Raw genomic sequence first — 105,009 nt, 5'->3', positions numbered from 1 at the left:
GTCGGAATGGCCACCCAATGTTGGGTGGCCATTTCGCATTTACGGGCACATTTCCCGGGAAGGCCAGTCATGTCGACGAATGACGCGAACGATCGCAAGAGCAACGAAGGACGCTCGGGCGACCGCGCGTCCGGTCGCGGGCAGTCTTCCGGAAGGGACGGGGCGTCGCCACGCGGCGACCGTCCGTTCCGTCGTGAGGGCGATGCCCGTCCTCCGCGCGACAACGACCGCCCGTTCCGTCGGGACAATGATTCGCGTCCTGCGCGTTCGGGGGATTCGCGTCCGCCGCGTGAGGGTGACCGCCCGTTCCGTCGTGACAACGATTCGCGTCCGCCGCGTTCGGGTGACTCCCGTCCATCGCGTGACGGCGACCGCCCGTTCCGTCGCGACAACGACTCGCGTCCGCCGCGTGATGGTGACCGTCCTTACCGTCGCGACAATGACTCGCGTCCGCCGCGTGATGGTGACCGCCCGGTCCGTCGCGACAACGATTCGCGTCCGCCCCGTTCGGGTGACTCCCGTCCATCGCGTGACGGTGATCGTCCTTACCGTCGCGACAATGATTCGCGTCCGCCGCGTGATGGTGACCGTCCTTACCGTCGCGACAATGACTCGCGTCCGCCGCGTGACGGTGACCGTCCTTACCGTCGCGACAATGATTCGCGTCCGCCGCGTGATGGTGACCGCTCGTTCCGTCGCGACAACGATTCACGTCCGCCCCGTTCGGGTGACTCCCGTCCATCGCGTGACGGCGACCGCCCCTACCGTCGTGACAATGACTCGCGTCCGCCGCGTGATGGCGATCGTCCTTACCATCGTGACAATGACTCGCGTCCGCCGCGTGACGGTGATCGTCCGTACCGTCGCGAGGGCGACAGTCGCGGTTTCGCCGGCGGGAATGACCGTCGTCCTTCGGGCGACCGTCGTCCCGGTGCGGGCGCACCCCGCCGCTTCGATCGTGACGACGCACGTGCCACGCGTCCGCCGCAGGACCGGCGCGAGCGGGGTCCGGAGATCCCCGAAGAGATCACGGCCTGGGATCTGCCGGGCGCGGCACGCAACGAGTTGAAGACGCTGAGCAAGGACAACGCCGAGAACGTCGCCCGCCATCTCGCGATGGCCGCGCGTCTCATCGACGAAGACCCCGCGCTCGCGCACGAGCACGCGTTGGCGGCCTCTCGGAGCGCCGGCCGTGTCGGCGTCGTCCGCGAGACGGTCGCCATCACCGCTTATGCGGTGGGGGACTTCGCCCTCGCCCTGCGAGAGCTGCGCACCCACCGTCGCATCACGGGCTCCGACGATCAGGTTCCGCTCATCGTGGACAGCGAGCGAGGAGTCGGCAAACCCGATCGCGCGCTGGAAGAGGGCCGCGCGGTGGACCGCTCGAAGCTCTCGGTCCCGGTCCGCGTGCAGCTCGCGATCGCGATGTCCGGTGCTCGTCTGGACCTCGGAGAAACGGAACGGGCGCTCCAGGAACTCGACATCCCCGAGGCCGACCCCGACCGTGCGTTCGAGTGGAGCCCCGCGCTGTTCAGCGCTCGCGCCGCGGTGCTCGAGGAGCTCGGGCGTGACGCCGAAGCGGCGGAGTGGGAACGCCGTGCACAGATCGCCTCCGACGCCCTCGACGCCGCAGCGGGCGTCGCCGACCGCGAAGTGATCGTCGTCGAGGAGATCGAACTCATCGACGACGAGGGCGGTGTGGACGTGGCATCCGGGGTCATCCCGACAGAAGACCTCGGCCTCGACGACATCGAAGACCTTGGCGACACCTCCACCTCCGCTGACGACGCCGATGTCACTGATGCTGACGCCGATGCGGTTTCTGCTGGCGCAGTGGACGTCGACGAGGCTGACGCCGACTCTGACGCTTCGACGGAGTCCTCCGCCCCCGACGAGGACGCGCGATGATCTTCGGCCGCGGCCGGACGGCGTCGACACCGCTCGACGGCATCGACGTCGTGCTCGCCGACCTCGACGGCGTCGTGTACGCGGGCCCCGGTGCCCTCCCGCACGCCGTCGACAGTCTCAACCGGGCCCAGGACGAGGGGCGCCGGCTCGGTTACATCACCAACAACGCCTCGCGCACCGACGCATCGGTCGCGGAGCACCTCTCGTCGCTCGGACTCCGCGTCGCCGCCGACGACGTCACGACGAGTCCGCAGGCGGCCATGCGGCTCATGCGTGACCTCGTGCCCGCGGGCTCGACCCTTCTCGTCATCGGCGGTGAGGGTCTCGTGGTCGAGGTCGAGAAGGCCGGCTTCGTCGTCACCCGCAGCGCCGACGACGCACCCGCGGCCGTCGTGCAGGGCTTCGCCCCCGACGTGGGATGGGCGCACCTGGCGGAGGCCGCCTACGCGCTTGCCACCCCAGTCGAAGACGGCGGCATCCCGTGGGTCGCGACGAACACCGACTGGACCATTCCGCAGGCGCGCGGCATCGCCCCGGGAAACGGGACCCTCGTGTCGGCCGTGCACACGGCGGTGGGACGCCTGGCGACGATCGCCGGCAAGCCCGAGCGTCCGATCTTCGACGAGGCGATCACCCGGACAGGGGCGCAGGCGCCGCTGTTCATCGGAGACCGACTCGACACCGACATCCAGGGAGCGCGGACCGCGGGCATGCCCTCGCTGCTCGTACTGACCGGGATCGACCGGCCGAAGCAGGTGCTCGCGGCCATTGCGTCGCAGCGTCCCGACTACATCGTCGAGGATCTGCGCCAGCTCTTCGAGCCGTATCCCGAGACGATCGTCAAGGGCGCACGCACCCGCGTGGGCGACGCGATCGTCGAGGTCGACGGTGTCGACCTGCGCATCGTCGCAGAGGGCGATCGGCAGATCGACCTTCTGCGCGCCGGAGCCGCGGTGATCTGGAACTCCGGACGCGCCATCTTCGGCTTCCGCGTGCCCGAACAGCTGTACGCCGACCCGTTCCGCCTGCGCTGACGTCGGTAGCATGGCATCCATGTCGGACAGCTCCGCCCCCGATGCCGTTCCCGAACTCGTCGACCGCCTGCGGGTGATCGAGGAGCAGCCGCTGGGAGCGCGCGCGGAGGCCTACGCCGCCGTGCAGGACGAGTTGGCGCGCCGCCTCGAATCGGCACCGACCGACACCCCGGCAGCGCGGCGGGCGTGACTCCCCGTCTCGATGCGGAGCTCGCCGCCCGAGGGCTCGCCCGCTCCCGCTCGCACGCCGCTCAGCTCGTCGTCGACGGGCTCGTGAGCGTCGACGGGCGTCCGGTCGTCAAGACGTCGGCGCAGGTCGGCGACGACAGCGTCATCGACGTGGCCGGATCCGACCATTACGTCAGTCGGGGAGCCCACAAGCTGCTCGCGGCGCTCGACGCCTTCGACATCGTCGTGGACGGTGTCGCCGCCGTAGACCTGGGCGCGTCCACGGGCGGCTTCAGCCAGGTTCTGCGCGAACGCGGCGCTCGCCCCGTCCTGGCCGTCGACGTGGGCCACGGGCAGTTGTCCACCGTCGTCGAGTCCGACCCGGACGTGGTGTCGGTCGAGGGGTATAACGTGCGGTTCATGACCGCCGCCTCTCTCGCCGCCGCGACGGGCGTCGACGAGCGACCACGCATCGTCACCGGTGACCTCTCGTTCATCTCGCTCCACCACGTTCTTCCCGCGATCGTCGAGACGATGGATCCGACCGCCGACGTCGTGCTGCTCATCAAGCCCCAGTTCGAAGTCGGCCGCACCGCGGTGAAGGGTGGGCTCGTCACCGACCCTGCTCTGCGGTCCGATGCCGTGCACGGCGTGCTGTGGGCCGCGTGGGACGTGGGCCTGCGCACCGCGGGTCTCATCGCGTCACCGATCGTCGGAACCCACGGCAACCAGGAGTACGTCGCGTGGTTCTCGACCGTCCACGGCACAGAGCCCTCACAATGGGAGAGCACCGTGACCCGACTGACCGGAAGCCGATGACCCCCAGCGATCGCCGAATCCTCCTCGTCGTCCACGCGCGCCGTGACGACACCGTCCATGCCGCCGAACGCATCATCACGGCCATCTGCGCGGCGGGTGCGACTCCCGTCGTCTCGGCCGAGGACCGCCCCGAACTCGCCGAGCGCCTCGGCCTCGAGGGAGTGGCGACCCTGGGTGTGGACGTGGGCATCGACGACGTCGAGCTCGCCATCGTCCTCGGCGGCGACGGCACCATCCTGCGCGCGGCCGAGATGGTGCGCGGAAGCACGGCCCCCATCCTCGGCATCAACATGGGGCACGTGGGATTCCTCGCCGAGATCGAACGCGACGACATGGACGACGCGGTGCGTCGGGTGATCGACCGGGACTACACGGTCGAGGAGCGCCTCGCGCTCGCCGTCAAGATCGAAGACGCCGACGACCGTGTCATCTTCGAGACGTGGGCGCTCAACGAGGCCACCGTCGAGAAGGCCAGCCGGGAGCGCATGCTCGAGGTCGTCATGGCCGTCGATGGTCGCCCGCTGTCATCGTTCGGCTGCGACGGCGTCGTCGTCGCCACCCCGACCGGCTCGACCGCCTACAACTTCTCGGCCGGCGGCCCCATCGTCTGGCCGACCGTCGAGGCGATCGCCGTCGTGCCGCTGTCGGCGCACGCGCTCTTCGCGCGTCCCCTCGTGGTGAGCCCCGAGGCCACCGTCGCGGTCGAGGTCTTGGAGCGCACGAGCGGCAGCGGCATCCTGTGGTGCGACGGTCGCCGTTCGCACGACCTGCCTCCGGGCGCGCGTGTCGTCGTGCGCCGGTCGTCCCGCCCGGTGCGGCTGGCGCGGCTGCACCCGGCCGCCTTCACCGATCGCCTCGTGCGCAAGTTCCACCTCCCCGTGACGGGTTGGCGGGGAGTGGCGGGGGGACCGTCATGATCGAAGAGATGCGCCTGCGCGATCTCGGTGTGATCGCCGACGCCACCTTGCCCATGGGACGGGGATTCACCGCCATCACGGGCGAGACCGGCGCAGGCAAGACGATGGTCGTCACCGGTCTCGGACTGCTGCTCGGCCAGCGCGCCGACTCGAGCGCCGTGCGCAAGGGCGCGGCGCAGGCGACGGTCGAGGGCGTCTGGCTCGTTCCCGAGGACGGCCCCGTGGCCTCCCGCGTGCGCGAGGCCGGCGGTGACGTCGAACCGGTGGGCGGCGGCAGCGCTGAGCTGTATCTCGGTCGCACCGTCTCGAGCGAGGGACGAGGACGCGCGACGGTCGGCGGACGCACCGCCCCGGCCGGTGTGCTCGCTGACCTCGCCGACGATCTCGTCGTCGTGCACGGGCAGTCCGACCAGCTGCGGTTGAAGTCTTCGTCGGCGCAGCGCGACGCGCTCGACCGCTTCGGCGGCGGTCCGGTGACGGCGGCCCGCACCGCCTACCGCGGCGCGTGGGACACCTGGCGCGCACTCGACGCCGAGCTGACCACCCTCACCGCCGATCGCGACGATCGCGCCCGAGAAGCCGCGCAGCTGCGAGCCGCGATCGCCGAGATCGAAGCCGCTGCCCCCGTCGAAGGCGAAGAAGACGAACTGGCTCGGCGGGCGGAGCGTCTGGCGAACGCCGAGGAACTGCGTCTGGCGGCGGTCACCGCGCACGCGGCGCTGTCGAACGACGACGGCACACCTGACGTCGTCACCCTGCTCGCCGAGGCGCGCCGAGCACTCGAACGCATCGCGGGCAGCGACGCCGCGCTCGCCGCGATCGGAGAGCAGGTCGCCGATCTCGGCTATCGCGCCACCGACGCGTCGGTGGCGCTGTCGGGGTACCTCGCCGATCTCGACGAGTCGGGTCCGCACGAGCTGTCGGCCGTGGACGAGCGAAGGGGCGTGCTCGCGGGTCTCGTTCGCGCCCACGGATCGGTGGATGCCGCGATCGCGCTGCTCGAGACGGGTTCGGCCCGTCTGGTCGAACTCGACGACGACGGTGACCGTATCGAACGCCTCAGCGCGCAGCGCGACGCGGCCGCGACAGAACTGGATGCGGCCGCCGACGACCTCAGCGCCGCGCGACGGGACGCCGCCGCGCGCCTCGGTGCCGCGGTGACCGAGGAGCTGCACGCTCTGGCGCTCCCCGACGCCCGGCTCACGGTCCAGGTCGCCCCCGCTGTTCCCGCCGGGCACGGCCGCGACGAGGTCACGATCCTGCTCGCTCCGCACCCCGGCGCGGATCCGCGAGCCGTATCGCGCGGGGCCTCGGGCGGAGAGCTCAGCCGTGTCATGCTCGCCATCGAGGTCGTCATCGCCGGAGTCGACCCGGTTCCCACGTTCGTCTTCGACGAGGTCGACGCCGGGATCGGCGGTGCCGCGGCGATCGAGGTGGGCCGCCGGCTGGCACGGCTGGCGGAGTCGTCGCAGGTCATCGCCGTCACCCACCTGGCCCAGGTCGCCGCCTTCGCCGGGAACCACCTCACCGTCGTCAAGGGCAACGACGGTGCGGTCACGGCATCCAGTGTCCGGCGACTCGACGGCGCGGAACGCGAGGCCGAGATGGCTCGCCTGCTGTCGGGCCTGAGCGACTCCGACGCCGCCCTCACCCACGCCCGGGAGCTGCTGCAAACGGGACGCTCCGTTCGGTGACGCGCGCTCGCCGCACGATCTTCACGCTGCGGTGATGCGGATGTCGGAGGGTGGTGCGAGACTCCCGAACGAGGCGGATGAGATCCGCGAGAACCATCGACCGAGCTGACTGATAGGATCGAAGCCCGTGATGCAGACTTCGGACGCGGGACATTCAGACGACAAGATCTTCACGACGAAGCACATCTTCGTCACCGGAGGAGTGGTCTCCTCCCTCGGAAAAGGCCTGACGGCGGCAAGCCTCGGCAATCTCCTCACGGCGCGAGGCCTGCACGTGGTCATGCAGAAGCTCGACCCGTACCTCAACGTCGATCCGGGAACGATGAACCCGTTCCAGCACGGCGAAGTCTTCGTGACCGATGACGGTGCCGAGACCGACCTCGACATCGGACACTACGAACGCTTCCTCGATATCGAGCTGAGCCAGGCGGCCAACGTCACCACCGGCCAGATCTACTCGCAGGTCATCGCGCGCGAGCGCCGTGGCGAGTACCTCGGCGACACGGTGCAGGTCATTCCGCACATCACCGACGAGATCAAGCGCCGCATGCGCCTGCAGGCCAGTGAGAGCCCGCAGCCCGACGTGATCATCACCGAGATCGGTGGAACGGTCGGCGACATCGAGTCGCAGCCCTTCATCGAATCGGCTCGCCAGATCCGCCACGAGCTCGGCCGCAAGAACGTCTTCTTCGTGCACGTCTCGCTCGTGCCCTTCATGGGCGCGTCGGGCGAGCAGAAGACCAAGCCCACCCAGCACTCCGTCGCGACGCTGCGCTCCATCGGCATCCAGCCCGATGCCCTGGTGCTGCGCAGCGACCGTCCCGTCACCGAGTCGAACAAGCGCAAGATCGCGCTCATGTGCGATGTCGACGAGGACGCGGTCGTCAACGCGATCGACGTGCCCAGCATCTACGACATCCCCTCGATGCTGAACGATCAGGGCCTCGACGCCTATATCGTCGACGCGCTCGACCTCGACAAGGCGGCCGACGTCGACTGGTCGCGGTGGCAGCGTGTGCTGCAGGCGGTGCACAACCCGAAGCACGAAGTCACCATCGGACTCGTCGGCAAGTACATCGACCTCCCCGACGCCTACCTGTCGGTCACCGAGGCGATCAAGGCGGGCGGCTTCGGCCAAGAGACCCACGTGACGATCACGTGGATCCCGTCCGACCTGTGCGAGACGCCCGAGGGCGCCGAGAAGGCTCTGGCGGCTGTCGACGGCATCATCGTGCCCGGCGGGTTCGGTATCCGCGGCATCGAGGGCAAGCTCGGCGCGCTGCGTTTCGCGCGCGAGCAGGGGATCCCCACCCTCGGCATCTGCCTCGGCCTGCAGTGCATGGTCATCGAGTACGCGCGCACGATGGCCGGTCTCGAGGGTGCCTCGTCCAGCGAGTTCGACCCCGACACCGTCCACCCCGTCGTGGCGACCATGGCGGAGCAGGTCGACATCCTCGAGAGCGGCGACCTCGGAGGCACGATGCGCCTGGGCCTGTACCCGGCCGCCCTCGCCGAAGGCTCGCTCGCCGCAGACCTGTACGGGCAGTCGCAGATCTCGGAGCGCCACCGTCACCGCTACGAGGTCAACAACGCCTACCGCCAGCAGCTGAGCGACGCCGGTCTGGTGTTCTCGGGCCTCAACCCCGACCTCGACCTCGTCGAGTTCGTCGAGCTGCCGCGCGAGGTGCACCCGTACTACATCGCCACCCAGGCCCACCCCGAGCTGCGCTCGCGCCCGACCGAGCCCCACCCGCTGTTCAGCGGCCTGGTCGCGGCGGCGCTCGACCGTCACCGTTCGAGCGAGCTGTTCGACGTCGAGGAGGACTGACGTGGAAGAACTGCGCGACGAATCCGTCGAGCTCGAGGTGCTCTCGAGCGAGCTCGTCTACGAGGGCGCGGTGTGGGACGTCCGCTCCGACACCGTGCGCTACGGCGACGGCGAGATGACCCGTCAGTACGTCGCCCACCCGGGAGCGGCCGCGGTGGTGGCCATCGACGACGACGGGCGCGTGGTTCTCATCCAGCAGTACCGGCACCCGATCAAGGAACGCGACTGGGAGATCCCGGCCGGGCTCCTCGACGTGGCCGGCGAACCCCCGCTCGAGACGGCGAAGCGCGAGCTGACCGAAGAAGTCGACCTCGAGGCGTCGCGGTGGCAGCACCTCGTGTCGATGCACACCACCCCCGGTGGCAACGACGAAGTCGTGCACCTCTTCCTCGCGCGGGGACTGACGACGGTCGAGACCGACTACCAGCGCGAGCACGAAGAGTCCGACATGCGCGTCGAGCGGGTGCCGCTGGCCGATGTCATCGACGGCGTACTGTCGGGGCGCCTGCGCAACGGCATCCTCGCCACCGGCGCGCTCGCCGCGGCCGAGGTGCTGCGCCGCGAGGCCGCGTCGGCCTGACGTGGAGCTCGAGCGCGCGGTCGAGACCTACCTCCGCCACGTCGCGCTCGAGCGCGGGCTCTCGGATCACACGTCCGCCGCGTACCGCCGTGACCTGACGGTGTACGTCGCCTGGCTGCGGGAGCGAGGGGTGACGACGATCGATGCCGTGACGCCGGCTCTCATCGCCGACTTCGCCGCAGAACGCGCGTCGGCGGAACCTCCTCCCGCGTCGTCGTCGCTCGCGCGCCTGCAGTCGTCGGTGCGGGGATTGCACCGTTTCCTCGTGCGTGAGGGGCGCGCCGACGACGACCCGACGGGTCGACTGCGGCCCCCGAAGGCACCCCGCCGTCTCCCCAAGGCGCTCACCATCGCCCAGGTCGACCTGCTGCTGGATGCCGCGGGTCCCGCGCCCAAGACCGAAGACGCCTCAGCGGCGGAACCGTCGGCGATCCGAGATCGGGCGCTGCTGGAGCTGCTGTACGCGACCGGCGCGCGGGTGTCGGAGATCGTGCAGCTCGACGTCGACGACACCGCGCACGGTGACCTGCTGCGGGTGCGCGGCAAGGGCGACAAGGAGCGCATCGTGCCGGTGGGCTCCTACGCGCGTGCCGCGATCGAGGCGTACCTCACGCGGGTGCGTCCGGGCTTGGCATCCCGGGGACGCGCCACACCGCGACTGTTCCTCGGGGTGCGCGGGGCGCCGCTGTCGCGACAGAGCGCCTGGCTGATCATCCAGGCCGCCGCCGAACGCGCCGAACTCACCGCGCACGTCTCGCCGCACACGCTGCGGCACTCGTTCGCGACGCACCTGCTGCAGGGTGGGGCGGACGTGCGGGTGGTGCAGGAACTGCTCGGCCATGCGTCGGTGGCCACGACGCAGATCTACACGCACGTCACGGTCGACGCGCTGCGCGACGTGTATGCCACGTCGCATCCGCGGGCGCGGTGACGCGGGCGAAATCGGCATACTGGTTCTGCCCCAGCATCCGCGCCTCGGTGCGCCCGACCTTCGAGAGCGAGCGCATGACCACCGTCGCAACGAGGGACGACCCGGGGAAGTGGTGGTTGTCACTGCTGTACATCGCCGTCGTCCTGGCGGCTGGCGTGTGGGCGGTGCTGTCGCATCCGATTGTCGACATCGTCTCATTCGTCACGACGTCGCCGTCTGAAGCGGTGCCCGGGATGCTCACGGCGGCGACCCTCGTGGGCGGCACGCTGGTCGTGGTCTGGGTATGCCTGAGGGTCCCGGCGGTGCGTCACCGGCTGCGCCCGGGGGCGGCGAGTATCGCCGCGAGCTCGGCGACCTTTCTCGCCGTGGGCTGGGGGTGGTTCGTCCTCTTCGCGTTCGCCGAGGACGGGGATGTCTGGAGCCGCATCCCTCTTGGGGTGGCCGCGTGCGCACCGGTTCTGCTCATCGCCATCGGCGCGCTGACGATCTCTCGGCCCATCCAACGCGATCACGATCGTCGAATTGCTTCTGCCGCGACCGCGCTCGCGGTGAGACGTCCGGGCCCTGAGAGACTAGAGGGATGACCGCAACGCTCGTCGCACAGGGCCTCGCCGGAGGCCACGGACACCGCACCCTGTTCGACGGCATCGACCTCACCGTCGCCCCCGGGGACGTGATCGGGGTCGTCGGGGCCAACGGTGCGGGCAAGTCCACGCTGCTGCGTCTGCTCGCCGGCGTCGACGAGCCGCAGGGCGGGGCGATCACCCTCGCGCCGGCCGACGCCTTCGTCGGTTGGCTGCCGCAGGAGCACGAACGCGTGCCCGGTGAGACCGTCGCCCAGTACATCGGCCGCCGCACCGGGTCTACCGAGGCGACACGCGAGATGGACGCCACCGCGGCCGCGCTCGGAGACCCCGATGCGGTGGGGGCCGACGACGCCTACGCCACCGCGCTCGAACGCTGGCTCGCCAGTGGCGCCGCCGATCTCGACGAGCGGATGCCGGTGGTCCTGGCAGACCTCGGCCTGCAGGTGGGACCGGATGCCGAGATGACCGGGCTCTCGGGAGGGCAGGCCGCGCGCGTGGGGCTCGCGGCGCTGCTGCTCTCGCGGTTCGACATCGCGCTGCTCGACGAACCCACCAACGATCTCGATCTCGACGGCCTCGAGCGACTGGAGACGTTCGTGAGGGGGCTGCGGGGCGGCGTGGTGCTCGTCAGCCACGATCGCGAGTTCCTCGCGCGCTCGGTCACGCGAGTGCTCGAGCTCGACCTGGCGCAGAGTTCCCACCGCGTGTACGGGGGCGGCTACGACGCCTACCTGGAGGAGCGGGCGACGGTGCGCCGACAGGCGCGGGAGAAGTACGAGGAGTACGCCGAGACGAAGGCCGACCTGGTCGGGCGGGCTCGCACCCAGCGCGAATGGTCGAGTCAGGGTGTGCGCAACGCGATGAAGAAGTCACCCGACAACGACAAGATCCGCCGCAAGGCCGCGGCCGAATCGAGCGAGAAGCAGGCGCAGAAGGTCCGACAGATGGAGAGCCGGATCGCGCGGCTCGACGAGGTCGAGGAGCCCCGCAAGGAGTGGCAGCTCGAGTTCACGATCGGGTCGGCGCCGCGGTCGAGCTCGGTCGTCTCTACGCTGTCCGCCGCGGTATTCCGGCAGGGCGACTTCACCCTCGGTCCGGTGTCGCTGCAGGTCAACGCGGGCGAGCGCATCGGCATCACCGGCCCCAACGGTGCCGGCAAATCAACGTTGCTGCGTGGCATCCTGGGTCGTCAGGCGCCCGACGAGGGCTCGGCGAGCCTCGGCGCCAGCGTCGAGATCGGCGAGGTCGACCAGGCGCGCTCGCTGTTCGTGGGGGAGCGCCCGCTCGCCGAGACCTTCGAGGGCTTCGTGCCGGAGCTCAACGCGGGCGAGGTGCGGACGCTGCTGGCGAAGTTCGGGCTCAAGGCCGATCACGTCGCCCGCCCCGTCGACCAGCTGTCACCGGGGGAACGCACGCGCGCGGGGCTGGCCCTGCTGCAGGCCCGCGGCGTCAACGTGCTCGTGCTGGACGAGCCGACCAACCACCTCGACCTGCCCGCCATCGAGCAGCTCGAGCAGGCGATGGAGTCGTACACCGGCACGCTGCTGCTCGTCACGCACGACCGGCGCATGCTCGCCGCGGTGCAGACCGACCGGCGCTGGCGCGTCGAGGCCGGGGTCGTGACCGAGCTGTAGGAAGCCCCGCATAAACGCTGATCCTGCGCGGAAACGCTCAGACAGCGCGTTTCTGTGCAGGATCAGCGTTTATGCGTGGGGAGGGCGGGGGTCAGCGCCCCTGGCGCTTCTTGTACGGCTTGGGCTCGCCCTTCACGATGGGGGCGCGGCCCTTTCCCTTCGACGCTTTGGCTTTGCCTCCGCCGGGTGCCTTCTGGCGGGGAGCCGCGGGCGGCGCGTCGGCGATGCGGTGCCGGGCCTCGGTGAGGAGCAACTGGCCCGCGGGGGTCAGCTGCGTGGGCGGGGTGCGCGACACGAGCGGCTGCCCCACCTCTTCTTCGAGCTTGTCGATCGTCGTGTACAGCGAGGCGAGGGGGATGCGGAGCTTCTCCGCCGCGCGGGGGAAGTGCAGCTCCTCGGCGAGGGCGGTGAACCGGACGAGGTGCTCGAGCTTCATGGCATCCATTCTCGCGTGTTCGGCGGCAGCCCGTTGAGTGTCCACGACGCGCCGCCCGCGCGCCGAGCCCCGCGGCGTGTTTTGGACACTCAACAGGGGGGTGGGCGGCACGGCGGCGGGGCGGGCGCGGCGCGGCGCGGCGGGTTAGGCGGCTGAGGCGAGCATACGGTCGGCGGTGCGCAGCGACAGGGCCATGATCGTCAACGCCGGGTTCGCCGCGATCGCCGACGGGAAGACCGAGTTGTCGCAGATCCAGAGGTTGGGGATCTCGTGCGAGCGACCGTCGGCGTCGACCACCCCGTCGGAGGGATCGTCCGACATGCGGCACGTGCCGATGGTGTGCGCCGAGCGGGCCAGCACCATCGTCTCGCGAGCTCCCGCAGCCTGCATCACCCGCAGCATGAACGCGGTGGCGTGGCGGTCGATCGCTTTCTCGTTCTCGCCCGCGGTGAACGTCACCCGAGCGCGAGGGATGCCGAACTCATCGGTCTCGTCGACCAGCTCGAGCCGGTTGTCGTCGGACGGCAGGCACTCGGCGTTGATGCCGATGCCGGCCATGAAGCGCGCCTGGTCGAGCCGCTGCATGAGTTCGGGGCCCCACAGGCCGCCCCCGCGGGTGAGCGTGGTGGCGAACGTGAGCGGCATGACGCCGAGGCTCTGCACGAGGTAGCCGCCGGCGAAGTCCGCGTCGGTGGGACGCATCATGTCTTCGCTGATGAGCGACGACGGGTACCCGCGGTGCCCGCGCACCGGCTCGTCGAACCGGCCCCACACCTGCGTTGCCCCGTGGGCGAGGAAGTTCCGGCCGACCTGGCCGTTGTCGTTCGCCAGACCCGTGTGCAGCAGCAGCCGGGGCGTTTCGACCCCACCTCCGGCCAACACGAGGGTCCGACAGCGCTGGCGTCGGTCGACGCCGTCCTTGCGGTAGACGACCGCCTCGACATGACCGCGGGCGTCGAGCTCGATCCCGTGCACCATCGCCTCGCTGCGGATCTCGGCCCCGGCGGCGACCGCCGCGGGCAGATACGTGTTGGCGGTGGAGGCCTTGGCATCCGTCCGGCATCCCTGGTGGCACTCGCCGCAGTTGATGCACGCGCCGCGCTCGCCGTGGTGATCCTGCAGGCGCGCCCGGGTGAGGACGGCCGCCGGCGCGTCGGCCCAGCGGATGCCCAGGGCGTCGCAGCCCTTCGCCACGAGGTTCGCCGGCGCGTTGCGTTTCGCCGGCGCGTAGGCGTATCGACGGCTGGGGTCCCACGGGTACGGCGTGGGGCCGGAGACGCCGATGTCGCCCTCGACGCGCTCGACGTAGCTCAGCAGCTCGTCGGGGTCGACGGGCCAGTCGCGGCCCTGACCCGACTCGGTGCGGAGTTTCAGGTCACGGCGGTCCGGGCGGGGCGTGAACGCCCCCCAGTGCAGCATCGAGCCGCCGACGCCGCGCCCGCTGTTGTTGGGTCCGAACGCGGTGGGGTCGTCGCCGCCGCTGAGGCGCTCGGACATCCAGTTGATCTCGACGGCCTCGGTCTCATCGGGGGTCAGGTCGTCGAGCGAGAAGTGGCGTCCGGCCTCCAGCGCCACGACGCTGAGGCCCTTGCCCGCCAACTCCGCCGTCAGGGGCGCGCCGCCGGCGCCCGTGCCGATGACGACGACGTCGACGATCTCGTCGTCGGTGAAGGTGCGCATCTGCTCGAGGTTCATGCTGCGTCTCCCGCCGCGATCGAGCCGCCGACACCGGCGGGCTCCCAGTCTTCTCGGCGTCCCAGCCGCAGTTCCACGTAGCCGCGCATCGGACTGCCGCCGGTGGCGAACCCGTCGTACCCGACGCGCGCCATGCTCGCCGGGTGGGCCAGCCACTGGCGCACGAGGTCGTTGCGGGCGTCCTCGAGCCACGCCGTCAGCTGAGCGGCGTCGAAGGAGCCCGTCGCCTCCGTCGTTCCCTCGATCGCGGCGCGCACAACGTCCTCGCGCGCAACGGGGTCGGTCGGCCACACGGATGCCAGGGTGTCGAGCCCCGCTCGATACGCCTCGGGGTCGGGTGGCAGGTCGGCGTTCCGCCACCCGTCACCCTCACCGCGCGCGAGTTGCGCGTCGACGCGGGCGGCGAGGTCGATCGCGGGTCCCTCCTGCGGGACGACGATGTCGGCGATCTCACGGAGCAGCATGAGTTGTGCGACGTCGAGCACTTCGGGGGCGTAACCGCGGTCGTCGGGAACCGCGCGACGGTTCAGGATGCCGCGCACGCGGGCATCCACGCGGTCGCCGGCGATGAGGGTCGCCCACTCTGCGGGGACGACGGGGCCGAGCAGCGCCTCGTCGGTCGCGAACCGTGCGATCGCGTCGGCCGCTTCGGGTGCGCGCTCCAGGGGGATCATGTGCCCCGTGTCGTCGAGGAGGACGAACCGCGCGCGCGGGTACACCGCGGCGAGCAGACCCGGCTGCGCCGCGGCTCCGAGGTCGGCATCGTCGGTGCCCGCGAGCACGAGCGCCGGGAGGTCGAGGGTGCCGACTTCGGCGGTCGCGTCGATGCGGCTGCCCGTCTCGAGCCACGCGCGCCACGCGGTGGGAGAGGTGCGCCCGAGATCGGCGAGGGCGAGGCGGCGAGCCTCGGGATCGAGCGGCTCGGCGGTGTTCTGCTCGAGGAAGCTCTCGGCATCCGTCTCGGAGATCGCGCCGTCGGACACCCACGACAGCATCAGCTCGCGACGCTCTTCGTCCATCGGCTCGGGACGCGGGGGCGACGGAGCCATCAGCACCATGCCGCTCAGCCCGACCAGGGGGGCGTCTCCGCGCAGGATCCGGGAGGCCACGAGTGCGGCGATCTTGCCGCCCATGCTGTGGCCGCCCAGCATCCAGCGGCCGCGCGCGTGTGCCGCGAGGTGGCGGACGACGTGGGCGACGGTGGCGTCGAGCGAGGAGTCCGCGGCCGCGGCCGCCGAGCCGAAGCCGGGGAGGTCGATGCCCTCGACACGCACCCGGCCCGAGAGCTGGGCGGCGACGCGATCGAACGAGTCGGCGCTCGCGCCGAGCGCGTGCAGCATGTACAGGGTGACAGGCGCCTCGCGCGGGGCGACGGCGTTCTCGGAGGGCATGTCTTCACGCTCGCTTACCGCGGGGGTGCGGAAGGGTCGGTTGCGGATCGGGATGTTTTGCGCAAGGGCACCGCGAGCCTCGCGGCGGTGGCGGCGGGATGCGGGCCGAACTCCTGAGAAACCGGCGCCACCGGGCGGGTGAAGGGCGCGCGGCATCGGCGGAGGTGGAGAAGTCAGGAGTTCGGCCCGGGGCGGGGCCGGGCGCGAGGCGGGCCGGTCAGGGCGTGACCATGCCGCCGTTCACGTTCAACGTCTCGCCCGAGACGTAGCTGGACTCCGCCGATGCCAGGAACACGAACGCCGGGGCGATCTCAGCGGGCTGTCCCGCGCGCTGGTAGGTGCTCTCGTCGTCGAAGTGCTCCATCTGGTCGTCGGAGACGCCCTGGCTCACCTGCAGCGCCGACCACGTGGGACCGGGGGCGACGACGTTGACGCGGATGCCGCGGGGGGCGAGCTGCTGGGCGAGACCCTTCGACAGGTTGTTGATCGCCGCCTTGGTGGCGGCGTAGTCGAGGCGGTCGGGGGCGGGGACGTAGGCCTCGAGGGACGCGGTGTTGATGATCGTGCCGCCCTCGGGAAGGTGCGCGAGCGCGGCCTTGGTGATCCAGAACGGGGCGAAGACGTTCGTGCGGAACGTCTGCTCGAACTGCTCGTCGGACAGGTCGTCGACCTTGTCGACCATCACCTGCTTGCCCGCGTTGTTCACCAGGATGTCGAGGCCACCGAGCGCCTCGGCGGCCTGGGCGACGAGCTCACGGCACGCGCTCGGATCGGAGATGTCGATCGCGATCGAGACGCCCGTGCGCCCGGCATCCCGGATCTGCTGCAGGATGTGGTCGGCGTCGCGCTGCTCGGCGGGCAGGTGAACGATCGCGACATCAGCGCCCTCGCGGGCGAACGCGATCGCCACGGCCCCGCCGATGCCGGAATCGCCGCCCGTGATGAGTGCCTTGCGTCCGACCAGGCGGCCCAGGCCGCGGTAGGTCTTCTCGCCGAGGTCGGGCACGGGGGTCATGTCTGCCTGCACGCCGGGCTCGGGCTGATGCTGAACGGGCGGCTCGACGCGGGCGTAGCGGGTGACCGGGTTGTCGAAGGTGAACTGGTCGCGAGCGGAAGTCATGGCCCGACGGTACGCACCGGCCCCCGTGTCGGCCGGGGGCCTTGACGGAATTGCGGATGCCGCGCACGCCACGCTTCACCCGGGGCGCCGCCGCCCTCGCCCGCCGGTGACGGCGCGGGGGATCCCTAGCGTCGACGGGTGACCGCCCCCGCGCCCCGCCGTGTCCTGCACCTCGTCGACCGGGTGACGGGAGGTGTCCCCGTCGCGGTGCGGACCTACGTCGCGAACTCCCCGGCCGGTGTCGACCACGTCATCGCCGCGCCGTTCTCGGACGGCGCCCCCGCCGCCGTGTGGGAAGGAACCACGGCCAGTCATCGGGAGTGGGACACGGCATCGATGTGTCGGGCGGTTCTCGGGCTGCGGCACCTGCTGCGCACCGCGTCGTTCGACGTGGTGCACGCGCACTCGACCTTTCCGGGTGCGTACCTCCGGCTGTGGGGAGCACCGCACCGCGCCCGCGTCGTCTACACCCCCCACTGCTACGCCTTCGTGCGCACCGACGTCGCCCCACCGGTGCGCGCGGCCTTCCGCGCCGTCGAGACGCTGCTGCGCGGGCGCGCCACCATCGTGGCCGCGTGCGGCCCGGGGGAGAGCGCCGAGGCTCTCGGCCTGGGTGTCGCGCCGGAGCGCATCGTCACGGTCCCGAACGTCTCGTCGCTTCCCGACGCCGCCGCGCCGATCGCCGCTCGGCGCCCGTGGACGGGGGAAGCGGCGCTGCGCGTGGGCATGCTGGGACGCTGGGCGGCCCAGAAGGACCCCGACTACTTCCGCGCGCGGGTGCAGGAGCTGCGCGCGGCGCTCGCCGAACCGGTGGAGGCCCGGTGGATCGGCAGCGCCGACGGGGGAGCCGCCGCCGCGGTGCACGACGAGCCGCGGGTGCACGTGACCGGATGGCTCCCCGCGACCCAGGTCGGTGCGCAGCTGAGAGAGCTCGACCTCTACCTGCACACCGCCGCGTGGGAGGGATTCCCGATCGCGCTGCTCGATGCCCACGCGGTAGGGGCGCCGATCCTCGCGCGCGCCATTCCCGCCTTGCCCGGGCTTGCGCCCGCGTTGACGATCGAGCAGGGTCTCGGCGGCTTCGTGGATGCCATTCGCGCCGGCCGGCTCGGGGCGTGGAGCGACGCGAATCACGCGGCGTGGAGCGCCTACCTCGGGGACCGCACCGCGCGGGCGCAGCGGGTGGCGCTGGAGCGCGCGTGGTTCGGCGAGGTGGCCGACGGCGGGTCTCGCTGAGGGGCTGACGGCGGGCGCGCCCGAGTAACCGCGCCGGTCAGGGGCGGAGCTCGGCGCGCACCTCCGCCACGATCGCGGCCACGCGCGCCGCGGAGTCGGCCCACGAGTACAGGCTTTCGTTCAGGCGACCGCGACGGGAGAGCTCGGCCCGCAGCGCGGGGTCGCCGTCGAGGCGCTCGATCCCCCGGCGGATGTCGTCGGGGTCGCTCGGGTCGACCCACAGGGCGGAGTCGCCGAGCACGGTGGGAAGAGAGGCCGCCCGCGCGGCGAGCACCGGCGTACCCATGCGCTGCGCCTCGAGCGGCGGGATCCCGAAGCCCTCGTAGAGCGACGGGAAGGCGAAGGCCGTCGCGCCGCGGTACAGGCGCGCGAGCTCGTCGTCGTCGACGCGACCGAGGAAGCGCACCCGGTCGCCGGCGGTGGCGCTCATCGACGCGTGGAAGGCCTTCGCCTGGTTGCCGACGATAAGCAGGCGGCGTATCTGCCGCAGATCGGCCCGGTCGAAGGCCGTGAGCAGGGCGTCGAAGTTCTTGTGACGGTTCGGTGAGGACACCGCGAGCAGGTACGGGGACCCCTCGTCGTGCGCGGGCCCGTCGGTGGGGAAGTCGCTCGAGACGGCGTTGGCGACCACGCGGAGCTTGTCGGCCGGCACTCGATAATGCAGGGCGATCTCGCGCGCCGAGAACCCGCTCACGGTGATGACGCGGGCGCTCGAGCGCAGCAGGGGCGGGATCAAGGCGCGGTAGAGCAGGCGGAACGATCGCGCGAAGCTCTCGGGATGACGCACGTAGGTGATGTCGTGGTGCGCGACGATCTGCGGCCGATAGCGCACCGGTCCGGTCGTGGCCAGGCCGAGCAGCAGCGGAGTGCCCGATCGGCGGAGGTGCGCGGGCAGATCGATCTGCTCCCAGAGGTGACCGCCGCGGCGTCCGACCTGTCGGATCTCGACGCCCAGGTCGGCGTCGAGGAGACGACCCGGTGGGGCGACGACCACGAGGTCGGTGAGGGGGGCGAGCTCGCGGACGATCTCGCGGGCGAATCGTTGGACCCCCGTCGTGGGGTGGGTGAGGAAACGGCCGTTGACGACGAGCGGGGTGTCGGAAGCAGACATGCGGGAGGGCTCCGGAGTGAGACGGCGGTGAGCGGGGAGGGCGGGCACACACGGTGCGACGACGTCTCAGCTTCGGCGCCGCGCTCGCCGCGGTTCGCGCGCCCCGAAAGGTGAGCACCCGGGTGAAGCGCGGGCCGCGCCCGGTTCGTCGGCGGAGGGGGATACGCGCGGCGGCGGTGCTCACCGTTCGTTCACGCTGCTCCTCACCCCTCGACGCCGGGCGCGTCGTCACCCGCGCGCGCGGAGCCATTCGCGCAGGCCCCGCACCACGCGCCGGCGGCGCGCCCGGTCGGGGTCGTCGGTGGCCTCACCCGCGCGGCGGGCCGAGGCGAGCGCGATGTCGTCGGGCGGCCAGACGAAGCGCAGCAGCAGACGCGCCCGCGTCGTCGGGGGCTCGCCCCGAAGCGCCGCCCAGTAGGCGCGGGCCCGGCTGGACTCGGCGCGCCAGGCCCAGTCGCGCGGGACGCCGTGGTCGCCGTCGAGCGACCCCGAGGGAGCCAGGGGGGCGAGCTCGTCGCGCAGCACGCCGACCGCGCCGAGCTCGCGCGCGCGATCGAGGGAACCGGGTGCCCGGGCGAGCAGCAGGGCGGCCGTGTCGGACGTCGCCCGCGTGCGCGGTCCCGCCCCGATGACGGGGCGCACGGCGTGCACGGCGGCGAGGACGGCGTGCGTGTCGGCGCGCGGCACCCGGATCTCGACGCCGGCGAAGCGCATCGGCTCGGCGTCGCGGAGCACGATCGCGAGAGCGTCGGCGTCGGCGAGGGTGAGCCCGGGGAAGCGGCGATGCACGTCGATCTCGCAGCCCCAGCCGTGTGGCGTCATGGTGGCGGTGTGGTGCACCGAGGTGCCGCGCCACGGATCGGGCTCGCGCGACCACCCCCACGGCTCGAGGGCCGCGGCCAGGATGTCGCCCTGCGCCGGGTCGCACCACACGTCGACGTCGCCGGAGTGCTCGCGCTCGCGCAACCCCTGGAGGAAGAGCGCCGGGCCCTTCGTGAACACGCAGGGGATGCCGTGCTGCGCGGCCACGCGGGCTGTCAGGGCGTAGACGAGCTCGTGCAGCGGCGACGACAGCGTCGGCGGGTCGAGCCGGAGCACTCGCGCGGGGTGGGAGGGATCGCGGGAGACGAGGCCCGCGACGCTCATCTGGGCCAGCATCTCGCGCTCCCCCGGCTCGAGATCGCCGTCGCCGACGGGGGCCCGCTCGATCAGTCGACGCCAGAGGGCGGCGCCCGCGCCCACCAGGCACAGGGCATCACCGGGGTCGGTCGGGACCATCAGGATCTCGGCACCGGCGTCGAACAGGGCCGACCCCCGCACGTCGAGGGCGCCGTGGGCGATCGCGAACCACCCGTCGGCGGGCGGGGAAGAACTCATGCATCGCTCCCGGGTGGGTGGTGGGCGATCTCTCACTCTTCCGCGTGCCGCGGCGCGCGCGGATCGATGTGCGCCCTCCGCCGTCGGACGGCGACGAGAAGTTCGTCCGCGACATCACCCGCGACGCGCGTTCCCTAGCCACGGCACGTGCGCGAGGCGCGTCGACTCAGCGCACGCCGCCCCGGTCCACCAGACGCGTCGGAACCAGGTGCGTGTGCGGCCCGGTCGCGGGAGAGGCCCTGCGGGCGAGGAGCGTCTCGGCCGCGCGCGTGCCGAGGTCTGCCACGTCGTAGTCGACGATCCGTATGCGCCGGGGGAGCAGACGTGAGAGTTCGAAGTCGTCGAAGCCGGCGATGGCGACGTCTGCTCCGCGGGGCAGGATGGCCTCGAGCGCGCCGATGGTGACGCGGTTGTTCGCGCAGAACACGGCCGTGGGCGGATCGTCGAGGTCGAGCAGGCGCTGCATCGCCTCGCGGGCGACCGCCGGGGTGTGGAGGCCGTCGACGACCATCGCGGGATCGGGCTCGCGTCCCGCGGCGCGGAAGGCTTCGTGGACCCCCGCCCAGCGCTCGGCCATCGTATAGATCCCGCGGGCGTCCATCAGGACGGCGATGCGACGGTGTCCGGCCTCGAGCAGTTCGGCGACGGCGGCGCGCGCCCCGCCGCGGTTGTCGAGCAGGATCGCGTCGGCGGGCACACCGCTGCCGGGACGGTCGAGGAAGACGACCGGAGTGCCGAGCTCGACCTCGCGCCGCAGATAGGAGTGGTCGTCGGCCGTGGGCACGACGATGAGTCCGCCGACCTGACGCTGGCACAGGTCGAGGGCGAGGGTGCGCTCGGTGTCGGCGTCCTCTTCGCTGGAGGCCATGACCAGGTGCATGCGTTCGCGGGCCGCGACGGTCGAGACGGCGGCGGCGACGGCCATGTAGAAGGTGTTCGACAGGTCGGCCGCGATGAAGCCCACGGTGTCGCGGTTGCCGGAGCGCAGGCTCGCGGCGAGGGCGTTGCGGTGGTAGCCGAGACGCGCGACGGCCGACTGAACCCGCTCGGTCATCGCGGGGTCGACGTTCGGTTCGCCGTTGATGACGCGCGAGACGGTCTTGAGACTCACGCCCGCGTCGGCGGCCACGTCGACCATCGTGGGGCGGCCGGTCTTGCGCATGAGTCTCCTCGGATGCCGTCGGGCACGGCATCCTCCGAGCATAGGGACCCGGGCAGGCCGACTTCGGGATCCGGGCGGGCCGACTTCGGGATCCGCGCGTCGGCGGGGGCTGATGTGCCCGTCGAGTGTCCGAGACACGCCGCTGCCAGCGCGACGGATGCGGCGAGTCCTGGACACTCGACGGGTTTGGCGGGAGCAGGTCAGACAGAGCTCGGAGCGACGAGCGTGCCGGTCTCGTGCGAGGCGATGGCGGCGGCGAAGAGCCGGTGCGTCAGTGCGGCCTCGTCGGGGCGGACGCAGCCGAAGCCGTCGCCGAGCTCGCCCACGTACTCGGCGAGGAAGGCCGCCCACATCTGCAGGATGGCATCCGAGAAGCCGGACTCGAAGTTGGCTCCGGTGACCGTGGGCCACACCGACTGGCTGCCCGCGTCGATCTTCTGCCAGCTCTGCTCTCGCCCGACGCCGGGAACGTCGATGACGGCGAAGACCTCGACCTGCTTGGGGTTCTTGGTGCTGAAGCGCACGCCGCCCGACATGCCGATGGCCTCGAACTCCCACGTGTTCTTCTGACCCGGCGCGATGCGCTTGGTCTGGGTGGTGAGCGGGAAGGGGGCGCCGTCGTGGCGGGCCCAGGAGTGGATGACGGCGTTGTCCCAGGTGTCGCACGGCTGCGGGGTGCCGTCGGGACCGGGGCGCTCGGTGACGATGTCCTGCAGGATGCCGACCACCTTCTCGGGCGTCCACCCCAGGCGCAGCGGCACGTGCCAGGTGTGCATGCCGAGGTCGTTGAGCACGCCCGCGTCGCCGCAGAACTGCTTCTGCCGCTTCCAGTTCAACGGCTTGTCCACGTCGATGTCACTGGCGTGCAGGAACGAGCAGTTCGCCTCGACGATGCGGCCCAGGGCTCCCGAGCGCACGTAGTCGACGGCCCACTGGGCGCCGGGGAAGAACGGCATCTCGCTCGAGACCCGCACGAACGACACGGGGTTCTCCGCGATGGCGGCGACGACCGCGTCGGCGGCGGCCCGGTCGATGCCGAACGGCTTCTCGGCGAGCAGGGCCTTGCCCGCGCGGATGGTGTCGACGTACAACCGCTCGTGCAGGTCGTGGCGCACCGCGATGTAGACGACGTCGACGCGGGGGTCGGCGAGCAGCTCGTGGTGGTCGGTCGTGGTCAGTTGCACGGTGTCGATGCGCTCGAAGAACTCGAGCGCCGCGGGGTTGATGTCGCAGACGGCCACGAGCTCGGGCTCGACGGGGTGGTCGATGAGGGCCGGCCAGCGGCGCAGCGCCGCGGCGATCTCGCGGCCCATCAGCCCTCCGCCGATGATGCCGATGCCCACCTTCTTGCCGGTCATGCGGCACCGCCGATCAGGCTCAGGGCCTCGTCGACCGAGGCGTCGTCGTGCACGACGGCCATGAGGGCCGCGGTGATGCCGGCCGGGTCGCGATGCTGGATGACGTTGCGGCCGTAGACGATGCCGCGGGCGCCCTGCTCGAGCACGGCGCGCGTGCGCTCCAGAAGAGTGCGGTCGTCGACGCGTCCCCCGCCGCGGACCAGCAGGGGGGTGTCCCCGGCGGCCTGGATCACCCGGTGGTATTCGGTGATGTCGTCGGTGGGGTCGGCCTTGATGAGGTCGGCGCCGAGCTCGCGTGCCTGACGCACGAGGGTGACGATCTTGGCGGTGTCGCCGTCGACGCCGTACCCGCCGCTGCCGGGCTTGGTCTGCATGACGAGGGGCTCGATCATCAGCGGCATCCCGTACCGCTCGGCGTCGGTGCGAAGAGCCAGGATCGACCGGATGCACTGCTCGCGCACCTGGGGTTCCCCGGGCAGATCGAGCAGGTTCACGCACACGGCGACGGCGTCGAGGCGCACGGCGACCTCGATCGCGTCGGGCACGTGGATGCTGTGCAGGGGGGATTCGAGCGGGTCGCCGTACACGTTGGCGATGTCGGTGCGCAGCACCAGACCGGGCTTCTGCTTGCCGGGGACGCTCTGCAGCAGCGGAGCCTGGCCGAGCGTGAGCTGCACAGCGTCGGGGCCGGCTTCGACGAGCGTCGCGACGGTGGCGGCCATGTCTTCGATACCGGTGAGGAAGCCGTGTTCGTGGAACGCGCCGTGGTCGACGGCGACGTCGAGCGCGCGGCCGGAGGTCGCGTTGAAGAGGCGGTGGAGGCGGGGTTTCGACATGGGGTGTGGGTCTCCGAGACGTCGGGTCGGGGCGCGGCTCTGCGCTCGACCGTCAGTATGCGGGGCGTGAGACAACGTTGTCAACGACTGCTAACGTGGGCCGCGCAACGGCGAGGAAGGCGGGGCTCATGGGCGAGCTGTACGGATCGACGATCGACGAGGCGCGCCGCAGGGCGGGGTGCGCGGCGCAGGTCGCGAGCGTGGAGGCATCGGTGCGCACCGACGGACCGGATGCCGGAACCCGGCGCCTGCGCGTGATCGCGGGCGACCTCGAGGTCGAGCTGCTGCCCGACCGCGGCCTCGATCTCGGTCAGATGCGTCACCGTGGTGTGCCGCTCGCCTGGGTGTCGCCCACGGGCTGGCCGCGGCCGGGAGCGGGGGGCTTCGGCGCCTCGTTCGGGGGAGGTCTCGTCACGACCTGCGGCCTGCTGTCGTTCGGCCCGCCGTCGGTCGACGCCGAGGGGGAGCACCCCCAGCACGGGCGGTACAGCGGGCTCTCGGCATCCGTCACCCGGGCCGAGGTGACCCCGGACGCCGTGGTGGTCGAGGCGGTCGTCGTGGAAGCCACGGTGCTCGGCGCCCATCTGGAGCTGCGGCGGAGCGTGCGGGTTCCGCTCGGTGAGGGGCGGATCGAGCTGCGCGACGAGATCGTCAACCGCGGCTCCCGCGAGGTGGAGCCCATGGTGCTGTACCACGTCAACCTCGGCTGGCCGCTGGTGGCGACGGGCTCGGTGCTGCGCTCTCCCGCCACGGGGGTGCGGCCGCGCGACGCCGCGGCCGAGGCGGGACTGTCGTCGTGGGCGGAGTTCCCCGAACCCGTCGCGCACTACCCCGAGCAGGTGTTCGCGCACGACCTGCCGACCGACCGTCGGGTGAGCGCCGAGGTGATCGCGCCGTCGGGGCTCGGCATCCGGATCTCGTTCGACACCTCGGTGCTGCCGGGGATGTTCCAGTGGCGCGTGGCGCAGGAGGGCGGGGTGGTGCTCGGGGTGGAGCCGGCGACGGCCGCGACGATCCTCGGTCGCGGCGACGCGCGGGCGAGGGGGCTGCTGCGCGCACTCGCCCCCGGAGCCTCGTGGGAGCTCGGTCTCGACATCGCTGTCATCCGAGATGCTTCCGTGACTTGACAACGTTGTCCCATCGGGCTCATGCTGACTCCAGCGCAGCCCGCCCGAGGGTTTCGTCCCCCATGACAACGATGTCGGAGATGCGATGACGCACGACGAGCGACCGGCCGCCACGGCGGCCACCGAGGCCATGGCGCCCCGGCCGCGCGCCCGACTCATCGACGTCGCCACGGCCGCGGGGGTCAGCCCCAAGACGGTGTCCCGTGTCGTCAACGACGAAGCCGGCGTGCTGCCCGCCACCCGCGATCGCGTGCTGTGGGCCGTGCGCGAACTGGGCTTCGTCCCCGACCGCAGCGCTCGGGAACTCAAGCGGCGCGACGCCGACACGATCGGCATTCTGATCGACGCGATCAGCGACCCGTTCTTCGCCGCGTTCGTCAGCGTCGTCGAAGAGCTCGCCGTCGCCGAGGGACTCAGCGTCATCTTCGCCAGCACCGGCTACGACGCCGCCCACGAGCGCACCCAGCTCGACCGCCTCACCGGGCACCGCCTCGCGGGCCTCATCGTCGCGCCCGTCGCCGTGGACGCCGCGACCCTCGCGGGGCTGCGCACCCGCTTTCCGGTCGTCTGCATCGACCGCTCGCGCCCGGGTATCGACGCCGTCGTGATCGACGACTTCGGCGCCGCCGCCGAGGCCACCGCCGCCCTCGTCGCCCACGGGCACCGTCGGATCGCCTTCATGGGCGAGGACGTGCCCTATCCCACGGTCGACGATCGCCTGGCCGGCTACCGCTCGGCTCTGAAAGCGGCGGGTCTGCCGTTCGACCCCTCGCTCGTCGTCACCCACGAGCGCTTCGGCCGAGGCGAGGCCGCCGAGGCCTCGCGCCTGTTCGAACGCGGCGACGCCCCCACCGCGCTGCTCTGCGCGACCAGCCTCGCGGCGATCGGAACGGTCCGGGCGATCCGCGCGAAGGGCCTGCGCATGCCGGCGCTCATCTCGTTCGGCGACTTCACCCTCGCCGAGGTGCTGGAGCCGGCGATCACCTACGTCGACCACGACCCGCGCCTGCTCGCGGTCGCGGCGTTCCGCCTGCTGCGGCAGCGCGCCGCGCGTCCCGACGAGGGTCCCGCGCGCATCGTCGTGCCGACCCGCCTCGTCCCGCGGGGATCGGGCGAGGTCGGCGTCGGCGCCGGATCCCTGCCCGCCGTCGCCGCGCCGGTGGGCGCCGTCGCCGCGGAGGGGGCGTCCGTCGCGCAGCCCGCGTCCGCCGGGCCCTCGGCGCCTGCCGGGGAGCCCGCCCCGTCGGCGTCGGCCGGGCAGCCCGCCCCGCCCGAGGCCGCCCCCCTCTCCGTCGCCGTGATCGAGCCCGCCGCGGCGCTCGTGGCGACGGCCTTCGCCCTCGCCCGCACCGAGACCTCCGGCGTCGCCGCCGTGTCGTCCTCCGAACCGATCGGAGCCTCGTGATGAAGCCCGTCCTGTTGCCCCCGAACCCCGTGCAGCACTTCTACCTCGGCGGTGACCGCATCGCGGCCCTCCGCGGCATCGTGCCCGAGACCGACCGCCAGCCCGAGGAGTGGCTCGGCTCGACCGTCTCGCGCTTCGGCTCCGACACCATCGGCCTCGCGATCGCCGAGGACGGCGCGTTCCTGCGCGACCTTGTCACGGCCGACCGCGCCGCGTGGGTGGGGGCCCGCGGCGGACGCGACGCCGCGGATCTCGGCATCCTGGTCAAGCTGCTCGATGCGCGCCAGCGTCTTCCCGTGCACGTGCACCCCGACCGCGAGTTCGCGCGCGGGCACCTCGACTGCCCGTACGGCAAGACCGAGGCCTGGTACGTGCTCGAGACCGAGGACGACTGCGCCGTGCACGTCGGGTGGAACCAGGCCGTCGACCGCGACGAGCTCGACCGCCGCCGCGACGCGCAGGACAGCGAGTGGATGCTCTCGCGGATGAACCGCGTGGTCGTCAGCCCCGGGATGGGCGTGCTCGTGCCCGCCGGCACCGTGCACGCGATCGACGGCGGGATCTTCGTCGCCGAGGTGCAGGAGCCCACCGACTTCTCGATCCTGCTCGAGTGGTCGGTCACGACCTCGACCCGCGACGAATCGCACCTCGACCTGGGCTTCGACGCCGTCATGCCCGCCGTGTCGACCGAGAAGCTGGATGCCGCAGCCCTCGACGCCCTGATCAGCACGGCCGGCACGACGCCGGCGGGGAACGACTTCCGCTCGCTGCTGCCCGCCGCCGCCGACCCGTACTTCCGCCTGTTCGACGCGGCGGGCGAGACCGCCGCCCGTGAAGCCGGTTTCGCGGTGGTGCTGGTGCGCGAAGGGTCCGGCGCGTTGGTGTCGGACGCGGGCTCGGTCGACGTCGAGCGCGGACAGGTCTACGCCGTCCCGCACGCCTTCGGCGCCTGGCGCCTGGCGGGCGAGGCCGATGTGCTCGTCGCCGCCCCCGGCGCCGGCTGGCCCGGGACCCTGCGCGGCGGGGGAGTGCGGTGAGCGACTACGTCGTCGGCATCGACATGGGAAGCACCAGCACCAAGCTGCTGGTCGCCACCCCAGACGGGCGCCAGGTGCTCGTCGTGAGCCGCCGCTCACCCTGGACCAACCTCGACCACGGTCAGGCCGAGATGCCCGCCGACCGCGCCATCGCCGTTGTCCGCGAGCTCGCGGCCGAGGCCGACCAACGCCTCGACGCGGGCTATCGCATCGTCGCCCTCGGGGTGTCGGGCATGGCCGAGGCGGGGGTGCTGCTCGACGCCGACGGCACCGCGCTCGCGCCGATCATGGCGTGGTTCGACCCGCGCGGCGCCGCTCAGATCGCGGCGACCCCCGACGCGTTCCGCGCCGAGTTCCCCGGCCGCACGGGGCTGCCGGTCGGGCCCCTGGCATCCATCGCCAAGCTCCTGCACCTGCGGGATCGCGGGATCGCGCTCGCCGGGACCACCTTCCTCAACGTTCCGGAGTTCGTCGTGCACGCGCTCGGCGGCCCCCGCGTGGCGGAGTACTCGCTCGTCTCGCGCACCGGACTCATCGACCAGGACGACAGCACCCCCTGGCAGGCGGCGCTCGACGTGCTCGGGGTGGATGAGACGATCCTCGGCGCTCGCGTCAGCGCCGGCGAGGCGGTCGGCACGCTGAGCGACCCGGCCATGCCCGCGGGCTTCCGGGGCGCCGCCCTCACCATCGCGGGGCACGACCACCTCGTCTCGGCCGTCGCCGTCGGCGCCACTCACACGCGACAGCTGTACGACTCGATGGGCACCGCCGAAGCGCTCGTGCGCGTGCTCGACGACACCCTTCCCTTCGCCGCACGCGAGCGTCTCGCCCACGCCGGTATCAACTGCGTGCGCCACGTCATACCGGGCAAGTACGTGCTGCTCGCGGGCACCAAGTCGGGACTGCTCATGCGGCGGGTGCTGCAGCTGCTCGGGATCACGGATGCCACGGGGCGCGCGGTCATCGACGACGCGGCCGTGGCTCTTCCCGTCGACGGCACGCTCGCCGACGGCGGTCTCGAGGTGTCGGGCGCCCGCAACGACGACGGCGTGCTCAGGATCGTCGCGCAGAGCGACGGACTCAGCCCTGCCGAACTGTTCGCGGCCAGCCTGCGCCACGGCAACGAGATGCTCGCGGAGTGCATGGCGGTGATGGACCGCGAAGTCGCACCGCCCACCTCGACGGTGCTCACCGGCGGCTGGTCGACCATGGCGTCCGTCGTGCGCTCGCGCTCGGCGCTGCTGCCCGAGGTCACCGTCTCGACCCACGACGAGGGCACCGCGTACGGCGCGGCGCTGTTCGCCGCGTTCGCCGCCGACGCGGCATCCCGGTCCTTCGAGGACGTCGCCGAGGCGTTCCTCTCTTCTTCTCTCGTCGCGGACGAGAGCCCTCTTCTCACCAACGAAAGGAGCTGACGATGTCGTCAGTCACCACCGCCGTTCCCGTGCTGCAGGCGCGGGGACTGTCGCGGCAGTTCGGATCCGTCCGGGCGTTGAGCAATGTGGATTTCGAGGTCTATCCGGGGGAGGTCAGCGCGCTCATCGGTGACAACGGTGCGGGGAAGTCGACGCTGGTGAAGGCCTTGTCGGGCAATCTCGCCGTCGACGAGGGCGAGATCCTCTTCGACGGGCAGCCGATCGAGATGTCGAACCCGCAGGTCGCGTCGGCGTTGGGAATCGAGACCGTGTACCAGGACCTGGCCTTGGCGCCGCATCTCGATCCGGTGCAGAACATGTACCTGGGCCGCGAGCTCCGTCGCCCGGGTTTGGCGGGTGCGCTGGGGTTCATGAAGACGAAGGACATGGCCGTCGCCTCCCGGGCGGCGTTCGATGAGCTCGGCGCGACGGTGCGTTCGCTCACGTCGCCGGTGGGGGAGATGTCGGGTGGGCAGCGGCAGGCGATCGCGATCGCTCGTGCGGTGCATTGGGCGGGGCGTCTGGTGTTCCTCGACGAACCCACCGCTGCTCTCGGTGTGCGTCAGACGAAGAACGTGCTCGAGACGATCCGGCGGGTGCGGGACAAGGGCATCGCGGTGGTGTTGATCTCGCATTCCATGCCGCACGTGATGGAGGTGTGCGACCGCATCCAGGTGCTGCGCCTGGGGACTCGCGTGGCGAACATCGACGCGAAACAGACCTCCATGGAAGAACTCGTCGGGCTCATGACCGGCGCCGTCACGAAGGACGACCAGAAATGAGCACCACGACACCTCCGACGGAGACCGTCGCGATCGGCACGTTCGACGATTCGAAACCGAACTTCTTCGTCGGTTTGCTGAAGGCGCAGGCCTTCCAGATCCTCATCATCCTCATCGTCATCGTGCTGATCTTCAGCGCCCTGGCGCCGGACTCGTTCGCCCAGTGGTCCAACTTCCGCCTCATCATCCAAAACGCCTCGATCCTCGCCGTCCTCGGCGTCGGCATGACGTACATCATCATCACCTCCGGCATCGACCTCTCCATCGGCTCGGTGCTCGTGTTTTCCGGCGTCGTCTCGGCCCTCGTGATGCGCGCCCTCGGCGGTGAAGGGTGGGGCGTTGCCACGATCGGCATCCTGGTGTCGATCCTCAGCGGCGTCTGCTGGGGGCTGCTGAACGGCTTCCTCATCGCCAAAGCCAAGATCCCGCCGCTCATCGTGACGCTCGGCTCGCTCGGCATGGCCCTGGGCCTCGCGCAGATCCTCACCGGCGGTGTCGACGTGCGCGACGTGCCCACCGTGCTGACCGTGTCGATCGGGTACGGCAACGTGTTCGGGTCGTTGCCGATCATCAGCGTCATCGCCCTCGTCGTCGTGGTGATCGGGGCGATCGTGCTGCACTTCACCAAGTTCGGTCTCTACACCTACGCCGTCGGCTCCAGCGAGCTCGCCGCCCGCCGCGTGGGCGTGAAAGTCGACCGCCACCTCATCTCGGTCTACACCCTGTCGGGAGCACTCGCGGGCCTCGCCGGCATCCTCGCCCTCTCACAGTTCTCGACCACCGCCATCGCGGGACAGTCGCAGACCAACCTCAACGTCATCGCCGCCGTCGTCATCGGCGGGACGTCCCTGTTCGGCGGTGTCGGCACGATCTTCGGCACCGTCGTCGGCCTCTTCATCCCCGCCGTGCTGCAGAACGGATTCGTCATCACCGGCGTCCAGCCCTTCTGGCAGCAGGTCGCCGTCGGCGCGGTGCTGATCACCGCCGTCTACGTCGACCAGGTACGCCGCACCGCCGCCACCCGCGGCAACACCCAAAGCCTCTGGCGAAAGTTCGTCAGCGGAGGACGCCGCAGCTGAAGCCCGGCATCCGACCCCACCAAGAGAGAACGGTCATCACAATGAAGTGGAACAGCAAGGTTCTCGCGTTCGCCACCCTCGGCGCCGCAGCCACCCTCGTCCTCGCCGGGTGCTCCGGCGGAGCCTCGTCGGGCTCCGCGTCGGGCGGCGCGGAGGGCGGGTACAAGATCGCGTTCGTGCAGGGCGTCGCGGGGGATGAGTTCTACATCTCCATGCAGTGCGGCATCCAGGACGAAGCCGCCAAGGAAGGCGCCACCGTCACCACCCAGGGTCCCGAGAAGTTCGACCCCACCCTGCAGAAGCCGATCGTCGACGCGATCGTCGCGTCGAAGCCCGACGCGCTGCTCATCGCCCCGACCGACGTGTCGGCCATGCAGGCGCCGATCGCGGCGGCGGAGGCGGCGGGCATCAAGGTCGTGCTCGTCGACACGACGCTGGAGGACCCCTCGGGCGCGGTCTCGCAGATCTCGTCCGACAACGAGGGCGGCGGAGCGGCCGCGTTCGAAGCCATTCAGGAGGCCAACCCGAACGGCGGCAAGGTGCTCGTCGTCTCGGTCGACCCCGGCATCTCGACCACGGACGCCCGAGCGAAGGGCTTCGAGGACGCGGTTGCGAAGGACTCGAAGTTCGAGTCGGTGGGGGTGCAGTACTCGCACAACGAGCCCTCCACGGCGGCCGAGATCGTGACCGCCGCGCTGCAGAAGGACCCCGACATCGTGGGCATCTTCGCCGCCAACCTGTTCGCCGCCGAGGGCTCCGCCACCGGTGTGCAGCAGGCCGGTAAGCAGGGCGCTGTCACCATCGTCGGCTTCGATGCCGGCCCCGCCCAGGTCAAGGCCCTCCAGGCCGGCACGGTCCAGGCCCTCGTCGCGCAGGAGCCCGCCACCATCGGCTCCGACGGTGTCAAGCAGGCCATCGCCGCCCTCAAGGGCGAAGCGACGGAGGAGAAGATCCAGACCGGCTTCACCATCCTGACGAAGGACAACATCACCACCGACGGCAAGGACGCGGTCTACAAGTCCAGCTGCTGACACCCCGGATGCCGGGGCCCCCACATCCGCGTGGGGGTCCCGGCATCCCCCTCCGCTCTTCGCGTGAGTCGCCACACTTCGTCGCTTCGGACACCACGTCGGCGACACCTGCTGGCGACTCACGCGCGCGCGAAGCGCCGCCGATCACCACCGACGAGAAAGACACCGCCGTGCCGCTGGCCGACATGCCCGAACTGCTCGCCGCGCACCGCGCGGTCGGGGCCTTCAACTTCATCACCCTCGAGGTCGCCGAGGCCATCGTCGCCGGGGCCGAAGCCGCCGACTGTGGCGTGATCCTCCAGCTGTCGCAGAACGCCATCGCGTTCCACGGGGGGCTCGCCCCGGCGGCGTCCGCTGCACTGCGGCTGGCCGAGGCCGCCCGGGTGCCCGTCGTCGTTCACCTCGACCACGCCACCGACGAGTCGCTCGTCGACGAGGCGTTGGCCGTCGGCATCCGGTCGGTCATGTTCGACGCGGCCCACCTGCCGGATGCCGAGAACCTCGACCGCACCGCCGCCGTCGCTGCACGCGTGCACGCCGTGGACGCCTGGGTCGAGGCCGAGTTGGGCGAGATCGGGGGCAAGGGCGCGCACGCACCGGGCGTCCGCACCGACCTCGCCGAGGCCGTGCGCTTCGTCGGCGAGACCGGCGTCGACGCCCTCGCCGTCGCGGTCGGTAGTGAGCACGCCATGCGCGAGCGCACGGCGCGGCTCGACGAAGCCCTGATCGCCGACCTCTCGGCCGCCCTGTCCGTGCCCCTCGTGCTGCACGGCTCCAGCGGCGTCGCCGACGCCGGGATCGACGGCGCCGTGCGCGCGGGGGTGCGCAAGGTCAACATCGGCACGCACCTGAACCAGGTGCTGACCTCGGCGGTGCGCGCGGAGCTCGACCGCGACCCGGATGCCATCGACCCGCGCCGCTGGCTCGCCCCGGGCCGCGCGGCGGTCGCGGGCGAAGTGCATCGACTGCTCGACGTCATCACCGGACGCACCGCATGACCGGCATCGTCACCCTCACCGCGGCGGGGGCCATCGACGCGACCTACCGCGTCGGCATCCTGCGCCGCGGCGCCTTCGCCCGCGCCGACAGCTACACGCGCGAGGTGAGCGGCAAGGGTGTCAACGTCTCGGCCGCCCTCGCCGCGGGCGGCGCGCCCACGGCCGCCGTCGTGGTGCTCGGCGCCGACGACGTGCGCTTCGCGCGCTGCGGACTCACCGCCCCCCTGCTGCGCATCGTCGAGGTTCCCGGCGCGACACGCGTGAACACGTCGATCGTCGACGCCGACGGAGCGACCACCAAGGTGAACGCCCCCACCCCGCCGCTGTCGGCGGAGGCGTGGGATGCCACGGTGTCGGCCGTGCGCGACGAGCTCGCCGCGCGGGAGCAGCCCTGGCTCGTCATCTCGGGCAGCCTCCCGGAGCTCGCGGGAACCCACGCCCTCGTCGACCTCACCGCCATCCGCGCGGCGGCCCGCGAGCGCGGTGCCCGCGTGGCCGTCGACACCAGCGGAGCCGCGCTCGACGCGCTGCTCGCCGACCCCGCCGGCATCGACCTGCTCACCCCGAACGTCGACGAGCTGTCCGCTGCGGTCGGGCGCCCCCTCACCACCCTGGGCGACGTCGTCACTGCCGCGCGCGAGATCGTCGCGCGCGGCGTGGGCATCGTGCTGGCGAGCATGGGCGCCGACGGCCTGCTCGCCGTCACCGATCAGCGGGTGGTCTTCGCCCGCGCCGAGGCCCCGCACGTCGCCAACACGGCGGGGGCGGGGGATGCCGCCCTGGCGGGGTTCCTGCTCGGTCTCACCCGCGCGCCCGCCGCGGCGGCGGCCGGCGCCGATTCGCTCGCGGTCGCCGCAGCCTCGGCCGCGGAGTGGGGAGCCCATGCGGTGGCGCACGCGTCGACCCTCGTCGCGGGACCGCCCCAGGGCATCCGGGCCCTCGTCGACACCGAGCCCGACCTCACTCGCGCCCTGAACCCGGAGGGCGACGCGTGAGCGTCCTCGCTCCCGAGATCACCGCGGCGGTCGCCGACGTGTCGCGCGTCCGCACGCGCGCGATCGACCGGGTCGCCTACGCCACCGACGCCTCCCATTACCTACTGACCCCGGATGCCGTGGTGGTCGCCGCCGACGCGGCCGAGGTGGGAGCGATCCTGCGGGCGGCCACCGCCTCGGCCACCGCGGTGACCTTCCGCTCGGGCGGCACCAGCCTGTCGGGGCAGTCGTCGGGAGCGGGGCTGCTGATCGACGTGCGGCAGGGCTTCGGGCGCATCGACGTGCTCGACGGCGGGCGCCGCGTGCGCTCTCAGCCGGGCGCGACGGTGCGCCAGGTCAACGCGAGGCTGTTGCGGCACGGGCACCGGCTCGGCCCCGATCCGGCGAGCGAAGCGGCGTGCACGATCGGCGGGGTCGTGGCGAACAACTCCAGCGGCATGGCCTGCGGAACGGAGGAGAACTCGTATCGCACCCTCGAGGGCCTCGTGCTGGTGCTGGCATCCGGGACCGTCGTCGACACGGCCGCCCCCGACGCCGACGCGTTGCTGCGCGATCGCGAGCCGGCCCTCGTCGAAGGGCTGATGCGCCTGCGGGAGCGCGTGGTCGGCGATGCCGTGAGCGTCTCGCTCATCCGGCGGCAGTTCGCGATGAAGAACACCATGGGCTACGCGCTCAACGCGTTCCTCGACTTCGACACCCCGGCGGCTCTGCTCGCGCACCTCACGGTGGGATCCGAGGGGACGCTCGCGTTCGTCGCCGAGGCGACGTTCCGCACGGTGCCGATCCGCCCGGCCGTCGCCACGACGCTCGCGGTGTTCCCCACGCTCGACGCGGCCACCCGCGCTCTTCCCGCCCTGGTGTCGACGGGAGTGGCGACGCTGGAGCTGATGGATGCCACCTCCCTGCGCGTCGGACAGCGTCTGGCCGGCACCCCCGCCGCCATCCACGGGTTCGAGGCCACCACGCAGGCGGCGCTGCTCGTGGAGTACCACGCGGACGACGCTCCCGCGCTCCGGGAGCTCGCTGGGGCGGGCGCAAGCGTGCTCGCCGGTGAGGACCTGCTCGACGCGGCCGTCTTCTCCCGTGACCCGGTGCAGCGCGCCGCCGCGTGGACCTTCCGAAAGGGTCTCTACGCCTCGGTCGCCGGGGCCCGCCCCTCGGGCACGACGGCGCTGCTCGAAGACGTGGTCGTGCCCGTCGCGCGTCTCGCCGACACCTGCGAAGGGCTGCAGCAGCTGTTCGCGCGATTCGGCTACTCCGACAGCGTGATCTTCGGCCACGCCAAGGACGGCAATATTCACTTCATGCTCACCGACCGCTTCGAGGGCGCGAAAGCGCTCGGTCGGTTCGAGGGGTTTACCGAGGCGATGGTCGACCTGGTGCTCGACGCCGGGGGCAACCTCAAGGCCGAGCACGGCACCGGTCGAGCGATGGCGCCGTACGTGCGCCGGCAGTACGGCGACGAACTGTACGACGTGATGGTCGAGCTGAAGCGTCTACTCGACCCGAGCGGCATCCTGAACCCGGGCGTGATCATCAGCGACGACCCCGGTGCGCACATGCGCGACCTGAAAACGCCCGTGTCGATCGAGCCCGAGGCCGACCGGTGCGTGGAGTGTGGATACTGCGAGCCGGTGTGCCCGAGTCGATCGCTCACATTGACGCCGCGCCAGCGGATCGTCGTGCGGAGGGCGTCGACCGCAGCCCGCGAGCGCGGCGACGGGGCTCTCGTCGCGGAGCTCGATCGCGACTACGACTACGACGGCGTGCAGACCTGCGCGGTCGACGGCATGTGCCAGACGGCCTGCCCCGTGCTCATCAACACCGGGACGCTGATGAAGCGGTTCCGGCGGGAGGATGCCGACCCCGCGCTGGCCGCGGGATGGTCGGCGGCGGCGACCGGATGGGGAGCGGTGACGCGCGCGGGATCCGCCGCCCTGACGGTCGCCGCGGCGCTGCCCACGCCGCTCGTGCGGACGGTGACGGATGCCGCCCGCGCGGTGCTCGGCGCCGACACGATGCCGCGGTACTCGGCGGAGCTTCCCGCCGGTGGGGCGTCGCGGCGGTCGCTGGGGTCTCGGGTCGGCGCGGCGGGCGTGGAGCCCGTGGCGGTGTTCCTGCCGGCCTGCGTGGGCAGCATGTTCGGCGCCTCCGAGGGCATCGGCGCGACCGCGGCGTTCACCCGGCTGTTGGAGCGCGCCGGGGTCTCGGCGGTCGTCCCCGACGGCATCGACGCGCTGTGCTGCGGCACCCCGTGGTCGTCGAAGGGCTACGCGAAGGGGCACGCCACCATGTCGGCCCGCGTGCGTGCGGCCGTCCGAGAGGCCACGCGCGACGGCGCCCTCCCGGTGGTGGGCGACGCGTCGAGCTGCACCGAGGGGTTCGCGGCGACGCTGCGCGACGACGGCATCCGGGTTATGGATGCCGTGGCCTTCACCGCATCCACCCTTCTTCCGCGTCTCACCCCGGCACCGGTGGCCGAACTGCTGGCGCTGCACCCGACCTGCTCGTCGACGCAGTTGGGCATCGACCCGGCACTCCGCGCGATCGGTGCGGTCGTGGCATCCGAGGTCCGTGTTCCCGACGCGTGGGGCTGCTGCGCGTATGCGGGCGATCGCGGCATGCTGCACCCGGAGCTGACCGAGGCCGCGACCGCTCCCGAGGCGGCCGAGGTCGCCGGCTGGGGCGCCGACGCGTACGCCTCGTGCAACCGCACGTGCGAGCTGGGCATGACGAAGGCGACGGGGGAGTCGTACGTGCACGTGCTGGAGCTGCTGGAGCGGGCGACGCGGCCTGGTGCGTGAGGCGTCAGGACCCGCCGCCTCGGGAGCTCCGCGGCGACGGGAATCGACCCCTCACCCGAAGGCGGGTGCGGCGGCGGCGCGGCGGCGCTCACTCACGATCAGGGCGATCAGCAGAATCAGCCCGGTGAGCACGACGATGTAGGTGCTGAGCGTGGGAACGACGCCGAGCAGGCCGTTGGCCGGGAACAGGGCGTGCAGTTCGAGGGTCGGGTCGGTGCTCGCGTGCACGAGCATCGGGGCGATCAGCGTGCGGGTCACCCGCAGCACGAGGTACATGCACAGGCCGAAGAAGAAGGTGTACACGACCTGCTGCAGCACCACGGCGACGCCCTCGGTCGAGGTGAACAGGTTGGCGAGGTGCAGCGCGGCGAAGATCCCGGCCGAGGCGAGGGCCACGGCGATCTCGCGGTGACCGGCCTTGCGCATGAGGTTCACCACGAAGCCGCGCGTGACGAGCTCTTCGACGAAGCCGATGAACAGTCCCGTCACCAACCAGGCGCCGCCGAGCGGGAGCCCCGCGGCTGCGTAATCGATCGAGAGCAGGGCGAAGACGTTGATCGCCAGCACGACGATCACGGCCGTCCACATCCACCGGCGCCCACCGAGCGTCTGCCGCGAGAACAGCTCTCGGCGCCACCCGACCGACGCCGCGAAGGCGACGAGCAGTACCCCGGTGACGAGGATCGGGAGGCCGGTGCCGAAGAACACGTCGCCGGCGCTGCCCGTCTCGCCCCGCAGGCTTCCGCCGGGGGTGAGCACGCGGCTGAGCAGAAAACCGATCAGCAGATAGACGCCGAGATAGACGACCGCGAGCAGGAGCGCCCGCCAGAAACCGCCCCTGTTCCAGAATCTCGACCAGCTCGATGCGCCGTGCGCCATGTCTGCCCCCTCGGATGTCCCGCCGCCCATTGGTGCTTCATGGTGACAGAGGGGCCGCGATGGCGCGGGTCTGCGCTGCGGCTTCGGCACAACTCCTGCGTTTTGCGGGGGAAGGGTGGGTGGGTGGGAGCGGGTGGTGGGGCGGGTTGCCGGAGGTGTGCGGGGCGGGGCTCGGGGCCTGGGTCGCGCGGCGGGGCTCGGCGCCGAGGCGGGCAGCGGCCAGCAGGAACGGCTCCCGATGACGTCCTGACGCGCTGACGCGAACCGATCGGTTTTGCGGCACGGGCGAGCTGGTTGCGCTCGAAGTGCATTGGCCGAGAGAGTCAACCCATGGCATCTCTCATCCAACAGAGGCTGACCCTCGGTCGCATCCGAGTGCGGGCACTGTGGGCACTTTGGGTTGGGGGATTGGCGTCACCCTTGGTCTGGTCCTGCTGGTGAGCGGCGGAACTTCGACCTTTCCCGGTTACCCCAACGCACAGCCATCACTATGGTCCCGCTCCGCGAAGGGGCAGCAACAGTGCGATGGGCTCGCTCGGATCAGGACACAGATCAGATCGGTCTGCACGTTGGCGCAGGGTCGTGGTGGCTGGACGCGACGGTAGACAATGCGCGCCGTCTGGAGGGCATGGTGACCGCCGTCACCGCCGGGAACGTCTCTGAAGAGGTCACCATCGAATCCGACGGAGGTCGACGGCTTGAAACACATGACAGCCGCGGACCGCGAATGGGTGACCACCGCCGGTCATCTTCCACCGCCCGACAAAAACGGATTCATGTACACCGTCGGCGACGTGTGGGAACGCGCACAGCAGGGCACCACCCGGTACCACCCATGGCAGCACTGAAGCGGAGCATCATAGAACGCTTCAAGGAGGAAGACCCGTCCATCGAAGATCAGCGGGGCATCCGTGTGGTGCATTGCGAGCGCGATCCTGTTGGCGGCTGCCGCACCTGCCCTCGTGGGTGAGGAATGGTGGTTCTTCGCCAGCGCGACAGCCGTAGCGACCGGTGCCCTCCTCACTTGGGCCGTCCGTGTCCCCGCAGGTCTCCTAATGATTGTCGCGGTCGCTTCGCGGCACAGGGAGTTTTAGCGGGGCTCACCAAGTACGACGATCGAACGAACTCTGACGCCGTCCCACGCGTTGACCCGTAGGCTGCGCTTCCTTCCAACCTGCCGCTCACGACCTCGCCAGCCGGTTGGTCAGCCTGGGCTTGTCGGGTCGGTATCGACGGTCCACGCGGTGATGGCGACGGTTGATCCTTCGACGATGTCCAGCTCGATCGGCCACGACCCCCGCACCATCCCCGCCGTGGGCGCAGCCCATACCGTCTTCGTCACGAGCGCGCCGTGCGGTGAGGCGGCATCCCACCCCAGCACGGCGACCGCTTCACCACCAGCCGGTACTTCCACGCGTTGTGGGCCGGGATCTTGGGCCATGAACGACCGGCCGTGCTCGATCGTCACCTCGAGTAGGTGCCCGTTCTGATCTCCGAAGGCAACGTCGGGATATCCCTCGATCACGCACGGCTGGTCTGAGAAGTTGAGGAGTTGAAGCGGCATCCCCCGGTGTCCTGTGGCCGCGTCGGGTTCACCTTTCAGGATGGTGGCCCGCTCAGGTGTGCACCACTGCGGATCGTCAGAAACCACGGCATCAGCCGTCTCGGGGACCGGCACGCCCGGCGCGTCAGGATCGGGCACCGCACCGAAGCTGCTGGCAGCGTCAACCTCCTGCTGTGCAGCATTCTCGGCCGCGATCGCAGCCGTCCGCGCGGCGTCGGTGACCGCACCTGTGATGCTTACCCCCACCACGGCGATGACCGCGACAGGTGTGAGCCAGAGCGGCGCGCGACCAACAGTCGGCTCGCCACCCGGCTGGTGGGCGATCAGTGCCGGAATCCAACCCACCGCGAGACCCCACAGTGCCCCCGCAGCCGTCGCGGCGCCGAACCCGCTCGTCAACAACCCCCGCGGGCCGAAAGAGACAATCCACGTCCATCCAGCACCGACGTCAAACCCCAACCCCACGACAGCGCTCGCAAGAACCAGAGCGAACCATGCCGTGATGACGGCAGAACCCCGCGGTCGGTGCAGCACTCCCGTGAGGATCACGTAGACGGCGGCGAGCACAACGCCGCCAATGATGATCACAGCCACGCCACCGCCCCCGCTCTGATAGACCGTCAGGGTCGTCGGCACGAGTTCCGGCAGCACGCTCGACACCTGCGCCACGCCGCTCGGGATCTGCAGAACGACGTCGCGCAAACCGGCCGTGAAAACCCACAGGACGGCAACGACAGCACCGGCCACAAGGAAGCGAGGAGAGAAAAGTGCACGCACCCGCTCATCTTGTCGCACCCAGCGCTCACGCCCCTGCAGCTTCGCACAAGGGCGTGAGCTTGGAAGGGCTCGAGGAGGCGGAACCATTCGGCGTCCTCGGCGAACATGTCGCCGAGGCCACAGAACGCCGGGAGAGCGCTGCGGATGAGCCAGTCGGCAGCCACGTCGACGGTGACCGTGGCCCACTCGCCCTCTTCGTCCTGGCCCCCGGTCATCCCCACTTCCTCCTCATGCGTCGTCGTGTCTGCGGGTGGGGCGTATCTCGCAGTCGGATTCACCGACGCCGATGAACAGGTGCTCGATCGATGTATCCCAGCTGACGTACCGGCCCGATTCTGCGAGCTCGTTCTCGAGATCGTCGACGAACGAGGTGGTAGCTGAGCCGACATGAGGAAGGAACGGTCCGTACAGGCGGGTGACGTCTTCGCCGTCGACGGTGGTCATCGTGGCCTTGACGACCACGGCAGTTGCGGTGCGGCTCGTGGGTGCCTTCTTCCTGCGAGATGAAGCGGCCGGGTTAGGCCGCGATCGCTGCGTCGGTCTTGTCCTCGTTGAGCTGGCTGATGCGGGCGGGGCTGACGCCGAGAAGCACGGCAGCGTCGGTGACGGCAACGCCGTGCGCGCGGAGTTCGCCGACGATCGTGCGCGCCTGGCGCGCTGAGGCGATCTGACGCTCCTGCGCGGCCGCGGTGGCCTCCCGCGCCTCTCTCACGCGCACCGAGACGCCGGCTCCGAGGTCGGGGATGAGATTGAAATGGACGTCGCTGTGGTCGATGTCGGGGTCGAGGGTGTCGAGGTAGTCAGTCACGGACCTGCCGTTCCGCACGGTCAAGGTGGCGGACTTGGGTCACGGAATCGCCGTTGGTCGCGAGTTCCCATCCGCCATCCCTGAGGGCGGCCCCTGACCCCACGCTGGGGTGCTCAGCGGCAGAACGGCCGCCCGAACCCGAACAGGGCACCGCCGACCGATACCGACGTCGACGAGTCGGCGCTCCACTGCCCGCCAACGTTCGCGCGCACCGTCACCGTCGAGCTGCGGAACACCGAGTAGAAGCGATCCTGGGGCACGCGCGCGGATCGAGCCCCGGGTGAGAGGTCGCGGGCGACCACCTGGCCATCAACGAGCAGGTCAAAGCTGCGCGGTTCCCATCCGTCGTATGCCCAGGTGACCACCGCGCCGCCGTCGTTGGAGCATCCCAACGACAAGGGTGCCGTGACGCGGCCGGCCTCGACGCGTGCCGGGGTCCACGCAGTATCGCCGAGCGCCGCCCAGGCCGGTGTCGCCGCCAGAGTGGTGGTCAACGCCACCGTCGAGACCACCCCCAGAGCGCGACGCATGCGGCGGGTCTGTGGAGTATCCGCGGGTGCGGAGGGGTCGACCGAGGCGCCCGGGGGGTCGGCCGGCTCGTCATCTGCACCCTGGCGTAGGGCGACGCTCACACAGAGGATGAAGGCCGCCATGGTCGTTGCGAGCGGGAGAACCTGCCCCGTACGTAACCACACGATGGGCAGCCCGATCCAGGGAACCCGCAGCACCCCGACGCCGTGGACAGCCTCGGGGCGGATGGGCGACGTGTCGACCGACGGATTCGCGTCACCCCGGGTGATGAGTGCACCGTCGGCCGACACCTCCGAGACGCGGTGGAGCCGCAGGCGTCCGGGCCAGTCGGGGTCCTCGCCCAGCAGCACACGACCCGGGACCATCTGGTCAAGAGATGCGGGCCGCGCCACGACGACATCGCCGACCTCGATCGCCGGCGACATGGACGCCGTCATCACCGTGGTCGGATGCCAGCCCACAACAATCGGTGCCGCCGCCCAGAAACCGAGCCCCAGCACCAGGACGACAATTGCCCGCGCCGCCGCCACCCCCGCAATGGTGGCAATTCGTCGCAGGTGCACCGATTCAGCCGTTCTGCGCTTCCCAGACGAACGAAGTGGCGGCGGTCCCACCCTGGACGCTGTTCGGGGCGTCGCCAGCGAGCTGCCAGGTCACACGGAATGTGCGGGCATCAATGTTCTCACCCGTCGGGCTCCAAGTGGCCGCGCCGTCTGCGAACGAGGTGTGGGTGGCCACGAAGCCCGCGAGGCGGCCGTCGTAGACCGTGCTCTGCGCCGAAAAGCCGGCACACGAGCCAGCGCTGCCGCCGACACCCTGCTCCACTCTCAGGGTCACGTGGTCAGCCAGCCCGTTAGTGGTCGAGACGTCGGTGGCGTACAGACGTACCTGTGAGGCGAGCGAGCCCGTCGAGGTGACCGTGACGCAGTTCTCGCCACCGTCGCCGGGTTTGGCGTTGGTGGCGCTGAACAGGACACGGCCGGCGGAATCGTCGTCGATCTGGACGGTTCCGGCCCGCCAGGCGTTGCCCTCGTTGGACGACGTGTCAGAGAAGGCCGCATAGGAACTGGTCGATACGAGAACGCCGGCCGTGATGACCGCCACGGGGACGGCGATCGCGGTGGCGATGCGGGACGAGCGGCGAGTGAACTTCGACATGCTGGATCTCCCCACGAGATCGGTGTGCGGATGGACACCAGAACAGTAGATAAACCAGTAGTGCGGCGTGACACCGACCCGGGGGCTTGACATGTCGCCCCATACCGTGGCATCTATTCAGGAGAATGAATACCGCGCGCGCGTCGGCGGCGGCGCTCGATCACCGCGACACGATCTGATCGTGGTGATCGCCGCTCATTCAAATGGATGAATCGCAGCAGCTCATGCCTAGCTGATCGCGCGAGGGGGCAGCGTGTGATTCTGTCGACGACGGCGGGGGAAAATGCACAGAGCTGGGCGCGAACCTCTCCCCAGGGAGGGCAGCGATGTTCGAGCGCGTCGGGTTAGCGTGGCCGCGCAATGTCGTTGATATGCGAGACGTGGGAGAACCGGCTATGAAAGCTCTTCGACGTATGACGCTGACCGCAGGGCTCGCGCTGGGTCTGATCGCGACGGCACTGCCGGCGGCGGCTAGCACCGCCGCCGCGCCGCTGGCATAGACGCCGAACTTTGTTGCGTACACCTCCAACCCGGCCGCGGAGGCCGTGGCCAAGCTCAACAGCTTGGTGGGAACGCAGAGCCCAGACGAGATCGAGGACATCGTCACCTCCGGCCGCGCGATAAACTCTCGTCAACGACGACAACGTGATGATCGCGGCGTTCTATGTCGAGCCGACGTTCTCGACAATGGCAATCACTCCGCGCGGTCCTGGCTGTGCGGTGGGCGACGCCTGCGCGATCACGACCCGCTAGCCACTCTTATCGATCCAATCGTGGCGCTGCTTACTCGAGAAAAAGACGACCACGTCGCCGACTCTCCCCCCGAGAAGCGACCGGTGCCCTGATCGGTTCACCGGATGGTGCGAAACCCATCGGTTGCGCACCACGCGGCGTGGGTCAGGGAGTGGGAGCGCAGCGCGTAGACGAGTAGGTCTCGATCACACGGTTTTCATCTGGATAGCCAGCGTCCGCCAGAGCCGTTCGCACGTCGGCACGGACGGCCTCTCGATGCACCGCGCCTGCGAGTTCGGTTTCTGATGACCACTCCGTGTCGTCGAGGTTGGTGAGCATGTCCATCCACGACTCGAATTCCTTGGGACTGACGGTCGACTCTTTGAGGGCGGCGCGCGCGACGCGCCACGCCTCGTCCGTTGCTTCATCAGACAAGCCCGCCAGCCACCACTCGATACGGCACGTGCCGCCCGCCACCGCAATCTCGTCGGCGCGGTCAACAACGTCAGGCCGGGCAAAGCCGCAGGCGCTCAAACACCCCAGCAGAACTACAGCAGTTATGGGGACCACGATCGACCGTCGGCGCATCGCTCAACCCTACGGAGGGCGGGTGGTGGATTGTTGTCAGTGGTCGAACGGTCGTCGCGGCCGAGCGGGGAAGCTGATCGACGATCAGTAACGCCCTGCCTGGGGCCGTCGTGCGCGGCCGTCTAGCTCGTTGTCAGGGCAGTGCCGGAATCGGCGCGGTCAGCGGTATGGAGAGCAAGAGGCCCACGACGGACGAGGCTACGCAAACGAGGACCGGAACGATAAAGCCGGTTTCATTGGACCTGCGGGACCACACGCCTGTGGCCACGACGATGCCCAGCGCCGCAATGTGGGCGACGACGACTGGCGTGATGCCGAAGTCGTTCACGAGTGCGTCGGCATAGTCCTGACCCGCTTGGCCGCTGTCTTGCCGGGCACCCTCTTCGACTAGGCCCAGCCAGAACCAGGAAGTGAACAACACGACGCCCGCGAGCGAGGTGACGATCCACATGCAAGCGCGCCGCCCGGAGCTGCTGCTGGTAGGGCTCGGGGCCGCGCCTGGGTGGAAGGGTTCGTTCGGAAGTGTCGAGGAGTTCGCCATGACGCTCAACCTACGTGTGGTGCGAAACCGATCGGTTTCGCACGTCCGTTAGGAGGCGAGCAGAGCCGTGCGCCAAGTGTCTCGGTGTCTGCGGACATAGCGGTCTATGCGAAGCCAATGCTCGCCGTGTCCCTCCGAGAACATTGAGGCCCAGGGCTGCGTGTCGTTCTCGTGGGAGGAGCGCAGCAGCTCGTACATCGCCGTGGTGCGCTCGCTCATCGTGTCCGGGAGGTGGTGACGGAGCTCGTCGTCGGCCTGGTAGCCGTCGATGAGGGCCGCGAGGTCTGCCGCGGCGAGGTCCGGGTCGCGTTCGGGATCAGAAAGTGTGAAGGCCTGGACGGCGTAGGCCAGATCCCAGAGTCGCGTGCTCGGGGCGGCAGCGTCCCAGTCGATGAACATCCACCGCTCACCCATGAGGAGGTTCCAGGGCGCGAGGTCGTTGTGGCAGATCAGGTCAGCACCGGGCGACGGGATCGCCGTCTCCCAAACCGCCCCCGCCGGGGGTGCGTAGGTGGAGCTCGCGTCGTGGATTGCGCGGACCATCGCCCCGACGCGGCGGAGGTCTGGCTGGGGAAGCGGGTACACGTCGAGCGCGAGCGTGCCGGGAACGAACTCCTGCACCTGGCGGCCGGCGTCATCTCGCCCCAGCGGGGCGGGTGCATCGACCCCGGCAGCGCGCAGCGCGTTCACAAACGCGACCACGCTCGGAGTCGAGGCCGCCCAAGGCTTGCGGACCGTCTCACCCGCTCGCACCACGCCGTCACCGCTGGCGTTGCCGCCCGACAAGGGCTCCTCGTGAACCATCAGGCCTCCAAGACTCACTAGCAACGTATTCGACGGCCCCGCGTGGTGCGAAACCGATCGTTTGCGGCGCAGCCAGCGAAAGTACGTCGGAGCGCCCTTCACAAACGGTGGCCGTAAGTGGGTTTCGGCAGAGGCTTCTGGCGGAGGCGACCGAGCCACTTGAACCGCGAATCGCGAATCGATCGCGGTGGCGGCCGCGCGGCGGGAGCTTGGCGGCTTGCTGGCGGGCCCGTGACGTGGTGATGGCGGGAGCGAACGGCGAGGATGAGTTCATGAACACAACACGAATCGCGGACCTTCGGCAGACCGCCGGTTGGACTCAGGAGCGACTCGCCACCGAGAGTGGCGTCGGGTTGCGGACAATTCAGCGCTTAGAAGCGGGCAATGAAGCGAGCCTCGAGACTTTGTCTCTCGTTGCCGATGCCCTGCGCGTTTCGGTGAGTGAGCTCTTCACCAGCATCGACGACGAGGACTTCGGCACTCGTGTGGAAGCGCTTGAATCGCGCACTACCGAACAACAGAGTGCGCGCGACCGCACGGTCGCGGCATGGAGGTGGCTCTATGTCGGGATCGGAGTAGTTCTGACCGTTTTGAGCTTCACGATGGGTGCATCAGGGCTTGTGCTTTTCCTCGTGTATTGGACGGGTGGACTGCTGATCTTCATCGCCCTCGGCCGGCTTTTCCTCGAACCCCGCCTTGGCGCCCGCTATCCGCTCTCCCGTAGCAAGCGGAATCTTCGGGAGCAACGGCGTGCGCCCTTGGACAAGATGACCGCGGATGTCGAGCGGGTATCGTGACGGCGCTGGACGGGTTCACACTCGCGGATTTGTCCGTCACGGTGTTTGCGTCTCCTGAGACGTTCACGGCGCTGTGCGACGACATCATCGAGCTTCTTGAAACGAAGTATGAGCAAAGCACGTGGGAAGTTCTCTCGCAGGACGATGTGACTGAGGACTCCGAGTACCGCGACGCACTCGATCGGCTTCGGCAAGAGGCGGAAGTCGCGAGTCGCTTTCTTTGACGGCTCTGCCGTCCAAGCGTCGTTCCTCGCTGTCCTGCGATCGTCCGCCGATAACGATCGATTTGGGGACGCCCAGAGACACCCAGTGAGCCGGTCACCGCAAACGCGGCCCGTATCGAAACCATCTTTCGGGAGGATCGGTTTCGGTCCCTAGTTTCGGTCCCGGATCGTTGAATCGAGTGCGCTCATGAGTTGTGCGACTCGTGAACTCCCAGACGGCGCGACCGGGTATCGACGAAGTATCTCTGGCAGCGGTGGAGTTGCCCGGTCGGCAAGATCGTGCAGCTTGTTGCCGTCTGGGGTGCCAGTCCTCAGCTCAGACACCCGCGCGGCGCACGCGGCAGCGCGCAGTATGTGCCCGACCTGGGATGCCTTGGCAATGGGGTGAAGGTACGCGGCGGCCGCGGCGTCGCCACAGGCTAGTGAAGCGAGCTGGGCGGCCTCGTCGGATACGTCCTTCGCAGCGCGATGCGATGCGAAGGCGGCCGTACGTTGCAGGTTCGAACGCGGAGCGCCGTCGACGAAACGTCGCGCGGCGTCGATCGCGTCGCGCGGACGCGGGTCATTGGGCGCGACGGATTCGAACTCGGGAAGCAGCTCCTGAGCACAGTCGGCAGCGAATCGGACGACCGCTCGTAGCTCGTTCATCGTCAGATCAAAGTCCCCGGCTCCCATACCCCCATTGTCTCGTGCTTGTAGGAATCCTCAGTCGCTCGAAATTGATCGTTTACGGATGGCATGACGTCGGTACCCCGATCGGGATGCCGCTAACGTTCTCCGAAAGCCGGTTCTGGCGGACGTTTTCGGTGGCAGCGGCGACGGGCTAGTTCACCGCGTGACGCGCCCCGGCGACCGACCCGGCTCAGGAGCTGAGGTGAGTGGTGTCGTTCAGGTGAGCGACGGTGTGGTTGTGGAAGTAGTCGTCTTCAACGAGCCGGGTGATGCTGCCCGAGTCCACCTTGAAACTTGCGTGGGTTAGAGCATCGAGCGGCATTTCGATCCAGCGGGCGATGACTAAGGTCGCGGATCCTCCGTGGGTGACGATGATTTTCTGTCGAGGGGAGTCAGACAGGATCTTTTCCACGCCGGCGTATACGCGGCGTGCCCATTGCAGTTTCGTCTCGGCACCTTCGAGTCCTTCGTCATGGTCCATTCGTTCGCCGTCGGGTGGTGGCGGGACGAATCTTTCACGGAACCAGGCATCGTGCTTGCCCTCGCCGGCGCCGTATGTTTTCTCGCGCAACTCGGTTAGCCAGACGGGCTCAAGCTCCAACTGTGCCCCGATCGCCGCTGCGGTTTGGGCAGTCCTGCGTAGATCGGAGCTATAGAGCGCTGCGCCCGGCTGCACCCTCTTGGCAAGGGCCGCTGCAATTCGTTGAGCCTGTTCGACTCCGCGCCCCGTCAATTCCGAATCGAACCATCCTCCGACGCGACCTTCCACGTGATGGGTTGCTTCGGGATGAGTCACGACGAAGATTTCTTTCACGTCCGAGATCTAATCACGCCGCTGAGTATCAGCCGGTGCCCCCAAGCCGCTATTTCTACGACCAGCCGTAAACGATCGTTATCGGGCCGAGGCGGGCCGGGCGGTTTCCTACGTGCCGCAAACGAGTACCGTCTCGAAACCTCGTTTTGGGAGGTTTGGTTTCGGCACGGGGTTTCGGACTTGTTAACCCTTGGAAGGGGTGAGCCAGGGGAAGAGGCGTTCCCGGAAGCGCGCCGGTTGCTCGATCCATGGATAGTGGCCGCAGTCGGCGATCACCTGGAAGTCGGCATGCAGCGTCGCCGCGTAATCCCTCACGGGCTGTGCTCCGGTGAGCAGGTCACGATCGCCACCGATCACCAAGGTACGTGTCGGAACCATGGCTCGAATTTGAGCAGCGGCATCATCGGGAATGTCCGTGAACCATGCCAGGGCTGCCGCCAGGCTGACGGCTCCGACGGCAGCGTGAGCCTGCTCCGTCGAGGTCCAGTGTGCGTAGCTGGCGGGGGCCTGTCGGAGGAACGACTCGCGAAACTCCGCTTCCGTCGTGGGGTCGTCGCTGGACATGGCGGCGAGAGCTTCGGTAGCTTCGCGCGACGCGTGCGTGGCCGCGAGTGCATCCGTGTCGGATTCGGTCTCTGTAAGCCAGGTCGCGGGGGGCGTTACGAGCGCCATGGAGCGCACCCGATCCGGGAACTGCGTTGCAGTAGCGAGTGCTAACCGCGTTCCCGCCGAGTGAGCAACCAGGTCCACAGATTCGAGACCGAGCGCGTCAGCGAGCGTTATGACGTCTGCAGCGTCAGCCCACCACCCATGGGAGAGCCCTCCGCTACGCGGCGTGCCCCGTGGATGAAGAACAACAAGGGAGCGGCCGCCCCCGACGCCGGCGAAGTCGCCCAGATACTCGGGGCCGCGGCATGGCCCGCCCGGCAGAACGATGGCGGGTTCCCCGGCCGCGTTGCCAATTGCCGACGCAAAGAAGGGCAATCGTAGGTCCTCAACTCGCACCGTATGAGCTTCCCACGCGCTTTGTAGGTTCCCGCAATCGCTCGAAACCGATCGGTTTCGCACCACCCAGGAATCCGCGAGCGAGGCGCATCGAGAAGCCCCGAGAACCGCGGATCGGATCGGTGCCAAACCCCAATGCGAAATCCGCAAACGTGCAAAACCGACTCTGACCCTTACGCATCTTTCGTGGGGGACTCGGCGACGCATCGCCGGAGAGAACCCGCGCCCTGTGTCGAGCGGGGCGGGTCGGCGGGCTGCGACGGGCACGGATGGGGAGTTTCGCCGGGTAGCGCCGGTGTTAGGCCGGCACCAACCGCAGCCTTCCGGATGCCGCGACCTCGAGCCGCACGGCATCCAGTCCGTCCACCACTAGGTCGGCGGTCAGTTCGTCGTCGGCCGTCGTGCCGGTGAGGGCCAGCACGGCGCAGCCGGCGGCGCGGGCTGCCGCGATGCCGGCCGGCGCGTCTTCGACGACGAGGCAGCGCGCGGGGTCGACGCCGAGGCGGGCGGCGGCGGTGAGGAACGGCTCGGGGTGGGGTTTGCCGTTCTCGACGTCGTCGACCGTGACGAACACGGCGGGACGCTCGTACCCCGCGGCGGCGAGGCGGGCGGTGGCGATCGGCACCGAGCCCGATGTCACGATGGCCCGCCGCTCGGTCGGCACCGAGGTGAAGAACGCGTCGGCGCCTCGGATGGGAAGAAGGCCCACGGCATCCGTCACCTCGAGGTCGGTGACGTGCGCGAGGGCTTCGGCATGCCGGTCGGCGGGCAGCAGATGACCCACGAGCGTGCTCGCGGGCTGACCGTGGTTGGCGTGCAGGGCCTCCATCGACACGTCGAAGTGCTCGGCGAAGCGGCGCCACGACCGCACCACGGATGCCGTGGAGTCCACCAGCGTGCCATCGAGGTCGAACAGCACGGCGTCGAACTCGCGCGTGAAGATCTCGGCGTCCGCATCGATCGGCCGCCGGATCCCGAGCGCCGGCAGGACGCGGGCCAGCTGTTGCGCCGTCGACAGCTCGGCGTCGACGGCGGTGACCGGGATCGAGGGTGCCAGGGGAGCGGTGTCGGGGCGGTGGGCGTCGCGAGACGCGCCGCGTGAGGAGCGACGGGATGCCAACACGGCGGGGTCTCCGTCGACGTGCACGACGTGCAGCTCGGCGGGGGCGAGGGCCTCGCGTAGAGCGTCCCATTCGGGGCCCCCGGTCAGCTCGGCGGTGAACGGCGCCACGACCACCACGCGGCCCGCCGTGGAGAGGGCGTCGGCGGCGGTGGCGCGCAGGGCGGCATAGCGTCCGGCGCGGATCGCGGGGGCGTGCGGCGACGTGAGCCAGTGGTCGCCCAGTGCGCCGTCGGGCAGGGCGTCGAGCAGCGGCGTGGTCACGCTGTCGAGGTCGACGAGGGGCGCCCGCAGGCGCTCGGCGATCGCCCGACCCAGGGTGCTCTTGCCACTGCCGGCGGTGCCGGCGACGACGACGGCGAGCGATTCGGGTATTTGACACTGCGACGGCATACCCCCACCATAGACGTAGCAAGTCACCGGTGTCATGCTTGAAATTCCGGGACTCGAAGAAGTTCCGGAAAGGACGGCCGCTCATGCGAGACACCGGTGACATGGTTTCGGGGTCCGCGCGCCTCCACGCCGGGCTCGACCTCGGCAGCACCGCAATCAAGATGCTGGTCATCGACGACGACGGCACCGAGATCGCCGGCGCTCAGGTACCCACCCCGTGGCGGGTCGGAGCGGGCGGAACCACCGACATCGACGCCGCCGACCTGCTGGCCTCCGTGCGCGCGCTCGTCGACCTCGTCGACGCGGACCTCGCCCCGCTGACCGCCGAGCCGCTGACCTCGCTCGCCGTCGCCGGCATGGGGGAGACCGGCATCCTGATCGACGAGAGCGGTGCCGCCGCGGGCCCGGGCTTCGCCTGGTTCGACCCGCGCGGCCTCGAGCAGATCGCGGCGTTCCCGCGGGCGGTGCGCGAGGAGTTCGCCGGGCGCACGGGCCTGCCCCTCGGAGCGCAGGTGAGCGTCGCCAAGCTCGCGTGGCTGCGCGATCAGGGCACCGACCTCGCGGGTCTGCGCTGGCTGGACCTGCCCGAGTTCGTCGTCGCCGCCCTCGGCGGTGACATCGCCCTCGAGCTCTCGCTCGCCTCACGCACCGGCCTCATCGACCAGGACTCCGGCGCCGCGTGGCCCGCGATGCTGGACGCCCTCGGCGTCGACGACACGCTGCTTCCCCCGCTCCGCGGCGGAGGCCTCTCGTGGGGCGTCGCCTCCGGTGTCTTCGGCCCGCGCGTCGCGGGTGCCGCCCTCACCGTCGCCGGCCACGACCACCTCGTGGCCGCTCAAGCCAACGGCACGCTGGATGCCGACGGGTACCACGTCTCGCTCGGCACGGCCGAGGTACTGCTGCGCGTGCTCGACGCGCCCCTGGGGTACGCCGCGCGCCAGCGCCTGGCCGACGCCCTCATCAACGAGGTGCGCCACGTCGTGCCCGGCAAACACGTGCTCGTCGCCGGCGTCAAGACCGGGCTCCTGCTGCGGCGCGTGCTGCACGCGAGCGGCATCAGCGATCGCGCGGGGCGCGACGCCCTCGACGCCGCGGTGATGGCGCTTCCCTACGAGGGTGAGCTGCCGGCCGGCGCGATCGAGGTCACCGGGGCGCGCAACGACGACGGCGTCCTGCGCCTGACGCTGCACGCCGAGGCCTCTCCCGCCGAGATCTTCGGGGCCGCCCTCCGGCACAGCAACGCCGAGATCGCCGAGCTCATCGCCGCGATGGACCGTGAGGTCGCCCCGGCGACCCACTCCACGCTCACCGGCGGGTGGGCGGGCATGGCCTCGGTCCGACGCGCCCGTGCCCACGCCCTGCCCGACCTCGCCCTGTCCGCCCGCGAGCAGGACGTCGCGTGGGCAGCCGCCGACATGGCGCGGCGCCTCGTCTCGGCATCCGTCCCCTCCTGACCCGACCCTCGCGCCTGCCCCGACCGCACGCGCGCGCACACCCCAGAGAAGAGAGAAACATGAACGAACTCACCACGCTCGAGCGCCGCGCGCTCCAGTCGATCAGCACCCCCGACGGCCACATGCTCATCGTCGCCGCCGACCAGCGCAACGGCATGAAGGCCGCGATCAAGGACGCCCCGAACGGCTCCGACGCCATCACGCGCGAGGAGCTCGCCGAGGTGAAGGCCGACCTCGTCCGCCACCTCGCCAACCACGCTCCCGCAATCCTGCTCGACCCCGAGGTCGCGCTGCCGCAGATCGTCGACGACGGTGTTCTCGACCGTGACACCGGACTCGTCGTGGGCCTCGACGCCTCGGGCTTCGAGACCGTCGACGGCCTCAAGTACACGCGCTTCGTGCCCGGCGTCACCCCCCGCACGGTCCGCGACATGGGCGGCACCGTCGCGAAGATGCTCTACTACACGCGCCCCGACAAGCAGGATGCCGACTCCCGCGTCGCCCAGGAGATCCGCGACCTGGTCGCCGCCTGCGAGGCCGAGGGCCTGCTGCTCATCGTCGAGCTGCTCACGTACCAGCTCGAGGACGAGAGCGACGAGGAGTACAAGGCGAAGTTCGCCGACCTCGTCGTCGACGGCGCCGAACTGGCGGTCGCGTGCGGCTCGAAGATCCTGAAGCTCCAGTACCCCGGCTCGGCCGAGGCCAGCGCCCGCGTGACCGAGGTCGCCCAGGGTGTGCCGTGGGCCGTGCTGTCGGCCGGTGTCGACCACGAGACCTTCATCGAGCAGGTGCGCACGGCCGTCGCCAACGGTGCGTCGGGCGCGATGGCCGGTCGGTCACTGTGGAAGGACAGCCTCTCGATCGACGCCGACCGCCGCGAGGAGCTGCTCTCGGGCCGCGCCCTGCCGCGCCTGCGCGAGCTCGCCGACGCCGTCGACGGCCGCTGAGATGACCACGCCCGCCCGGCGCCGGGTCCGTCCATGATCGCGTCCGACGCCCCTCGGCCGATCTCGCCGCGGGTGCGCGCGGGGGACGGATGCCACGGTGCCGGGCGGGAGAACGCCTCTTCCGCCCGGCGGGGGGCGGCGTCGGCCCCCGCCGTCTCGGCGCTGGTCGGCGGTGACCGCCGGATAGGGTGGCTCGTCGGACCCGCCACTCGCCCACACCCCGGAGGTGCCTCGTGACCACGATGCGCGACGTCGCCCTGCGCGCCGGTGTGAGCACCAAGACGGTGTCGCGCGTCTTCAACGACGACCCCCACGTACTGCCCGACACCCGCGCGCTGGTGGAGGCGGCCATGCGCGACCTCAACTACGTGCCCAACGCCCTGGCCACGACGTTCCGCGCCGGTCGCGCCTCGGTCATCGGCGTCGCGGTGCCCGACGTCGTCGACCCGTTCTTCGCCGCCATCGCGCGCTCCGTCGAGGACACCGCACGCCGCCACGGTCTGTCGACCCTCGTCACGAGCCTCGGCGAGGATCCCGACGACGAACGCCCCGCGCTCGAGTCCTTGCTCGGTCGCCAGCTGACCGGGCTGGTCATCGCGCCCGTCGGCACCGACCACTCGTGGCTCGAGCGCTGGCGCGGTCACACGCCCATCGTCTTCGTCGACCGTGCCCCCGTGGGGCTGCTCACCGACACCTTCACCGAGAACGACGAGGCCGGCGCTCACCTCGCCACCAGTCACCTGCTCTCGCACGGTCACCGCCGCATCGCGTACGTCGGCGACATGGTGCACCTGTCCACCGAGACCAAGCGCGTCGAGGGCTGGCGCCGGGCGCTGCGCGACGCCGGCGTCGAGATCGATGAGCAGCTCGTGGCCTCTCAGGTCTCCGACCGCGAGTCCGCGGCATCCGCTCTCGCACGGCTCCGCGATCTGGCGGAGCCGCCGACGGCGCTGTTCTCGGCCAACGCCCGTTCCTCGATGGCGCTCGCGCACGTGCTGCGCGGGGCGCCGATGCCCTTCGTCGGCTTCGGCGACTTCCCGATGGCCGACACCCTCACCCCGGCCGTCACCGTGATCGACCAGGATCCGCGCCGCATCGGAGCGCTCGCCGCGGAGCGCGTCTTCGCGCGCCTGCGGCCCGACGCCGGCCTCGGCCTCGACGAGCTCACGGTGATCGACGTGTCGCTGGTCGAGCGGGAGTCCTGCCGCCTCTGACCCGCGCCCCGCTGCCGGTGAAGCTGCCCCGCGGCCGGTGAGGGGCGGAGGGCGTGGGGCGAGGGGAGGGCCCTCGCGGGTGGTGCGTCCTCCGTTCGTCCCTGCTCCTCCGCTGGTCACACGACACCGCACGACGCACATCGCCGCGACCGAGGCAAGAGGCCGCCGATGATCAGGTGCGGTGGGTAGAACGAAGGGGACCAGCCGCCACCGCTCCCGAGAAGAGGGCTCCGATGACGACCTCCGCGACCACCGCGCGCCACCCCGACACCGCGACGGGGGTGACGACGGCATGAGACTCACCGACACCAGCGACCTGTGGTGGAAGACCGCCGTCTTCTACAACCTCGACGTCAAGACCTACCTGGATGCCGATGACGACGGCATCGGAGATCTTCGGGGCCTCGCGCAGCGCCTGGACCACTTGGCCGAGCTCGGGGTCACGTGCCTGTGGCTCGCGCCGTTCTACCCCTCGCCACAGCGCGACAACGGTTACGACATCGAGGACTACTACGGCGTCGACCCCCGCTACGGCTCGCTGGGCGACATGGTGGAGGTGCTGCGGACCGCGCACGACCGGGGAATGCGCGTGATCGTCGACCTCGTGGTCAACCACACCTCCGACCAGCACCCCTGGTTCCAGCAGGCGCGGACCAGCCGGGACAACCGGTACCGCCACTTCTACCAGTGGCGCGACGACGTGCCCGACGACGCCCCCGCGAGCATGTTCCCCGATGTCGAAGACGGCGTGTGGTTCTTCGACGAGACGGCGGGGCAGTACTACAAGCACTCGTTCTACCGGCACCAGCCCGATCTCGCGACCGACCACCCCGAGGTGCGCGAAGAGATCGCGAAGGCCATCGGCTTCTGGCTCGAACTGGGCATCGACGGCTTCCGGGTGGACGCCGTGCCCCACCTCATCGACGGGCAGGAGGGACCCGAGCACGAGTTCCTGCGCGAGCTCCGCGGCTACGTCTCGCGCCGCAGCGGTCACGCCATGCTGCTCGGCGAGGTCAACCTGCCCTACGACGAGCAGCTGCGCTTCTTCGGCGACGCCGACGGCGACGAGCTGACCATGCAGTTCGACTTCGTCGCCAATCAGCGGCTCTTCCTCTCGCTCGCCCGTCAGGATGCCGGTCCGCTCCGCGATGCGCTGCTCTCGCGGCCCGACATCGCCCGGGGCAATCAGTGGGGCAACTTCGTGCGCAACCACGACGAGCTCACCCTCGACCAGCTCACGGCCGACGAGCGCGACGAGGTGTTCGAGGCGTTCGCACCGAAGGCGGGTCAGCGCATCCACGGCCGCGGAATCACCCGCCGCCTGCCGTCGATGCTCGAGGGCGACCCTCGTCGCATCCGCATGGTCTACAGCTTGATCTTCTCGCTGCCGGGCGCGCCCGTGCTGTACTACGGCGAAGAGATCGGCATGGGCGAGAACCCCGAGATCGAGGGCAGCCGCGCCGCCGTTCGCACTCCCATGCAGTGGACCGGCGCCGAAGACGCGGGCTTCTCGCACGCCGACGGCGATGATCTCGTCGCGCAGGTGGTCCCCGGCGGCTTCGGCCCGCAGCACGTCAACGTCGCCCAGCAGCGCCACGACCCCGACTCGATGCTGAGGTTCGTCCAGAACCTGGTGCGCCACTACCGCGCTTCGCCCGAGATCGGGTGGGGGGAGCTCGGCATCCTGGATCAGCCGCACGCCTGCGTGCTGGCTCACTCGGTGACGAGCGAACTCGGCATGGTCGTCGCCGCGCACAACTTCGCCCCCGATGGACGCACTTTTCACCTCACTCTCGAGGGAGCGGATGCCGAGGGGTGGAGCGTGGTGAACCTGCTGAGCGACACCGAGGGTCCCGTGCCGCTGAAGGACGGGGGGTTCGAGGTCGCCCTCGAGGGCTACGGCCACAGCTGGTGGCGGGTCATCCGTCCGGGGGAGCGACGCATCGCCTGACCGTCTCGCCAAGCGGGGAGAACGGGCGCGGCGTCCCCCAATGCCGCCGCGCCCGTAGGCGAGAAAAGCGGCAGCCCCGCGTCATCCGACGCACGCGGGCGGAACGAGCCGGGGGGCCGCACGCGATGTCTCGCATTCATCCAAGCACAGAGGATCGTAAATAGCACTCCCGGCGTCACGTAAATACGATCACCTCCCCCCGGGTGAGGGTCGTCTACGATCGAAGACGTGGGTCGTGGCGCTGTCGGACCACCCTCTCGGTACTCCCGACGAGTGGTGGCGAATGTGGATCGCCTGCGCAAGGCGAAAGGGCTCACCGTGGGTGAGCTCATCAGTCGCGCCGGAATGACGAAGAGCTATTACCAGTCGCGGGCCGGTTTCTCGCTGCCGTACAACACCAACGACATCGAATCGCTCGCCGCCGTCCTGGGCGTCGCCCCCGAAGAGCTCGCGAGCCCGGAGTCGGCGCCGCGCGTCGAGATGCGAGTTCCCGCCGGTGCCGTGAGCGAACGCGTGCGCCGACTCATCTCGAGTCAGGCCGCCACCGAGACCGAGCTCCTGGGGCACCTCGACGATGCCGACCCGTCGGTCGCGGCCGGTGCCCGAGGCCTGCTCGACGCCACGACGAACACGGTCGTGGTCGACGAAGAGGTGCTGCGGCAGATCACGCAGTGGGCCGACGTTCCTGTCGAATACCTCACCGACCACACCGACGAGGCGCTCACCGACCGCACCGAGGCCGAACTCGAACTGCGCGAGGCGATGCGCGCGGCGGGGGCCGAGAGCATCCAGTTCCGCGCCCTCGGGCAGATGTCGCCCGACGCCCTGCGCGCGATCGCCCACTCGCTCCGTGGCAGGCCGCCGACACCATGATCGACCGCGAGGGGGACCGGCGATGACGCAGGCCGACGAGACGCGTGCCCGGGTGCAGGCCCGGGTCGATCGCGCGCTCGCGCGCGCCGCGCTCGCGCCGGGGATGACGTTCGCCGAGGTCGTCCGCGCCGTCGAAGCGGCCGTCGACATCCGTCTCACCGTCGTCGCGGAGTCCGACACCGCCACGTGGGGGACCCTGACGGGATTCCTCGCCTACTTCCCCGACCGGCGCGAGGGCACCATCCACGTGCGCGCCGCCGACGCGCCGCTTTACAGCCAGTTCGCCGCGTCGCACGAGCTCGGCCACCTGCTCGACGATGCGCACTGCACGGGAGCGCTGCACGAGCGTTCCTCGGTCTCGCCCCACGCGAACCCCGCCCTCACCACGCCCGAGGTCGAGGCGGAGCTGGTGGCCGAGCACGTCGCTCACGCCATCGCGAAGCTCATGTACACCAGCCCCCGGGTCGCCGAGCTGTCGTGGTGACCGTGCTGCTGATCGATGCGGCGCTGGTCGGACTCGTCCTCGTCGTGGGGGGACGTGCGCGCGTCGCCTGGCGACAGCCCCGCGCCCGCATCGCCTGGCTCGCCGCGCTCGTCGGCGCGATCGCCCTGCTGACCCAGGGGACGGTCATCCCGATCGAGGTGCTCGACGGGGCACTGGGCGGCACGAACATCCTCAAGCTCGTGCAGAACGTGCTCACCATGGTGGCCCTGTGGCTCGGCATCCAGGCGGGAACGGCCCCGGCGACCGCGCGCATCCCCACCCTGCGGTGGCGCTTCCCCCTGCTGCTCGGGGCGCTGTTCGCGGTCGTGTTCTTCGTGGCGGTGCCCGATCGGGGCCCCTCGTCATTCCTGTTCCTCGAGACCGCGGCCGAGACCTCGACCGGAGCGTGGGCGTACGGCGTGCTGCACATGGGCGGGATCGCGCTCGTGGGCGTTCTTCTGCTGCGCTCGGCACGCGGTTCGCTGCCCGTGAGTCGGCTGCTGTTCCGCCTCGGGGCCGTCGCCATCGTGCTCGGCTGCCTCAGCGAGATCGTCGACCTCACCCTCACGCGGTTCTTCACGGCGAACGCCGTGGTCAGCGCCCTGTTCGACCCGCTGTTCTACCTGGGCGTCGTGTCGTTCGTGGCGGGGATCTTCGTCGCGTCGCGCGCCGCGACCACGATCCGGCGTCGGGGCGCGTCGTTGCTCGAGCGTCTCGAGAACCTCGCGCGCGAGCGCGGTGCCACCGACCTCTCGGGCATCGCCCTCGACCCGGCCCTCGACACGCGGCTGTACGCCCTGCGCGTCGCCATCGAAGACGACGCGATCGCGCGGTCCGTGCCCCTGACGCCCGCGCAGCGCGCGCTGCTCGACGACGTCGACGCCCACCTCACCCGCCGAACCCCGGGAGTCCGCGCATGATCCGACCGCTCGTCATCGGTGCGGGTGTGGCCGCGGCCACGCTCGCCGTCGCGCACACGGCGCTCGCCGGCTACGTCGCACGGCGTCTGATCGCGCCGCGCGCCGCGAAGGTCTTCGAGCCCGTCACGATCGCCGGCGACACGGTGTCGGTGCCGGCGACCGGCGACAGTCGACAGCCCGGCACCTACGGACTGCGCCTCGACGACGGAGCGCACCTGATGGTCGGCGACGTCATCCGCGTCGAGGGGGACCGCGTGGTCCGCTCGATCCTCACCCGCCCGGCGGGGCTCGGCGATGGCACCGCGACAGCGGCATGGACCTCGCAGAACATCGGCGCGCCCGAAGACGTCGGTCCCACGCGTCACGTCGCGATTCCGCTGCGCCGAGGCGGAACCGCCGAAGCGTGGGAGATCGGCGACCCGGCGAACGCCGACGGCGGCTGGACCATCCACGTGCACGGGCTGCGCTCGAGTCGCCACGGCGCGCTGCGCTCGGCTCCGGCCTCGAACGACGCCGGATGGATGTCGCTCGTGGTGTCGTACGCCGGTGATGAGGAGGCCGCCCCCGCCGACGCCCTGCCCTCGACCCTCGGCACGCGCGAGTGGCGCGACGTCGACGACGCCATCGCCTACGCGGTCGAGCGGGGGGCCCGCGAGATCGTGCTGGTGGCCTGGTCGATGGGGGCGACGATCGCGATGCTCGCGCTCGAAGAGTCCCGGCACCGCGCACGGATCACCGGCCTCGTGCTCGTCGCGCCCGCGTTGGATTGGACCCGCATCGTGCACAGCGCCGTCGACGGCGCGCACCTGCCCCGCTCGATCGGCGCGTCGGCTCTGCGGGTGCTCGGCAGTCGTGCGGGCGCCGGCGCCCTGGGCCTGATCGAGGCCGTCGACGCCCGCGCCCTGAACTGGGTCGACGGGCCGCGCCCGGGGGCGGCCCTGCCGACGCTCATCGTGCACGGCCGCGCCGACCCGGTGGTGCCGTTCGCGGGTTCGGCGGCGTACGCGACTCGGCATCCCGAGGCCACCCTGGTGGCGTTCGACTCCTCGGGGCACTGCAACGAGGCGAACCAGCAACCCGAGCGATTCCACGACGCCATCGCCGGCTTCCTACGCGAGGTCGCCCGCGCCGCCGCCGCGCGCGGAGAGGGCGGAGCTTCGAGCCCGCGCTCAGGCGTCGAGCACGACCTGGATCGCGCTGCGAGCGCCCCGCTCGGCGAGTGAGGCCCGCGCCGCCAGGTACGCCTCGCGCAGTCGCGCGTTCCGGCCGAGGTCGCCGAACACGGGCGCGTAGTCGAGCAGGGCTGCGGGGTCATCGGCGATGATCGCCCGAAGCTCGTCGAGACGGCTGTCGACGGCCGGGGTCGCCTCGCCCGCTTCGGTGCGTCCCTCGAGGAAGACGCTCCAGCCCGCCAGCACGAGCGCGGCGTGGTCGATGCGTCCGCCCGCGGCGAGCTGCTCGCGCACGACCGGCAGCAGGAACTTGGGCAGACGGTCCGAGCCGTCGACGACCTGACGCGCGAGGGTGTCGCGGATGGCCTCGCTGCCGAAGCGTTCGATGAGTTGGTCGCAGTAGGCATCGAGGTCGATGCCCGGCACCGGGCGCAGGGTCGGGATGGCCTCGGTGTGCATGTACCCCTGCAGGAACGCCACGAACAGCGGGTCGGTGCAGACCTCGTGCACGAACTCGGCTCCCGACAGGATGCCGAGGTAGCTCATCGCCTGGTGCGACGCGTTCAGCAGCCGCAGCTTCATCAGCTCGTACGGCTCGACGTCGGCGACCAGCTGCACCCCGACCTCGTCGAGGGGCGGTCGGCCCGCCGAGAAGGAGTCCTCGAGCACCCACTGCTCGAACGACTCCGAGCGCACGGGCCAGAGGTCCCGGATGCCGAACTCCTCGGCGATCGCGTCACGGGTGGCGTCGGTGGTGACCGGGGTGATGCGGTCGACCATGGAGTTCGGGAACGACACGTTCTCGGCGATCCAGGCGGCGAGCTCGGGGTCGAGCCGTTCGGCGAAGCCCAGCAGGGCGGCACGGGCGACGTGACCGTTGCCCTGGATGTTGTCGCACGACATCACCGTGAAGGCCGGGGTGCCGGCATCCCGTCGGCGGCGCAGCCCCTCGGCGAGGAAGCCCATGACGCTGCGCGGGGCGTCGGTGCCCTCGAGGTCGGCGAGGGTGGCCTCGTCGCGCGGAGCGTAGGCACCGGTCGCGTCGTCGATGCCGTAACCGCCCTCGGTGATGGTCAGCGAGACAATAGCCGTGTCGGCGTCGGCGAGCTTGGCGACCACGGCCTCGGGGTCGTCGGGGGCGAAGAGGTACTGCGCGATCGAGCCGACCACGCGTGCGGTCGAGGTGCCGTCGGGAGCCTCGGTGACGAGCGTGTAGAGGGTGTCCTGCGCGCGCAGCGCATCGCGCATGGCGGCATCGAACGACAGCACGCCGACGCCGCAGAGGGCCCACTCGGTGTGCCCGGCCTCGAGCAGCCGGTCGAGGTACATCGCCTCGTGCGCGCGGTGGAAGCCGCCGACGCCGAAGTGCACGATCCGCGTGCGCACGGCCGCCCGGTCGTACGTCGGGACGGAGACGTTCGCCGCGAGGGAGGGGAGGGCGGCGGCGGTGAGATCGGTCATGCGGGACTCCGTGGGTGCGGCGGTGGCAGGGGACCCGAGCCGTCGACGGGCTCGGGAGGGGTCTTTCGCGTCGGTGGCGCTTCGCACGCGAAGGGGGATGCCGGGACCCCCACGCGGATGTGGGGGTCCCGGCATCCGGGGTGTCAGCAGCTGGACTTGTAGACGGCGTCGGCGCCGTCGGTGGTGATGTTGTCCTTGGTGAGGATGGTGAAGCCGGTCTGGATCTTCTCCTCCGTCGCCTCGCCCTTCAGCGCGGCGATGGCCTGCTTCACGCCGTCGGAGCCGATGGTGGCGGGCTCCTGGGCGACCAGGGCCTGGACGGTTCCGGCTTCGAGGGCCTTCACCTGGGCGGGGCCGGCGTCGAAGCCGACGATGGTGATCGATCCCTGCTTGCCGGCCTGCTGGACACCGGTGGCGGAGCCTTCGGCGGCGAACAGGTTGGCGGCGAAGATGCCGACGATGTCGGGGTCCTTCTGCAGCGCCGCGGTGACGATCTCGGCAGCGGTGGAGGGCTCGTTGTGCGAGTACTGCACCCCCACCGACTCGAACTTGCTGTCCTTGGCGACGGCGTCTTCGAAGCCCTGGGCGCGGGCGTCGGTGGTGGAGACACCGGGGTCGGTCGACACGACGAGAACCTTGCCGCCGTTCGGGTTGGCCTTCTGGATCGCCTCGAACGCTGCGGCGCCGCCGCCTTCGTTGTCGGACGAGATCTGCGACACGGCACCGGAGGGGTCCTCGAGCGTGGTGTCGACCAGGACGACCTTGATCCCGGCGGCCTCGGCGGCGGCGATCGGCGCCTGCATCGCGGACACGTCGGTGGGGGCGATGAGCAGTGCGTCGGGCTGGGAGGCGACGACGGCGTCGACGATGGGCTTCTGCAGGGTGGGGTCGAACTTCTCGGGGCCCTGGGTCGTGACCGTGGCGCCCTCCTTCTCGGCCTCGGCCTGGATGCCGCACTGCATGGAGATGTAGAACTCGTCTCCGGCGACGCCCTGCACGAACGCGATCTTGTCCCCGTCGGCGCCGGCCGACGCGCCGCCCGAGGCGGCTCCGCCCGAACACCCCGCGAGGGTGAGCGTCGCTGCCATACCGAAGACCGTCAGTGCGGTCGCCTTCTTGTTCCACTTCATTGTGATCACCATTCTTTTTTCGGGTTGTCCTGTGTCGGGTTCTTCTTGGTGGGGTGGGGTTCGAGGGGAAAGGGAGCAGGGGTGCCGCCGCGGCTCAGCCGCGCCGACCTCCGCTGATGAACTTGCGCCAGAGGCCCTGCGAGTTGCCTCGGGTGGCGGCGGTGCGGCGCACCTGGTCGACGTAGACGGCGGTGATCAGCACCGCGCCCACCGCGACCTGCTGCCAGAAGGGCTGCACGCCGGTGATGACGAAGCCGTTCTGCAGCACCGCGGGGATGAACAGACCCACGACCGTGCCCATGATCGTTCCGACGCCGCCGAAGAGCGACGTGCCACCGATCACGACGGCGGCGATGACGTTCAGGTTGGTCTGGGTCTGACCCGCGATGGCGGTGGTCGAGAACTGTGACAGCGAGAGGATGCCGCCGAGCCCGGCCAGGGCGCCCGAGATCGTGTAGATCTTGATCAGCTGCGCGTCGACCTTCACGCCGACCCGGCGTGCTGCGATCTCGCTCGAGCCGACGGCCAGCGTGTAGAGGCCGAAGCGCGTGTAGTGCAGCACGATGGCGCCGATGATGACGACGACCAAGGCGATCACGCTGATGATCGGGACGCTGCCGAACACGTTGCCGTAGCCGATCGAGACCGTCAGCACGGTGGGCACGTCGCGCACGTCGACGCCGCCGGTGAGGATCTGGGCGAGGCCCAGGGCCATGCCGAGCGAGCCGAGCGTCACGATGAGCGGCGGGATCTTGGCTTTGGCGATGAGGAAGCCGTTCAGCAGCCCCCAGCAGACGCCGCTGAGGATCGAGACGATGATGCCGATGGTGGCGACGCCCCAGCCTTCGCCGCCCAGGGCCCGCATCACGAGCGCCGAGACGACACCCGAGAACACGAGCACCGATCCGACGGAGAGGTCGATGCCGGCGGTGATGATGACGTAGGTCATGCCGACCGCGAGCACGGCGAGGATCGAGGCGTTCTGGATGATGAGGCGGAAGTTCGACCACTGGGCGAACGACTCGGGAGCCAGGATGCTGAAGACGATGATGATGGCCAGCAGTACCAGCAGGATCTGGAACGCCTGCGTGCGCAGGACGGCCTTGATCGGGTTCGTCTTGTGGGTGTCGAAGGTGCCGATGGCCACCGTCTCGGTGGGAGGCGTCTGCGTGCTCACTTCTGGTCGTCCTTCGTGACGGCGCCGGTCATGAGTCCGACGAGTTCTTCCATGGAGGTGTCCGCGGCCTTGATGTTGGCGACGCGGGTACCGAGGCGCAGCACCTGGATGCGGTCGCTGACGTCGATGACGTGCGGCATCGAGTGCGAGATGAAGACCACGGCGATGCCCTTGTCGCGGACGCGCCGGATGGTCTCGAGCACGTTCTTCGTCTGACGCACGCCGAGGGCGGCGGTGGGTTCGTCGAGGAAGACGACGCGCGACGCCCAGTGCACGGCGCGGGCGATCGCGATCGCCTGCCGCTGTCCGCCTGACATCTCACCGACGGGCGAGGTGAGCGAGCGCACGGTGGCGCCGAGCTCGTCGAACGCCGCGCGGGAGGCGACGGCCATGTCCTTCGTCTTCATGAACCCGAGGGCTCCGGCCAGGCCGGGGCGGCGGAGTTCGCGGCCGAGGTACATGTTCTGCACCGGGTCGAGGTGCGGGGCGAGCGCGAGGTCCTGGTAGACCGTCTCGATTCCCAGGCCCGAGGCGACCTGGGGGTTCGACATGTCGATCGGGGTGCCGTCGAAGCGGATCTCGCCCTCGTCGGTGGCGAGGTTGCCGGACAGGGCCTTCACGAGCGTCGACTTGCCGGCGCCGTTGTCGCCGATGAGGGCGGTGACCTCTCCGGGGTAGACCTCGAAGTCGACGTTGTGCAGGGCGCGGACGGATCCGAACTGACGCGACAGACCCCGCGCCTGCAGCACGGGCACGGTCGTGGTGGTGCTCATGAGGCAGCTCCTTCGTGGTGGCCGACGCCCCCGGCGGGGGCGTCGGAGACGGTGATGACGAGATCGGCGCGGTGGCGCCCGCGCTCGACGACGAGAGCGTTGGCCTCGTCGACGTCGCGGACCCAGGCGACGGCGTCGTCGTGGGGATGGTCGTGGGACAGGCGGCGTGCGACGAGACGTTCGCGGCGGGTGTCGGCCTCGATGTCGAGGAACCAGACCTCGTCGAGACGGGATGCCACGGCATCCCACCCGAAGTCGTCGTGCAGCAGGTAGTTGCCCTCGGTGATGACGAGGGGGACGTCGGCGGGCACGAGCACCGCCGAGCCGATGGACTCCTCGAGGCCGCGGTCGAAGCGCGGGGCGTAGACGGCGTGGCCGGCGCGGAGGCGATCGAGCAGGGCGACGTAGCCCTCGACGTCGAACGTGTCGGGGGCGCCCTTGCGGTCGCGGCGACCAAGGCGCTCGAGCTCATCGTTGGCGAGATGGAAGCCGTCCATCCCCACCAGGACCGCGTCGGATCCGAGGGCGGCGAGCAGCGCATCGCTCACCGTCGACTTGCCCGCGCCGGGGGTGCCCGCCAGTCCCAGCACGCGGCGCTCGCCGGTCGCCGCGAGGTTCCGGGCACGGGCGACGAGGTCGTCGAGGTGCACGGTGACGGCGGCGGCCGTCGCGGCGTTATCCGAGGTGTGGGTCACAGCGGTGTGGTCCTTCCGGGCGACGCCGCACATCGGAGTGCTGCGTCGGTGAAGCGGGTCCGGCGGGAGGCCGCCGGTCGAACTCCGGTTACGGTAAGCCCGTGATGACACCGGTGTCAACACCCGTGATCAATTCGTCATGACACCGAAGTCATCCGCGTGATTCTGTGGTTATCATGGGCCGCGGCGACATCGACGTCGCCCCCGACATCGTGAACCCGAAAGAGCCCCGCCCATGAGCGAATTCTCCGACCGCACCATTCTCGTCACCGGCGCCGGTGGCGGCATCGGCGGCACCACCGTCCGCCACCTCGTCGCCGCCGGTGCGACCGTGCTCGCCGCCGGTCGCACGGCCGACAGCGTCGCCGCCATCGCCGAAGAGACCGGCGCCGAGCCCGTCGTGTTCGACCTCGAGTCGGAGGACGAGATCCGCGCCGCGATCGAGGGACGCGACCTCTACGGCGTCGTCAACTGCGGCGGATGGGGCGGCGAGATCGCCACCCCCATGGAGACCGACATCGACGTGTTCGACAAGGTCATGAGCATCAACGCCCGCGGCTCGCTGCTGGTCACCAAGTACGCCTCGCGCGAGATGATCCGCGTCGGCAAGGGCGGCGCCATCGTCAACGTCTCGAGCCAGGCGAGCCTCGTCGCCCTCACCGGCCACATCTCGTACGGCTCGTCGAAGGCGGCGCTCGACAACATCACGCGCGTCTCCGCCCTCGAGCTGGGCGGCTACGGCATCCGCGTCAACAGCGTCAACCCGACCGTCGTGATGACGCCGATGTCGGCCTGGTACTGGGGGCGCCCCGACATCGAGGGCCCGTTCCTCGACGCGATGCCCCTGCACAAGTGGGCCACCGAAGACGACATCGCGGCCCCCATCGTGTTCCTCCTCAGCGACGGCGCCGGCATGATCTCGGGCGTCTCGCTGCCGATCGACGGCGGCTACTCGAGCCGCTGATCCCGGATGCCACGGGGCGGCGTCGCGGTGGGCGACGCCGTTCCGCGGTCTGTCGTGCGGTGGGCGGTGCGCCGGGCTACAGGCCGAGCGTCCGCCGCAGGAAGTTGTTGCGGAAGACGCCGCGGGGGTCGACCCGATGTGCCGCGGCGGTGAAATCGTCGATCCGGGCGAGGCTCGCCCGCACGGCCTCGCCGGGCATGGTGAACGCCTTGCCCCAGTGCGGGCGCACGTCGAACGGCGCGAGGGCGGCCTCGATGGGCGGGAGCACCGCGAGGACCCCGTCGGTGTCGTTGCGCCAGGTGAAGTGGATGGCGATCACATCGCGCTGATACGCGGGGCTCAGCCAGAGTTCGTCGGCGGCGACGGTGCGCAGCTCGGAGACGAGCAGCTGCGCGGAGAACGCGGGGGCGATCGCGCGCACCGCCGCGAGCGCATCGCGGGCGGAGGCCATCGGCACGAAGTACTCGGATTGGATCTCGTCGCCGTCGCTCGGCAGGGCGTCGGCGCGGAAGTGCGGAAGGCGCGTGTGCCACGGGCCCGGTGTGCCGCGCGGAGTGGTGTTGTCGACGGTGCGGATGCGTCCCAGGTGGATGTCGTCGCCGACGGGGCGGCCCCCGAGCGCCTCCACCCAGTCCGGTGCGCCGTCGTCGCTCTTGGCCCACACCAGATCGTGCGCCGGGTCGCCCCACGTCGTGAAGACGCTGACGCTGCGTGAGCCGCCGAACACGCGCTCGGGTTCGCCCACGATGTCGTCCCACGCCACGCCGGTGTACGCCTGCTGCGTCACCGTGTACGACGGTTCGGTCTGCAGCTCGACGGCGGTGATCACGCCGAACGCGCCGATGCCGAGCGCCGCGGCGGCGAACCACTCGTGCGTCTGGTCGATGTGGTGCGTCTGGCCGTCGGCATCCATGACGTCGACCGCGCGAACCGCGCTCGACAGGTTGCCGTTGCCGAGACCCGAGCCGTGCGTGCCCGTCGCGGTGGCGCCGGCCACGGAGATGTGGGGCAGCGAGCCGAGGTTGTGCAGGGCGCGGCCCTCGGCCTCGAGCACCGGGGCGAGCTCGGCGAAGGTGACCAGTCCCTCGACGCGGGCGCGGTCCCCGTCGATCTCGATGCGCACGGGCAGCTGCTCGAGCGAGACGAGCACACCGTCGGTGTCGCCCACGTCGTTGAACGTGTGACGCGTCGCCTGCACGCGCACCGCGTCGGCGGAGGTCAGTACCTTGGCGAGCTCGTCGAGGTCACCGGGCAGCAGTGTCTCGGCGGCACGGTAGCGGTGGTTGCCCGACCAGGTGGCGCCGGGGGGTCGTGTCTGCATCAGTGCTCTCCTCGCGTGGATGTCCCTATCCTGCCCCGCACCACCGACATTCGGGTGGGCGCGTGCGAGTGCGGCGGCGGTGCGGAGGGGAGGGTCGGGGACCAGCGGAGGGTGGATCGGGCGCTGCGGTCCTCCGCTCGTCCCTAACACTCCGCTCGTCCCGCCCCGCGCCGCCTCAGCGCTCAGCCGCCCCGGCTCAGCGCGCCGGGAACAGCGCGGCCTCGAACACCGCCTCGGCGGCGCCCACCAGCAGGCGGTCCTCGCCGAGCTCCGCGACGGCGAGACGCAGACCCTCGGCGCACGCGGGGATGGTCTGCGCCCGCACGGCCGCGTCGAGTCCGGCCAGGTCGCGCGCCGCGAGCACGGCGAGGAACCCGCCCAGCACGATCACAGCCGGGTTCAGCACGTTGGCGGCGTTCGCCAGGGCCGTGGCGAGGATGCGCCGTTGGCGATCCACCTCGGAGACGTCGGGAATGGATGCCAGAGCACGGGCGAGGGCGGCGTCGTCACCGCCGTCGAGGGCCGCGGCGGCGAGCAGGTGGGCCCGGCTCACCTCGTCTTCGAGCACGCCGTCGGCCGCCCGCCGGTCGGCGATGTCAACGATGCCGGGGCGGTTCTGCCCGAATTCTCCCGCGTAGCCTCCCGCTCCGCCGAGGGGGGTGCCCCCGACGATCACGGCGCCGCCGATACCGCTCGCGCCGCCGTTGAGGTAGACGACGTCGTGCGCTCCGCGCGCGGCACCGAAGAGGTACTCGGCGAGTGCGCCGAGGGCGGCGTCGTTGCCGACGTGGGCGGGGAGGGTCGTGGCATCCGTCACCAACTGTGAGAGCGGGGCGTCGATCCATCCGAGGTGCGGGGCTTCGCGCACGAGTCCGTCGGAGGCCCGCACCGGTCCCGGCACGGCGATGCCCACCCCGGTGATCCGGGCGTCGGCGAGGGGGCCGCGACGCCAGGCCGCCAGCCGCTGGGCGATGATCTCGGCGGTGCGTTCGGGGGTGAGCAGCGCCCGCTGGTCGAGGCGTTCGCGCACGAGGATCGTGCCGTCGAGGGCGATCGCCGCGAGGTCCAGCGCGTCGACCTCGGGGTTGGCCGCCACGGCGACGACGCGGGGGTCGGGGGCGACGATCGGCGAGGGGCGGCCCACGCGACCCTGAGTATCGGACGCCCGCTCGATCACGAGCCCCCCGCGCTGCAGTTCTCCGACGAGGTCGGCGATCGTGGAGCGGTTCAGTCCGGTGGCCTCGGTCAGCGCGGCGCGCGAGCGCGGGCCCTCGCGGTGCACGGTTCGCAGCACGAGCGAGAGATTGGCGCGGCGCATGCCGTCGCCCCGAGTGCCCGCGGTGACCATGCGACCACTGTGCCATGCGCCGAGCGCTCGGCCCATGCGCGTCGGTGTCTCGTGCGGGGCCTGCGCCGCTTGCCGTGAAGAGGCGATGTTCCCACCCCGGGCCTAGCTAGCGGTGCCAGGATCGGAGCATGGACCTTTCCGGCATCCCCATCACCACCCTCCAGGGCGAAGAGACGACCTTCGGCGCGCTCACCGACGGCAAGGCGGCGCTCGTGGTCAACGTCGCCTCGCGCTGCGGGCTCGCGGGGCAGTACGAGATCCTCGAGGCGCTGCACAAGCGCTACGCCGAGCGCGGATTCACCGTGATCGGCTTCCCGAGCAACCAGTTCCTGCAGGAGCTCAGCGACAGCGAGAAGATCGAGCAGTACTGCTCGGCGACGTGGGGCGTCACCTTCCCGATGACCGAGAAGGTCAAGGTCAACGGGCGCAGCGCCCACCCCCTGTACAAGGAGCTCACGACGACCCCGGATGCCGAGGGCAAGACCGGTCGCATCTCGTGGAACTTCGAGAAGTTCGTCGTGGCCCCCGACGGCCGTGTGGCGCGCTTCAGCCCGCGCACCCAGCCCGACGACCCCGAGGTCATCGCCGCGATCGAGGGGGCGCTCCCGCGCTGACGTCCTGACGCGCTGGCGCGCTGGCGCCGTGACGCGCTGGCGCCGTAACGGCTGGCGTCTTGACGCGCTGGCGCCCTCCCGGAGCCGTGACGCCGAGGGCGGCGTGCCTTGGCTGTCGAGTGTCCAGAACACGCCGTCTCCGCCCGGGGCGGTGCGGCGTGCCCTGGACACTCGACGGGGGAGCGGCAACGGGGCACGGGAACGCGGCGGGTCGATGTCGGAGGGCTGCCCTATCCTGACCGGGACCTGACCCGTGAAGGAGTCGCCATGGCCGATGCCGTCGTCCTCGTCTCCGGTGGTGCGGCCGTCTCGCCGTACACCGACCCCGATCACGCCGCCGGCCGCGGCCTGGCCGCGGGCAATACGCTCACCGCGCTGCGCCGACACCTTCTCGATCGGGGCCGGCGGGTGTACACCGCGCCCGCCCGCCTCGGGGTCGGAGAGGTGCGGGCGGATGCCGGGTGGCAGGGCTTCGACGACGTGCCCGTCGTGTTGCCCGCCGAGATGACGATCAACTCGGTCGGCACGATCGACGACGCCGGCGTCGCGCTCGCCGCGTTCTTGCACCGGCTCGCCGCCGAGCACGCGGTGACGAGCGTCGACCTCGTGGGGCATTCGATGGGTGGGCTGTTCGCCCGCGCCGCGATCCGCGAGCTGGGCGACGAGGACCCGCGTGCCGAGCGGCTCGTCACCCTCGGCACCCCGTGGGACGGCGCGGTGCTCGGTGATGCCGTCGCGGGCGAGATCACGGATGCCGACGCGCACGGCGACCCGTCGACGACGACGATCCTCGCGCAGGCGCGCGCGTACGCCGCGGCGAACTCCGAGGGCGCGGCCGCGCAGGTGTCCCATCGATACCTGCGCGAGTGGAATCGGGCGCAGACGGGAGTGCTCGACGGCATCCCGGTCACCGCGATCGGCGCGGGGTACTTCGCCGCGGCGGTCGAGCCGGCGCGGCTCTGGCCGCACGACGGTCTCGTCTCGCTCCGCAGCGGGCGCGCCGACGACATCCCCGCCGAGGTGCTTCCCGAGGCGAGGCGTCACGCGTTCCCCGACGACGTGCACAGCATCTTCTTCGCCGATGCGTTCGGGCTGCCGTGGGAGCGCGCGCTGACGTGGGACCCCGCGGTGTTCGCGGTCGTCGACGAGGCCCTGGGAATCTGACCGGAACGCTGGACGCCGTGGCATCCGGGTTATATGTTGTGAGAACCAACAAACCCGTGCGTCACCGCGCACTCGTGCGTCTCCATGCGAAGGAGCAGGAATGCCCACCCCCACCCGCGATGACAAGTTCTCGTTCGGCCTCTGGACCGTCGGCTACAACGGCGCCGACCCGTTCGGCGGCCCGACCCGCCCGGCCCTCGACGTCGTGCACGCCGTCGAGAAGCTCGCCGAACTCGGCGCCTACGGCCTCACCTTCCACGACGACGACCTCTTCGCCTTCGGCTCCACCGACGCCGAGCGCCAGAAGCAGATCGACCGTCTGAAGGGCGCGATGCAGGACACCGGCATCATCACGCCGATGGTCACCACAAACCTGTTCTCGGCCCCCGTCTTCAAGGACGGCGGCTTCACCTCGAACGACCGCGAGGTGCGCCGCTTCGCCCTGCGCAAGGTTCTGCGCAACCTCGACCTCGCCGCCGAACTCGGCGCGAAGACCTTCGTCATGTGGGGTGGCCGCGAGGGCGCCGAATACGACTCGGCGAAAGACATCCGCCAGGCACTCGAGCGCTACCGCGAGGCCGTCAACCTGCTCGGCGACTACGTCACCGACAAGGGCTACGACATCCGCTTCGCGATCGAGCCGAAGCCCAACGAGCCCCGCGGCGACATCCTGCTGCCGACCCTCGGCCACGCGATCGCCTTCATCGACTCGCTCGAGCGTCCCGAGCTCGTGGGCGTCAACCCCGAGGTCGGTCACGAGCAGATGGCGGGCCTGAACTTCTCGGCCGGCATCGCCCAGGCGCTGTACCACGGCAAGCTCTTCCACATCGACCTCAACGGCCAGCGCGGCATCAAGTACGACCAGGACCTCGTCTTCGGCCACGGTGACCTGCACAACGCGTTCGCGCTCGTCGACCTGCTCGAAAACGGTGGCCCCGGCGGCGTTCCCGCCTACGACGGTCCCCGCCACTTCGACTACAAGCCCTCGCGCACCGAAGACGAGACGGGCGTCTGGGACTCGGTCTCGGCCAACATGAACACCTACCTGCTGCTGAAGGAGCGCGCCGCGGCCTTCCGCGCCGACCCCGAGGTGCAGGCGGCGCTCGAGGCATCGAAGGTCCCCGAGCTCGCTCAGCCGACGCTGAACGAGGGCGAGAGCTACGACGACTTCCTCGCCGACCGCTCGGCCTACGAGGACTTCGACACCGACGCGTACCTCGGCGGCAAGGGCTTCGGCTTCGTCCGCCTGCAGCAGCTCGCCACCGAGCACCTGCTCGGCGCGCGCTGAACTGCACGGGCCCGGATGCCGCGGCATCCGGGCCCGATGCCCCGCCCGGGTCAGGTCTCGGCGTCGCACCCCGTTGAGTGTCCAGAACACGCCGTTCCGGACCGAGCGGGTGCGGCGTTTCGTGGACACTCGACGGGGGAGGCCGCGCCGCCCGTCCGACCCGCCCAACCGTCGCGTCATCATGCCGTTGAGTGTCCAGAACACGCCGTTCCGGACCGAGCGGGTGCGGCGTTCCCTGGACACTCGACCAGGGGAGGCCTGCCCGCCCGGCTGCCCCGCCCGGCGGCGGCGCCGCCCGTCCGGCCCGCCCAACCGCCGCGTCATCACCCCGTTGAGTGTCCAGGACACGCCGTTCCGGACCGAGTGGACGCGGCGTTTCCTGGACGCTCAGCGGCACTTCGCGGCATCCGCGTCGCGTTTCGAGGGACACCCGGACGTCTTCCGGGAACATCCGGGTGTCGTGGACACTCGACGAGAACACCACACGAACATCCCGCGCCGATGACGGCGCGGACGGCAGAGAGGGTGAGCATGGCGCTCGTCATGGGAGTCGATTCGTCGACGCAGTCGTGCAAGGTCGTCGTCGTCGACGCCGAGACCGGACGCGTGGTGCGCGAGGGGCGCGCGTCGCATCCCTCCGGCACCGCGGTCGATCCCGAGGCGTGGTGGAGCGCGCTCCAGGATGCCATCGCCCAGGCCGGCGGTCTCGACGACGTCGCCGCGGTCTCGATCGCCGGGCAGCAGCACGGAATGGTCGCCCTCGATGCCGAGGGTCGCGTCGTGCGCGACGCCCTGCTGTGGAACGACACCCGCTCGGCTCAGGCGGCACGCGACCTCATCGACGAGGTCGGTGCCGACGCGTACGCCGAGCGCACGGGCGTGGTGCCGGTCGCCTCGTTCACCGGGACGAAACTGCGATGGCTGCGGGATGCCGAGCCCGACAACGCCGCGCGCGTCGCCGCCGTGGCGCTGCCGCACGACTGGCTCACCTGGCGTCTGCGGGGCTTCGGTCCCGGCAACGCTGTGCTCGACGAGCTCGTCACCGACCGCTCCGACGCCTCGGGCACCGCGTACTGGGGCGCCGGCGGGTACGACCTCGAGCTGTTCCGCCGCGCCCTGGGGCACGATGCCGTGCTGCCGCGCGTGCTCGGCCCGTGGGAGAGCGCCGGAACCCTCTCGGGCGGCGCCCTCGTCGGCCCCGGCGCCGGTGACAACGCCGGCGCAGCGCTGGGCCTGGGCGCGGGGGTCGGCGACGTCGTCGTCTCTCTCGGCACCTCGGGCACCGTCTTCGCCGTCGCCGACGCACCCACGCGCGACACCACGGGCACCGTCGCCGGATTCGCGGACGCCACCGGCAAGTTCCTGCCCCTGGTGGCGACGCTGAACGCGGCCCGGGTGCTCGACGCCTTCGCGGGGCTGCTCGGTGTGACGCACGACGAGCTCGGAGCCCTCGCCCTCGAGGCAGCGCCGGGCGCCGACGGCGTCGTGCTCGTGCCGTGGTTCGAGGGGGAGCGCACCCCCAACCTTCCGCGGGCGCAGGCGTCGCTGACGGGACTGACCCTGGCATCCACGAACCGCGCGAACTTCGCGCGCGCCGCGATCGAGGGCATGCTGAGCGGTCTGGCCGTGGGGCTCGAGGCCATCCAGGCGCAGGGCGTCGACGTGCGGCGCATCCTGCTCATCGGCGGCGCGGCCGCGAACGAGGGTGTCGCGCGGATCGCTGCGCAGGTCTTCGACGCCGAGATCGTGGTGCCGGCGGCGGGGGAGTACGTCGCGCTCGGTGCGGCGCGACAGGCCGCGGGTGTGCTCGCGGGCGGACCGGTCGACTGGGCGGTCGCGACGACGCGCGCTGTCGATGCCGATCACCGGCCGCAGATTCGCGAACGTTACGACGTCGTCGCAGCGTTGCGTGCGGCAGAGTAGACCTGGGACCGTCGACATCTTGTAAGGGGGATGTCGGCGGTCTCTGCTTTCCGCGGCGGATGGGCTCGGTGGACGCGTCGCCGCGGCGGCCGAGGGCTGACACGCCGCTACCGCGAAGGACCATGAGCGGCGGGGCCGGGGCGGCGTGCGCGAGGTGACCACGCGTGCCGCCGTCCGTCTCGCGTCCGGCGTCGTGCGCTTCGGCGACACCGCGCTCGCCCACTTCCGCACGTAGACGCCCTGGCATCCCGTGCCGCGTGAAAGGGCGCTGCTCAGCGTGGAGCGAAGGACGACAGGGCTTCGCGATACGTGGCGGAGTCGTCGCGAACCTCGGTGGTGACGAGCAGCCCGGCCGGGCCGAGGGTGCGGACGTAAGAGCCGCGGCAGGGGATCACGACGACCCTGATGAGGCCTCTGCGCCACGCAGGGGCGAGGGCGACGACATCGCGCCTCTCCGGGAGATCGTCGAGCCGACGGGGGCGAGTCGTGCGCCAGGCCTCGAGAGAACGCTCCTCCGCGTCGCGGTACGACGGGTCGTGGAACACCTCGTGGCCGAACTCGTCGCTCCAGGACGGACCGGTGACTTCCGCGAGGAGAGTCGCGCGCTCATCGGCCGACAGGTCTTGGCGGAGGAGGCGATCCATGGCCGGGGTGTCGGTGGGCTGCCCCGCGTGCTCGATGACCGGCGTCCACAGCGAGGACCAGGCTGCCTCCCAGCGCGCGCGTTCCGTCCGACCCAGCGAGCGTGTCGCGGGTGCGGGCGGATCGATCAAGGGGGGAGGGAGGTCCCCGGAAGGCGCGAGCCCATAAGCCTCGCGGACCCACAGCATCTCCCACGCGGAATGCGGCCGGTCCTCGATCGAGACGACCATGTCGTGAGGCCAGGGGTCGCCGGCGCTCGGGTGAGCGGACTTCATCCGTCCATGTTCGCGCGCGCGACCCGGCGTTCGAAACCCCCGTCGGATGATCCCCGCCGCCGAACGCGGAATACCGGCCCTCTGCCGGTGGTTTCCCCCGGTTCACCTCAACCCGATGGGAACCCCCGTTTTGACAGACTCCTCACACGCCCTCGTCGTCGGCGCCACCGGTATCGCCGGGAGCGCCCTCCTCGACCGTCTGGTCGACGACGGCTGGGAGGTGACGGCACTGTCGCGTCGGCCCGGTGCGGCGCGAACGGGAGTGACGTGGCGGTCCGCCGATCTGCGCTCGCCGACCGCGCTGACCGACGCGCTGCGAGGCGTTCCGGTCACGCACGCGTTCTTCACCGCGTGGTCGCGGCAGGACACCGAGGCCGAGAACATCGCCGTCAACGGGGGAATGGTGCGCGACCTGCTCGCGGCGCTCACCGACGCCCCGGTACGCCACGTCGCGCTGATGACCGGGTTGAAGCACTACCTCGGCCCCTTCGAGGCCTACGGCCAGGGGGACATGCCCGACACCCCGTTCCACGAGGACGAGCCGCGCCTCGACGTCGACAACTTCTACTACGCGCAAGAAGACGAGGTCTTCGCGGCCGCGCATCGTCAAGGATTCACCTGGTCGGTGCACCGCTCGCACACCGTTTTGGGGCACGCGGTCGGCAACGCGATGAACATGGGCCTCACGATCGCCGTCGCGGCCGCGATCAGTCGCCACACCGGTCGACCGTTCATCTTCCCCGGCAGCGAGACGCAGTGGAACGGGCTGACCGACGTGACCGATGCGGATCTGTTGGCGAATCAGATGGTGTGGGCGGCCACCCATCCCGAGGGCGCGGACGAGGCGTTCAACACGGCGAACGGCGACGTGTTCCGCTGGCGCTGGATGTGGCCGCGGATCGCCGCCGACCTCGGAGTCGAGGCCGAAGGCTTCGACACCGCTCCCCGCCCGTTCGAGGAGCAGATGGCTGACGCGGCACCCCTGTGGGCCGAGATCGTGGAGCAGCACGGCCTGATCGAGTCCGACCTCACGCGGGTGGCCTCGTGGTGGCACACCGATGCCGATCTGGGGCGTGACATCGAGGTGATGACCGACATGTCGAAGAGTCGTCTCGCGGGCTTCACCGAGCATCACCGCACGCGGGACTCCTTCACGCGGCTCTTCGAGCGGTACCGCGCGGCGCGTCTCATTCCCTGAGCGGGGCGCCGCCGGCCCGTCGGCGCCGGGGCGTCACAGTCGCTGCCCCAGTGCCCACAGTCGATCCGCTCGTCCCGAGATCGCCTCCGACAGCGCGAATGCCTGCGAATCGGTGAGGGATGCCACGTAGTCGACGATTCCGCGGGAGCGCGCGAGCGTCTCGGCATCGGCATCCGAGGGGCGGCGATCGGCGGGGAGCTGCGCGTACTGCTCGTGCGCGAGGGCGATGAGCTCGCGCAGGCGCCGCGGCGTGCGCGCGCGGTCGAGGTCGTCCTCGAGCCACTCGCCGAGGGCGCGCACCGAGCGGGCGAGGATGCGGCTCATCCCCCGCTGCTGGATCGCCAGGTCGGGTCGGCTGAGCACGAACCGCTTGTGCACGAACTTCAGCACCTCGACGTGGTGCCAGGCCCACGGCGACAGCACGACGGGACCGGCCCGCGGGGTGTCGAGCGGGCGTAGCTGCGCCGACTCCTGGAACCGGCGGATCCACCGGTCGGTGAACGAGGCCAGGCGCCGCTCGGCCGTCAACGAGCCGTCGAACGGGCGGGCGAGCAGGTCGGTGACCATCTCGGCATCCACGTCGCTGACCGCGGCGAGGAAGGCTTCATCGTCGGCGATCCACGGGTCGTCACGGCGCATCTTGCGGCGCAGCCGCTCCAGTCCCGCACCGGGGGCGAGCTCGGCGCGCACCTCGGCGTCGTCGCGGGAGCGCCACTCGAGCACGTCGTCGAGCCAGCCGCGGAACTCCGCCGCGATGGGGGCATGGTCGAGGATCCCCGCGCGGTAGAAGTCGTCGACGTCGTGCACCGAGTACGCGATGTCGTCGGCCAGGTCCATCACGGCGCCCTCGATGCTCTGGCGCAGGGGCTCGGCATCCACTCCCCGACGCGCTTCGACGAGGTCGTCGAGATCGAGGTCGTAGGCCGAGTACTTGTGCACGCGGTACGCGCCGTCGGAGGAGCGACGGATGCCGCGGGGCGGGCCGATCCGCTCGATGTGGGCGGCGTCGACCGTCGGCGCCCAGGGGTACTTCGCCGAGGCGGAACGCACCGCCGCGGTGAGGTTGAGTCCGCGGGGCGCGTTCTCGACGACGTCGAGGGCGGTGAGGATGCGATAGGTCTGCGCGTTGCCCTCGAAGCCGTCGGCGAGGCCGAGCTCGGTGCGGGCGATGCGGTCGAGCGTCGACTCGCCGAGGTGTCCGAACGGCGGGTGCCCGAGGTCGTGCGCGTAGGCCGCGGCCTCGACGACCGTGGCGTTGCAGACGTCGCCTTCGCCCGCTCGGCGCGACCGGGTGTTCAGCTGCAGGGCCACCACGCGGGCGATCGCGCTGACCTTGAGCGTGTGCGTGAGGCGGTTGTGCACGGGGGCGCCGCCGATCGACGGTGACACCACCTGGGTCACGGCCGAGAGGCGCGAGAAGTACGGCGAGAACTGGATGCGCTCCAGATCGATCGACCACGGGTCGGCGCGGGCGTCGTCGTGATCGGGGTGGACCCGCGAGGCCGGGTTGCCCACGACCGTGTCGGGGTGCGTCGGGGCGGTGGCGAGCGCGTCCGCGGCCGGGGGAGGGGTCTCGTCGTGCACGGTCATCCGGTCCTCTCGCGGCGTCGGCGGCGTGGGTCAACGCTAACGTGGATGCGCGGCCCGCTCGCCGCCGCGCGTCGCTCCGCTCGCGTCGCGTGCCTCCCTCTTTTCGTTGAGTGTCCGAGACACGCCGCTCGTGCCCCTCGTCACGCGGCGTGTCCTGGACACTCAACGGGCTTGTGCGACCGCGCCGCCCCCGACGCTCTGCGGGCTCGCGTCACCCCGCCGCCCCCGACACTCGGCGGGCTCGCGAGCCCCCGCCGCCCCCTTGTTGAGTGTCCAAGACACGCCGCTCGCGCCCCTCGTCGCGCGGCGTGTCCTGGACACTCGACGGGCTCGCGAGCCCCCGCCGCCCCGGACGCTCGGCGGGCTCGCGAGCCCCCGCCGCCCCCCGTCGAGTGTCCAAGACACGCCGCTCGCGCCCCTCGTCACGTGGCGTGTCCTGGACACTCGACGGGCTCGCGAGCCCCCGCCGCCCCGACACTTCGCGGGCTCGCGAGCCCCCGCCGCCCCCCCCTGTTGAGTGTCCGAGACACGCCGCTCGCGCCCCTCGTCGCGTGGCGTGTCCTGGACACTCAACGCCCCCACACCAACCCAGGGCGCCGCGCCGCCGTCAGCCCCGGCGCACCTCCACGTCGACCACGCGGGCGTCGTCGACGCTCAGCTCGTACGTCGGGCCGGTGATGCGCAGCGCAGCGACGGCGTCGAACGCGACGCACGACGGGCCCAGGCGCAGCTCGACCTCGCCGGGCTCGACCACTCGGCGCAGCGCCCGGTCGCTGTAGGCCAGCCGCGACGCGGGCACGGTGAAGCGCACCTCAGCGCTCTCGCCGGGTTCGAGCTCGACGCGGGCGTAGGCCACGAGCTGCGCGACGGGGCGGGTGACGCTGGCCACGGCGCGATGCGCGTACACCTGCACGACGTCGGCCCCCCGCACCCGCCCGGTGTTCGTCACCCGAGCGCTGACGCGGAACGCGTCGCCCGCGCGCACCTCGGCGGCGGCGGTTCCGGATGCCGTGACCCCGGCCGGCGCCGTGTCGACCCCGTCGACCCGCAACTCGTCGCGCTCGAACGACGTGTACGACAGCCCGAAACCGAACGGTCGCACGGGCGTCGGGTCGGTGCTCGTCACGCCCGAGGGGCCGCCGAGGACCGGGTGCAGGTACGAGTAGGGCTGAGAGCCCGCCGAGCGGGGGAGCGAGACGGGCAGACGCCCCGAGGGAGTGGCATCCCCCGACAGGATCGAGGCGAGCGCGGGGCCGCCCTCTTCGCCCGGGAAGAACGCCTGCAGCACCGCGGCGGGGCCGTCGACGGTGTCGAGCGCCCACCCGATCGCGTAGGGGCGGCCGGTCAGCAGCACGAGCACGACCGGGGTGCCGGTGGCGACGACGGCGTCGACGAGCTGCCGCTGCACGCCGGGGAGCTCGAGCGAGTCGGCGTCGTTGCCCTCGCCGACCGTGCCGCGGCCGAAGAGCCCGGCGCGGTCGCCGACCACGACGATCGCGACGTCGGCGCCGCGTGCGACCTCGGCGGCGGCGTCGAAGCCCGAGGTGTCGGAGCCCTCGACCGCGCAGCCCTCGGCGTACGCGACCTCGCCGAAGCGCGCGTCCACGGCCTCGCGCACGGTGGGGATCTCGAACCCCATCGGAAAGCCCGGGTGATGCGCGAGCACGTGGTTCGCGAACGAGTAGCAGCCCATCAGAGCCTCGGCGCTGTCGGCGTTCGGCCCGATCAGGGCGATGCGACCGGGGGTGGCGAGCGGCAGCACGCCGTCGTTGCGCAGCAGCACGACCGACTCCTCGGCGATGCGGCGGGCCAGCGCCCGGTGCTCGGTGTCGTCGAGGTCGACCGCGGTCGGAACGTCGTCGAAGTCGGCATCCAACAGCCCGAGGTCTTCCTTCTCCGCGAGCACGCGGGCGACGGCGCGGTCGATCACGGCCTCGGGCAGGGCGCCGGATGCCACGCGCTCGGCCAGGTGCGGATACGCGTCGGGCCCCGGGAGCTCGACGTCGATCCCCGCCTCCAGCGCCAGCTGCGCCGCCTCGCCGAGCGACCCGGCGACACCGTGCATCGAGCGCAGGAACTCGACGGCGAAGTAGTCCGAGACGACGGTGCCGTCGAAACCCCACCGGCGGCGCAGCAGGTCGGTCAGCAGCTCGGGTGACGAGGCGACGGGGACCCCGTCGATCTCGGTGTACGAATTCATCACCGAGCGCACCCCGCCGTCGCGCACGGCCATCTCGAACGGCGGAAGGAAGACGTCCTGCAGCTCGCGCTGACCGGCGTGCACGGGCGCGTGATTGCGACCGGCGCGCGAGGCGGAGTAGCCGACGAAGTGCTTGAGGGTCGCGTGCACGCCCGCGCCCTGCAGGCCCCGGACGTACGCGGTGCCGATCGTGCCGACGACGTAGGGGTCTTCGGCGATGCACTCGTCGACGCGGCCCCAGCGGGCGTCGCGCACCACGTCGAGCACGGGCGCGAGGCCCTGGTGCACCCCGAGTTCGCGCATCGAGCGACCGATGGCGGATGCCATGAGCTCCACGGCATCCGGATCGAACGACGCGCCCCAGGCGAGCGGGGTCGGGAAGGTCGCCGCCTGCCAGGCCGCGAAGCCCGTCAGGCATTCCTCGTGCACCAGGGCGGGAATGCCCAGGCGCGTCTCGGTTCTCAGTCGCCGCTGCTCGCCCCACAACCAGGCGGCGCGTTCGATCGGATCGACCGGCCGGGTGCCGTACACGCGGGTGAGGTGGCCGAGGCCGTGCACGGTGGCGTCGGTGTACGCGGCCGAGGTGACCTTCTCGCCCGAGAGGGGGGCGACGACCTCGTCGCCCTGGTCTACCCAGTAGCCCACGAGCTGCGCGAGCTTCTCGTCGAGGGTCATGTCGGCCACGAGAGCCTGCACCCGGGGCGAGAAGCCCGCCGCCAGGGCAGCGCCGACGTCGGTGTTGTGGATGGTCATGGCGGGGTCAGCCCTTCACGGCGCCGGTGAGACCGCCGACGATCCGTCGCTCGAACACGCTGAAGAACAGCAGAGCGGGGATCATCGACAGCGAGGTGAACGCGAGCACGCGCGCGGTGTCGACGGAGTACTGCGAGGCGAAGGCCTGCGTGCCGAGGGGCAGCGTGTACGCGGCCTCGTTGTTGAGGATGAACAGCGGAAGCATGTACGAGTTCCAGCTGTTGACGAACGCCAGGATGCCGACCGTCACCACCGCGGGGACCGCGAGCGGCAGCACCATGCGCCAGAAGAAGCCCAGGCGGCCGAGGCCGTCGATCGAGGAGGCCTCCTGCAGTTCGGCGGGGATCGCGGCGAGGAAGGGCGACAGGATAATGATCGTCAACGGCAGCGCGAAGGCGATCTGCGGCACGATGACGCCCGCGAGGGAGTTCATCAGGCCGAGGTTGCGCACCAGGATGTACAGGGGCGTGATGGCGACGGTCATCGGGAACATGAGCCCGGCGGTGAAGAGGGCGTAGACGGCCCCGCGCCCGCGGAAGCGGTAACGGGCGAGGGCGTAGGCCGCCATCAGGCCGAGGGCCACGACGAACAGCGTCGTCGCGATCGCGGCGATGGCGGAGTTGCCGACCTGCCCCCAGAAGATGCCGCTGGTGAGGACGTCGGAGTAGTTCTCCCAGTTCCATCGGGTGGGAAAGCCCGAGGGGTCGACCGTGATCTCGGCGTTCGAGCGGAACCCGCCCAGGATGATGAACACCACGGGCGCGAGCATCATGCCGATCAGCAGCAGGGCGACGAACCCGACGATCACCGAGGTGCCGCGGCTCGATCCGACGGGGGCTCGACGCGGGGTCCTGCTTCCGCGCGGGGTGACGAGGGTGGCGGTGGCGGTCACTTGGTGCCTCCGGTGAGGGCGCCGGCCGTGTCACGACGGAGCACGAAGCGCTGGTAGATGAGGGCGACCGCGAGCGAGATGAGGAACATCACCACGGCCACGGCGCTGCCGTACCCGAAGCTGCCGGCGTTGCGGCCGTTGGCGACCATGTACGTGGCCATGGTCGAGGTGCCCGCTGTCGAGGCGACGTACTGGCCCCAGATGATCCAGACGAGGTCGAACAGCTGCAGCGAGCCGATGATCGACAGGAACGCCCAGATGCGGATGGTCGGGCCCATGAGGGGCAGCACGATGTAGCGCTGGATCTGCCAGTACGAGGCGCCGTCGATGGCGGCGGCCTCGCTGAGCTCCTCGGGAATGCCCTGGAGCCCGGCGAGGAGGAGGATCACCGCGAAGCCGATGTACTTCCACGTGATGATGATGAGCAGCGTCCAGATCGCGAGCGCCGGATCCGAGATCCAGTCGGCGCGGAGGGCGCCGAGGCCGATCTTGTCCAGCGCCCCGTTGAGCGCGCCGCCCGACTGCAGCATGAGGCCCCACCCGAGGCCGACGACGACCTCGGAGATGACGTACGGGACGAAGATCAGCACGCGGATGAGCGACTGGCCGCGCATCTTGCGGTTCAGCAGCAGGGCCAGGCCGAGCGCGAGCGGTCCCTGCAGCACCAGCGAGCCGACGACGATGAACGCGTTGTGACCGAGCGCCTCGTGGAAGGCGGGGTCGGTGAGGATCGTGACGTAGTTCCGGATGCCGACGAAGTCGACGGGGGTGCCGAAGCCCGACCATTTGTAGAAGCCGTAATAGGCGGCCAGGGCCACGGGCAGGATGACGAACGACACGAAGACCACGAGGGCGGGGCCCAGGAGGATCGCGAGTTCGCCGCGGATGCGCCAATTCTCGAGTCGGCGCCGCGCGGGCGGCCGCCCGGCCGAGGGGACGCGGTGAGCGCCCTCCCCGGCCGGGCGGCGAGACCCGGCGTTGGTCGCCGAGGTGGCGAGCTGGGTGGTCATGGCCGTCGTCCTCAGCGTGAGGCCGCGGCGTTGACGGCGTCGACGATGCCCTGCGGGCTGCCCTTGCCGGCGAACAAGTCGACCACCGCGACGTTCAGCGCATTTCCGACGTTCTGGCCGTACAGGGTGTCGAGCCAGACCGAGACGTACGGGGCGTCGGTGTAGGCCTGGAGCGCCGACTGCAGGGCGGGGGTCGTGACGGCCTCCGTCGCCTCGCTCGAGGCGGGGATGGTCTGGAAGGCGTCGGCGTAGCTCTCCTGGTTCTCCTTGTTGACGAGGAAGTTCAGGAAGTCGGTGCACTGCGCGGGAGCGTTGACCCAGCACGAGTACCCGTCGACGCCGCCCATGATCGCGCCGGGCTCACCGTCGCCACCGGCGACCTCGGGGAACGGGAACCAGCCGAGGTCGGCGAGCGGCTTCTCGTCGGGGGTCAGCGAGGCGATCACGCCGGGGTTCCACGCGCCCATGAGCTCCATGGCGGCCTGGTGGTTGGCGAGCAGGCCCGCCGACGATCCCGCGCCCTGCTGGGCGGCGGTGGTGAGGAAGCCGTCGTTGAACGGCTGCGTCTGCAGGAACGACTGCAGGTTCTCGCCGGCTTCGAGCCAGCACGGGTCGTCGAAGCTCCGGCTCTGCGCGGCCTCGTCGAGCACGTCCTTGGCGCAGGCGCGCAGGGCGAAGTTGTAGTACCAGTGCGCGGCGGGCCAGGCGTCTTTCGCGCCGACCGCGATGGGGGCGACGCCGGTGGCGCGGATCTTCGCGTCGGCGGCCTCGAGGTCCTCGATCGTGGCCGGGGCCTCGGTGACGCCTGCCGCGCTCAGCAGGTCCTGCGCGGTGAAGATGCCGGAGGGGAGCACGGCGACGGGCATGCCGTAGTTCTTGCCGTCGACCTCGAAGGCGTCGAGCGAGGTGCCGAGGGCGGTCTTGGCCTCCGCCGAGATCTTGTCGGTGAGGTCCATCGCCTGACCCGCCGTGACGATGTCGGCGAGCTTGCCGCCGCCGCGGGCCATGAACAGGTCGGGGGCGTCGCCGGAGTTGAGGGCGGTCTGGAGCTTTCCGTCCATCTCCTCGTTCTGCACGGCCTGGATCTCGACCGTGACGCCGGGGTTGGCTGCCTCGAAGGCGCTGGCGGTGTCTTCCCAGTACTGCTTCCCGTCGCCTGTGGTGGAGTTGTGCCACAGGGTCAGGGTGACCGAGCCGTCGGCGTTCTCTGCGCCGCCGCCGCCGGCGCAGCCGCCGAGGGCCAGGGTGCCGGCGACGGCGAGGGCCGCTCCGGCGAGGATCTTGCGCGTGTTCATGTGATTCCCGTTTCTCTTCGTCGAGGTGCGTCCGTGAGGAGGCGTCGGTTGTCATGGGCAGCGTTGCCGTTTCCCGGGGTGTTGCTGCGCCCCGGGTCTGAGCAGTGTCGCCCCGTGCGGAAGGGTCGTCAAACGTTTTCGAAAATGATTTCCACGCTAGGGTCGGATGCCATGACGAGGCGCCCGACCATCCACGACGTCGCCGCGGCGGCCGGCGTCTCGGTCGCCACGGTGTCGAAAGCCGTGAACGGCCGCTACGGGGTTTCGCCCACGACGGTGAGCCGGGTATTGGACGCTGTGAAAACCCTCGGCTACGAATCGAGCCTCGTCGCGAGCAGCATGCGCTCGCGCCGCACGGGGGTCATCGGCGTGCTCGTCGCCGACATCGAGCCCTTCTCGGCCGAGATCCTCAAGGGCGTCGGCGGGGCCCTGTCCGACACCGGATACGACCTGCTCGCCTACACCGGCGCGCGCCGCGACGGCGAGGGGTGGGAGCGCCGCTCGCTCAGCCGTCTGAGCGGCACGCTCATCGACGCCGCGATCATCGTCACGCCGACCATCGTCACGGTCGCGAGCGAGGTGCCGATCGTCGCGATCGACCCGCACACCGGCCGCGGGGTCGTACCGACCGTCGAATCCGACAGCTTCACCGGTGCGCAGCAGGCGGTGCACTACCTCGTGCAGCTCGGCCACCGTCGCATCGGCTTCATCGCGGGGCGACCGGATCTGCGTTCGGCGGTCGCCCGCGCGTCGGGGTACCGCGCGGGGTTGTCGGCGGCCGGCATCCCCTTCGATCCCGCCCTCGTCGGCGTGGGGCGCTACGCCCAAGACGTCGCGCGCGAAGCGGCCGAGGCCATGCTGTCGCTCGACGACCCGCCCACCGCGGTGTTCGCTGCGAACGACCTGTCGGCCCTGTCGATCATCGACGTGGCCGCCGACCGCGGGTTGCGGGTGCCCGAAGACCTCTCGGTCGTCGGGTTCGACGACGTGCCCGAGGCCGCCCGCGCCCAACCGGCGCTCACGACCGTGCGCCAGCCGATGAAGCGCCTCGGCGCCGAGGCGGTGCGGATGGTGCTGGCCCTGCTCGCCGGCGAGGAATTGCCCGAGACGCACATCCAGCTGCCGACGCGCCTGGTCGCGCGTGGCACGACGGCGCCGCCGCGGGCGGGCTGACACCGCGCGCGGCGCCGAGCTCCGGTGGCGCCGCGCACTCGAACCCCCGCGTCAGCGCGCCGCCAGCCGGTACAGCACCTCGGGTCGTCCGCGCGCGCCGAAGCGGTGCGAGACATCGACCTCGCCGCGAGCCACGAGGGCGTCGAGGTACCGGCGCACGGTCGCACGCGAGGCGCCCGACGCGGCGGCGACGTCGCGGGCGCTCGCCGGCGTCACCGGGTGCAGCGCCGCGCGGATGGTGTGCAGGGTCGATTCCGCGAGGCCCTTGGGGAGGAGGGGCTCGGATGCCGACACCGCACGCACCGGAGCGGTCGCCGGACCCACCAGCCGGTCGATGTCGCCCTGCCCCATGCTCACCGGCACCTCGGCGGGGCGGGCGGCGCGACCGCGGCGGTACTCCTCGAGCCGGCGCACGAAGGCCTCGCGCGTGAAGGGCTTCGCGAGATACCCCACGACGTGGGCGGCCGCGGCCTGCCGGATCGTCAGGGTGTCACGGGCTGAACTGATGACGAGCACGTCGACGTTCCACTCCCGCACGAGCCGCAGTCGGTGCAGCACCTCGACGCCGCTGAAGTCGGGCAGGTTCATGTCGAGCAGCACGAGCTCGATGTCGGTGCCCGTCGCCAGCGCCGCCCCCGCGGCCCCCGTCCGCGCCGTCCCGACGAGCCGGAACCCGGGCAGCGACTCGAGATAGGCGGTGTGCAGCCGCACCACCGCGGGGTCGTCATCGACGATCACGGTGCGGATCGCGGCATCCGGGGTCATGCCCGCACCCCCGCGTGCGGCAGCTCCACCGTGAAGCGCGCCCCGCCCGCGGCCGCCGCGCCGACGGTGATCGAACCGCCGCGCGCTCCCGCGATGCGGCGCACGAGGTCGAGGCCGACGCCGCGGCCCGAGGCAGCCTTCGAACTGACGCCGCGGTCGAAGATGCGGGCGACGTCGGCGGGCGGCACGCCGGGGCCGTCGTCGGCGACGTCGATCGTGAGCCGTTCGTCGCCGGCGAGCACGAGCACGTCGACGTGTCCGCCGGGACCGGCCGCTTCGGCGGCGTTTCGCACGAGGTTGCCGATGACGCTCAGCGCGTCGTCGTCGACGACTCCGCGCGGCACGAGGCTCGCCGGATCGACCCGCAGGCCCCGGTGCTCGGCCGACAGCCCGTCGAGCAGGGCGCGCAGCGCCGGGTCGTCGATCGAGAGACCGGACGCCACGGGGGCCAGCCCGCCGATGTAGGTCAGCGCGTCGCCGGTCTCGCCCTCGGCGACGAGCCCGCGGATGACGTGCAGTCGCGTGTGGAACTCGTGCGTCTGGTCGCGCAGGGCGCCCGAGATGCGGCGCTGGGTCTCGAGCTCGCGCGCGTCGGCTTCGAGTCGTCGGACGCGTCGACGCAGTGCCGCCGTCAGCAGACCGCTCAGCACGACGCCGAGCACGATCGACCCGGCGACCCAGGGCAGCAACCCGCCGACGGCTTCCTCGTAGCTGCCGGCGATCTCGGACTCCAGCACGCCGACCGAGGCCGTGCCGATGACCGCCCCCGTCTCCGCATCACCGGCCCGCACGGGCACCTTGGCGCGCAGGCTCGGGCCGATCGTGCCGGTCTCGGTGCCGAGGAACGTCTCGCCGGCCAGCACCGCCGTCGCATCCGTCGACACGCTGCGCCCGCGCTCCGCCGGGTTGGGGTGGGTGAGACGGATGCCGCGGGCATCGGTCACCACGACGTAATCCACCCCGGACGCCGCGGCGACGACGTCGGCGAGGGGCTGGAGCTCCGCGGTGGCGGCGTCGGCGTCGAGCAGCACGGCGCGCCGCACCTGATCGAGCTCGGCGAGGCTCCGAGCGACGTCGAGCACGCGCTCCTCGGTCGCGGTGCGGATGCTGCGCTCCTGCGTCGACATGGCGACGAGGGTCGTGGCGAGCACGCACACCAGCACGACGGTGCACTGCAGGGCGAGCAGCACGGCGAGGCGCACGCGCACCGGCGCACGGTCGGCCGCGCGGTCGACGGGGGCGGTCGACATGGGCACCTCCTCGTGCGCATCGCGGGTGAGTGCGAATCGTGAGCATCTAAGAGCGTAATGCCTTCGCACGGCGCCGCAGGGGGGGACGGCGCTGTCAACCTAGCTTCTCATCCGGCAACGACGATGTCCCGGGAGGGCGACGATGCAGTCATCAGCGCGAAAGCGGATCACCGGAGCGATCGTGGGCGTCGTCGCCGCCGCCCTGTTCGTGACGGCGGGTCTGAGCGCGGCAGCGAGCGGCGGGGTGGCGAACCCCCGCACGAAGCTCACCATCGTGGCCCCGGCCGCCCCCGGCGGCGGGTGGGACACCTTCGGCCGCGAGGCCCAGCAGGTCATGCGCGAAGAGGGCATCGCCGGCGCCGTGCAGGTGATGAACATCCCGGGAGCCGCCGGCACCATCGGCCTCGGCGCGGTCGCCGAGATGGGCGATCGGCACGACATCATGCTCGTCACCGGCGGCGTCATGGTGGGCGGCGTGATCGTCAACCGCTCGCCCGTGAGCCTCGAGGACGTGCGGCCCATCGCGCGCCTCGCCGACGACTTCAACGTGCTCGTCGTGCCCGGCGACTCGCCCTTCCAGACCCTCGACGACTTCATGGCCGCGTTCCTCGCCGACCCTGAGGGCACCGCCATCGCGGGCGGGTCGCTCGGCGGCATCGACCACCTGCTCGCCGGCATGCTGGCCCAGCAGGGCGGCATCGATCCGCAGCGCGTGAACTACCTCGCGTACCCCGGCGGTGGCGAGGTCGTCACCTCGCTGCTGTCCCACACCACGCAGGCGGGGCTCTCGGGGTACAACGAGTTCCGCGACCAGATCGAGTCGGGCAATCTCCGCGCCCTCGCGCTGTCGGCCGAGGAGCCGCTCGACGACGTCGACGTGCCCACCTTCCGCGAGCAGGGGGTCGATGTCGCCATGTCGAACTGGCGCGGGCTCGTGGCGCCGCCCGGCATCGACGACGAGGTGCACGCGGAACTGGTGGCCATGGCATCCGAGATGCGCGAGACCGACGCCTGGCAAGAGGTGCTCGCCCGCAACAGCTGGGTCGACAGCTTCCTCGCCGGCGAGGAGTTCGCCGCATACCTGGCGGACGAGACCGAACGCACGACCGCGATCATGAAGGAGCTGGGTCTGTGACCGAACCGTCCACCCTCACCACGGGATCGCTGCGCGTGCAGCGCACGCCCCGCTGGTACACCGGCCGCAGCGAGCTGGTGGTCGTCGCGGGAGTCTTCGTCCTCGCCGGGTTCATGACCCACGGCACGGTCACCATGCAGGTGCCCGCCGACGTCGCCGTCCCCGGTCCCCAGTTCTTCCCGATGCTCGTCAGCGGTTTCCTCTGGCTCGCCGGTGTCGGCCTGCTCGTCGAGGTGCTCCGCACGACCCGCCGCTCCCACGTCGCCGACGACCCCGTCGAGATCTCGAACGAGATGCTCGAGGACCTCGGCGCGATCGACGAGACCGGCGAGATCCGTGTCGTGTCACCCGAAGACGTCGCCTCGTCGTCGGCGCCGGCACGCGTCGACTGGCGGACCCTCGGGATCACCGTCGTCAGCCTGGCCGCGTTCATCGTGGTGCTGCCGGTGCTCGGCTGGCTCCTCTCGGCCGCGGCCCTGTTCTGGGTGCTCTCGTGGGCGTTCGGCAGTCGCCGGCCCCTTCTCGATATCGGCGTGAGCATCATCGTGTCGTCGCTGGTGCAGCTCGCCTTCGGCGCCGGCCTCGGCCTGTCGCTTCCCGCCGGCATCCTGGAAGGACTCTCGCCGTGGATCAGCTGATCAACCTCGCCGATGGATTCGCGGTCGCCTTCACACCGCAGAACCTGCTCTTCCTCGTCATCGGCGCCGTGCTCGGCACCGCCGTGGGCGTGCTCCCGGGCCTCGGCTCGGCCATGGCGGTCGCGCTGCTGCTGCCGGTCACCTTCAGCCTCGACCCCACCGGCGCGTTCATCATGTTCGCGAGCATCTACTTCGGGGGGCTCTTCGGAGACTCGACCGCCGGCATCCTGCTCAACACCCCCGGCAACTCCTCGGCGATCGCGACGACGTTCGAGGGTCATCGGATGGCCAAGAGCGGCAGGGCGGCGAAGGCGCTCGGCACGTCGGCCATCGGCGCCTTCATCGGCGGCACGATCGCGTGCGTGCTGGTGGTGTTCTTCGCCCCGTACATCGTCGAACTCGCCAAGGTCTTCGGCCCCGCGGAGTACTTCGCGCTCGCCGTCTTCGCGTTCGTGGCGATCTCGGCCGTCGTGGCCGACTCGATCGTGCGCGGTCTCGTCGCCCTGGGGCTCGGCTTCGCCCTGGCGCTGGTCGGTATCGACGGGATGACGGGAGCCGAACGCTTCACCGGCGGCAGCCCCGTGTTCTTCGACGGGATCTCGATCATCGTCATCACGGTCGGCCTGCTCGCCATCGGCGAGGTGCTGCACGTGTCGTCGCACATCCGCCGCGCGGGCGGACCGGGCAAGCTCGTCACACCCAGCGGCTCGCCGCTGCTGTCACGGAGCGAATGGCGTCAGGCCCTGCCCGCGTTCCTGCGGGGCACGGCGTTCGGCGTCCCGTTCGGGGCGATCCCGGTCGGCGGGTCGGAGGTACCGACGTTCCTGGCCTACGGCACCGAGAAGCGCCTCGCCCGCCGCCGCGGTGACACCGATTTCGGCTCGCGCGGAGCGATTCAGGGCGTCGCCGCCCCCGAGGCTGCCGGCAACGCCACCGCCGGCTCCGCCATGGGCGCGCTGCTCGGACTCGGCCTCCCCACCTCGGCCACGGCGGCGATGATGATCGCCGCGTTCCAGCAGTACGGGATGCAGCCGGGCCCGCTGCTGTTCGAACGCTCCGGCGATCTCGTCTGGCCGCTGCTGGCGAGCCTGTTCCTGGGCCTGATCATCCTGCTGATCATCAACCTGCCGTTCGCGGCGGTCTGGGCCAAGCTCCTGCTCATCCCGCGCCACTACCTGTACGCGGGCATCACCGTCGTCGCGATGCTCGGTGTCTACGCGATCGCCTCGCGCGTGGTCGACCTGTGGCTCGCGCTGGCGATCGGCGTCGTCGGGTTCGTCATGCGGCGCTTCTCGATCCCGCTCGCTCCGGTGCTCATCGCCGCGATCCTCGGACCCATGGCCGAGACGCAGCTGCGCCGGGCGCTCGCCGTGTCGGAGGGCGACCCCACGATCCTCGTCGCCTCGCCGCTGACCATCGTGCTGTACGCGCTGCTCGCGATCATCGTGACGGTGAGCGTGCTGCAGCACGCCCGCCATGCGCGCCGCGAGCGCCTCGAGGCCGCCGCCCGCCGCGACGCGCCGGTGCCCGCCGGGCGTCGCTGACCGCTGCGCCTCCTCGGCGTTTCCCCCAGGTCGAGTGTCCGAGACACGCCGGTCGTGCCCCTCGTCGCGCGGCGCGTCTCGGACACTCGACGCCCTCCGGCCGACGTAGGGCGCCGCGCCTCTCGGCCGGCGCACCTCTCAAAGCCCCGCACACGCCCCCGTCGCGCGCCGCATCCCCTCGCGGCTCCGGTACCGTCGAGGTGTGACTACCGCCAGCAGCAAAGACGACGAGGTCGACCTCCTCATCGACGCCTGGTCGCAGCTGCTGCCCGAGGTCGACCTCACCCCGCTCGACGTCATGTCGCGCCTGCGCCGTGCGGCGTTCCACCTGTCGAAGCTGCGCGCGAAGGCGTTCGCCAGCGCCGGCATCGCCGTGTGGGAGTTCGATGTGCTGGCCGTGCTCCGCCGCGCGGGCACCGAGCTGAGCGCGACGCGCCTGATCACCGCCACGATGATCGGCAGCGCCGCCATGACCAATCGTCTCGACAAGCTCGCCGAGCGCGCTCTCGTCCACCGGCGCCCCAATCCCTCCGACGGCCGCGCGATCCTCGTCGCGATCACTCCCGAGGGCATCGAGCGCGTCGACGCCGCGATGACCGAGCTCGTCCGCCTCGAGGGCGAGGCCCTGCGCGATGTCAGCCGCGGCGACCAGGCCCTGCTCGCCAGCGCCCTGCGCGTGCTCGCTGCGGGCGAGACGCACGAGGCGTGATCGACCTCGCCGCGACCCTGCGGCAGCGTCCCGTCGTGCTCGACGGCGGCCTCGGCACCCTGCTCGAGGCCCGCGGCAACGACGTGTCGTCGGCCCTCTGGTCGGCGCAGGTGCTGCGTGACGCCCCCGACGAGATCCGCGCGGCGCACGCGCAGTTCGCGACCGCGGGCGCCGAGATCGTGATCACGGCGTCGTATCAGGTGGGGTTCGGCGGAGAGATCCCCGATGACGAGGTCGAGACGCTCCTGCGGCGTTCGGTGTCGCTCGCGCGAGAGTCCGCCGACGTCGTGGTCGCGGCATCCGTGGGTCCGGTCGGAGCGCTGCGCGCCGACGGCAGTGAGTACACGGGAGAGTACGGCCTGTCGCTCGACGAGCTGCGGCGCGCGCATCGACGGCGCCTGCACGTGCTGGCCGACGCCGGGGCCGACGTGCTCGCGGTCGAGACGATCCCCTCTCCCCTCGAGCTCGAGGCGGTGGCGCTCGAGCTCGCCGACCTCGGAGTCCCCGCGGTGGTGAGCCTCTCGGCCGACAGCACCGGTTTCTCCGTTTCCGGCTCTCGGGCCGCCGCGCTGCGCCTCGCGGCATCCGTTCCCGGTGTCCTCGCCGTCGGCGTGAACTGCTGCGCGCCCGACACGGTGCTGCCCGCGCTGGCCGAGGCGCCCGGCATCGCGCTCGTCGCCTACCCGAACACGGGGGAGCGGTGGGATGCCGAGACCCGCACCTGGCACGGCGGCTCCGCCCCGCTGGCCGAAGGCGTACCCGCGTGGGTCGCCGCGGGAGCGCGCATCGTGGGAGGCTGCTGCCGCTCGATGCCGGTCGACATCGCCGCGATCGCGGCGGCGGTGCGCTGACCGCGCACGGTCACCGCGCGTCGAACCCGGGGAGCGCGCCGCTGCCCCCGTCGACGACCTCCCCGCCGGCGAGCGGAGTCACCGACGGCGGCAGCTCCCGATCGCTGCGGCGGAGCGAACGCGGAGCGGCGGTGGTGAGCAGCGCGACCTCTTCGGGTTTCCAGCCGCGGGAGTCGCGCATGCGCGCGCTGAGCGTCGAGACGGCCGAGGGGTGCGCGACTTCGACGCCGTGCATCGCGTCGACGGCCGAGGGGTCGACCTCGCGGGCGGCCAAGCGCAGGTCCAGCAGCAGGGCGAGCACGCGGTCTCTTCCGTACGCCGCGGTCGCGAGCTTCCAGTCGCCGATCACCACGGCGGTGCGGGGCCGGCGATCGGCGTAGGTTCCGACGGTCGCCGGGCGCCCCACGAGGGCGACCGAGAGTCCCGTCAGCATCATCGCCGTGATGGCCGCGACGACGATCCCCGCGGGCGAGAAGACGAGGTCGGCGGCGGGGGATCCCAGACCGGGCAGCGCCGTCACCGCCCGACCCGCCGAGTAGAGGGCGTAGGCGGCCGTCGTCACGAGCAGCACTCGTCGAGAGCTTCGGGGGAGCGCGCGGTTGCGCACGGTGAGCAGCGCGCAGACCGTGCAGCTGAGGGCGAGAGCGGCCGCCTTGACCACGAGCGCGCCGCCGTGCGGAAGCAGCGCGGAGCTCGCCGCGACCCCCGCCCCGACGACCAGCACGAAAGCCACGGCCGCGCGCAGGCGCCGCCCGCGGGGCGCCGACACCGCGAGGCACATCGTCGCCGGGCCGAGCACCATGGCGGTGTCGGCCATCACCTGTGACACTGCTCCACCGCCGTTGAAGCGCACCACGTACAGGGTTCCCGCGCCCACCGACATGGCGCCCGCCACCGATGACAGTCGCAGGAAGACGCCGAGAGGGGTGGGGCTTCCCACGCGCGGCAGCACGATGACGATGATGCCGGCGGCCAGGCCGGCGCACATCACGAGCACCCCGATCGACAGCAGCATGGCACCCCCGCGCCCCATCATGCCGCCGCGCCGCACGCGCCGTGGAGTGGGGGCGGGTGTTGACGCCGGGCGTGGAACGTGACAGGGAGTCGACGTCGCCGTACGCGGGATCAGTCGAAATCGGCCGCCACGGCGTTGCGGTGGTACTCGAAGATGATGCTCGTGCGCGTGGATGCCACGCTGTGCCGCGCCGAGAGGTGATCGACGACGAAGCGTCGCACGGCCGAGGAGTCGTCGACGGCGATGTGCACGAGGAAGTCGTCGGCGCCGCCCAGGAAGAACAGCTGGATGACGTCGGGATGCCGGCGCACTTCCTGCGCGAAGGCGTGGATGCTCTCCTGCCGCTGCCCGGGCCGCAACGTCACACCGACGATCGCCTGCAGCCCGCGGCCGAGGCGACGCTGATCGACGGCGGCGTGGAACCCGGTGACGAGGCCGCGGTCGACGAGCGAGCGCAGGCGCGAGTGCGCGGTCGAGGGGGCGACCCCCAGCGCCTCGGCCAGTGCCGCGTTGGTCATGCGCGCGTCGACCGAGAGCAGCTCGATGATGCGGGCGTCGTGCGGGTGCAGTTCGTCGTCGGGCATCGCAGATCCTTCGGCCGTCGGTCGCGCTCGGAGCGTCAGGATCCGACGATACGCGCGCTCCTCGACCACTGCGCGAAGAATCTACGGATTTACACCACCGAAACACCCTGTTCTGCGATTCTTCCGGCACGCCCATCCGCTCGAGGAGGAACCCATGCGCGTCTCTGTGCCGACCGAGATCAAGAACAACGAGAACCGCGTCGCAATGACCCCCGCCGGGGTCGACGCGCTCGTGCACCGCGGCCACGAGGTCCTCGTGCAGGCCGGTGCCGGGGTCGGGAGCGGCTTCGCCGACGAGCAGTACCGCGCAGCGGGGGCCGAGATCGTCCCGACCGCCGACGAGACGTGGGCGCGGGCCGAGCTGCTGGTCAAGGTGAAGGAGCCCATCGCGCCCGAGTACGGCTTCCTCCGCCGCGACCTCACCCTCTTCACCTACCTGCACCTCGCCGCCGACCGCCCTCTCACCGACGCGCTCATGGCCGCGGGCACCACGGCCGTGGCCTACGAGACCGTGCAGACCGCCGACCGCGCGCTCCCGCTGTTGGCGCCCATGAGCGAGGTCGCGGGACGCCTGTCGATCATCGAGGGCGCGCATCACCTGCTGCGCGCGTCGGGCGGGCGCGGCCTGCTTCCGGGTGGCGTTCCCGGCACCCCGCGGGCCAAGGTCGTCGTGATCGGCGGCGGCGTCGCGGGCGAGCACGCCGCCGCCAACGCGCTGGGCCTCGGCGCTCGGGTGACGGTCGTCGACATCTCGCTGCCCAAGCTGCGCCAGCTCGAGGAGCGTTTCGGCGGCGCCATCGAGACCCGCGTCTCGACGCGCCTCGAGATCGCGGAGCAGCTCGCCGACGCCGACCTCGTGATCGGTTCGGTGCTCATCCCGGGCGCCGCCGCCCCGAAGCTGGTCACCGACGAGATGGTCGCGTCGATGAAGCCCGGCTCGGTGCTCGTCGACATCGCGATCGACCAGGGCGGCTGCTTCGAGGGCTCCCGCGCGACCACGCACGACGCCCCCACGTTCCGCGTGCACGAGGCGCTGTACTACTGCGTCGCCAACATGCCCGGCGCCGTTCCGCACACCTCCACGCGGGCGCTGTCGAACGCCACGCTCCCCTACATCACGCGCATCGCCGACGCGGGCTGGGAGTCCGCGGCATCCGCCGATCCCGCCCTCGCGAGGGGGCTGAACGTGCGCGCCGGCGTCGTGGTGAACGAGGGCGTCCGCGCCGCCTTCTCGCTCTGACTCTCTCGCCGGGGCTCACCCCTGTTGAGTGTCCGAGACACGCCGCGCGCACGCGTGTCCGAGCGGCGTGTCTCGGACACTCGAGGGGGCTCGAGCGACTCAGCCCCGCACCCACGCGTACGTGATCTCGGGCCGCCCCTGCCCGCCGTAGCGGGGCTCGCGGCGCACGCGGCCGACGTCGGCGAGGTGCTCGAGGTAGCGCCGGGCGGTGACGCGCGACATGCCCTCGCTCTCGCCGACCTCGGTCGACGACACGGCTCCGGATGCCGTGCGCACCCGTTCCGCCACGGCCTGCAGCGTCTCGTCGCTCAGGCCTTTCGGCATGAGGGGCGGCGCCACGGTGCGCAGTGACCCGAGCAGCGCGTCGACCTCGGACTGCGTGGCCTCTCCGGCCGCGCGGTCGAGGCCCTCGACGTACGCGCGGTACGCCTCGAGGCGCTCGCGGAACGCGGCGAACGCGAACGGCTTGATCAGGTACTGCACGACGCCGATCGAGACCGCGGCGCGCACGGTCGCGGCGTCGCGGACCGCCGTGACGGCGATGATGTCGACGCGCGAGCCCGCGGCGCGCACGCGCCGGGCGACGTCGAGACCCGAGCCGTCGGGCATGGTCATGTCGAGCAGCACGAGGTCGATGCGGCGCTGCGCGTCCGACAGGGCGGTGAGCGCGGCCCGGGCGCCGGCGGCCTGCCCGACCACCTCGAAGCCGGGCACCCGCGCGACGTAGGCGGTGTGCAGTTCGAGGGCGAGCGCGTCGTCGTCGACGACCAGCACCCGGATCACGACGCCGCCCCCGCCAGGAACACGCGCACGGTCGTGGGGTCGGTGCCCAGTTGCAGGGTGCCTCCGTGCGCCGCGACGATGTCGCGCACGAGGGCCAGGCCCACGCCGCGCCCGCCGACGGCGTGGGCGGGTTTGGTCGACGCCCCGAAGGCGAAGGGGTCGTCGAGTGCGGGGTCGAACCCGGCGCCGCTGTCGCTCACCTCGAGCACGACGTCGCCGCCGCCCTCGCGCACCACCACGCGCACCCACCGCGGCTCGGCGCCCGAGCTCGCGGCATCCAGGGCGTTGTCGACGAGGTTCCCCACGATCGTGACCGCCTCGGCCGGGGCCAGGGGCAGTGCGGGCGTCGGTTCGGCGACGTCGAGGTCGAGGCGCACGTCCCGCTCGGCGGCCTCGTCGAGCTTGCCGAGCAGTAAGGCCACGACCACGGCGCCCTCGTCGTGCGAGACCAGGCGGTCGGCGAGTTCTTGTCGTTCCCCCGTGGATGCCACGATCAACCGCCGCGCGTCGTCGATCCGCCCGAGTTCGAGAAGCGCCAGCAGCGCGTGCAGCCGGTTGCCGTGCTCGTGCGTCTGCGAGCGCAGGGTGTCGCTGAGGGTGCGCACGCCCTCGAGTTCGCCGAGCAGCGCCTGCAGCTCGGAGCGGTCCCGCAGGGTCATGACGTGCCCGCGTTCGGGGGCGCGCCGCCCGGCGAGGTCGCGGGCCTCCTCCTGGTTGACCAGGAGAACGCGGTCCCCGTTGACGATGGTCTCCTCGACCATGCGCCGCCCGGTGACGATGGCGTCGGCCAGGGCGGCGTCCATGTCGACGTCGCGGGGGTCGAGTGAGACCTGCCCGCTCGTCGCCGGTGGCAGGGCGAGCAGGTCGGCGGCTTCGTCGTTGTACAGCACGATGCGTCCGTCGCGATCGGTGACCACGAGCCCCTCGCGCAGTGAGTGCAGCACGGTCTCGTAGCTCTCGACGAGGCGCGACAGCTCGCCCGGGGTGTACGACCCCGTCACGCGGCGCGCACTGCGGCGGATGTAGAGGGCGCCCAGCACGCCGAAGCCGACGATGGCGGCGGCGGCGGCGACGATCACCGGCACGCGGGCGGCGAGGTCCTGCTGCACGGCGCCGAGCGTCACGCCCACGGCCACGAGTCCGACGATGGTGCCGTTCTCGTCGCCGCCGTCGCGGATCGGGACGATCGTGCGCACCGAGGGGCCGAGCGTCCCCTCGTACACCTCGGTGAACGACTCGCCCGCGAGGGCCTCGGCCCGCGAGCCCTGGTACTGCTGCCCGATCTCGGAGCGGTTGCGGTGGGTGAGCCGGATGCCGTCGGGGGTCATGATCGTCACGAACGACAGTGAGGCGTCGTCGAGGATGTACTCGACCATCGGTTGCAGCGCGTCGGAGTCGCCGCGTTCGACGAGGTCGGCGACGTCGGGTTCGTGCGCGAACGTCTCGGCGACCGAGCGCGTGACCTGCTCGGCCTCGCGCTGGCCGGAGTCGCTCAACTGCATCGAGAGCAGGGCGGCGAGGACTCCCGCGACGAGCACGACGACGCCGAGCGCCACGAGCGCCAGGCGCCCACCCACGCTCAGTCGCATCACCGCACCTTTCGTCGCGCTTGCCGTGAACAATACGACCACAAATCGCTCCCGCGTCCCGCGTCGATCAAAGTCATGACATCGACCGGCACCCCCGCCGGACTCAACGAAGGCGTTCAGAAAAGGGGAAGTCGCCCATGGCACTCTCACTCCGCACCACCCGAGACGGTCGGCCTCGGAAGAAGATCGACCGCAACCACTGGCTCTACATCTCGGTCATCATCGCCGTCGTCGCCGGTGTCGTCGTCGGTCTCGTCGCTCCGGCGTTCGCCACCACGCTCGAGCCGGTCGGCAAGGGCTTCGTCAGCCTCATCAAGATGATGATCGCCCCGGTCATCTTCTGCACGATCGTCGTGGGCATCGGCTCGATCGCCAAGGCCTCCACGGTCGGCAAGATCGGCGGCCTGGCGATGGTCTACTTCCTCGTGATGTCGTCGTTCGCGCTCATCATCGGCCTCGTCGTCGGCAACATCATCCACCCCGGCGAGGGCCTCAACATCTCGGGCTCGACGTACGAGGCGGCCGCCGAAGCGACCACGACCCAGGACTTCATCCTCGGGATCATTCCGACCACGTTCTTCTCGGCGTTCACCGGTGGCAGCATCCTGCAGGTGCTGTTCATCGCCCTCCTCGTCGGCTTCGCCCTGCAGGGCATGGGCGAGCGCGGCGCTCGCATGGTCGAGGGCATCCGCAACTTCCAGGTGCTCGTCTTCCGCATCCTCGGCATGATCCTCTGGCTCGCTCCCATCGGTGCCTTCGGTGCTATCGCCGCGGTCGTCGGCAAGACCGGCTTCCAGGCCGTGATCAGCCTCGGGGTCCTCATGGGCGCGTTCTACCTCACGTGCTTCCTCTTCATCACCCTCGTGCTCGGAACGCTCCTCTACGTCGTGACCCGCACCAACATCTTCACGCTGATGAAGTACCTCGGCCGCGAGTACCTGCTCATCGTCGGCACCTCCTCGTCCGAGGCCGCTCTGCCCCGCCTCATCGCCAAGATGGAGCACCTCGGTGTCTCGAAGCCCGTCGTCGGCATCACCGTCCCGACCGGCTACTCGTTCAACCTCGACGGCACCGCGATCTACCTCACGATGGCGTCGCTGTTCATCGCCTCGGCCATGGGCTCGCCCATGTCGATCGGCGAGCAGATCGGCCTCATGATCTTCATGATCATCGCCTCGAAGGGGGCGGCCGGTGTCACCGGTGCGGGCCTCGCCACCCTCGCCGGCGGCCTCTCGGCCTACCGCCCCGACCTGGTCGACGGCGTCGGCGTGATCGTCGGCATCGACCGATTCATGTCGGAGGCCCGTGCGGTCACCAACTTCACCGGCAACGCCGTGGCCACGATGCTGATCGGCGTCTGGACCAAGCAGTACGACGGTCAGCGTGTGCGCGAGGTCCTCTCCGGCAACATCCCGTTCGATGAGACCCTGCTCACCGGTCACGACCACTCGGCCACCCCGGCGGCGGATGCCAAGGAGCTCGCCTCGGCAGAGGTCGGCGCCGGCCCCGCCGTGAAGGTCGACACGCAGTCGCTCGACGCGTTCCGCGCCCAGGCGGCGGCGGAGGCGGCGGCGCGGGGTCGTTCGTGAGCCTGACGCACGACACCTCGGCGGGGGCGGCTTCGGTCGCCCCCGCCCCGGCGCGTGTCGACCTCGCGCGCACGTGGATGCTGCGCTCGCCGCTCGCCGGCGGCCTCGAGACGTCGGCCGACGTGCTGGTGCTTGACCTCGAAGACGGCCTCCCGGCCGGGCGCAAGGCCGAGGGTCGGGACCGCGCCCGCGCCGCGGCCTCCGACGCCCCGGTGTGGTTGCGCATCAGCGCCGCCGGAACCCGCGACGGCCAGGCCGACCTCGCTCTCGGTCGCGAGCTCGATGACCGCCTCGCCGGCGTCGTGCTGGCGATGTGCGCCGGGCCCGCCGACGTCGCCCACGTGGCGGCATCCCTCCCCGCCGGTGTCCCCATCGTCGCCATGGTCGAATCGGCTGCGGCCCTGTTGGCCGCCCCCGCGATCGCCGCGCACCCGGCCACCCGCCGTCTCGCGTTCGGCACCGGGGACTTCCGCCGCGACACCGGCATGGGGGTCGACCGTCTCGCCCTGTCGTGGCCGCGGGCGCAGCTGGTCGTCGCCTCGGCCGCGGCCGGTATCGCCGGACCGATCGACGGCCCGTGCGGCCCCGTGGATCAGGCTCAGGATGCCGCGGCGCACGCCGTCGCGATGGGATTCACCGGCACTCTCGCGCTCCACGATGCCGCCGTCGCCGGCGCACATGCCGCGTTCACGCCGTCGCCGGCCGAGGTCGACGCCGCTCTCGCGCTGCTGTCGGTGACGCCCGACGGTCCGGTCGACGGATCCTACGCCCCGACCCTCGCGCGTGCCCGCGCCCTGGTGGAGCGCGCCGAAGCGCTGGCCTCGCTCTGACCGCAGCCCTGAGCCTGTCGCGGGGCCGGCCCGCATTCAGGCCCCGGTGGTGTCGACGAGGTCGGGATCCGTCTGTCGCCGGGTCTCCGTCTCAGCGCCCCAGGCCCCCAGCCGGTCGGCGCCTCAGCGGCCCCGCCCGAACCAACGCCGACGCCGAGCCGGTGCCACAGCGACCGCCGCCTCGCGTGCACGCCGCCGCTCGCCCCATGCCCGCACCTCGGCCTCGACGTCGACGGTCGGCGTCACCACCGGCGGCCCGCCCTGCAGCTGACGGCGGGCTTCGATGACCCGGCGGTTGAAGTCCTCCACGGCCTCCCGCACCTCGGGCTCGCGCGTGAGCGCGTCCAGCCTCTGCGCCATCTCGGCGTGCTCGACGCGCAGGGTCAGCGCGGGCGGTCCGAGGCCGGTGAGCTGCTCGGTCTCGATCTTGCGGCGGATCCACCAGTCGGGGTCGTGAGCGCCGCCGAGGTCGGGCAGGGGCTTGCCCGCGCCGGGGAGGTCGTCGAACTCGCCGCGACGGATCGCCTGCTGGATCGCCGTCTCGACGAAGGCGGCGCGTTCGGCGGCCGTCGACCCCCGCGCCGGACGCTCGTCCGACGCGGGTTCGAGCAGGCCGTCGTCGCGGAGCGCGCGATCGAGGCGATACCGTTCGGCTGCCTGGCGGGGGTCGTCGCTCACGCGGCCGCCCGCCCCTCACGCTCCAGGCGCCGCAGCCGCTCGCGCGCCATGTCCTGGGCCCGCGGGCCGGAGCCCAGGGCCCGCTCGGTGACGCGCAGGATCACGCGCGTGAGCGTCAGGACGGGAAGAGGCCAGCGCCGCACGCCGAGCATCTTCCGGTAGCGGCGGGGGATCGTCGCCACCGCCGCCGCGAACAGCACGCGGTACGACAACCCCATGACGCCGGGGAACGGCGGTCGGCGCAGGAACGAGACCACGTCCGCGACCCGTTCGGCTCCGCGCAGCTCGCCACGCTCCCAGAACCCGTCGATCTCGGCGCGCAGGGCCGCGCGCGTGAGGGGCGGGTCGACGACCCGCATGAGCCGCCCCGCGGTCGCCCAGTCGGCGACGTAGGCATCGGGTCCGCCGGGGATGGGTTTCTTCGAGGCCTCGTGCCCGGCGAGGAACGCATCGGTGAAGGCCAGGTGCACCCACCGCACGAGGTCCTGCGCCTCGGCCGTGTACCGGCGTTCCTCCCCGTCGCCCGCCTGGTACTCGCCCTTCACCCGTTGGTGGAAGCGTCCGACGCGGGCGGTCTCGGCATCCGCCTGCGTGCGCGAGCCGTAGGTCAACGTGATGACCCAGCGCACCGTACCGGTGAGGCGTCCGATCGGATCCTCGCGGTAGCGCGACCAATCGTGCACGCCCGCCAGCGCCCCTGGGTGCAGCGCCTGCAGCAGCAGGGCACGGATGCCAGCGACCAGAGTGCCCATTCCGGCGTGCACGGTCCACGCGGGACCGTTCTCGACGAAGTAGCCGTCGTCGTCGCCCTCGGCGATCGCGCGCACGTAGGGGGCCATGCCGGTCGGGTCGCCCGCGAGGGCGACGAGGATCTTCCCGCGCAGCGACTGGATCCAGCCGGGAGCGGGGGAGTGGGGAGCGTCGGTCACCCTTCCAGCGTGCCACCGTCTGAGCGGGTGGGCTCCGTGGGGCGAGGGTCAGTGACCTTCGTGGGTGATGACGGGCACGGTGCCGTCGTCGCGCAGCAGCACGGCGTTCTGCGTGGCGCCGAGGGCGGGGGTGACGACGACGGCGATGAAGGCGGCGGCGACCAGCAGGCCGATCACGCTCATGGGTTTGGCGGTGCGCGCGGGTGCGGCGGCCCGGCGTTGCCGGCGCAAATGCACGGCCGTGGTCGCGCCGACGACCACCAGTAGGAAGGATGCCGCTGCGACGGCCACGATGCTGGTGCGCGCGGGAGCGGCGAACATCAGCGCGAAGACGGCGAAGAGAGAGACCAGGCTGCCCGCGAGAGCGGCGCGGGGTGTGACGAGGCGCCCGGCGGACAGAACCGCTGCGCCCCAGACGAGGGCGGCGAGTCCGAGGACCACCGCCCCGACTCCGAGGCCGCGCGCGGCGACCCCGGAGCCGGTGGTGATGATGGCGCCCGCACCGAGGGCTGCGGTGATGAGCCCGGCCCCCCATGCGGACACGGAGGGCCACGACCTGACGAACGTCGCGGCGGTCATCGTCAGACCGCTGCGGTGCGGGGGACGTTGCGCTCGGTGCCCAGGCCGACACCCAGCAGCACGACGGCGCTGGCGAGGTGCAGGAAGTGGTCGGGCACGTTCAGGGCCAGGATGTTCGCCGAGGTACCGACCAGGAAGAAACCGACGATGCCGAGCAGCAGGTAGACGGCGCCGACGGTCGTGTTGACCCCCTTGGCGGCGCGTGCGTTGGCCAGACCCGCGACGAGCAGGGCACCACCGATCAGGAGGTGGGCGATGTTGTGCAGCGGGTTGACCTCGAAGATGCCCAGCAGCAGGCCACCCTGCGTGGCGATGAATCCGACACCGCCGGTGACGGCGAAGCCGAGCAGACCGACGAGCAGGTAGACAGCGCCGAAGACGGTGGCCACGAGACGGTTGGGTGATGAGCTCATGATGAACCTCCCAGATAGTTGGCAGCGACCGTCCGGCCGCGTCATCTCATCTTCGGAGACAATCCGCAGTTCGGATTGCCCTTTGCGATACCGGCGGGCCATCCGGTAGAACCCGGGCGGGTGGGGCGACTCCCGAAAACGACAGAAGGCCCCCGAGTACTCTCCGAGGCCCTCCGCTACATAGGCGACCATAGGGGGGAAGCGAATGCCGACTCAGGGCATTGCGTTTCACCCGATGTTCACGTAACCCGCCGGTCTGCCACACTGCGGTCATGCGTTTCGAGACGACCCTGTCGCAGATCGGCAACAACACCGGGATCGAGGTGCCGGCCGAGGTGGTCGAGGCCCTCGGCGGCGGCAGACGCGCCGCCGTCGTCGTCGATGTGAACGGGTACGTCTATCCCAGTACGCTCGCCGTCATGGGCGGGCTGCAGCTCATCCCGTTCTCGGCCGACAAACGCGCAGCGACGGGGTTGTCGGGCGGCGATCCGATCGTCGTCGAGCTGCGACTCGACACCGCTCCGCGCACGGTCGAGGTACCCGACGACCTCGCCGCAGCTCTCGACGCGGCGGGCGCGCGCGCCGCGTTCGACGCCCTCGCGCCCAGCGCCCGAAAGGCCCACGTCGCAAACGTCGAGGGGGCCAGAACGGCCGACACCCGCGCGCGGCGCATCACCTCCCTCGCGACGAAGCTCGGTTGAGCCCGACCGACCGCGTGGGGGACGCTCGACCGATAGCCTGGAGCGGGAGGTCACGTGGGGCGCACGAAGGAAGCCATCGCCGAAGGGCTGTCGATCGCGACGGCCGCGGCCCGGCTTTCGCTGCGCAATCGCATCCTGGTCGAGACGATCGCCCGAGGCGGTCACTTCGACGGTGACGTCTTCGCGGAGTTCGCCCGGAAGACGCTGAGCTCTCTCGCCGACGAGCAGGACCAGGCCGCCGAGCGCGTGACGCATCAGCGAAAGCGTGCGTGGGGCCGATTCTCCGACTCCTCGGGAACCCACGACTACCGCGACCGTGACACCCGAAACCTGCGGCGTCGCGCCAAGCAGTCGCACGGCGTCGCCAAAGAGCTGCGTGCCCTCGCCGACGATCCAGAGCGCGTGCGCCAGCTCGTCGCCGCAGCGCGCATCGCGGCCTGGGGTGACGTCGAGGCCAACCTCAGTCAGCGTCTCGACGTCGAGGGGATGACGGCCGACGCCGATCCCGAGTACGCGACGATGCGGCGTGCCCGTATGGATGCCCTGCGCATGGTCGACCTCGCCCGCCTCGCGTCGCAGGCGAAGCGCCGGGCGAAAGACAAGGCCGAGGCGGCCGAGGCGGCCTCCGAGGCCGCGCCGACGACCGGCGGCGGCAAGAGCGGTAAGAAGAAGAAGTCGGTCGCGCTCTGACGCGGTCCCGTGGCGCTGCGAGGGCGGCGTCCCTATGACGACATCGAGACATCGCTCGATTCGCTCCGCGAGGCCACCGCGATTCCGCGGCGTACTTCTGCGCACGACGATGCCGCGCCGCGATGAGGTCGGCGCGCTCCCCTGCATAGAATTTCGCTCGAAGAACGCGCTTTCTCGAGTCGATAGGCTTCGCCCGTGAAACCGCTGGGACAACCGCGTCGCCCCTCTCGATTCCTGACCATCCTCGCGACGCTCGCGTTCACGGCGAGCGCCCTCGTGCCCAGCGGCGTGGCCACGGCCGCGTCGACGGTCGAGGCGTCGCCGGCATCCGGGGTCGACGCGTGCCGTGCGCCGGCGGGGGAGAGCCCGGTTCGGGAGGGATTCCCCCTGCCGGCGAACGCGCTTTCCCCCTCGGGTTCCCCGGTGGTCGAGACCCTTTACGTCGACTTCGACGACGCGCCCGGAGACCCTCGGGAGATCCCCGGAATCGAGGAGACCCTCGACGTCTCGGTGCAGGCGCTCGACGATGCTTCGCGTGGAGCGCTGACCCTTCAGCGACGGTCGTATCCCGAGTGGACGCGCTTGGCCGGATCCTCTGCCGAGTGGGAGGAAGGTCAGCGCGATCTCGCGAGTGCCGTCGCCGCCACCGACGACGCCGTCGACTTCTCGAACGTCGATGTGGTCTGGGTGGTCTGGACGACGAAGACCCCGCGCGATGCCTTCCGCTCTCACGCGGGCAACGATTACCAGGTCGTGGCCGACGGTCGCACTCTGACGCACGGGGCGCTGCTGCGGCAGGTCGATCTCAACGGGGGCGGCCATTGGGTGCCCACGCACGAGATGGGTCACGTCCTCGGCCTGCCCGACCTGTACGACACGTCCAATGACGGGGGACCGTCGACGCGATGGACCGGACCGTGGGACCTGATGGGCACGACGATCGGTCCGGGGCATGCGTACTTCGCCTGGCACCGATGGATGCTCGGCTGGGCGCGCGACGCACAGGTCGCCTGCGTGCTACCCGGTGAGACGCGCACCGTGTCTCTCTCGCCGGTGCAGTCCGACGGTCCGACCCTGCTCGCCGCGGTGCGTCTCGACCCCTCGCGCGTGCTGACGGTCGAATCGCGCCGCGACGAGAAATGGGACACCGGCATTCCCCGCGAGGGTGTCCTCGTGTCCACCGTCGACGTGGCTCGCACGACGGGCGACGGCCCGATCCAGGTCGAGTTCGCCGACGGCCGGCATCCCGAGGTCCGCAATGAGACGACGCTGCGGAATGCCCCGCTGCGCGTCGGCGAGACGTACACGGATGCCGCGACGGGTGTCGCGATCCACGTGGACAGCACGGGCGCAGACGTCGATGTCGTGCGGGTGGACGCGTCGTCGATCACCCCGCGTCCCGTCACCGCCACGAAGACGATCGCCACGTACCGGACCACGAACGACGGCGCGAAGATCATCCCGCTCGATGACCTCGTCACCCGCGACACGGGAGTGGATGCCGTCGCCTTCGGCGCGTTCGACCTGAGAGAAGACGGCGCGTTCCTCCGGAGTGGAGAGCCCTTCTTCGCAGACACCGACCCGGAAGCACGGGCCGAACTCGCCGAGATCCGTGCCGCCGGGATCCCCGTCGTCGTGACCCTCGGCGGCGGATCCGCGTCGATCTGGTCGGTGCTGAGCCAGGACTTCGACCGCTACTACGCAAACCTCCGCGGGTATCTGCAGATGAACTCGTTCGACGCCGTCGAGCTCGACATCCGCACGGACCTCGACACGGGCATGATCGTGCGACTGGTCGACGCTCTGCGCCGTGACCTCGGCCCGCTGTCCACCGTGTCGCTCGTCGGTGACGAGGCGGCGTTCGCGGGAGCAAGCGACTCGGCTCCCGACTATCCCGCCGTCGCGGCAGCGCGCGGCGACGACGTGGCGTGGTTCGCCCTTCGCCTCGCCTGCGACGCCGTGGTGACCGGCGACGACTACCGCCGGCTGGTCGCCCAACTGGGGATGCCACCCGAGAAGGTCGTCCTGTCGGCCCGCACCTCGCCCGCTCTCTGCCCCGCGGGAAGCGCGTTCACCTCGCCCGATGAGTTCGCTCGATCGCTCCAGGAAATCGTCGCTGCCGAGCCGCGGTTCGGCGGAGTCCGGGGAGATGAGTACGCGGGGGCCCTTCCGGGCGGTGCATCGGCTCCGTGGCAGTGGTTCGCGACGATGACCGCCGCGATGAACGACCCCGCGCCGCGGCCGACGGTGTCTCCGCAGCCGACGGCGTCGCCGGATCCGAGCGTCTCGCCGGAGCCGAGCGTCTCGCCGGAGCCGAGCGTCTCGCCGGAGCCGACGGCCTCCGCAGGCCCGACCGCGTCGGCCGCACCCGGCCGTCCGAGCGCGCTCGCCCAGAGTGGCACCGTGGTGTGGCTCGGGCTTCTTCCCGGCGCCGGAGCGATCATCGCCGTCGGTGTGCTGCTGTCCGTGCGGCGGCGCAGGACGACGATCTGAGGTCGGTGCTGCTCTCCCCGCGGCGTCGCGGGGGAGCAGCACCGGACGACGGCGGCGGATCGCTTCCGCCCGAAAACGAGACAAGGCCCGGTCGGAATTTCTTCCGGACCGGACCTCTACTGTCTCAACACAGTGTGCGCCTCCTGGGACGCTACTTGAATTCTGCAACAGAGACAGAGCGCATTCGTGACCTCTGTCAGC

Annotated in this window: 96 protein-coding genes; 51 read left to right on the top strand and 45 right to left on the bottom strand. The window is 71.0% G+C overall.

Going from position 1 to position 105,009, the window contains the following annotated elements:
* The first annotated feature begins 1,065 nt into the window (after positions 1-1,065).
* From IFU19_RS16385 to IFU19_RS16335, 11 genes are all read left to right on the top strand, one after another.
* Positions 1,066-1,908, top strand: a complete 843-nt coding sequence (locus tag IFU19_RS16385) for a hypothetical protein (protein ID WP_192040471.1) — start codon at positions 1,066-1,068, stop codon at positions 1,906-1,908.
* Complete coding sequence (locus IFU19_RS16380) at positions 1,905-2,942, top strand: HAD-IIA family hydrolase (protein ID WP_192212225.1); 1,038 nt, start codon at positions 1,905-1,907, stop codon at positions 2,940-2,942. The genes IFU19_RS16385 and IFU19_RS16380 overlap by 4 nt, the downstream gene beginning before the upstream one ends.
* A 19-nt stretch (positions 2,943-2,961) precedes the next feature.
* Complete coding sequence (locus tag IFU19_RS16375; RefSeq protein WP_191916418.1) at positions 2,962-3,132, top strand: hypothetical protein; 171 nt, start codon at positions 2,962-2,964, stop codon at positions 3,130-3,132.
* Positions 3,129-3,929 carry an SAM-dependent methyltransferase gene (locus IFU19_RS16370; protein WP_192212224.1) on the top strand — a complete coding sequence of 267 codons (801 nt, stop codon included), beginning with the start codon at positions 3,129-3,131 and terminating at the stop codon, positions 3,927-3,929. The genes IFU19_RS16375 and IFU19_RS16370 overlap by 4 nt, the downstream gene beginning before the upstream one ends.
* Positions 3,926-4,846 (top strand): NAD kinase, encoded by a 921-nt coding sequence (locus IFU19_RS16365; RefSeq protein ID WP_055939285.1) that lies wholly within the window; start codon positions 3,926-3,928, stop codon positions 4,844-4,846. The genes IFU19_RS16370 and IFU19_RS16365 overlap by 4 nt, the downstream gene beginning before the upstream one ends.
* Positions 4,843-6,540, top strand: coding sequence for a DNA repair protein RecN (recN, locus tag IFU19_RS16360; RefSeq protein ID WP_055839964.1), 1,698 nt, complete (start codon positions 4,843-4,845; stop codon positions 6,538-6,540). The genes IFU19_RS16365 and recN overlap by 4 nt, the downstream gene beginning before the upstream one ends.
* A gap of 130 nt (positions 6,541-6,670) precedes the next feature.
* A complete protein-coding gene (locus IFU19_RS16355; RefSeq protein ID WP_192212230.1) occupies positions 6,671-8,368 on the top strand; it encodes a CTP synthase in 1,698 nt (565 codons plus the stop codon).
* Between the two features lies 1 nt (position 8,369).
* Positions 8,370-8,948, top strand: coding sequence for an NUDIX domain-containing protein (locus tag IFU19_RS16350; protein ID WP_055839970.1), 579 nt, complete (start codon positions 8,370-8,372; stop codon positions 8,946-8,948).
* A 1-nt stretch (position 8,949) separates the two neighbouring features.
* Complete coding sequence (gene xerD, locus IFU19_RS16345; RefSeq protein ID WP_055939282.1) at positions 8,950-9,879, top strand: site-specific tyrosine recombinase XerD; 930 nt, start codon at positions 8,950-8,952, stop codon at positions 9,877-9,879.
* 74 nt (positions 9,880-9,953) lie between these two features.
* Complete coding sequence (locus IFU19_RS16340) at positions 9,954-10,463, top strand: hypothetical protein (RefSeq protein ID WP_192212223.1); 510 nt, start codon at positions 9,954-9,956, stop codon at positions 10,461-10,463.
* Positions 10,460-12,100, top strand: a complete 1,641-nt coding sequence (locus tag IFU19_RS16335) for an ABC-F family ATP-binding cassette domain-containing protein (protein WP_192212222.1) — start codon at positions 10,460-10,462, stop codon at positions 12,098-12,100. Before IFU19_RS16340 ends, IFU19_RS16335 begins: the two co-directional genes overlap by 4 nt.
* Before the next feature lie 91 nt (positions 12,101-12,191).
* On the opposite strand, the gene IFU19_RS16330 is transcribed toward IFU19_RS16335, so the two are convergent.
* The 4 genes from IFU19_RS16330 to IFU19_RS16315 all read right to left on the bottom strand — a co-directional run bounded on the left by IFU19_RS16330 (position 12,192) and on the right by IFU19_RS16315 (position 16,742).
* A complete protein-coding gene (locus IFU19_RS16330; RefSeq protein ID WP_055839982.1) occupies positions 12,192-12,536 on the bottom strand; it encodes a LysR family transcriptional regulator in 345 nt (114 codons plus the stop codon).
* Positions 12,537-12,680: 144 nt separating this feature from the next.
* Positions 12,681-14,231 (bottom strand): GMC family oxidoreductase, encoded by a 1,551-nt coding sequence (locus IFU19_RS16325; RefSeq protein ID WP_192212221.1) that lies wholly within the window; start codon positions 14,229-14,231, stop codon positions 12,681-12,683.
* Positions 14,228-15,622 carry an alpha/beta fold hydrolase gene (locus IFU19_RS16320; protein ID WP_192212220.1) on the bottom strand — a complete coding sequence of 465 codons (1,395 nt, stop codon included), beginning with the start codon at positions 15,620-15,622 and terminating at the stop codon, positions 14,228-14,230. The genes IFU19_RS16325 and IFU19_RS16320 overlap by 4 nt, the downstream gene beginning before the upstream one ends.
* A gap of 217 nt (positions 15,623-15,839) precedes the next feature.
* The gene (locus IFU19_RS16315; RefSeq protein WP_055839994.1) at positions 15,840-16,742 is read right to left on the bottom strand and encodes an SDR family oxidoreductase; all 903 of its coding nucleotides are present in this window, start codon (positions 16,740-16,742) and stop codon (positions 15,840-15,842) included.
* Positions 16,743-16,880: 138 nt separating this feature from the next.
* Here IFU19_RS16315 and IFU19_RS16310 point away from each other — a divergent pair, with 138 nt between their 5' ends.
* Entirely contained in the window at positions 16,881-17,978 is a 1,098-nt protein-coding gene (locus tag IFU19_RS16310; protein ID WP_192212219.1) for a glycosyltransferase, read from the top strand.
* A 37-nt stretch (positions 17,979-18,015) separates the two neighbouring features.
* Here IFU19_RS16310 and IFU19_RS16305 read toward each other — a convergent pair whose 3' ends face one another.
* From IFU19_RS16305 to IFU19_RS16285, 5 genes are all read right to left on the bottom strand, one after another.
* Positions 18,016-19,089, bottom strand: a complete 1,074-nt coding sequence (locus IFU19_RS16305; RefSeq protein WP_192212218.1) for a glycosyltransferase family 4 protein — start codon at positions 19,087-19,089, stop codon at positions 18,016-18,018.
* Between the two features lie 228 nt (positions 19,090-19,317).
* Positions 19,318-20,466: a nucleotidyltransferase family protein gene (locus IFU19_RS16300; RefSeq protein ID WP_192212217.1), complete on the bottom strand. Its 1,149-nt coding sequence runs from the start codon at positions 20,464-20,466 to the stop codon at positions 19,318-19,320.
* Positions 20,467-20,632: 166 nt separating this feature from the next.
* Positions 20,633-21,628, bottom strand: coding sequence for a LacI family DNA-binding transcriptional regulator (locus IFU19_RS16295; protein ID WP_192212216.1), 996 nt, complete (start codon positions 21,626-21,628; stop codon positions 20,633-20,635).
* Between the two features lie 200 nt (positions 21,629-21,828).
* Positions 21,829-22,986 carry a Gfo/Idh/MocA family protein gene (locus IFU19_RS16290; protein WP_192212215.1) on the bottom strand — a complete coding sequence of 386 codons (1,158 nt, stop codon included), beginning with the start codon at positions 22,984-22,986 and terminating at the stop codon, positions 21,829-21,831.
* On the bottom strand, positions 22,983-23,822 hold the full coding sequence (locus tag IFU19_RS16285) for a class I fructose-bisphosphate aldolase (protein ID WP_191916430.1): 840 nt from the start codon (positions 23,820-23,822) through the stop codon (positions 22,983-22,985). The genes IFU19_RS16290 and IFU19_RS16285 overlap by 4 nt, the downstream gene beginning before the upstream one ends.
* 128 nt (positions 23,823-23,950) lie before the next feature.
* On the opposite strand from IFU19_RS16285, the gene IFU19_RS16280 reads away from it, so the two are divergent.
* From IFU19_RS16280 to IFU19_RS16235, 10 genes are all read left to right on the top strand, one after another.
* Complete coding sequence (locus tag IFU19_RS16280) at positions 23,951-24,949, top strand: aldose 1-epimerase family protein (protein ID WP_192212214.1); 999 nt, start codon at positions 23,951-23,953, stop codon at positions 24,947-24,949.
* 85 nt (positions 24,950-25,034) lie between these two features.
* Positions 25,035-26,354 (top strand): substrate-binding domain-containing protein, encoded by a 1,320-nt coding sequence (locus IFU19_RS16275; RefSeq protein WP_192212213.1) that lies wholly within the window; start codon positions 25,035-25,037, stop codon positions 26,352-26,354.
* Entirely contained in the window at positions 26,351-27,391 is a 1,041-nt protein-coding gene (locus tag IFU19_RS16270) for a class I mannose-6-phosphate isomerase (RefSeq protein WP_199858843.1), read from the top strand. Before IFU19_RS16275 ends, IFU19_RS16270 begins: the two co-directional genes overlap by 4 nt.
* Positions 27,388-28,806 carry an FGGY family carbohydrate kinase gene (locus tag IFU19_RS16265; protein WP_199858842.1) on the top strand — a complete coding sequence of 473 codons (1,419 nt, stop codon included), beginning with the start codon at positions 27,388-27,390 and terminating at the stop codon, positions 28,804-28,806. Before IFU19_RS16270 ends, IFU19_RS16265 begins: the two co-directional genes overlap by 4 nt.
* 2 nt (positions 28,807-28,808) lie before the next feature.
* The gene (locus IFU19_RS16260) at positions 28,809-29,588 is read left to right on the top strand and encodes an ATP-binding cassette domain-containing protein (RefSeq protein ID WP_192212212.1); all 780 of its coding nucleotides are present in this window, start codon (positions 28,809-28,811) and stop codon (positions 29,586-29,588) included.
* A complete protein-coding gene (locus tag IFU19_RS16255; RefSeq protein ID WP_055939238.1) occupies positions 29,585-30,667 on the top strand; it encodes an ABC transporter permease in 1,083 nt (360 codons plus the stop codon). The genes IFU19_RS16260 and IFU19_RS16255 overlap by 4 nt, the downstream gene beginning before the upstream one ends.
* Positions 30,668-30,708: 41 nt before the next feature.
* A complete protein-coding gene (locus IFU19_RS16250; protein WP_192212211.1) occupies positions 30,709-31,698 on the top strand; it encodes an ABC transporter substrate-binding protein in 990 nt (329 codons plus the stop codon).
* Positions 31,699-31,868: 170 nt separating this feature from the next.
* On the top strand, positions 31,869-32,696 hold the full coding sequence (locus IFU19_RS16245) for a class II fructose-bisphosphate aldolase (RefSeq protein WP_342343444.1): 828 nt from the start codon (positions 31,869-31,871) through the stop codon (positions 32,694-32,696).
* Entirely contained in the window at positions 32,693-33,691 is a 999-nt protein-coding gene (locus IFU19_RS16240) for a 1-phosphofructokinase family hexose kinase (RefSeq protein WP_192212210.1), read from the top strand. The genes IFU19_RS16245 and IFU19_RS16240 overlap by 4 nt, the downstream gene beginning before the upstream one ends.
* On the top strand, positions 33,688-36,495 hold the full coding sequence (locus IFU19_RS16235; protein WP_192212209.1) for an FAD-linked oxidase C-terminal domain-containing protein: 2,808 nt from the start codon (positions 33,688-33,690) through the stop codon (positions 36,493-36,495). Before IFU19_RS16240 ends, IFU19_RS16235 begins: the two co-directional genes overlap by 4 nt.
* A 51-nt stretch (positions 36,496-36,546) precedes the next feature.
* Here the strand turns inward: IFU19_RS16235 and IFU19_RS16230 are convergent, their stop codons facing one another.
* The 6 genes from IFU19_RS16230 to IFU19_RS16205 all read right to left on the bottom strand — a co-directional run bounded on the left by IFU19_RS16230 (position 36,547) and on the right by IFU19_RS16205 (position 42,212).
* Entirely contained in the window at positions 36,547-37,374 is an 828-nt protein-coding gene (locus tag IFU19_RS16230; protein WP_192212208.1) for a CPBP family intramembrane glutamic endopeptidase, read from the bottom strand.
* 1,204 nt (positions 37,375-38,578) lie between these two features.
* Positions 38,579-39,715, bottom strand: coding sequence for a DUF4232 domain-containing protein (locus tag IFU19_RS16225; RefSeq protein ID WP_192212207.1), 1,137 nt, complete (start codon positions 39,713-39,715; stop codon positions 38,579-38,581).
* 228 nt (positions 39,716-39,943) lie between these two features.
* Positions 39,944-40,159, bottom strand: a complete 216-nt coding sequence (locus IFU19_RS16220; protein ID WP_191916441.1) for a hypothetical protein — start codon at positions 40,157-40,159, stop codon at positions 39,944-39,946.
* A gap of 73 nt (positions 40,160-40,232) precedes the next feature.
* Positions 40,233-40,523 (bottom strand): antitoxin HicB, encoded by a 291-nt coding sequence (locus IFU19_RS16215; RefSeq protein ID WP_199858840.1) that lies wholly within the window; start codon positions 40,521-40,523, stop codon positions 40,233-40,235.
* Between the two features lie 113 nt (positions 40,524-40,636).
* Positions 40,637-41,617, bottom strand: coding sequence for a hypothetical protein (locus IFU19_RS16210; protein WP_192212206.1), 981 nt, complete (start codon positions 41,615-41,617; stop codon positions 40,637-40,639).
* A gap of 4 nt (positions 41,618-41,621) precedes the next feature.
* Entirely contained in the window at positions 41,622-42,212 is a 591-nt protein-coding gene (locus tag IFU19_RS16205; RefSeq protein ID WP_192212226.1) for a TasA family protein, read from the bottom strand.
* Between the two features lie 545 nt (positions 42,213-42,757).
* Here IFU19_RS16205 and IFU19_RS16200 point away from each other — a divergent pair.
* Positions 42,758-43,057: a hypothetical protein gene (locus tag IFU19_RS16200; protein WP_191916444.1), complete on the top strand. Its 300-nt coding sequence runs from the start codon at positions 42,758-42,760 to the stop codon at positions 43,055-43,057.
* Between the two features lie 52 nt (positions 43,058-43,109).
* On the opposite strand, the gene IFU19_RS16195 is transcribed toward IFU19_RS16200, so the two are convergent.
* From IFU19_RS16195 to IFU19_RS16185, 3 genes are all read right to left on the bottom strand, one after another.
* Complete coding sequence (locus IFU19_RS16195; protein WP_191916445.1) at positions 43,110-43,532, bottom strand: hypothetical protein; 423 nt, start codon at positions 43,530-43,532, stop codon at positions 43,110-43,112.
* Positions 43,533-43,665: 133 nt separating this feature from the next.
* Complete coding sequence (locus tag IFU19_RS16190) at positions 43,666-43,983, bottom strand: hypothetical protein (RefSeq protein ID WP_192212205.1); 318 nt, start codon at positions 43,981-43,983, stop codon at positions 43,666-43,668.
* 138 nt (positions 43,984-44,121) lie between these two features.
* Complete coding sequence (locus tag IFU19_RS16185; RefSeq protein WP_192212204.1) at positions 44,122-44,877, bottom strand: phosphotransferase; 756 nt, start codon at positions 44,875-44,877, stop codon at positions 44,122-44,124.
* A gap of 272 nt (positions 44,878-45,149) precedes the next feature.
* On the opposite strand from IFU19_RS16185, the gene IFU19_RS16180 reads away from it, so the two are divergent.
* Both IFU19_RS16180 and IFU19_RS16175 read left to right on the top strand, forming a co-directional pair.
* Positions 45,150-45,674: a helix-turn-helix domain-containing protein gene (locus tag IFU19_RS16180; protein ID WP_192212203.1), complete on the top strand. Its 525-nt coding sequence runs from the start codon at positions 45,150-45,152 to the stop codon at positions 45,672-45,674.
* On the top strand, positions 45,671-45,898 hold the full coding sequence (locus tag IFU19_RS16175) for a hypothetical protein (RefSeq protein WP_192212202.1): 228 nt from the start codon (positions 45,671-45,673) through the stop codon (positions 45,896-45,898). Before IFU19_RS16180 ends, IFU19_RS16175 begins: the two co-directional genes overlap by 4 nt.
* 150 nt (positions 45,899-46,048) lie before the next feature.
* On the opposite strand, the gene IFU19_RS16170 is transcribed toward IFU19_RS16175, so the two are convergent.
* The 4 genes from IFU19_RS16170 to IFU19_RS16155 form a co-directional block, all read right to left on the bottom strand.
* Entirely contained in the window at positions 46,049-46,573 is a 525-nt protein-coding gene (locus IFU19_RS16170) for a putative immunity protein (RefSeq protein ID WP_192212201.1), read from the bottom strand.
* Positions 46,574-46,760: 187 nt separating this feature from the next.
* On the bottom strand, positions 46,761-47,384 hold the full coding sequence (locus IFU19_RS16165) for a histidine phosphatase family protein (RefSeq protein WP_192212200.1): 624 nt from the start codon (positions 47,382-47,384) through the stop codon (positions 46,761-46,763).
* Between the two features lie 183 nt (positions 47,385-47,567).
* Positions 47,568-48,596: an alpha/beta fold hydrolase gene (locus IFU19_RS16160; protein WP_192212199.1), complete on the bottom strand. Its 1,029-nt coding sequence runs from the start codon at positions 48,594-48,596 to the stop codon at positions 47,568-47,570.
* Between the two features lie 91 nt (positions 48,597-48,687).
* A complete protein-coding gene (locus tag IFU19_RS16155) occupies positions 48,688-49,902 on the bottom strand; it encodes an HAD-IA family hydrolase (protein WP_192212198.1) in 1,215 nt (404 codons plus the stop codon).
* A 101-nt stretch (positions 49,903-50,003) separates the two neighbouring features.
* On the opposite strand from IFU19_RS16155, the gene IFU19_RS16150 reads away from it, so the two are divergent.
* The 8 genes from IFU19_RS16150 to IFU19_RS16115 all read left to right on the top strand — a co-directional run bounded on the left by IFU19_RS16150 (position 50,004) and on the right by IFU19_RS16115 (position 58,968).
* A complete protein-coding gene (locus IFU19_RS16150) occupies positions 50,004-51,356 on the top strand; it encodes an FGGY family carbohydrate kinase (protein WP_192212197.1) in 1,353 nt (450 codons plus the stop codon).
* A gap of 59 nt (positions 51,357-51,415) precedes the next feature.
* On the top strand, positions 51,416-52,303 hold the full coding sequence (locus IFU19_RS16145; protein WP_055939201.1) for a tagatose-bisphosphate aldolase: 888 nt from the start codon (positions 51,416-51,418) through the stop codon (positions 52,301-52,303).
* A 242-nt stretch (positions 52,304-52,545) separates the two neighbouring features.
* Positions 52,546-53,517: a LacI family DNA-binding transcriptional regulator gene (locus tag IFU19_RS16140; protein ID WP_083285975.1), complete on the top strand. Its 972-nt coding sequence runs from the start codon at positions 52,546-52,548 to the stop codon at positions 53,515-53,517.
* Between the two features lie 292 nt (positions 53,518-53,809).
* Positions 53,810-55,468 (top strand): alpha-amylase family protein, encoded by a 1,659-nt coding sequence (locus tag IFU19_RS16135; RefSeq protein ID WP_192212196.1) that lies wholly within the window; start codon positions 53,810-53,812, stop codon positions 55,466-55,468.
* A 318-nt stretch (positions 55,469-55,786) separates the two neighbouring features.
* Positions 55,787-56,341: a hypothetical protein gene (locus IFU19_RS16475; protein ID WP_199858839.1), complete on the top strand. Its 555-nt coding sequence runs from the start codon at positions 55,787-55,789 to the stop codon at positions 56,339-56,341.
* 22 nt (positions 56,342-56,363) lie between these two features.
* Positions 56,364-56,825, top strand: coding sequence for a hypothetical protein (locus tag IFU19_RS16125; RefSeq protein ID WP_055839366.1), 462 nt, complete (start codon positions 56,364-56,366; stop codon positions 56,823-56,825).
* Positions 56,819-57,745, top strand: coding sequence for a hypothetical protein (locus IFU19_RS16120; protein WP_207301775.1), 927 nt, complete (start codon positions 56,819-56,821; stop codon positions 57,743-57,745). The genes IFU19_RS16125 and IFU19_RS16120 overlap by 7 nt, the downstream gene beginning before the upstream one ends.
* On the top strand, positions 57,742-58,968 hold the full coding sequence (locus tag IFU19_RS16115) for an alpha/beta fold hydrolase (RefSeq protein WP_192212194.1): 1,227 nt from the start codon (positions 57,742-57,744) through the stop codon (positions 58,966-58,968). Before IFU19_RS16120 ends, IFU19_RS16115 begins: the two co-directional genes overlap by 4 nt.
* Here the strand turns inward: IFU19_RS16115 and IFU19_RS16110 are convergent.
* From IFU19_RS16110 to IFU19_RS16090, 5 genes are all read right to left on the bottom strand, one after another.
* A complete protein-coding gene (locus IFU19_RS16110; protein WP_192212193.1) occupies positions 58,915-60,378 on the bottom strand; it encodes a mannitol dehydrogenase family protein in 1,464 nt (487 codons plus the stop codon). The genes IFU19_RS16115 and IFU19_RS16110 overlap by 54 nt on opposite strands.
* A 143-nt stretch (positions 60,379-60,521) precedes the next feature.
* A complete protein-coding gene (locus IFU19_RS16105; protein WP_192212192.1) occupies positions 60,522-61,508 on the bottom strand; it encodes an ABC transporter substrate-binding protein in 987 nt (328 codons plus the stop codon).
* A 94-nt stretch (positions 61,509-61,602) separates the two neighbouring features.
* A complete protein-coding gene (locus IFU19_RS16100) occupies positions 61,603-62,685 on the bottom strand; it encodes an ABC transporter permease subunit (protein WP_192212191.1) in 1,083 nt (360 codons plus the stop codon).
* Positions 62,682-63,458, bottom strand: a complete 777-nt coding sequence (locus IFU19_RS16095) for an ATP-binding cassette domain-containing protein (RefSeq protein WP_055839350.1) — start codon at positions 63,456-63,458, stop codon at positions 62,682-62,684. The genes IFU19_RS16100 and IFU19_RS16095 overlap by 4 nt, the downstream gene beginning before the upstream one ends.
* Positions 63,455-64,153, bottom strand: coding sequence for a nucleoside/nucleotide kinase family protein (locus tag IFU19_RS16090; protein ID WP_342343443.1), 699 nt, complete (start codon positions 64,151-64,153; stop codon positions 63,455-63,457). Before IFU19_RS16090 ends, IFU19_RS16095 begins: the two co-directional genes overlap by 4 nt.
* 235 nt (positions 64,154-64,388) lie before the next feature.
* Here IFU19_RS16090 and IFU19_RS16085 point away from each other — a divergent pair, with 235 nt between their 5' ends.
* Positions 64,389-65,117, top strand: a complete 729-nt coding sequence (locus tag IFU19_RS16085; protein WP_070409280.1) for an SDR family oxidoreductase — start codon at positions 64,389-64,391, stop codon at positions 65,115-65,117.
* Positions 65,118-65,193: 76 nt separating this feature from the next.
* Here IFU19_RS16085 and IFU19_RS16080 read toward each other — a convergent pair whose 3' ends face one another.
* Both IFU19_RS16080 and IFU19_RS16075 read right to left on the bottom strand, forming a co-directional pair.
* Positions 65,194-66,438 carry a D-arabinono-1,4-lactone oxidase gene (locus IFU19_RS16080; protein ID WP_192212190.1) on the bottom strand — a complete coding sequence of 415 codons (1,245 nt, stop codon included), beginning with the start codon at positions 66,436-66,438 and terminating at the stop codon, positions 65,194-65,196.
* 196 nt (positions 66,439-66,634) lie between these two features.
* Positions 66,635-67,786 (bottom strand): ROK family transcriptional regulator, encoded by a 1,152-nt coding sequence (locus IFU19_RS16075; protein WP_192212189.1) that lies wholly within the window; start codon positions 67,784-67,786, stop codon positions 66,635-66,637.
* 128 nt (positions 67,787-67,914) lie between these two features.
* Here IFU19_RS16075 and IFU19_RS16070 point away from each other — a divergent pair, with 128 nt between their 5' ends.
* From IFU19_RS16070 to xylB, 4 genes are all read left to right on the top strand, one after another.
* Entirely contained in the window at positions 67,915-68,400 is a 486-nt protein-coding gene (locus IFU19_RS16070) for a glutathione peroxidase (protein WP_055839341.1), read from the top strand.
* A gap of 267 nt (positions 68,401-68,667) precedes the next feature.
* Positions 68,668-69,564 (top strand): esterase/lipase family protein, encoded by an 897-nt coding sequence (locus IFU19_RS16065; RefSeq protein WP_192212188.1) that lies wholly within the window; start codon positions 68,668-68,670, stop codon positions 69,562-69,564.
* A gap of 100 nt (positions 69,565-69,664) precedes the next feature.
* Positions 69,665-70,852, top strand: coding sequence for a xylose isomerase (xylA, locus tag IFU19_RS16060; protein ID WP_192212187.1), 1,188 nt, complete (start codon positions 69,665-69,667; stop codon positions 70,850-70,852).
* A 531-nt stretch (positions 70,853-71,383) separates the two neighbouring features.
* The gene (gene xylB, locus IFU19_RS16055) at positions 71,384-72,775 is read left to right on the top strand and encodes a xylulokinase (RefSeq protein ID WP_192212186.1); all 1,392 of its coding nucleotides are present in this window, start codon (positions 71,384-71,386) and stop codon (positions 72,773-72,775) included.
* 272 nt (positions 72,776-73,047) lie between these two features.
* Here the strand turns inward: xylB and IFU19_RS16050 are convergent, their stop codons facing one another.
* Positions 73,048-73,647: a hypothetical protein gene (locus IFU19_RS16050; protein WP_070409989.1), complete on the bottom strand. Its 600-nt coding sequence runs from the start codon at positions 73,645-73,647 to the stop codon at positions 73,048-73,050.
* 160 nt (positions 73,648-73,807) lie between these two features.
* Here IFU19_RS16050 and IFU19_RS16045 point away from each other — a divergent pair, with 160 nt between their 5' ends.
* On the top strand, positions 73,808-74,890 hold the full coding sequence (locus IFU19_RS16045; RefSeq protein ID WP_192212185.1) for an SDR family oxidoreductase: 1,083 nt from the start codon (positions 73,808-73,810) through the stop codon (positions 74,888-74,890).
* A gap of 33 nt (positions 74,891-74,923) precedes the next feature.
* Here the strand turns inward: IFU19_RS16045 and IFU19_RS16040 are convergent, their stop codons facing one another.
* The 5 genes from IFU19_RS16040 to IFU19_RS16020 form a co-directional block, all read right to left on the bottom strand.
* Positions 74,924-76,480 (bottom strand): deoxyguanosinetriphosphate triphosphohydrolase family protein, encoded by a 1,557-nt coding sequence (locus IFU19_RS16040; protein ID WP_192212184.1) that lies wholly within the window; start codon positions 76,478-76,480, stop codon positions 74,924-74,926.
* Positions 76,481-77,087: 607 nt separating this feature from the next.
* Positions 77,088-79,433 carry a glycoside hydrolase family 3 N-terminal domain-containing protein gene (locus tag IFU19_RS16035; RefSeq protein WP_191916660.1) on the bottom strand — a complete coding sequence of 782 codons (2,346 nt, stop codon included), beginning with the start codon at positions 79,431-79,433 and terminating at the stop codon, positions 77,088-77,090.
* A 7-nt stretch (positions 79,434-79,440) separates the two neighbouring features.
* A complete protein-coding gene (locus IFU19_RS16030; protein WP_055839302.1) occupies positions 79,441-80,325 on the bottom strand; it encodes a carbohydrate ABC transporter permease in 885 nt (294 codons plus the stop codon).
* Complete coding sequence (locus IFU19_RS16025) at positions 80,322-81,335, bottom strand: carbohydrate ABC transporter permease (RefSeq protein ID WP_192212183.1); 1,014 nt, start codon at positions 81,333-81,335, stop codon at positions 80,322-80,324. Before IFU19_RS16025 ends, IFU19_RS16030 begins: the two co-directional genes overlap by 4 nt.
* An 11-nt stretch (positions 81,336-81,346) precedes the next feature.
* Positions 81,347-82,630, bottom strand: coding sequence for an extracellular solute-binding protein (locus IFU19_RS16020; RefSeq protein WP_055839296.1), 1,284 nt, complete (start codon positions 82,628-82,630; stop codon positions 81,347-81,349).
* Between the two features lie 171 nt (positions 82,631-82,801).
* Here IFU19_RS16020 and IFU19_RS16015 point away from each other — a divergent pair, with 171 nt between their 5' ends.
* The gene (locus IFU19_RS16015) at positions 82,802-83,803 is read left to right on the top strand and encodes a LacI family DNA-binding transcriptional regulator (protein ID WP_055839293.1); all 1,002 of its coding nucleotides are present in this window, start codon (positions 82,802-82,804) and stop codon (positions 83,801-83,803) included.
* 51 nt (positions 83,804-83,854) lie between these two features.
* Here the strand turns inward: IFU19_RS16015 and IFU19_RS16010 are convergent, their stop codons facing one another.
* Together IFU19_RS16010 and IFU19_RS16005 are read right to left on the bottom strand one after the other, a co-directional pair.
* On the bottom strand, positions 83,855-84,568 hold the full coding sequence (locus IFU19_RS16010; RefSeq protein ID WP_192212182.1) for a response regulator: 714 nt from the start codon (positions 84,566-84,568) through the stop codon (positions 83,855-83,857).
* Entirely contained in the window at positions 84,565-85,818 is a 1,254-nt protein-coding gene (locus IFU19_RS16005; protein WP_192212181.1) for an ATP-binding protein, read from the bottom strand. The genes IFU19_RS16010 and IFU19_RS16005 overlap by 4 nt, the downstream gene beginning before the upstream one ends.
* 142 nt (positions 85,819-85,960) lie before the next feature.
* On the opposite strand from IFU19_RS16005, the gene IFU19_RS16000 reads away from it, so the two are divergent.
* The 5 genes from IFU19_RS16000 to mmuM all read left to right on the top strand — a co-directional run bounded on the left by IFU19_RS16000 (position 85,961) and on the right by mmuM (position 90,695).
* Positions 85,961-86,953, top strand: coding sequence for a Bug family tripartite tricarboxylate transporter substrate binding protein (locus IFU19_RS16000; protein WP_055839284.1), 993 nt, complete (start codon positions 85,961-85,963; stop codon positions 86,951-86,953).
* Positions 86,950-87,591 (top strand): tripartite tricarboxylate transporter TctB family protein, encoded by a 642-nt coding sequence (locus tag IFU19_RS15995; RefSeq protein ID WP_055839282.1) that lies wholly within the window; start codon positions 86,950-86,952, stop codon positions 87,589-87,591. The genes IFU19_RS16000 and IFU19_RS15995 overlap by 4 nt, the downstream gene beginning before the upstream one ends.
* The gene (locus IFU19_RS15990; protein ID WP_055839278.1) at positions 87,579-89,135 is read left to right on the top strand and encodes a tripartite tricarboxylate transporter permease; all 1,557 of its coding nucleotides are present in this window, start codon (positions 87,579-87,581) and stop codon (positions 89,133-89,135) included. The genes IFU19_RS15995 and IFU19_RS15990 overlap by 13 nt, the downstream gene beginning before the upstream one ends.
* Before the next feature lie 202 nt (positions 89,136-89,337).
* Entirely contained in the window at positions 89,338-89,844 is a 507-nt protein-coding gene (locus IFU19_RS15985; RefSeq protein WP_055839275.1) for a MarR family winged helix-turn-helix transcriptional regulator, read from the top strand.
* Complete coding sequence (mmuM, locus tag IFU19_RS15980) at positions 89,841-90,695, top strand: homocysteine S-methyltransferase (protein ID WP_192212180.1); 855 nt, start codon at positions 89,841-89,843, stop codon at positions 90,693-90,695. The genes IFU19_RS15985 and mmuM overlap by 4 nt, the downstream gene beginning before the upstream one ends.
* A gap of 10 nt (positions 90,696-90,705) precedes the next feature.
* Here the strand turns inward: mmuM and IFU19_RS15975 are convergent, their stop codons facing one another.
* The gene (locus IFU19_RS15975) at positions 90,706-91,710 is read right to left on the bottom strand and encodes a hypothetical protein (RefSeq protein ID WP_192212179.1); all 1,005 of its coding nucleotides are present in this window, start codon (positions 91,708-91,710) and stop codon (positions 90,706-90,708) included.
* 110 nt (positions 91,711-91,820) lie between these two features.
* Entirely contained in the window at positions 91,821-92,294 is a 474-nt protein-coding gene (locus tag IFU19_RS15970; protein WP_055939124.1) for an Lrp/AsnC family transcriptional regulator, read from the bottom strand.
* Positions 92,295-92,448: 154 nt separating this feature from the next.
* On the opposite strand from IFU19_RS15970, the gene ald reads away from it, so the two are divergent.
* Complete coding sequence (gene ald, locus IFU19_RS15965; RefSeq protein WP_192212178.1) at positions 92,449-93,534, top strand: alanine dehydrogenase; 1,086 nt, start codon at positions 92,449-92,451, stop codon at positions 93,532-93,534.
* 99 nt (positions 93,535-93,633) lie between these two features.
* Here ald and IFU19_RS15960 read toward each other — a convergent pair whose 3' ends face one another.
* Both IFU19_RS15960 and IFU19_RS15955 read right to left on the bottom strand, forming a co-directional pair.
* Positions 93,634-94,317: a response regulator gene (locus tag IFU19_RS15960; protein WP_055839260.1), complete on the bottom strand. Its 684-nt coding sequence runs from the start codon at positions 94,315-94,317 to the stop codon at positions 93,634-93,636.
* Positions 94,314-95,906, bottom strand: a complete 1,593-nt coding sequence (locus tag IFU19_RS15955) for a sensor histidine kinase (protein WP_192212177.1) — start codon at positions 95,904-95,906, stop codon at positions 94,314-94,316. The genes IFU19_RS15960 and IFU19_RS15955 overlap by 4 nt, the downstream gene beginning before the upstream one ends.
* 137 nt (positions 95,907-96,043) lie before the next feature.
* Here IFU19_RS15955 and IFU19_RS15950 point away from each other — a divergent pair, with 137 nt between their 5' ends.
* Positions 96,044-97,495 carry a cation:dicarboxylate symporter family transporter gene (locus tag IFU19_RS15950; RefSeq protein WP_055839253.1) on the top strand — a complete coding sequence of 484 codons (1,452 nt, stop codon included), beginning with the start codon at positions 96,044-96,046 and terminating at the stop codon, positions 97,493-97,495.
* Positions 97,492-98,325 (top strand): aldolase/citrate lyase family protein, encoded by an 834-nt coding sequence (locus IFU19_RS15945; RefSeq protein ID WP_192212176.1) that lies wholly within the window; start codon positions 97,492-97,494, stop codon positions 98,323-98,325. The genes IFU19_RS15950 and IFU19_RS15945 overlap by 4 nt, the downstream gene beginning before the upstream one ends.
* A 123-nt stretch (positions 98,326-98,448) precedes the next feature.
* Here IFU19_RS15945 and IFU19_RS15940 read toward each other — a convergent pair whose 3' ends face one another.
* From IFU19_RS15940 to IFU19_RS15925, 4 genes are read right to left on the bottom strand one after another with little or no spacing between them, the layout of a single operon-like run.
* On the bottom strand, positions 98,449-99,003 hold the full coding sequence (locus IFU19_RS15940) for a J-domain-containing protein (protein WP_055839248.1): 555 nt from the start codon (positions 99,001-99,003) through the stop codon (positions 98,449-98,451).
* Entirely contained in the window at positions 99,000-99,932 is a 933-nt protein-coding gene (locus IFU19_RS15935) for an oxygenase MpaB family protein (protein ID WP_192212175.1), read from the bottom strand. The genes IFU19_RS15940 and IFU19_RS15935 overlap by 4 nt, the downstream gene beginning before the upstream one ends.
* Positions 99,933-99,980: 48 nt before the next feature.
* Positions 99,981-100,475 carry a hypothetical protein gene (locus IFU19_RS15930; protein WP_192212174.1) on the bottom strand — a complete coding sequence of 165 codons (495 nt, stop codon included), beginning with the start codon at positions 100,473-100,475 and terminating at the stop codon, positions 99,981-99,983.
* A gap of 38 nt (positions 100,476-100,513) precedes the next feature.
* Positions 100,514-100,924: a DUF4383 domain-containing protein gene (locus tag IFU19_RS15925; protein WP_070409302.1), complete on the bottom strand. Its 411-nt coding sequence runs from the start codon at positions 100,922-100,924 to the stop codon at positions 100,514-100,516.
* A 272-nt stretch (positions 100,925-101,196) separates the two neighbouring features.
* Here IFU19_RS15925 and IFU19_RS15920 point away from each other — a divergent pair, with 272 nt between their 5' ends.
* The 3 genes from IFU19_RS15920 (at position 101,197) to IFU19_RS15910 (ending at position 104,808) form a co-directional block, all read left to right on the top strand.
* Positions 101,197-101,625, top strand: a complete 429-nt coding sequence (locus tag IFU19_RS15920) for a YdeI/OmpD-associated family protein (protein ID WP_192212173.1) — start codon at positions 101,197-101,199, stop codon at positions 101,623-101,625.
* A 54-nt stretch (positions 101,626-101,679) separates the two neighbouring features.
* A complete protein-coding gene (locus tag IFU19_RS15915) occupies positions 101,680-102,315 on the top strand; it encodes an asparagine synthase (RefSeq protein ID WP_192212172.1) in 636 nt (211 codons plus the stop codon).
* A 195-nt stretch (positions 102,316-102,510) separates the two neighbouring features.
* Positions 102,511-104,808 carry a hypothetical protein gene (locus tag IFU19_RS15910; RefSeq protein WP_192212171.1) on the top strand — a complete coding sequence of 766 codons (2,298 nt, stop codon included), beginning with the start codon at positions 102,511-102,513 and terminating at the stop codon, positions 104,806-104,808.
* The last annotated feature ends 201 nt before the right edge of the window (positions 104,809-105,009 follow it).

It is taken from the genome of Microbacterium sp. CFBP 8794 (assembly GCF_014841235.1).
In the GTDB taxonomy this organism is placed as follows: domain Bacteria; phylum Actinomycetota; class Actinomycetes; order Actinomycetales; family Microbacteriaceae; genus Microbacterium.
Note: the sequence above shows the minus strand (reverse complement) of the source record. Positions and strands in the feature narration are given on the sequence as shown.

Excerpts from the sequence above, each read along its gene's own strand:
- IFU19_RS16380 (WP_192212225.1), top strand. The coding sequence starts at position 1,905 with ATGATCTTCGGCCGCGGCCGGACGGCGTCGACACCGCTCGACGGCATC.
- IFU19_RS16375 (WP_191916418.1), top strand. The coding sequence starts at position 2,962 with ATGTCGGACAGCTCCGCCCCCGATGCCGTTCCCGAACTCGTCGACCGC.
- IFU19_RS16365 (WP_055939285.1), top strand. The coding sequence starts at position 3,926 with ATGACCCCCAGCGATCGCCGAATCCTCCTCGTCGTCCACGCGCGCCGT.
- recN (WP_055839964.1), top strand. The coding sequence starts at position 4,843 with ATGATCGAAGAGATGCGCCTGCGCGATCTCGGTGTGATCGCCGACGCC.
- IFU19_RS16355 (WP_192212230.1), top strand. The coding sequence starts at position 6,671 with ATGCAGACTTCGGACGCGGGACATTCAGACGACAAGATCTTCACGACG.
- IFU19_RS16340 (WP_192212223.1), top strand. The coding sequence starts at position 9,954 with ATGACCACCGTCGCAACGAGGGACGACCCGGGGAAGTGGTGGTTGTCA.
- IFU19_RS16335 (WP_192212222.1), top strand. The coding sequence starts at position 10,460 with ATGACCGCAACGCTCGTCGCACAGGGCCTCGCCGGAGGCCACGGACAC.
- IFU19_RS16330 (WP_055839982.1), bottom strand. The coding sequence starts at position 12,536 with ATGAAGCTCGAGCACCTCGTCCGGTTCACCGCCCTCGCCGAGGAGCTG.
- IFU19_RS16325 (WP_192212221.1), bottom strand. The coding sequence starts at position 14,231 with ATGAACCTCGAGCAGATGCGCACCTTCACCGACGACGAGATCGTCGAC.
- IFU19_RS16320 (WP_192212220.1), bottom strand. The coding sequence starts at position 15,622 with ATGCCCTCCGAGAACGCCGTCGCCCCGCGCGAGGCGCCTGTCACCCTG.
- IFU19_RS16315 (WP_055839994.1), bottom strand. The coding sequence starts at position 16,742 with ATGACTTCCGCTCGCGACCAGTTCACCTTCGACAACCCGGTCACCCGC.
- IFU19_RS16305 (WP_192212218.1), bottom strand. The coding sequence starts at position 19,089 with ATGTCTGCTTCCGACACCCCGCTCGTCGTCAACGGCCGTTTCCTCACC.
- IFU19_RS16300 (WP_192212217.1), bottom strand. The coding sequence starts at position 20,466 with ATGAGTTCTTCCCCGCCCGCCGACGGGTGGTTCGCGATCGCCCACGGC.
- IFU19_RS16295 (WP_192212216.1), bottom strand. The coding sequence starts at position 21,628 with ATGCGCAAGACCGGCCGCCCCACGATGGTCGACGTGGCCGCCGACGCG.
- IFU19_RS16290 (WP_192212215.1), bottom strand. The coding sequence starts at position 22,986 with ATGACCGGCAAGAAGGTGGGCATCGGCATCATCGGCGGAGGGCTGATG.
- IFU19_RS16285 (WP_191916430.1), bottom strand. The coding sequence starts at position 23,822 with ATGTCGAAACCCCGCCTCCACCGCCTCTTCAACGCGACCTCCGGCCGC.
- IFU19_RS16280 (WP_192212214.1), top strand. The coding sequence starts at position 23,951 with ATGGGCGAGCTGTACGGATCGACGATCGACGAGGCGCGCCGCAGGGCG.
- IFU19_RS16275 (WP_192212213.1), top strand. The coding sequence starts at position 25,035 with ATGACGCACGACGAGCGACCGGCCGCCACGGCGGCCACCGAGGCCATG.
- IFU19_RS16260 (WP_192212212.1), top strand. The coding sequence starts at position 28,809 with ATGTCGTCAGTCACCACCGCCGTTCCCGTGCTGCAGGCGCGGGGACTG.
- IFU19_RS16255 (WP_055939238.1), top strand. The coding sequence starts at position 29,585 with ATGAGCACCACGACACCTCCGACGGAGACCGTCGCGATCGGCACGTTC.
- IFU19_RS16250 (WP_192212211.1), top strand. The coding sequence starts at position 30,709 with ATGAAGTGGAACAGCAAGGTTCTCGCGTTCGCCACCCTCGGCGCCGCA.
- IFU19_RS16240 (WP_192212210.1), top strand. The coding sequence starts at position 32,693 with ATGACCGGCATCGTCACCCTCACCGCGGCGGGGGCCATCGACGCGACC.
- IFU19_RS16230 (WP_192212208.1), bottom strand. The coding sequence starts at position 37,374 with ATGGCGCACGGCGCATCGAGCTGGTCGAGATTCTGGAACAGGGGCGGT.
- IFU19_RS16220 (WP_191916441.1), bottom strand. The coding sequence starts at position 40,159 with ATGACCACCGTCGACGGCGAAGACGTCACCCGCCTGTACGGACCGTTC.
- IFU19_RS16205 (WP_192212226.1), bottom strand. The coding sequence starts at position 42,212 with ATGTCGAAGTTCACTCGCCGCTCGTCCCGCATCGCCACCGCGATCGCC.
- IFU19_RS16195 (WP_191916445.1), bottom strand. The coding sequence starts at position 43,532 with ATGCGCCGACGGTCGATCGTGGTCCCCATAACTGCTGTAGTTCTGCTG.
- IFU19_RS16190 (WP_192212205.1), bottom strand. The coding sequence starts at position 43,983 with ATGTGGATCGTCACCTCGCTCGCGGGCGTCGTGTTGTTCACTTCCTGG.
- IFU19_RS16185 (WP_192212204.1), bottom strand. The coding sequence starts at position 44,877 with ATGGTTCACGAGGAGCCCTTGTCGGGCGGCAACGCCAGCGGTGACGGC.
- IFU19_RS16180 (WP_192212203.1), top strand. The coding sequence starts at position 45,150 with ATGAACACAACACGAATCGCGGACCTTCGGCAGACCGCCGGTTGGACT.
- IFU19_RS16170 (WP_192212201.1), bottom strand. The coding sequence starts at position 46,573 with ATGGGAGCCGGGGACTTTGATCTGACGATGAACGAGCTACGAGCGGTC.
- IFU19_RS16160 (WP_192212199.1), bottom strand. The coding sequence starts at position 48,596 with ATGCGTCGCCGAGTCCCCCACGAAAGATGCGTAAGGGTCAGAGTCGGT.
- IFU19_RS16155 (WP_192212198.1), bottom strand. The coding sequence starts at position 49,902 with ATGCCGTCGCAGTGTCAAATACCCGAATCGCTCGCCGTCGTCGTCGCC.
- IFU19_RS16150 (WP_192212197.1), top strand. The coding sequence starts at position 50,004 with ATGGTTTCGGGGTCCGCGCGCCTCCACGCCGGGCTCGACCTCGGCAGC.
- IFU19_RS16145 (WP_055939201.1), top strand. The coding sequence starts at position 51,416 with ATGAACGAACTCACCACGCTCGAGCGCCGCGCGCTCCAGTCGATCAGC.
- IFU19_RS16140 (WP_083285975.1), top strand. The coding sequence starts at position 52,546 with ATGCGCGACGTCGCCCTGCGCGCCGGTGTGAGCACCAAGACGGTGTCG.
- IFU19_RS16135 (WP_192212196.1), top strand. The coding sequence starts at position 53,810 with ATGAGACTCACCGACACCAGCGACCTGTGGTGGAAGACCGCCGTCTTC.
- IFU19_RS16125 (WP_055839366.1), top strand. The coding sequence starts at position 56,364 with ATGACGCAGGCCGACGAGACGCGTGCCCGGGTGCAGGCCCGGGTCGAT.
- IFU19_RS16115 (WP_192212194.1), top strand. The coding sequence starts at position 57,742 with ATGATCCGACCGCTCGTCATCGGTGCGGGTGTGGCCGCGGCCACGCTC.
- IFU19_RS16110 (WP_192212193.1), bottom strand. The coding sequence starts at position 60,378 with ATGACCGATCTCACCGCCGCCGCCCTCCCCTCCCTCGCGGCGAACGTC.
- IFU19_RS16105 (WP_192212192.1), bottom strand. The coding sequence starts at position 61,508 with ATGAAGTGGAACAAGAAGGCGACCGCACTGACGGTCTTCGGTATGGCA.
- IFU19_RS16095 (WP_055839350.1), bottom strand. The coding sequence starts at position 63,458 with ATGAGCACCACCACGACCGTGCCCGTGCTGCAGGCGCGGGGTCTGTCG.
- IFU19_RS16085 (WP_070409280.1), top strand. The coding sequence starts at position 64,389 with ATGAGCGAATTCTCCGACCGCACCATTCTCGTCACCGGCGCCGGTGGC.
- IFU19_RS16080 (WP_192212190.1), bottom strand. The coding sequence starts at position 66,438 with ATGCAGACACGACCCCCCGGCGCCACCTGGTCGGGCAACCACCGCTAC.
- IFU19_RS16075 (WP_192212189.1), bottom strand. The coding sequence starts at position 67,786 with ATGGTCACCGCGGGCACTCGGGGCGACGGCATGCGCCGCGCCAATCTC.
- IFU19_RS16070 (WP_055839341.1), top strand. The coding sequence starts at position 67,915 with ATGGACCTTTCCGGCATCCCCATCACCACCCTCCAGGGCGAAGAGACG.
- IFU19_RS16065 (WP_192212188.1), top strand. The coding sequence starts at position 68,668 with ATGGCCGATGCCGTCGTCCTCGTCTCCGGTGGTGCGGCCGTCTCGCCG.
- xylA (WP_192212187.1), top strand. The coding sequence starts at position 69,665 with ATGCCCACCCCCACCCGCGATGACAAGTTCTCGTTCGGCCTCTGGACC.
- xylB (WP_192212186.1), top strand. The coding sequence starts at position 71,384 with ATGGCGCTCGTCATGGGAGTCGATTCGTCGACGCAGTCGTGCAAGGTC.
- IFU19_RS16050 (WP_070409989.1), bottom strand. The coding sequence starts at position 73,647 with ATGGTCGTCTCGATCGAGGACCGGCCGCATTCCGCGTGGGAGATGCTG.
- IFU19_RS16045 (WP_192212185.1), top strand. The coding sequence starts at position 73,808 with ATGGGAACCCCCGTTTTGACAGACTCCTCACACGCCCTCGTCGTCGGC.
- IFU19_RS16040 (WP_192212184.1), bottom strand. The coding sequence starts at position 76,480 with ATGACCGTGCACGACGAGACCCCTCCCCCGGCCGCGGACGCGCTCGCC.
- IFU19_RS16035 (WP_191916660.1), bottom strand. The coding sequence starts at position 79,433 with ATGACCATCCACAACACCGACGTCGGCGCTGCCCTGGCGGCGGGCTTC.
- IFU19_RS16025 (WP_192212183.1), bottom strand. The coding sequence starts at position 81,335 with ATGACCACCCAGCTCGCCACCTCGGCGACCAACGCCGGGTCTCGCCGC.
- IFU19_RS16020 (WP_055839296.1), bottom strand. The coding sequence starts at position 82,630 with ATGAACACGCGCAAGATCCTCGCCGGAGCGGCCCTCGCCGTCGCCGGC.
- IFU19_RS16015 (WP_055839293.1), top strand. The coding sequence starts at position 82,802 with ATGACGAGGCGCCCGACCATCCACGACGTCGCCGCGGCGGCCGGCGTC.
- IFU19_RS16010 (WP_192212182.1), bottom strand. The coding sequence starts at position 84,568 with ATGACCCCGGATGCCGCGATCCGCACCGTGATCGTCGATGACGACCCC.
- IFU19_RS16005 (WP_192212181.1), bottom strand. The coding sequence starts at position 85,818 with ATGTCGACCGCCCCCGTCGACCGCGCGGCCGACCGTGCGCCGGTGCGC.
- IFU19_RS16000 (WP_055839284.1), top strand. The coding sequence starts at position 85,961 with ATGCAGTCATCAGCGCGAAAGCGGATCACCGGAGCGATCGTGGGCGTC.
- IFU19_RS15975 (WP_192212179.1), bottom strand. The coding sequence starts at position 91,710 with ATGCTGCTGTCGATCGGGGTGCTCGTGATGTGCGCCGGCCTGGCCGCC.
- IFU19_RS15970 (WP_055939124.1), bottom strand. The coding sequence starts at position 92,294 with ATGCCCGACGACGAACTGCACCCGCACGACGCCCGCATCATCGAGCTG.
- ald (WP_192212178.1), top strand. The coding sequence starts at position 92,449 with ATGCGCGTCTCTGTGCCGACCGAGATCAAGAACAACGAGAACCGCGTC.
- IFU19_RS15955 (WP_192212177.1), bottom strand. The coding sequence starts at position 95,906 with ATGCGACTGAGCGTGGGTGGGCGCCTGGCGCTCGTGGCGCTCGGCGTC.
- IFU19_RS15950 (WP_055839253.1), top strand. The coding sequence starts at position 96,044 with ATGGCACTCTCACTCCGCACCACCCGAGACGGTCGGCCTCGGAAGAAG.
- IFU19_RS15925 (WP_070409302.1), bottom strand. The coding sequence starts at position 100,924 with ATGAGCTCATCACCCAACCGTCTCGTGGCCACCGTCTTCGGCGCTGTC.
- IFU19_RS15920 (WP_192212173.1), top strand. The coding sequence starts at position 101,197 with ATGCGTTTCGAGACGACCCTGTCGCAGATCGGCAACAACACCGGGATC.